Annotated in this window: 102 protein-coding genes (1 of these 102 running past the window's edge); 55 read left to right on the forward strand and 47 right to left on the reverse strand. The window is 72.6% G+C overall.

Annotation, left to right across the window (positions count from 1 at the left end):
• The 3 genes from EKO23_RS06825 to EKO23_RS06835 all read right to left on the reverse strand — a co-directional run.
• The coding region (locus tag EKO23_RS06825; RefSeq protein WP_246050942.1) for an MFS transporter at window positions 1-659 on the reverse strand (659 nt) is incomplete at its 3' end.
• The gene (locus EKO23_RS06830; protein WP_134715537.1) at window positions 656-1,375 is read right to left on the reverse strand and encodes an LppX_LprAFG lipoprotein; all 720 of its coding nucleotides are present in this window, start codon (window positions 1,373-1,375) and stop codon (window positions 656-658) included. The genes EKO23_RS06830 and EKO23_RS06825, both read right to left, overlap by 4 nt.
• Window positions 1,376-1,379: 4 nt before the next feature.
• Window positions 1,380-3,857 (reverse strand): DNA gyrase/topoisomerase IV subunit A, encoded by a 2,478-nt coding sequence (locus EKO23_RS06835; protein ID WP_134715539.1) that lies wholly within the window; start codon window positions 3,855-3,857, stop codon window positions 1,380-1,382.
• Between the two features lie 155 nt (window positions 3,858-4,012).
• Here EKO23_RS06835 and EKO23_RS06840 point away from each other — a divergent pair, with 155 nt between their 5' ends.
• The 5 genes from EKO23_RS06840 to EKO23_RS06860 all read left to right on the forward strand — a co-directional run bounded on the left by EKO23_RS06840 (window position 4,013) and on the right by EKO23_RS06860 (window position 10,695).
• Entirely contained in the window at window positions 4,013-4,687 is a 675-nt protein-coding gene (locus tag EKO23_RS06840; RefSeq protein WP_134715541.1) for a hypothetical protein, read from the forward strand.
• Window positions 4,688-4,697: 10 nt separating this feature from the next.
• On the forward strand, window positions 4,698-7,427 hold the full coding sequence (locus tag EKO23_RS06845) for a bifunctional acetate--CoA ligase family protein/GNAT family N-acetyltransferase (protein WP_246050943.1): 2,730 nt from the start codon (window positions 4,698-4,700) through the stop codon (window positions 7,425-7,427).
• Between the two features lie 187 nt (window positions 7,428-7,614).
• Window positions 7,615-8,904: an MFS transporter gene (locus EKO23_RS06850; RefSeq protein ID WP_167880354.1), complete on the forward strand. Its 1,290-nt coding sequence runs from the start codon at window positions 7,615-7,617 to the stop codon at window positions 8,902-8,904.
• A 49-nt stretch (window positions 8,905-8,953) separates the two neighbouring features.
• Window positions 8,954-9,544, forward strand: a complete 591-nt coding sequence (locus EKO23_RS06855; protein ID WP_134715545.1) for a DUF5998 family protein — start codon at window positions 8,954-8,956, stop codon at window positions 9,542-9,544.
• Window positions 9,541-10,695, forward strand: a complete 1,155-nt coding sequence (locus EKO23_RS06860; RefSeq protein ID WP_246050944.1) for an alkaline phosphatase family protein — start codon at window positions 9,541-9,543, stop codon at window positions 10,693-10,695. The genes EKO23_RS06855 and EKO23_RS06860 overlap by 4 nt, the downstream gene beginning before the upstream one ends.
• Window positions 10,696-10,863: 168 nt before the next feature.
• On the opposite strand, the gene EKO23_RS06865 is transcribed toward EKO23_RS06860, so the two are convergent.
• Together EKO23_RS06865 and EKO23_RS06870 are read right to left on the reverse strand one after the other, a co-directional pair.
• Window positions 10,864-12,282, reverse strand: coding sequence for a multicopper oxidase family protein (locus tag EKO23_RS06865; protein ID WP_246050945.1), 1,419 nt, complete (start codon window positions 12,280-12,282; stop codon window positions 10,864-10,866).
• Window positions 12,283-12,313: 31 nt separating this feature from the next.
• The gene (locus tag EKO23_RS06870) at window positions 12,314-12,787 is read right to left on the reverse strand and encodes a hypothetical protein (RefSeq protein WP_134715547.1); all 474 of its coding nucleotides are present in this window, start codon (window positions 12,785-12,787) and stop codon (window positions 12,314-12,316) included.
• Between the two features lie 308 nt (window positions 12,788-13,095).
• Here EKO23_RS06870 and bglX point away from each other — a divergent pair, with 308 nt between their 5' ends.
• Complete coding sequence (bglX, locus tag EKO23_RS06875) at window positions 13,096-15,405, forward strand: beta-glucosidase BglX (RefSeq protein ID WP_217702511.1); 2,310 nt, start codon at window positions 13,096-13,098, stop codon at window positions 15,403-15,405.
• Between the two features lie 93 nt (window positions 15,406-15,498).
• Here the strand turns inward: bglX and EKO23_RS06880 are convergent, their stop codons facing one another.
• A complete protein-coding gene (locus EKO23_RS06880; RefSeq protein WP_134715549.1) occupies window positions 15,499-16,953 on the reverse strand; it encodes an amino acid permease in 1,455 nt (484 codons plus the stop codon).
• A 57-nt stretch (window positions 16,954-17,010) separates the two neighbouring features.
• Complete coding sequence (locus tag EKO23_RS06885) at window positions 17,011-17,667, reverse strand: thymidine kinase (RefSeq protein ID WP_134715551.1); 657 nt, start codon at window positions 17,665-17,667, stop codon at window positions 17,011-17,013.
• Window positions 17,668-17,729: 62 nt separating this feature from the next.
• Here EKO23_RS06885 and EKO23_RS06890 point away from each other — a divergent pair, with 62 nt between their 5' ends.
• Window positions 17,730-18,536 (forward strand): sulfurtransferase, encoded by an 807-nt coding sequence (locus EKO23_RS06890; RefSeq protein ID WP_134715553.1) that lies wholly within the window; start codon window positions 17,730-17,732, stop codon window positions 18,534-18,536.
• 4 nt (window positions 18,537-18,540) lie between these two features.
• On the opposite strand, the gene EKO23_RS06895 is transcribed toward EKO23_RS06890, so the two are convergent.
• Window positions 18,541-20,559 carry an SDR family oxidoreductase gene (locus tag EKO23_RS06895; RefSeq protein ID WP_134715555.1) on the reverse strand — a complete coding sequence of 673 codons (2,019 nt, stop codon included), beginning with the start codon at window positions 20,557-20,559 and terminating at the stop codon, window positions 18,541-18,543.
• An 86-nt stretch (window positions 20,560-20,645) separates the two neighbouring features.
• Complete coding sequence (sepH, locus tag EKO23_RS06900; protein WP_134715557.1) at window positions 20,646-21,608, reverse strand: septation protein SepH; 963 nt, start codon at window positions 21,606-21,608, stop codon at window positions 20,646-20,648.
• A gap of 128 nt (window positions 21,609-21,736) precedes the next feature.
• Between sepH and EKO23_RS06905 the strand changes: the two genes are divergently transcribed.
• From EKO23_RS06905 to EKO23_RS06915, 3 genes are all read left to right on the forward strand, one after another.
• Entirely contained in the window at window positions 21,737-22,363 is a 627-nt protein-coding gene (locus EKO23_RS06905) for a trimeric intracellular cation channel family protein (RefSeq protein WP_134715559.1), read from the forward strand.
• A gap of 111 nt (window positions 22,364-22,474) precedes the next feature.
• On the forward strand, window positions 22,475-23,956 hold the full coding sequence (locus EKO23_RS06910) for an amino acid permease (RefSeq protein ID WP_134715561.1): 1,482 nt from the start codon (window positions 22,475-22,477) through the stop codon (window positions 23,954-23,956).
• On the forward strand, window positions 23,953-24,882 hold the full coding sequence (locus EKO23_RS06915) for a universal stress protein (protein WP_134715563.1): 930 nt from the start codon (window positions 23,953-23,955) through the stop codon (window positions 24,880-24,882). The genes EKO23_RS06910 and EKO23_RS06915 overlap by 4 nt, the downstream gene beginning before the upstream one ends.
• A 139-nt stretch (window positions 24,883-25,021) precedes the next feature.
• On the opposite strand, the gene EKO23_RS06920 is transcribed toward EKO23_RS06915, so the two are convergent.
• The gene (locus EKO23_RS06920) at window positions 25,022-26,341 is read right to left on the reverse strand and encodes a D-arabinono-1,4-lactone oxidase (RefSeq protein ID WP_134715565.1); all 1,320 of its coding nucleotides are present in this window, start codon (window positions 26,339-26,341) and stop codon (window positions 25,022-25,024) included.
• Window positions 26,342-26,351: 10 nt separating this feature from the next.
• Window positions 26,352-27,590, reverse strand: a complete 1,239-nt coding sequence (locus tag EKO23_RS06925) for an MFS transporter (RefSeq protein ID WP_167880355.1) — start codon at window positions 27,588-27,590, stop codon at window positions 26,352-26,354.
• A gap of 25 nt (window positions 27,591-27,615) precedes the next feature.
• Here EKO23_RS06925 and EKO23_RS06930 point away from each other — a divergent pair, with 25 nt between their 5' ends.
• From EKO23_RS06930 to EKO23_RS06945, 4 genes are all read left to right on the forward strand, one after another.
• On the forward strand, window positions 27,616-28,452 hold the full coding sequence (locus tag EKO23_RS06930) for a hypothetical protein (protein WP_167880356.1): 837 nt from the start codon (window positions 27,616-27,618) through the stop codon (window positions 28,450-28,452).
• 17 nt (window positions 28,453-28,469) lie between these two features.
• Complete coding sequence (locus tag EKO23_RS06935; protein ID WP_134715571.1) at window positions 28,470-29,552, forward strand: ferrochelatase; 1,083 nt, start codon at window positions 28,470-28,472, stop codon at window positions 29,550-29,552.
• Window positions 29,552-30,367: an inositol monophosphatase family protein gene (locus EKO23_RS06940; RefSeq protein WP_134715573.1), complete on the forward strand. Its 816-nt coding sequence runs from the start codon at window positions 29,552-29,554 to the stop codon at window positions 30,365-30,367. The genes EKO23_RS06935 and EKO23_RS06940 overlap by 1 nt, the downstream gene beginning before the upstream one ends.
• A 151-nt stretch (window positions 30,368-30,518) precedes the next feature.
• The gene (locus tag EKO23_RS06945) at window positions 30,519-30,809 is read left to right on the forward strand and encodes a DUF4193 domain-containing protein (protein ID WP_134715575.1); all 291 of its coding nucleotides are present in this window, start codon (window positions 30,519-30,521) and stop codon (window positions 30,807-30,809) included.
• 96 nt (window positions 30,810-30,905) lie between these two features.
• On the opposite strand, the gene EKO23_RS06950 is transcribed toward EKO23_RS06945, so the two are convergent.
• Complete coding sequence (locus EKO23_RS06950; protein ID WP_134715577.1) at window positions 30,906-31,223, reverse strand: DUF4235 domain-containing protein; 318 nt, start codon at window positions 31,221-31,223, stop codon at window positions 30,906-30,908.
• Window positions 31,224-31,254: 31 nt separating this feature from the next.
• Entirely contained in the window at window positions 31,255-31,728 is a 474-nt protein-coding gene (locus EKO23_RS06955; protein ID WP_134715579.1) for a DUF3093 domain-containing protein, read from the reverse strand.
• A gap of 51 nt (window positions 31,729-31,779) precedes the next feature.
• On the opposite strand from EKO23_RS06955, the gene dut reads away from it, so the two are divergent.
• Genes dut through EKO23_RS06975 form a run of 4 tightly spaced genes read left to right on the forward strand, consistent with a single transcriptional unit; the run spans window position 31,780 to window position 34,076 of the window.
• Window positions 31,780-32,259 carry a dUTP diphosphatase gene (gene dut / locus EKO23_RS06960; protein WP_175582670.1) on the forward strand — a complete coding sequence of 160 codons (480 nt, stop codon included), beginning with the start codon at window positions 31,780-31,782 and terminating at the stop codon, window positions 32,257-32,259.
• Window positions 32,256-32,933 (forward strand): DUF3710 domain-containing protein, encoded by a 678-nt coding sequence (locus EKO23_RS06965; RefSeq protein WP_134715581.1) that lies wholly within the window; start codon window positions 32,256-32,258, stop codon window positions 32,931-32,933. The genes dut and EKO23_RS06965 overlap by 4 nt, the downstream gene beginning before the upstream one ends.
• A 25-nt stretch (window positions 32,934-32,958) precedes the next feature.
• Window positions 32,959-33,330, forward strand: a complete 372-nt coding sequence (locus EKO23_RS06970; protein WP_217702512.1) for an OB-fold nucleic acid binding domain-containing protein — start codon at window positions 32,959-32,961, stop codon at window positions 33,328-33,330.
• Entirely contained in the window at window positions 33,327-34,076 is a 750-nt protein-coding gene (locus tag EKO23_RS06975; RefSeq protein ID WP_217702513.1) for a DUF3159 domain-containing protein, read from the forward strand. The genes EKO23_RS06970 and EKO23_RS06975 overlap by 4 nt, the downstream gene beginning before the upstream one ends.
• Window positions 34,077-34,081: 5 nt before the next feature.
• Here EKO23_RS06975 and EKO23_RS06980 read toward each other — a convergent pair whose 3' ends face one another.
• The gene (locus EKO23_RS06980; protein ID WP_134715585.1) at window positions 34,082-34,759 is read right to left on the reverse strand and encodes a potassium channel family protein; all 678 of its coding nucleotides are present in this window, start codon (window positions 34,757-34,759) and stop codon (window positions 34,082-34,084) included.
• Window positions 34,760-34,811: 52 nt separating this feature from the next.
• Window positions 34,812-35,462 (reverse strand): potassium channel family protein, encoded by a 651-nt coding sequence (locus tag EKO23_RS06985; RefSeq protein ID WP_425464387.1) that lies wholly within the window; start codon window positions 35,460-35,462, stop codon window positions 34,812-34,814.
• A 70-nt stretch (window positions 35,463-35,532) separates the two neighbouring features.
• Between EKO23_RS06985 and EKO23_RS06990 the strand changes: the two genes are divergently transcribed.
• From EKO23_RS06990 to EKO23_RS25120, 4 genes are all read left to right on the forward strand, one after another.
• Window positions 35,533-37,593: an APC family permease gene (locus EKO23_RS06990; protein ID WP_246050946.1), complete on the forward strand. Its 2,061-nt coding sequence runs from the start codon at window positions 35,533-35,535 to the stop codon at window positions 37,591-37,593.
• Window positions 37,594-37,597: 4 nt separating this feature from the next.
• Window positions 37,598-38,731, forward strand: coding sequence for a class I SAM-dependent RNA methyltransferase (locus EKO23_RS06995; protein WP_134715592.1), 1,134 nt, complete (start codon window positions 37,598-37,600; stop codon window positions 38,729-38,731).
• A gap of 208 nt (window positions 38,732-38,939) precedes the next feature.
• Complete coding sequence (gene acnA / locus EKO23_RS07000) at window positions 38,940-41,609, forward strand: aconitate hydratase AcnA (RefSeq protein ID WP_134715594.1); 2,670 nt, start codon at window positions 38,940-38,942, stop codon at window positions 41,607-41,609.
• Window positions 41,610-41,819: 210 nt separating this feature from the next.
• Entirely contained in the window at window positions 41,820-41,993 is a 174-nt protein-coding gene (locus EKO23_RS25120) for a hypothetical protein (protein ID WP_167880357.1), read from the forward strand.
• Between the two features lie 24 nt (window positions 41,994-42,017).
• Here EKO23_RS25120 and EKO23_RS07005 read toward each other — a convergent pair whose 3' ends face one another.
• The gene (locus tag EKO23_RS07005; RefSeq protein WP_167880358.1) at window positions 42,018-42,569 is read right to left on the reverse strand and encodes a VanZ family protein; all 552 of its coding nucleotides are present in this window, start codon (window positions 42,567-42,569) and stop codon (window positions 42,018-42,020) included.
• Between the two features lie 43 nt (window positions 42,570-42,612).
• Between EKO23_RS07005 and EKO23_RS07010 the strand changes: the two genes are divergently transcribed.
• From EKO23_RS07010 to EKO23_RS07025, 4 genes are read left to right on the forward strand one after another with little or no spacing between them, the layout of a single operon-like run.
• Window positions 42,613-43,380: a phosphatase PAP2 family protein gene (locus tag EKO23_RS07010; RefSeq protein WP_167880359.1), complete on the forward strand. Its 768-nt coding sequence runs from the start codon at window positions 42,613-42,615 to the stop codon at window positions 43,378-43,380.
• Window positions 43,381-43,393: 13 nt separating this feature from the next.
• A complete protein-coding gene (locus tag EKO23_RS07015) occupies window positions 43,394-43,798 on the forward strand; it encodes a secondary thiamine-phosphate synthase enzyme YjbQ (RefSeq protein ID WP_175582671.1) in 405 nt (134 codons plus the stop codon).
• Window positions 43,799-43,849: 51 nt separating this feature from the next.
• Window positions 43,850-44,155: an MTH1187 family thiamine-binding protein gene (locus EKO23_RS07020; RefSeq protein WP_134715600.1), complete on the forward strand. Its 306-nt coding sequence runs from the start codon at window positions 43,850-43,852 to the stop codon at window positions 44,153-44,155.
• The gene (locus EKO23_RS07025) at window positions 44,152-44,769 is read left to right on the forward strand and encodes a thioredoxin-like domain-containing protein (protein WP_134715602.1); all 618 of its coding nucleotides are present in this window, start codon (window positions 44,152-44,154) and stop codon (window positions 44,767-44,769) included. The genes EKO23_RS07020 and EKO23_RS07025 overlap by 4 nt, the downstream gene beginning before the upstream one ends.
• Before the next feature lie 7 nt (window positions 44,770-44,776).
• On the opposite strand, the gene EKO23_RS07030 is transcribed toward EKO23_RS07025, so the two are convergent.
• Window positions 44,777-45,529, reverse strand: a complete 753-nt coding sequence (locus EKO23_RS07030) for a hypothetical protein (RefSeq protein ID WP_134715604.1) — start codon at window positions 45,527-45,529, stop codon at window positions 44,777-44,779.
• Entirely contained in the window at window positions 45,526-45,756 is a 231-nt protein-coding gene (locus EKO23_RS07035; RefSeq protein ID WP_134715606.1) for a hypothetical protein, read from the reverse strand. The genes EKO23_RS07030 and EKO23_RS07035 overlap by 4 nt, the downstream gene beginning before the upstream one ends.
• Before the next feature lie 64 nt (window positions 45,757-45,820).
• On the opposite strand from EKO23_RS07035, the gene EKO23_RS07040 reads away from it, so the two are divergent.
• Together EKO23_RS07040 and EKO23_RS07045 are read left to right on the forward strand one after the other, a co-directional pair.
• Window positions 45,821-46,408, forward strand: a complete 588-nt coding sequence (locus tag EKO23_RS07040) for a GNAT family N-acetyltransferase (protein ID WP_134715608.1) — start codon at window positions 45,821-45,823, stop codon at window positions 46,406-46,408.
• A gap of 32 nt (window positions 46,409-46,440) precedes the next feature.
• On the forward strand, window positions 46,441-46,806 hold the full coding sequence (locus EKO23_RS07045; RefSeq protein ID WP_134715610.1) for a hypothetical protein: 366 nt from the start codon (window positions 46,441-46,443) through the stop codon (window positions 46,804-46,806).
• 148 nt (window positions 46,807-46,954) lie between these two features.
• On the opposite strand, the gene EKO23_RS07050 is transcribed toward EKO23_RS07045, so the two are convergent.
• Window positions 46,955-47,425 (reverse strand): nitroreductase family deazaflavin-dependent oxidoreductase, encoded by a 471-nt coding sequence (locus EKO23_RS07050; protein WP_134715611.1) that lies wholly within the window; start codon window positions 47,423-47,425, stop codon window positions 46,955-46,957.
• An 89-nt stretch (window positions 47,426-47,514) separates the two neighbouring features.
• Here EKO23_RS07050 and EKO23_RS07055 point away from each other — a divergent pair, with 89 nt between their 5' ends.
• The 3 genes from EKO23_RS07055 to EKO23_RS07065 all read left to right on the forward strand — a co-directional run bounded on the left by EKO23_RS07055 (window position 47,515) and on the right by EKO23_RS07065 (window position 51,248).
• Window positions 47,515-47,946, forward strand: coding sequence for an NUDIX domain-containing protein (locus tag EKO23_RS07055; RefSeq protein WP_134715613.1), 432 nt, complete (start codon window positions 47,515-47,517; stop codon window positions 47,944-47,946).
• A 130-nt stretch (window positions 47,947-48,076) separates the two neighbouring features.
• Window positions 48,077-49,981 carry a 1-deoxy-D-xylulose-5-phosphate synthase gene (gene dxs, locus EKO23_RS07060; protein ID WP_134715615.1) on the forward strand — a complete coding sequence of 635 codons (1,905 nt, stop codon included), beginning with the start codon at window positions 48,077-48,079 and terminating at the stop codon, window positions 49,979-49,981.
• 34 nt (window positions 49,982-50,015) lie between these two features.
• Window positions 50,016-51,248, forward strand: a complete 1,233-nt coding sequence (locus EKO23_RS07065; RefSeq protein ID WP_134715617.1) for a gluzincin family metallopeptidase — start codon at window positions 50,016-50,018, stop codon at window positions 51,246-51,248.
• Between the two features lie 8 nt (window positions 51,249-51,256).
• On the opposite strand, the gene EKO23_RS07070 is transcribed toward EKO23_RS07065, so the two are convergent.
• On the reverse strand, window positions 51,257-52,084 hold the full coding sequence (locus EKO23_RS07070; RefSeq protein ID WP_134715619.1) for a hypothetical protein: 828 nt from the start codon (window positions 52,082-52,084) through the stop codon (window positions 51,257-51,259).
• A gap of 144 nt (window positions 52,085-52,228) precedes the next feature.
• Between EKO23_RS07070 and EKO23_RS07075 the strand changes: the two genes are divergently transcribed.
• Window positions 52,229-52,588, forward strand: a complete 360-nt coding sequence (locus tag EKO23_RS07075) for a spore germination protein GerW family protein (RefSeq protein ID WP_134715621.1) — start codon at window positions 52,229-52,231, stop codon at window positions 52,586-52,588.
• A 3-nt stretch (window positions 52,589-52,591) separates the two neighbouring features.
• Here the strand turns inward: EKO23_RS07075 and EKO23_RS07080 are convergent, their stop codons facing one another.
• Window positions 52,592-52,789, reverse strand: a complete 198-nt coding sequence (locus EKO23_RS07080; RefSeq protein ID WP_134715623.1) for a hypothetical protein — start codon at window positions 52,787-52,789, stop codon at window positions 52,592-52,594.
• Between the two features lie 222 nt (window positions 52,790-53,011).
• Window positions 53,012-53,389 carry a cupin domain-containing protein gene (locus EKO23_RS07085; RefSeq protein WP_134715625.1) on the reverse strand — a complete coding sequence of 126 codons (378 nt, stop codon included), beginning with the start codon at window positions 53,387-53,389 and terminating at the stop codon, window positions 53,012-53,014.
• Between the two features lie 92 nt (window positions 53,390-53,481).
• Between EKO23_RS07085 and EKO23_RS07090 the strand changes: the two genes are divergently transcribed.
• A complete protein-coding gene (locus EKO23_RS07090) occupies window positions 53,482-54,984 on the forward strand; it encodes an amino acid permease (protein ID WP_134715627.1) in 1,503 nt (500 codons plus the stop codon).
• A gap of 11 nt (window positions 54,985-54,995) precedes the next feature.
• Here EKO23_RS07090 and EKO23_RS07095 read toward each other — a convergent pair whose 3' ends face one another.
• The 4 genes from EKO23_RS07095 to EKO23_RS07110 all read right to left on the reverse strand — a co-directional run bounded on the left by EKO23_RS07095 (window position 54,996) and on the right by EKO23_RS07110 (window position 62,331).
• Window positions 54,996-57,251: a glycoside hydrolase family 31 protein gene (locus tag EKO23_RS07095; protein WP_217702514.1), complete on the reverse strand. Its 2,256-nt coding sequence runs from the start codon at window positions 57,249-57,251 to the stop codon at window positions 54,996-54,998.
• 64 nt (window positions 57,252-57,315) lie between these two features.
• Entirely contained in the window at window positions 57,316-58,968 is a 1,653-nt protein-coding gene (locus EKO23_RS07100; RefSeq protein ID WP_134715629.1) for an FAD-binding dehydrogenase, read from the reverse strand.
• A gap of 67 nt (window positions 58,969-59,035) precedes the next feature.
• Entirely contained in the window at window positions 59,036-61,108 is a 2,073-nt protein-coding gene (locus EKO23_RS07105; RefSeq protein ID WP_134715631.1) for a 3-hydroxyacyl-CoA dehydrogenase NAD-binding domain-containing protein, read from the reverse strand.
• Entirely contained in the window at window positions 61,108-62,331 is a 1,224-nt protein-coding gene (locus tag EKO23_RS07110) for a thiolase family protein (RefSeq protein WP_134715633.1), read from the reverse strand. Before EKO23_RS07110 ends, EKO23_RS07105 begins: the two co-directional genes overlap by 1 nt.
• A gap of 173 nt (window positions 62,332-62,504) precedes the next feature.
• Between EKO23_RS07110 and EKO23_RS07115 the strand changes: the two genes are divergently transcribed.
• The 3 genes from EKO23_RS07115 (at window position 62,505) to EKO23_RS07125 (ending at window position 65,642) form a co-directional block, all read left to right on the forward strand.
• Window positions 62,505-63,416: a proteasome assembly chaperone family protein gene (locus tag EKO23_RS07115; RefSeq protein WP_246050948.1), complete on the forward strand. Its 912-nt coding sequence runs from the start codon at window positions 62,505-62,507 to the stop codon at window positions 63,414-63,416.
• 25 nt (window positions 63,417-63,441) lie between these two features.
• Window positions 63,442-64,308 carry an acyl-CoA thioesterase gene (locus EKO23_RS07120; RefSeq protein ID WP_134715637.1) on the forward strand — a complete coding sequence of 289 codons (867 nt, stop codon included), beginning with the start codon at window positions 63,442-63,444 and terminating at the stop codon, window positions 64,306-64,308.
• 134 nt (window positions 64,309-64,442) lie between these two features.
• Window positions 64,443-65,642, forward strand: a complete 1,200-nt coding sequence (locus EKO23_RS07125) for a M23 family metallopeptidase (RefSeq protein ID WP_134715639.1) — start codon at window positions 64,443-64,445, stop codon at window positions 65,640-65,642.
• Window positions 65,643-65,666: 24 nt separating this feature from the next.
• On the opposite strand, the gene EKO23_RS07130 is transcribed toward EKO23_RS07125, so the two are convergent.
• Window positions 65,667-66,545 (reverse strand): MaoC family dehydratase, encoded by an 879-nt coding sequence (locus EKO23_RS07130; RefSeq protein WP_246050949.1) that lies wholly within the window; start codon window positions 66,543-66,545, stop codon window positions 65,667-65,669.
• Window position 66,546: 1 nt separating this feature from the next.
• Window positions 66,547-67,881: a 3-oxoacyl-ACP reductase gene (locus tag EKO23_RS07135; RefSeq protein WP_134715641.1), complete on the reverse strand. Its 1,335-nt coding sequence runs from the start codon at window positions 67,879-67,881 to the stop codon at window positions 66,547-66,549.
• A 121-nt stretch (window positions 67,882-68,002) separates the two neighbouring features.
• Here EKO23_RS07135 and EKO23_RS07140 point away from each other — a divergent pair, with 121 nt between their 5' ends.
• Entirely contained in the window at window positions 68,003-69,286 is a 1,284-nt protein-coding gene (locus tag EKO23_RS07140) for an acetyl-CoA C-acetyltransferase (RefSeq protein WP_134715643.1), read from the forward strand.
• Window positions 69,287-69,310: 24 nt separating this feature from the next.
• On the opposite strand, the gene EKO23_RS07145 is transcribed toward EKO23_RS07140, so the two are convergent.
• From EKO23_RS07145 to EKO23_RS07165, 5 genes are all read right to left on the reverse strand, one after another.
• Window positions 69,311-70,021: a TetR/AcrR family transcriptional regulator gene (locus EKO23_RS07145; RefSeq protein ID WP_134715645.1), complete on the reverse strand. Its 711-nt coding sequence runs from the start codon at window positions 70,019-70,021 to the stop codon at window positions 69,311-69,313.
• Between the two features lie 133 nt (window positions 70,022-70,154).
• Window positions 70,155-72,023, reverse strand: a complete 1,869-nt coding sequence (locus EKO23_RS07150; RefSeq protein ID WP_246050954.1) for an AfsR/SARP family transcriptional regulator — start codon at window positions 72,021-72,023, stop codon at window positions 70,155-70,157.
• Window positions 72,024-72,201: 178 nt separating this feature from the next.
• Entirely contained in the window at window positions 72,202-72,765 is a 564-nt protein-coding gene (locus EKO23_RS07155) for a hypothetical protein (RefSeq protein WP_134715649.1), read from the reverse strand.
• 65 nt (window positions 72,766-72,830) lie between these two features.
• Complete coding sequence (locus tag EKO23_RS07160) at window positions 72,831-73,082, reverse strand: DUF4242 domain-containing protein (RefSeq protein ID WP_134715651.1); 252 nt, start codon at window positions 73,080-73,082, stop codon at window positions 72,831-72,833.
• A gap of 138 nt (window positions 73,083-73,220) precedes the next feature.
• A complete protein-coding gene (locus tag EKO23_RS07165) occupies window positions 73,221-74,732 on the reverse strand; it encodes an ATP-dependent DNA ligase (RefSeq protein WP_134715653.1) in 1,512 nt (503 codons plus the stop codon).
• A gap of 172 nt (window positions 74,733-74,904) precedes the next feature.
• Between EKO23_RS07165 and EKO23_RS07170 the strand changes: the two genes are divergently transcribed.
• The 4 genes from EKO23_RS07170 to EKO23_RS07185 all read left to right on the forward strand — a co-directional run bounded on the left by EKO23_RS07170 (window position 74,905) and on the right by EKO23_RS07185 (window position 78,281).
• Window positions 74,905-75,666 (forward strand): DUF4397 domain-containing protein, encoded by a 762-nt coding sequence (locus tag EKO23_RS07170; RefSeq protein ID WP_134715655.1) that lies wholly within the window; start codon window positions 74,905-74,907, stop codon window positions 75,664-75,666.
• Window positions 75,667-75,675: 9 nt separating this feature from the next.
• A complete protein-coding gene (locus EKO23_RS07175) occupies window positions 75,676-76,323 on the forward strand; it encodes a class F sortase (protein WP_167880361.1) in 648 nt (215 codons plus the stop codon).
• Between the two features lie 53 nt (window positions 76,324-76,376).
• Window positions 76,377-77,258 carry a hypothetical protein gene (locus tag EKO23_RS07180; RefSeq protein ID WP_134715659.1) on the forward strand — a complete coding sequence of 294 codons (882 nt, stop codon included), beginning with the start codon at window positions 76,377-76,379 and terminating at the stop codon, window positions 77,256-77,258.
• A 99-nt stretch (window positions 77,259-77,357) separates the two neighbouring features.
• The gene (locus tag EKO23_RS07185; RefSeq protein WP_134715661.1) at window positions 77,358-78,281 is read left to right on the forward strand and encodes a DNA-3-methyladenine glycosylase family protein; all 924 of its coding nucleotides are present in this window, start codon (window positions 77,358-77,360) and stop codon (window positions 78,279-78,281) included.
• Here the strand turns inward: EKO23_RS07185 and EKO23_RS07190 are convergent.
• Window positions 78,263-78,814 (reverse strand): AAA family ATPase, encoded by a 552-nt coding sequence (locus EKO23_RS07190; protein ID WP_134715663.1) that lies wholly within the window; start codon window positions 78,812-78,814, stop codon window positions 78,263-78,265. The two genes, EKO23_RS07185 and EKO23_RS07190, sit on opposite strands and share 19 nt — an antisense overlap.
• A gap of 23 nt (window positions 78,815-78,837) precedes the next feature.
• A complete protein-coding gene (locus EKO23_RS07195) occupies window positions 78,838-80,058 on the reverse strand; it encodes a phospholipase D-like domain-containing protein (protein ID WP_134715792.1) in 1,221 nt (406 codons plus the stop codon).
• Window positions 80,059-80,168: 110 nt separating this feature from the next.
• On the opposite strand from EKO23_RS07195, the gene uvrB reads away from it, so the two are divergent.
• From uvrB to EKO23_RS07215, 4 genes are all read left to right on the forward strand, one after another.
• Entirely contained in the window at window positions 80,169-82,295 is a 2,127-nt protein-coding gene (uvrB, locus tag EKO23_RS07200; protein WP_134715665.1) for an excinuclease ABC subunit UvrB, read from the forward strand.
• Window positions 82,292-82,732 carry a VOC family protein gene (locus tag EKO23_RS07205; RefSeq protein ID WP_175582672.1) on the forward strand — a complete coding sequence of 147 codons (441 nt, stop codon included), beginning with the start codon at window positions 82,292-82,294 and terminating at the stop codon, window positions 82,730-82,732. The genes uvrB and EKO23_RS07205 overlap by 4 nt, the downstream gene beginning before the upstream one ends.
• Window positions 82,733-82,794: 62 nt before the next feature.
• Window positions 82,795-84,087 carry an MFS transporter gene (locus EKO23_RS07210; protein ID WP_246050950.1) on the forward strand — a complete coding sequence of 431 codons (1,293 nt, stop codon included), beginning with the start codon at window positions 82,795-82,797 and terminating at the stop codon, window positions 84,085-84,087.
• Between the two features lie 159 nt (window positions 84,088-84,246).
• Window positions 84,247-85,083, forward strand: coding sequence for a class II glutamine amidotransferase (locus EKO23_RS07215; RefSeq protein ID WP_134715667.1), 837 nt, complete (start codon window positions 84,247-84,249; stop codon window positions 85,081-85,083).
• Between the two features lie 57 nt (window positions 85,084-85,140).
• Here EKO23_RS07215 and EKO23_RS07220 read toward each other — a convergent pair whose 3' ends face one another.
• Window positions 85,141-87,375, reverse strand: a complete 2,235-nt coding sequence (locus EKO23_RS07220; RefSeq protein ID WP_134715669.1) for a peptidoglycan DD-metalloendopeptidase family protein — start codon at window positions 87,373-87,375, stop codon at window positions 85,141-85,143.
• 312 nt (window positions 87,376-87,687) lie between these two features.
• Here EKO23_RS07220 and EKO23_RS07225 point away from each other — a divergent pair, with 312 nt between their 5' ends.
• Window positions 87,688-88,041 carry an MmcQ/YjbR family DNA-binding protein gene (locus EKO23_RS07225; protein WP_134715671.1) on the forward strand — a complete coding sequence of 118 codons (354 nt, stop codon included), beginning with the start codon at window positions 87,688-87,690 and terminating at the stop codon, window positions 88,039-88,041.
• Window positions 88,042-88,075: 34 nt separating this feature from the next.
• Here EKO23_RS07225 and EKO23_RS25670 read toward each other — a convergent pair whose 3' ends face one another.
• Window positions 88,076-88,681 carry a DUF1707 SHOCT-like domain-containing protein gene (locus EKO23_RS25670; RefSeq protein WP_175582673.1) on the reverse strand — a complete coding sequence of 202 codons (606 nt, stop codon included), beginning with the start codon at window positions 88,679-88,681 and terminating at the stop codon, window positions 88,076-88,078.
• 46 nt (window positions 88,682-88,727) lie between these two features.
• Here EKO23_RS25670 and EKO23_RS07235 point away from each other — a divergent pair, with 46 nt between their 5' ends.
• Entirely contained in the window at window positions 88,728-89,702 is a 975-nt protein-coding gene (locus tag EKO23_RS07235; protein WP_134715675.1) for an NAD(P)/FAD-dependent oxidoreductase, read from the forward strand.
• Between the two features lie 14 nt (window positions 89,703-89,716).
• Here the strand turns inward: EKO23_RS07235 and EKO23_RS07240 are convergent, their stop codons facing one another.
• Window positions 89,717-90,313: a TetR family transcriptional regulator gene (locus tag EKO23_RS07240; RefSeq protein ID WP_134715677.1), complete on the reverse strand. Its 597-nt coding sequence runs from the start codon at window positions 90,311-90,313 to the stop codon at window positions 89,717-89,719.
• 67 nt (window positions 90,314-90,380) lie between these two features.
• Here EKO23_RS07240 and EKO23_RS07245 point away from each other — a divergent pair, with 67 nt between their 5' ends.
• The 4 genes from EKO23_RS07245 to EKO23_RS07260 all read left to right on the forward strand — a co-directional run bounded on the left by EKO23_RS07245 (window position 90,381) and on the right by EKO23_RS07260 (window position 93,913).
• Complete coding sequence (locus EKO23_RS07245) at window positions 90,381-91,649, forward strand: glycosyltransferase family 4 protein (protein ID WP_134715679.1); 1,269 nt, start codon at window positions 90,381-90,383, stop codon at window positions 91,647-91,649.
• Entirely contained in the window at window positions 91,643-92,362 is a 720-nt protein-coding gene (locus EKO23_RS07250) for a class I SAM-dependent methyltransferase (protein ID WP_134715681.1), read from the forward strand. The genes EKO23_RS07245 and EKO23_RS07250 overlap by 7 nt, the downstream gene beginning before the upstream one ends.
• Window positions 92,352-93,446, forward strand: coding sequence for a prenyltransferase/squalene oxidase repeat-containing protein (locus EKO23_RS07255; protein ID WP_134715683.1), 1,095 nt, complete (start codon window positions 92,352-92,354; stop codon window positions 93,444-93,446). The genes EKO23_RS07250 and EKO23_RS07255 overlap by 11 nt, the downstream gene beginning before the upstream one ends.
• Before the next feature lie 95 nt (window positions 93,447-93,541).
• Window positions 93,542-93,913, forward strand: coding sequence for a hypothetical protein (locus tag EKO23_RS07260; RefSeq protein WP_175582674.1), 372 nt, complete (start codon window positions 93,542-93,544; stop codon window positions 93,911-93,913).
• A 12-nt stretch (window positions 93,914-93,925) separates the two neighbouring features.
• Here EKO23_RS07260 and EKO23_RS07265 read toward each other — a convergent pair whose 3' ends face one another.
• From EKO23_RS07265 to EKO23_RS07300, 8 genes are all read right to left on the reverse strand, one after another.
• Window positions 93,926-94,615, reverse strand: coding sequence for a class I SAM-dependent methyltransferase (locus EKO23_RS07265; protein WP_246050951.1), 690 nt, complete (start codon window positions 94,613-94,615; stop codon window positions 93,926-93,928).
• A complete protein-coding gene (locus tag EKO23_RS07270; RefSeq protein WP_175582675.1) occupies window positions 94,612-95,859 on the reverse strand; it encodes an alpha/beta hydrolase in 1,248 nt (415 codons plus the stop codon). The genes EKO23_RS07265 and EKO23_RS07270 overlap by 4 nt, the downstream gene beginning before the upstream one ends.
• Window positions 95,860-96,108: 249 nt before the next feature.
• Complete coding sequence (locus tag EKO23_RS07275; RefSeq protein WP_134715685.1) at window positions 96,109-97,503, reverse strand: metallopeptidase TldD-related protein; 1,395 nt, start codon at window positions 97,501-97,503, stop codon at window positions 96,109-96,111.
• Complete coding sequence (locus tag EKO23_RS07280) at window positions 97,503-99,023, reverse strand: TldD/PmbA family protein (protein WP_134715687.1); 1,521 nt, start codon at window positions 99,021-99,023, stop codon at window positions 97,503-97,505. Before EKO23_RS07280 ends, EKO23_RS07275 begins: the two co-directional genes overlap by 1 nt.
• Before the next feature lie 27 nt (window positions 99,024-99,050).
• Complete coding sequence (locus tag EKO23_RS07285) at window positions 99,051-102,056, reverse strand: AAA family ATPase (protein ID WP_134715689.1); 3,006 nt, start codon at window positions 102,054-102,056, stop codon at window positions 99,051-99,053.
• Window positions 102,056-103,255, reverse strand: a complete 1,200-nt coding sequence (locus EKO23_RS07290; RefSeq protein WP_134715691.1) for an exonuclease SbcCD subunit D — start codon at window positions 103,253-103,255, stop codon at window positions 102,056-102,058. The genes EKO23_RS07285 and EKO23_RS07290 overlap by 1 nt, the downstream gene beginning before the upstream one ends.
• Before the next feature lie 114 nt (window positions 103,256-103,369).
• Window positions 103,370-104,845: a type 2 periplasmic-binding domain-containing protein gene (locus tag EKO23_RS07295; RefSeq protein ID WP_134715693.1), complete on the reverse strand. Its 1,476-nt coding sequence runs from the start codon at window positions 104,843-104,845 to the stop codon at window positions 103,370-103,372.
• A gap of 89 nt (window positions 104,846-104,934) precedes the next feature.
• Entirely contained in the window at window positions 104,935-106,365 is a 1,431-nt protein-coding gene (locus EKO23_RS07300) for a TRAP transporter substrate-binding protein (protein ID WP_167880362.1), read from the reverse strand.
• 108 nt (window positions 106,366-106,473) lie between these two features.
• On the opposite strand from EKO23_RS07300, the gene EKO23_RS07305 reads away from it, so the two are divergent.
• Window positions 106,474-108,243, forward strand: a complete 1,770-nt coding sequence (locus EKO23_RS07305) for a sensor histidine kinase (RefSeq protein WP_134715697.1) — start codon at window positions 106,474-106,476, stop codon at window positions 108,241-108,243.
• Complete coding sequence (locus EKO23_RS07310; RefSeq protein WP_134715699.1) at window positions 108,240-108,905, forward strand: LuxR C-terminal-related transcriptional regulator; 666 nt, start codon at window positions 108,240-108,242, stop codon at window positions 108,903-108,905. Before EKO23_RS07305 ends, EKO23_RS07310 begins: the two co-directional genes overlap by 4 nt.
• A gap of 11 nt (window positions 108,906-108,916) precedes the next feature.
• Here EKO23_RS07310 and pepN read toward each other — a convergent pair whose 3' ends face one another.
• Window positions 108,917-111,379, reverse strand: coding sequence for an aminopeptidase N (pepN, locus tag EKO23_RS07315; protein WP_134715701.1), 2,463 nt, complete (start codon window positions 111,377-111,379; stop codon window positions 108,917-108,919).
• An 89-nt stretch (window positions 111,380-111,468) separates the two neighbouring features.
• On the opposite strand from pepN, the gene EKO23_RS07320 reads away from it, so the two are divergent.
• Both EKO23_RS07320 and EKO23_RS07325 read left to right on the forward strand, forming a co-directional pair.
• Complete coding sequence (locus EKO23_RS07320) at window positions 111,469-112,065, forward strand: hypothetical protein (RefSeq protein WP_281280885.1); 597 nt, start codon at window positions 111,469-111,471, stop codon at window positions 112,063-112,065.
• Between the two features lie 123 nt (window positions 112,066-112,188).
• Window positions 112,189-113,159: the 5' portion of a ferredoxin reductase family protein gene (locus EKO23_RS07325; RefSeq protein ID WP_134715703.1), read on the forward strand. Its footprint extends 406 nt past the window's final position; 971 of the gene's 1,377 nt are visible here — the first part of the coding sequence; the start codon lies at window positions 112,189-112,191; the stop codon falls past the right edge of the window.

Below are 113,159 nucleotides of genomic sequence, written 5' to 3' on the forward strand. Positions count from 1 at the left end.
GACGGGCGCAGAGCGCCCTCCTCAACCACCGGCGCATCCGGTGGTTGCGGACGTCGCGATGCGACCGTCTCGACACCACCACGACCGGCCAGGTGCCGGATCGCGGCGGCCAGGACCAGCGCCACCGCGAGGTTGACCAGGAAGATCGCCTGCCAGTCCGCCAGCGCCAGGACGACGGCGCCGAAGAGCGGCCCCAGCACCGAGCCGAGCTCCTGCACGGCGGAGACCACGCCGAGTGGGACGCCCCGGCGCTCGACGGGGTAGAGGTCGGCGACCAGCGCCAGCGTGGCCGGGACCAGGCCGCCGCCACCGACTCCCTGGAGGAAGCGGCCGGCGACCATGCTGGGCAGGTCGTAGGCGAGCGCGGTGACCAGCGACCCGGCCGCGAACACCATCAGCGACATGACCAGGACCGGGACCCGGCCGCGCAGGTCGGCGATCCGGCCGATCAGGGGCAGCATCGCGACGTACCCGAGCAGGAAGCCGGAGACCACCGGAGCGGCGCGCTGGAGCTCGTTGATCGGGATCCGTGCCGTCGACATCATGTCCGGCAGCGCGAGCACCACCACGTAGGTGTCGGCGGCCGCGAAGGCGACGGCCACCGCCGCGAGCGCGAGCAGGACCCGCGAGGACCGGGCCACCGTGCCGCCGCCGGTCACGGCGCCTGGATGTCCTTCTTCGTCCCGTAGTCGTCGAAGGTGATCGAGTAGGTGAGCTCGTCGGCGTCGGGGTAGAACTCGCCGGTGAGCTTGGCCTCGCGGAGCTCGCCGTTGCTGCTGACGGTGTACGTCGCGTCGAAGTCGTCACCGGTCGCGCTCGGGATGACGGTCTCGACGAAGGACGCCGGGACGGTGCCGTTGTACTCGGTGAGGATCTCCTCGTTGTTCTCGCCGCCGCGGACCTCGTCGCCCTTCTCCAGGCCGTCGGTGTTGACGAGGAGGTCGGAGAGCCCGCCGGAGGTGGCCATCAGGTCGGCCGGGTCCGGTGCGCCGTAGTCGGCGGGGTCGGCCTGCTGGAACGTGGGCACGAGGTACTTGATCCAGACCTTGCCGTCGGTGGCGATCACGTCGACGTCGACCGAGAGGCCGGAGACCTCGACGGTGATCTGGCCCTCGAACCCGGGCGGGTGCACGCCGACGCCCTCGGCATTGGTGAGGCCCTGCACGCCCGAGGGGAGATCCTTGGTGGAGAGGTCCAGCCGCACGCCGGAGGTCTCGTCGAGGGTCTTCTTGGCCTGCGCCATGACCTCCTGCGGGTCCTTGCCCTCGCTCACGGAGCTGGCTTTGTCGCCCGTGCAGCCGGCGAGGCCGAGGGACAGGACGAGGGAAGCCACGGCCAAGGGACCCCCGGCCACGACGTCACGGGTGCGCGGCATGCACCTACCCTGCCACACCGGAACCCGCCCCCAGACGCGCCGCCACCGGGCCCGCGACGGCGACGATCGGCTGGCTTCCGGGGACGCCGGACCCGTCCCGCCTGCCGGTGGCCTCGGGCAGCTCGACCGGGGCCCCGCTGGAGGCTGCGGCCCGGGCCGGGGCGTCGCCCGCCCAGGCCAGCACCAGCGCGTCCTCGCCGCGCAGGAAGCGGTGGCAGCGGACGCCGCCGGTGCCGCGGCCCTTGGCGGGGTACTCGGCGAACGGGGTCACCTTGACCGACCCTGGCTCGGTGCCGGGCAGCGCGGTGGAGGAGCCGGACGACGTGACCACGACCGCGTCCCCCGACCCGAGCGCGCCGAACCAGAGCACCGACTGGCCCCCGGTGACCCGGATGCCGGCGATGCCGCCACCGGAGCGACCCTGCGGCCGCACGGACCCCGCGGAGTAGTGCAGGAGCTGGGCGTCAGTGGTGATGAAGCAGAGCGTCTCGGTGCCGGTGACCAGCTCGACCGCGCCGACCACCTCGTCGCCCTCCTTGAGCGAGATGACGTCCCACTCGTCCTTGCCGAGGACCTCGGGGTTGACCCGCTTGACGACGCCCTCCCGGGTGCCCAGCGCCAGGCCGGGGCCGTCGGTCGAGAGCGAGGTGAGGGCCAGGAGCCGCTCCCCGGAGTCGAGCGAGAGCGCCTCGCTGACCGGCAGGCCGCCACCGAGGTGCGGGTCGTTGGCCGAGGGCGGCAGAGCCGGCAGGTCGAGGACGCCGAGCTTCACCAGCCGGCCCCGGGTGGTGAGCGCCCCGATCTCGCCACGGGCGGTGGTGCGGACCGCGGACACGATGACGTCGTGCTTGGCCCGGCCGCGGCCGGTGCCGGGGGTGTCGTCGCTCGTGGTGCGGGCCAGCAGCCCGCTCGAGGAGAGGTAGGCGTAGCAGGGGTCGTCGGCCACCTCGAGCGGCGTCGCCGCTGCGGTCACCGCGGTCCCGGCTGACTCCAGGAGCACCGTGCGGCGCGGGGTGCCGAAGGTCTTGGCGACCTCGCCCAGCTCGTCGGAGACGACCTTCCGGAGCAGCTTGTCGTCGGCGAGGATCGCGTCGAGCTCCTCGATGGTGCGGCGCAGCTCCTCCTGCTCCTTCTCGAGCTCGATCCGGCTGAACTTCGTCAGGCGGCGCAACGGCATGTCGAGGATGTAGTCGGCCTGCACCTCGCTGAGGTCGAAGATGCCCATCAGCCGCTCCTTGGCAGCAGGGGCGTTGTCGGAGGACCGGATCACCTGGATGACCTCGTCGATGTCGAGGATCGCGATCAGCAGCCCGTCGACGAGGTGCAGACGGTCGGCGGCCTTGCCGCGGCGGAACACCGAGCGTCGGCGTACGACGTCGAAGCGGTGCCCCAGGAAGACCTCGAGCAGCTCCTTGAGCCCGAGCGTGCGCGGCTGCCCGTCGACCAGCGCGACCGCGTTGATGCCGAAGGAGTCCTCCAGCGGGGTCTGGCGGTAGAGCTGCTCGAGCAACGCCTCGGGGTGGAAGCCGTTCTTGACCTCGATGACCAGCTGGAGGCCCTTCTCGCGGTCGGTGAGGTCCTTGATGTCGGCGATGCCCTGGAGCTTCTTGGACTGGACCAGGGTCTTGATCCGCTCGACGACCTTCTCGGTCCCCACGCCGTAGGGGAGCTCGGTGACCACGATGCCCTTGCGCCGCGCGGTGACCGACTCGACCCGGGCAGTGGCGCGCATGCGGAAGGTGCCCTTGCCGGTCTCGTAGGCGTCGCGGATGCCCTCCAGACCCACGATCTTGCCCCCGGTGGGCAGGTCGGGGCCGGGGATGAACCGCATGAGGTCGTCGACGGTCGCGTTCGGGTGGGTGATCAGGTGCTTCAGTGCCTGCACCACCTCGACCAGGTTGTGCGGGGCGATGTTGGTGGCCATGCCGACCGCGATGCCGGTGGTGCCGTTGACGACGAGGTGGGGGATCGCGGCCGGCAGCACCGCCGGCTCGAGCTCCCGGCTGTCGTAGTTGGGCCGGAAGTCGACCGTGTCCTCGTCGATCGAGGCGGTCATCGCCACCGCGGGCGGTGCCATCCGGCACTCGGTGTAGCGCATCGCAGCCGGCGGGTCGTCCGGGGAGCCGAAGTTGCCGTGACCGTCCACCGTCGGCAGCCGCATCGCCCACGGCTGCGCCATCCGGACCAGCGCGTCGTAGATCGCGCCGTCGCCGTGCGGGTGCAGGCGACCCATGACCTCGCCGACGACGCGGGCGCTCTTGACGTGCCCCCGGTCGGGGCGCAGGCCCATGTCGTTCATCGTGTAGAGGATCCGGCGCTGCACCGGCTTCAGCCCGTCCCGGGCGTCGGGGAGCGCGCGGGAGTAGATGACGGAGTAGGCGTACTCGAGGAACGACGTCTCCATCTCCTGCTTGATGTCGGTGTCGAGGATGTGCTCCTCGAAGTCGTCCGGCAGGGGCGGTTGCGTCGTACGTCGTGCCATGCGCGCATTCTCCCTGCTGCCGGGGACAGCCGAGAGGCGGGCTCGCCGCCGGAGACAGGGGATCTCCGGAAATTTCCGGGTTTCCGAGCCGGGCTGGCGGTCTGGACGAGACAGTCGTCGTGGGCGGCGGGCGCCGTGGACACGAGGGGGACGGGATGGGAACGACGTCGGGGACGAGGGCGTGGGCGGGGTGGGGCGTGGCGACGGTCGTGCTGTTCGCGATCGGTTCGCTGATGCCGTTCCCGGCGGTCGCCGTGGACGACCAGCAGCATCCGGACCGGCTGGTGGAGGCGCTGGCGGGCCACGAGTGGCAGCTCTTCGTGCGCAACGGGGTCTCCTGGTGGGGAACGGCAGCCCTGCTGGTGTTCCTCCTGGCGATGGACCGGCACCTCGCCGTCCGGGTTCCGTCCCACTCCCTCCTCCCCGGCCTCGTGCGCGCAGGTGGAGCGGCGACCTGTGCCGGCCTCTTCCTGGGCTACGGGTTCCTCGCCGCGATCGGCGGGTCGGTCGCCTCGGACCTCCCGGCCAGCACCATCGCCGCGGTCTACGCCACGGGCGACGGGCTCGCGTACGGCGCGTGGACCCCGCTCGGACTGGTGACGGCCGCGGTCGCCGTCTCCGGCATCCGCGGGTACGGCGTGCCGCGCTGGCTCGGATACGTCAGCGCCGGCTTCACGATCCTGTTCGCGGGGCTGGCGTTCTTCCCGTTCGTCAGCTGGTTCCCGGGCCTCGTCTGGGTCCTCGTCGCATCGGTCGGCCTGCTCCTCGACGGGCGTTCGGGGGGACGGGCCCCGCGGCACGGTGAGGAATCGGAAACCTCCACCGGCTAGATTTCGGGGTGTGAGCGCACCCGGCGAGACCCAGGCCCCCGGCGGGGACCGGCCGGTGCCGCCGGAGGCTCCGCGGCACTGGTCGGCGGACGTGCTCCTGCTCGACGGGCGCACCGCCCACATCCGGCCGATCCGACCCGACGACGACGACCGGCTGGTGACGTTCTACTCGCGGGTCTCCGACGAGTCGAAGTACTTCCGGTTCTTCTCCCCGATGCCGGTGCTCTCCGACCGCGACGTCCAGCGGTTCACGAACGTCGACCACCACGACCGGGTGGCGTTCGTGCTGCTGCTCGCCGACGAGATCATCGCCGTGGGGCGCTACGACCGGGTCGACGGCGGCGAGGCCGAGGTGGCGTTCCTCGTCGAGGACCGGCACCACGGGCGCGGAATCGCCCAGATCCTGCTCGAGCACCTGGCCCAGGCGGGGCGCGAGCAGGGGATCGAGAAGTTCGTCGCCGAGGTGCTGCCCAACAACCAGCGGATGATCGCCACGTTCCGGGCGGCCGGGTACCACGTGGTCGGCGGGTTCGAGGACGGCGTGATGAGCCTCGAGTTCCCGATCGACCCGACCGACACCGCGATCGGCGTGATGGAGAACCGCGAGCACCGTGCCGAGGCCACCTCGATCGCGAAGTTCTTCAACGCCCGGTCGGTCGCCGTGATCGGCGCCAGCCGGCGACAGGACACGATCGGGCAGGTGCTCGTCCGCAACCTGGTGACCGGCGACTTCACCGGCGTCGTGCACGCGGTGAACCCGTCCGCCGACGCGGTCAGCGGGCTCCCGGCGTACGACTCGGTCTCGGACATCCCCGGCGAGGTCGACGTCGCGATCGTCGCGGTGCCGGCCACCGCCGTCCAGGACGTCGTGCTCGACTGCGCGGCGAAGGGGGTGCACGGCCTGGTCGTGATCTCCTCGGGCTTCGCCGAGACCGGCGAGGAGGGCCGCAAGCGGCAGCGCCGCCTGGTCGGCCTGGCCCGGTCCTACGGCCTGCGGCTGATCGGCCCGAACTGCCTCGGCTTCATCAACACCGACCCCGAGATCTCCGTCAATGCCTCCCTGTCGTCGAACATGCCGCCGCGCGGCCGCGCCGGGTTCTTCTGCCAGTCCGGGGCGCTCGGCTCGGCGATCCTCGAGAAGGTCTCCAACCGCGGCCTCGGCCTCTCGACGTTCGTCTCGGCCGGCAACCGTGCCGACGTGTCCGGCAACGACCTGCTGCAGTACTGGGAGGAGGACGAGTCCACCGAGGTCGTCCTGCTCTACCTCGAGTCGATCGGCAACCCGCGGAAGTTCTCCCGGGTGGCCCGCCGGGTGTCCCGGCGCAAGCCGATCGTGGCGGTCCGGTCGGGCCGCACCACCCAGGGCGTGCCGATGGGCCACGCCGTGCGCACGCTGTTCGGGTCGCAGCACGCCGTCGACGCGATGTTCCGGCAGGCCGGCGTGATCCAGGTGGACACGCTCGACGAGATGTTCGACGTCGCCCAGCTGCTGGCCCACCAGCCACTGCCGGCCGGGCGCCGGGTCGCGGTGGTCGGCAACTCCGACGCCCTCGGGCTGCTCGCCTCCGACGCGGCCGCGGCGGTCGGCCTGGTGGTCGGCTCGTCGGTCGCGCTCGGCCCGGAGGCCACGGCCGAGGACTTCGAGGACGCCCTCGACCAGGCCATCGACGACCCCGAGATCGACTCGGTGGTCGCGGTCTACATCCCGCCGCTCAACGTCTCCGGCGAGGACGTCGCCAACGTCCTCGCAGCGGTGGGGGAGCAGTCCGACAAGCCGATCGTCACCACGTTCCTCGGCGCCGAGGGCGTGCCCGAGCTGTTGCGCGTCCCGGACGTGGCCGGCTCGACGGCCGGCCGCGGCTCCGTGCCGTCGTACCCAGCGGTGGAGTCGGCGGTCCGGGCGCTGGCCCGGGTCGTGGAGTACGCCGTGTGGCTGCGGATGCCGCACGAGGAGGCCGGCGACCCGTCCGAGGTGGACAGCGCTGGGGCGAAGCGGCTGCTCAACTCGATCCTGATGGAGGACCCCGAGGGTCGTGACCTGACCCCGGTGGAGGTGCGCGAGCTGCTGGCGGCGTACGGCGTCGACGTCTGGCAGGCGGTCGACGTCAGCAGCGCGGACGCGGCCGTGGCCGCCGGCGAGGACCTCGGCTGGGACGTGGTGCTCAAGGCGACCGCCGGGCACCTGCGCAACCGTCCGGACCTCGCCCACGTCTGGCGCAACATCGCCGGCGCCGACGAGATGCGCACGGCCTGGGCGTCGCTGTGCGAGCTGATCGACGCCCCGGGCAACGCCGGCTTCGTGGTGCAGAAGGTCGCGCCCCCCGGCGTACCGGTGGCCATCGGGGTCGTCGAGGACCCGCTGTTCGGGCCGGTCACGTCGTTCGGCATCTCCGGGCCGCTGACCGACCTGCTCGGCGACCGTGCCTACCGCATCCCGCCCCTCACCGAGCACGACGCCCGCGCGATGACCCGGGAGATCAAGAGCTCGCCGATGCTCTTCGGCTACCGCGGCAGCGAGGTCGTGGACGTGGACCGCATCGAGAAGCTGGTGGTGCTGGTCTCGCGGCTCAAGAACGACTTCCCGCAGCTCCGCTCGCTGGACCTGTCACTGGTGCTGGCCGGCAAGGACACCGCGACGGTGCTCACCGCCGAGGCGCGGGTGGAGCCGGTGGTCGACCCGCGCTCGGACTGGTTCGTGCGGCGGCTCAACCAGGACCCGGACGACACCCTCACCGACTGACCCGGCACAAGATGTGCCGACTCACCGCCCGGGAACCATGGTGACCCGGCACAAGATGTGCCGACTCACCGCCCGGGAACCATGGTGACCCGGCACAAGATGTGCCGACTCGGCGATGGGGGCGGCTGAGGGCGGGAATATCGGTCGCACGGGGCGGGGCGGCGACGCAGAATGCTGCCTCGTGGGCATGGACGACGTGATCCCGGGCGAGACTCGCTTCCGCGACCTCGATCCGTTGGTGCGACGGCTGTTCGTGGGCTTCGCGTTCTCGGCCCTCGGCAGCGGCCTGACCATGCCTTTCCTCTACGTCTACCTCGCCGAGGTCCGCGGCTTCGCGACCGCGTCGGTGGGCCTGGTGTTCGCCTGGATGGGACTGCTCGGGTTCCTGGCCGCGCCGCTCGGCGGCACCCTGATCGACCGGTTCGGGCCGAAGCCGGTGATGGTCAGCGGCCTGCTCGTCGAGTCGCTGGCGACGATGTCGATCGGCCAGGTCGAGACCCTCGCCGAGGGGTACGTCGTCGCGTCGGTCATGGTGCTCGGCACGGTCGGGCTGTGGCCGGCCGCGACCGCGATGCTCACCCGCCTGGTGCCGGAGCACGCCCGCGAGAAGGTCTACGGGCTGAACTTCATGCTGCTCAACGCCGGCCTCGGGCTGGGCGGTCTGATCAGCGCGCTGCTCATCTCGGTCGACGACGTCGAGAGCTTCCAGCGGCTGTACCTCGTCGACGGCGCGACGTACCTCGTCCACCTGGCCGCGGTGGTCAGCCTGCCCCGCGGCACCGGCCGGGCGCCGACCCGGGCGCTGGACGGCGCCGACGACACCGAGTCGATCGCGAAGGTCGGCTGGCACGTCGTCCTCCGCGACCGCACGCTGCTGCGGGTGGTCGGCTTCTCGATCATCGCGATCACGTTCGGCTACTCCCAGATGGAGGCCGGGCTCGCGGCGTACGCCGTCGACGTGGCCGAGGTGCCGGCCAAGGCGCTGGGCTTCGCGTACGCCGCGAACACCAGTGCGATCGTCTTCGGCCAGCTGGTCACGCTACGGCTGATCAGGGGCCGCCGTCGCTCGTCGATGCTGGCGCTGTGCGCGGCCACCTGGTCGGTGTCGTGGGTGGTCATCGCGACCTCCGCCGCGGTCGACGGCTGGGTCGCGATCGGCTGCATCGTGGTCGGGCTCGGCCTCTTCGGGGCAGGCGAGACGCTGTGGGCGCCGGTCGCGCCTGCGGTCGTCAACGGGCTGGCACCCGAGGAGATGCGCGGCCGCTACAACGCGCTGCAGGGCATGACCTGGACGGTCGGCTCGATCGTCGGGCCGGCGACCGCGGGCATGCTGATCGGCCACGACCTGCCCTACGTGTGGGTCGGCCTGGTCGTGGGCGGCACCGCGCTCGCCGCGGCGGCCTTCCTCAGCCTGCGCCGGCACCTCACCGACACGCAGGACGGGCTGGTCCCCGCGGGTGAGCCGGTCCGCTCCTGACCTGTGCACTCGTGACCGCTTCCGCAGGGGTGCGTGACAGACTCTCCCCATGCGCAACCGCAGCCTGACCGAGCCGTCCGACACCACCGGGGCCCTCCGTGCCGCGATCGACCGCACCGGCTACTACCCGGAGGTCGTCACTGAGGGCGTCGAGGCCGCGGTCGCGGGGGAGCAGGTGAGCGCGTTCTACGTGCACCACGAGCCGACGATCGAGCGCGACGAGGTCCGCCGGCACATCACGGTCGTGGTGCTGACCCCGAGCCGGCTGATCCTCGCGCACACCGACGAGCACACCGGCGACGACCTGCTCCCGCAGCCCTACACCTCCACCTCCACCGAGGCGATCGCGCTGTCGTCGGTCAAGTCGGTCGTGGTGACCCGGATGGTGGCCAACCCGACCTCCGGCCCGCAGCCGCCCGCCGAGGCGGTGCTCACCATCGGCTGGGGCGGGGTCGGCCGGCTCGACCTCGAGCCCGCCGGGTGCAGCGACCCGCAGTGCGAGGCCGACCACGGCTACACGGGCGTCCTCGCCGCGGACGACTTCTCCCTGCGCGTCTCGGCCGCGGCCGAAGGGCCCGACGCGGTCAACTCCCTGCTCGAGTTCGCGCAGGTGCTGTCGGCCGCGACCCAGCACAGGTGAGCACGCACCGGGGGGACGACCCGCTGGCCACTCCGTCCCCGAACGGCTTCGTCGCCCCGGCCTACGGCAGCCGCTCGCTCGGCGACCTCGTCCCCGCGGTCGGGGCTGCCCTCGGCGTGGTCGACCGGGGCGCGCCGAGCGACCTCGTGCTGCCCTACGCCCCGGCGTACGTCGTGTTCCTCGTCGACGGGCTCGGCCAGGTGCTGCTCGAGCGCTACGCCCATGCGGCGCCGTTCCTGGCCTCGCTGCTCGGCCGACCCGGCACTGCCGGCGTCCCGTCGACCACCGCCACCTCGCTCACCTCGCTCGGCACCGCACTGCTGCCGGGTCAGCACGGGCTGGTCGGGTTCACCGCCCGCATCCCCGGCACCGACAAGCTGCTCAACCACCTGTTCTGGGACAAGTCCGTCGACCCCGTCGTGTGGCAGCCGCACCCGACCGCGTTCTCCCGGCTGGTGGCGGCCGGCGTGCACGTCACCGCGGTGAACAAGCGCGAGTTCGTCGGCTCCGGGCTCACGGTCGCTGCCCACCGGGGCGCGGAGTACGTCGGCGCGGACAAGGTGGGCGAGCGGATCGCGGCGGCGATCACCGCGTCGGCCCAGCGACCGTCGCTGACCTACCTCTACGACGGTGACCTCGACTGGACCGGACACCGCTACGGCGTGGCCTCCACCGCGTGGCTCCAGCAGCTCGCGATGGTCGACGCCGCGGCCGAGCAGCTGCGCGAGGCGCTTCCCGCGTCGGTGCGACTGGTCGTGGTCGCCGACCACGGCATGGTCGACAGCCCGGTGTCCTCACGGATCGACGTGGACGAGGTGGCCGGCCTGCGTGACGGGGTGGTCCTGCTCGGTGGCGAAGCGCGCTTCCGTCACCTCTACTGCCGGCGCGGCGCCGTCGACGACGTGGCCGCCACCTGGCGCGAGGTGCTCGGTGACCGGGCCCGGGTGCTGACCCGGGACGAGGTCGTCGGCGAGGGCTGGCTGGGGCAGGTGGCGCCCGACGTACGCCCCCGGATCGGCGACGTCATGGTGGCCTGCCGCGGCGACCACGCGGTGATGTCCACCCGCGACTTCGAGTACGAGAAGTCCCTGGTCGGCCTGCACGGGTCGCTCACCCCGGACGAGATGCTGATCCCGATCCTGATCGCCTGAGCCGGTCGCTCGGCCCGGCGGCGGCCGTCGTAAGCCCGCAATTGCAGCCGTATTGCATGTCGCGGGTCCAGGAATGTGTCATGCGGCTGCAATTGCGGCCTCGCGACAGCGCGGCCCGCCACCGGACCTGTCATGCGGCTGCAATTGCGGCCGCATGACAGTCCGACCTCACTCCGGGTGGTTGCCGGGGGCGTCTCCGATGTCGTACGACGAGGTGACCCCGGCGTACATCAGGTGCGCGACCAGGCCCTCGGCCGCGTGCGGCAGGTTGTGGCAGTGGTCCATCCAGATGCCCGGGTTGTCGGCGACGAAGGCGATCTCGAACTCCTCGCCGGCGGCGACCTCCAGCGAGTCGATCCACCACGGGCTGCCGGTGGCCTCCTTCCCGTCCCGGGAGAGAACCAGGGCGTGGTGCCCGTGCAGGTGCATCGGGTGCGACTCGCCGCTGTTGTTCTCGATGTGGAAGACGGCGACGTCGCCCTCCTCGACCATGTACATCGGGATGTCCGGGAAGAGGTGGCCGTTGATGGTCCACCACATGCCGGGCTTCCCGTCCAGGAACCCCGGGCGTCGCCCGATCCGGTAGTCGAAGCGACGGTCGGGCGAGGACGCGTCGATGCCGGGGTCGGTGGGGGTGCCGTAGCCCAGGAAGTCGACGAACGTGCGCGGGGCCTTGGGCTCCGCCCCGCCGGTCGGGTCCTCGCCCAGGACCAGGGCCGTGGTGGCGCCGAAGTCGACCCGCGCCCCGCCCTCGGGGACGACCACACCGAGGTCGACCCGTGCGCCGGCGGTGAGCTTCACCGCGACGTCACGGACCTCACCCGGCTCGTGCACGTCGGTCCCGTCCACCGCCAGCACCCGGTACGGTGCGCCGGTCACCCAGATCGGCATCAGCGCGTTGTCCGTGTTGACCACCCGGACCCGCACCTCGTCCCCGGGCTGCGCGTCGACGGTCTGCGTCCCCTCCGCGCCGTTCAGGGTCGGGGTGCTGCCGTAGCGGTGCAGCACGGCCACCTCGTCGCGCACCCCCTTGTCGGGCCGGCGCGGCTCGATCACCAGGGCCCCCAGCATGCCCTGGCGCACCTGCTCGTGGGAGACCTGGTGGGCGTGGTACCAGTACGTCCCGACCTGGTCGGCCCGGAAGCGGTAGGTGAAGGTCTTCCCGGGCTCGACGGCGTCCTGGGTCACGCCGGCGACGCCGTCCATCGCGTTGGGCACGTCGATGCCGTGCCAGTGGATGGTGGTGCCGTCGGTGATGTCCTCGTTGCGCAGGGTGACCTCGACCAGGTCGCCCTGGGTGACCCGCAGCGTCGGGCCGGGGCTGGTGCCGTTGATGGTGATCCGGTCGCCGTCGCGGGCCGCGGTCAGGGTCTCGGTCACGTCGGCGGGGCGGCGCGACCGCTCGACCAGCTCCGCGACCGGCGTACCGGGGTGGCCGGCGTGGTGCTCGTGCCCCGCCTCCGGGCCGCCGCCGTAGTCGGCGTACCCCATCTGCGTGATGTCGTAGCTGTCGGGCAGCCGGCTGTCCCACCACAGCCAGGCGATCGGCGTGACGACGACTGCGGTCGCCAGGAGGGCCAGCGGCAACCGCAGTCGTCTGACTTGCACGGAGCTCCGATCAGGCCGAGACCGACACCGGCTCCTCGTCGGCCGGCTTCGCCACCGAGGAGGCACGTCGACCCGCCATGACCGCGGTTCCGAAGAGCACGAACGCGTTCACGCCATGGAGCGCGCCCAGCGCCGAGACCTCGTGACCGAAGATGCCGAGCATGACCTGCAGCACCACCAGGCCGAGCACCCCGAACGCGAACGCGACACCGCGGGGGATCCGGGCGAAGAAGGACACGATCACGAGGGCCAGGGCGAGGAGCGGGATGATCATCATCCCGTTCTGGCCGTGGATCATCAGGCCGGTGAACTCGTCGAACGGCTTGGTCCCGTTGTCGAACGCGTCCTCGAAGGTCTGCTTGTCCACGACGCCACCGTCGTCGACCCAGATGCCCATGCCGGCGATGCCCCACACCATCACCGAGGCCTGGACCACCACTTCGAACGCGATCAGGTACGCCAGGACGCGATAGGTCGCTCTCATCCGGTTCCCCTTCTTCCGGGGGCGCGCGTCGTTGCGCGCACCCTGTCAAACCCCTCTTTCCAGCATCGACCGCGCGGACGGTGCCGGGAATGGCACGACCGGGCCAGACGTGCCCCGGCTCGACCCGAGGCGCGTGGCCGGCCGGAGGCCGGTGAGTTTGGCCGGGACCCGGCAGATGGTTGACGGGGCAACGACGCCGAGAGTTGGATCGGTAGACCTGAACGGGTGCGGACACCGGGGGGCACTCCGCGACGGTGCGGGCCGGCGTACGTCGGTCCGGTCTTGGGCACCGACTCGGAGGAGACCCTGTGAAGAGACACGCGACCGTCGCCCTGCTGGCGGCGGCAACCCTGGCGGTCGGAGCGGTGGCGAGCAGCGCTCCGTCCACCCCGACCTCGAGCGACGAGGTGGCACTGGCGCCGGTCGGACCGGCCCCCGGCAGCAATGTCGAGAAGCGCGTCGACGCGCTGCTCGAGCGGATGACCACCGAGGAGAAGCTGCAGCAGGTGCAGCTGCTGTCCGACGGCCAGGTCACCGACGAGGACGCCCGCAAGGGCGTGGGCGGGGTGTTCAGCCTCGTCGACCCGGCCCGGATCGACGAGCTCCAGCACATCGCGGTGGAGGAGTCGCGGCTCGGGATCCCGATCCTGTTCGCCTACGACACCATCCATGGCTACCGGACGATCTTCCCGGTGCCGCTCGGGGCCGCCAGCTCGTTCGATCCCGAGGTCGCCCGGACCGATGCGACCATCGGCGCCCGCGAGTCCGCGACGGTCGGGCTGAAGCAGATCTACAGCCCGATGGTCGACCTGTCGCACGAGCCCCGGTGGGGCCGGATCGTCGAGGGCGGGGGAGAGGACCCCTACCTCAACGCGGTGCTGGCCGCGGCCCGCGTGAAGGGCGCGCAGGGAGACGACTACGCGGCCCGGGACAAGGTGGTCACGAGCGTCAAGCACTTCGTGGCCTACGGCCAGCCGGAGGGTGGCCGCGACTACAACACGACCGACATGTCCGAGTCCCGGCTGCGCAACTACTACCTGCCGCCGTTCAAGGCCGCCATCGACGCCGGCGCGGACACCGTCATGTGCTCGTTCAACTCGATCAACGGCGTGCCCGGATGCGCGAACAGGTACACCGAGACCGACATCCTCAAGAAGGAGTGGGGCTTCGACGGGTTCATCGAGAGCGACTACACCGCGGTCTCGGAGACCCGGGCCTGCCCGCCGCGCAAGCCCGATGAAGGGCCGTGCGGCCACGGCACCGCCGCCGACGGGCCGGAGGCAGCCGCGAACGCGCTGATGGCCGGTACCGACTCCGAGATGGTGAGCACCCACATCCGCGACAACGGGGCGCAGCTGCTGCGGGAGGGCCGGATCAGCCGGGCCCGCCTCGACGACGCCGTACGCCGGATCCTGCGGATCAAGTTCCGGGCCGGCCTCTTCGACCACCCGTACGTCGACCAGGCGGAGGCGGCGGACGAGTCGAGCTTCCTCACCGACGACGACCGCGCCGCGGCTCGCGAGGCTGCCGGCCGCTCGATGGTGCTGCTGAAGAACCACGACGCCACGCTGCCGTTCGACGCGTCGAAGAAGACCGCGGTGATCGGCCCGCTCGGCAAGGACCAGCACAGCGTGCTCGGTCCCTGGTGGGGACGCGGCCGCGACGAGGACGCGGTCAGTGTCTTCGACGGGGTGAGCGAGCAGTCGCCGGGCGCGACGTACGCCGAGGGCTGCACGCTGACGCCCAGCGAGCCGCCGAGCAACACCCCGGAGGACGAGTGCGCCTCGGACGCGGGGTTCGCGGAGGCGGTCGCGGCGGCCGAGGCGGCCGACCAGGTCGTGCTGACCGTCGGTGAGACCCGCGAGATGAGCGGCGAGGCGGCCTCGCGCACGACGCTCGACCTGCCCGGCCGGCAGGAGGAGCTGATCGAGGCGATCAAGGCGACCGGCACGCCGTTCGTCGTGGTACTGCTCAACGGGCGGCCGCTGACCCTGGGCGACGTCGCCGGGGACTCCCCGGCGATGCTCGAGGCGTGGTTCCCGGGCGTCGAGGCCGGCAACGCGGTCGCGGACGTGGTGTTCGGGAAGGTGAACCCCGGCGGGAAGCTGCCGGTGTCGTTCCCGCAGCGGCTCGGCCAGGTGCCGATCTACTACAACCACGAGCCGACCGGACGGCCGTGCGACGTCACGCAGAAGTACAACTCGCGCTACCGCGACCTGCGCTCCTGCGACCCGCTCTACGAGTTCGGCTTCGGGCTCAGCTACACGTCCTTCGACATCTCGGGCCTGACCCTGGACCGGCGCACGATGAGCCGCAACGGGCGGGTGAAGGTGAGCGTCACCGTGAAGAACACCGGCGAGCGCAAGGGCGACGAGGTGGTGCAGCTCTACCTGCGCGACCCGGTGGCCAGCATCGCCCAGCCGGTACGCCGCCTGCGCGGCTTCGAGCGGGTGACCCTCGCGCCCGGCCAGACCCAGCGGGTCGGCTTCACCCTCGACCGGGACGACGTCGGGTTCCGGGACAACCGCGGGAAGCTCGTGGTCGAGCCCGGCGAGATCCAGGTGTACGTCGGGAGCTCGGCGCGGGCGGACCTGACCGACTCGTTCCGGGTGCGGTGAGGCGGGTCGAGGTCTCCTGACTGGTGAAGCCGGCGCTTCCCACGCGAGCCATCGTGTGGGAGGCGCCGGTCCCGTCTGGGAAGCAGGCGACGCTCAGCGCTCGGCGTCGTCCCGGGTGCGGGTGGTGGTGGGGTGCAGCAGCGAGTGCCGGTAGCCGTAGCCGGCGTACACCGCAAGGCCGATCAGGAACCACACCACGAACCGGAGCCAGGTGACCGGGGACAGGTAGGTGATCAGCCACAGCGAGGCGACCACGCCGAGGGCGGGCACCACCGGCATCCCGGGGGCGCGGAAGCCGCGCTCCATCTCGGGGGAGCGGTAGCGGAGCACGATCACCGCCGAGCACACGATCGCGAACGCCAGCAGAATGCCGATGTTGGTCAGCTCGGCGGCCTCCGCGATGGGGGTGAAGCCGGCGATCAGCGCAGACCCGACGCCGACGATCCAGGTGACCCGCGCGGGCACGTGGTGCTTCCGGTCGACCGCCGCGAACCAGCGGGGGAGCAGGCCGTCGCGGGCCATCGCGAACCAGACCCGGGTGACCGCGAACATGAAGGTGAACATCACGGTCGCGATGCCGAGGATCGCGCCGACCGAGATCAGCGTCGCCACCCCGGGAAGGCCGACGTCCTCGAAGGCCTGCGCGAACGCCGACTCCTCGTCGATCTCGGTGTAGTCGACCATGCCGGTCAGCACCAGGCAGGCCAGGACGTAGAGCACCATCGAGATCGCCAGCGACAGGATGATCGCCTTCGGCAGCGCCCGTCGGGCGTCAGCGGACTCCTCGGCGGCGGTGCTCATCGCGTCGTACCCGAAGACCGCGAAGAAGACCACGGCAGCGCCCGCGAAGACGCCGCTCCACCCGAACGGCAGGAACGGCGTGTAGTTGTCGGTGTTGATGTAGAACGCGCCGATCGCGACGATCAGCACGACCAACCCGACCTTGAGCCAGACCAGGATCGACTCGAACCGCGCCGCGTTGCGCACCCCGCGGGTCAGCACGAACGCGATCAGCAGGCACAGCACCACCGCGAACAGGTCGACCACCCGGCCGGGCTCGTCGGGTTCGCTGCCGGGCGCGCCCATCATCCACTCCGGCAGCCCGAGCCCGACCTGGTCGACGAGGAAGCCGAAGTACCCGGAGATGCCGATGCCGACCACGGCGACGATGGCGGTGTACTCCAGCAGCAGGTCCCAGCCGATGAACCAGCCGACGCCCTCGCCGAGCACCGCGTAGCCGTAGGTGTACGCCGACCCGGCCTTCGGGATCATGCTCGCGAACTCGGCGTACGACAGGGCGGCGCAGGCGCTGGCCAGCCCGGCCACCAGGAACGAGAACAGCACCCCGGGACCGGCGTCCTCCTTGGCCACCGCACCGGCCAGCGAGAAGACGCCGGCGCCGATGATGCCGCCGATCCCGAGGGCGGTGAGCTGCCAGAGGCCGAGGGCGCGCTCGAGCCCGCCCTCCTCACCCGTCTCGCCGTCGTCGATCTGCGCCACCGGCTTGCGCCGGAAGATGCCGGTCTCGCCCGTCGAGAGGATGCCCATGGGTCCCACCCTCCCGGTGGCCCGCGCGGAGGGCAACGGGCTGCGCGGGCGGGCGCGTCAGCCGAAGGGCAGTGGCTCCGGGGCCAGGCTGACCGCCTTCGCGCGGGCCGCGGTGAGCCGGCGGCGGTGGTGCTGGCGGCACAGGACCTCGTAGGCCACGTCCACCTCGGCCGGCTCCTCGGCCGACGCGGTGTCGCCGACCACGATCACCTCGCCCTCGGTGACCATCGCGCCGTTCTCGGTGCGGGCGTTGTGGGTGGCGCGCTTGCCGCACCAGCACAGGGCCTCCACCTGCAGCACGTTCATCCGGTCGGCGAGCTCGACCAGACGGGCGCTGCCCGGGAAGAGCAGCGACCGGAAGTCGGTGAGGATGCCGAACGCGAACACGTCGATCTGGAGCTCGTCGACGATCCGGGCGAGCTGGTCGACCTGGCGGGAGGAGTAGAACTGCGCCTCGTCGCAGATCAGGTAGTCGATGCGGCCGCCCTGGGTGAGCGTGTGCACGACGTAGGTCCAGAAGTCGAAGTCCGTGGCGACCTCGATCGCCTCGTGGGTCAGCCCGAGGCGGGACGAGAGGGTGGCCTCCCCGGCCCGGTCGTGGGTGGTGAAGATCCGTCCGATCCGGCCGCGCGCCGCGTGGTTGTGGTTGGTCTGCAGCGCCAGCGTGCTCTTGCCCGAGTCCATGGTGCCGGTGAAGAAGTGAAGTTCAGCCACGAGGCGCAATCATGCCAGCCGGGTGGGCTTGTCCGACGCAGCCCGTACGGGACACTGAGGGCATGAGCACCTCGCCGCTGATCAACGTGACCGGACTGCAGGAGAGCCTCGGCTCGGTGACCGTGCTCGACGTGCGGTACCGGACCGCCGGACCCGGCGGGATCGACGAGTTCCGCGCGGGCCACGTCCCCGGTGCGTCGTACGTGGACCTCGACACCGACCTCGCCGCCCCGCCCGGCCCGGGCGGCCGGCACCCGCTCCCGGACCCCGTCGTGTTCAACGAGGCCATGCGCCGGGCCGGGGTGGGACTGGAGAGCGGGGTCGTGGTGTACGACGACTGGTCGGGGCAGGCGGCCGCGCGGGCGTGGTGGCTGCTGCGGCACTACGGGCACCACGACGTGCGGGTGCTCGACGGCGGCTGGCGGGCGTGGGTCGCGGCCGGTGGGCGCGTGGAGACCGGGGACCCGAGCCCGGTGCCCGGCGACTTCCACGGACGGCCCGGGTCGATGGGGGTGGTCGGGCCGGACGACGTGACGTCGGTCGGGGTGCTGGTCGACGCCCGGGCGGCCGAGCGCTACCGGGGTGAGACCGAGCCGATCGACCCGGTGGCCGGGCACATCCCCGGTGCGGTGAACGTGCCCACGGTGCGCAACCTCGACAACCACGGCCACTTCCGGGACGTGCACGAGCTGCGCGAGGTCTACGCCGCGGTCGGGGCGACGGCGGACGCCGACGTCGCGGCGTACTGCGGCTCCGGGGTCACCGCCACCCACGACGTGCTCGCGATGGAGCTGGTCGGGATCCGGGCACGGCTCTACCCGGGCTCGTGGAGCGGCTGGATCACCGACCCGTCGCGGCCGGTGGCCTGACGACCTACCAGTGCACGCCCTTGAACAGGCGTGCCAGCGCGACCTGCTCGCTCTCCCGCTTGCGGTCGGTGCCCTCGGTCTGCGGCCCGCGAGCGGCGGCCGAGTCCGGGAACACGTGGTAGGCCATGTTGAGCACCCGGAACGAGGCCCGCGGCGCCATCGTGTGCGCCACCGCGCCGGCGTTGCCGAGCACCGTGTTGAGCTCGTGCGGCCTCTCCACCATCGCCTTGACGACCCAGTCCGCGGCCTGGGCCGGCGAGATCGTGGGGAACTTGTCGTACAGCTTGGTCGGGGCGATCATCGGCGTCTTGACGAGCGGCATGTGCACGTTGGTGAAGGTGATCCCGTCGCCGACCACCTCGCTGGAGACCACGTTGCTCCAGGCGTCGAGCGCGGCCTTGGACGCGACGTACGCCGAGAAGCGCGGCGGGTTGGTCTGCACGCCGATCGAGCTGATGTTGACGATGTGGGTTCGCTGCTGCTCCCGCATCATCGGCATCAGGCCCATGATCAGCCGGATCGCGCCGAAGTAGTTGAGCTGCATGGTGCGCTCGAAGTCGTGGAACCGGTCCTGGCTGAGCTTGAGGGACCGGCGGATCGAGCGGCCGGCGTTGTTGACCAGGAAGTCGACCGACGGGAGCTCGGAGGTGAGCCGCTTGCACAGGTCGTCGATGGCCTCGAGGTCGGAGAGGTCGCACGGAAACACGAGCGCCTCACCGCCGCGCAGCGCGATCGTCACCTGGAGGTCCTCGAGCTTGTCGCGACCACGGGCGACCAGCACCGGGATGCCGCCGGCCTGGGCCACCTTGAGCGCGGTGACCTTGCCGATGCCGGACGAGGCGCCGGTGATGACGACGTACTTGCCCTCGAGCGTGCGCCGGGTGTCCTTGTCGCGGGCGGTGGACCGGTCGAGGTTCTCCTCCCAGTAGTGCCACAGCGCCGCGGCGTACGTCTCGACCGGCGGCAACGACAGGCCCGAGCCCGACAGCGCCTGCTCGGTGCGGGCCGAGTCGAAGACCGGCACGAACGCCGTGTGGCCGAGCACCTCGGGCGGGATCCCGGCCCGGCCCACGGTCTGGCCGAGTGCCGCCTGCACCGGCGCCATGCGCAGCGCGGCGGCGGTGATCGTGGCCGGGCGCAGCCGCCGCGGCACCATGGCGAGCGGCCCGGCCGTGGTGACCTTGCGGTCGATCGGGGTGGCGAACTTCGGCGCTCCGGCGGCCGCGCAGAACGCGTTGACAAGCTCGACCACCGGCTGCGGCTCCGGGTTGACCAGGTGGAACGCCTCGCCGTCGCGGTCGGGGACGTGGGCCAGGAAGTCCATCGCCTTCGCGACGTAGTCGACCGGGACGACGTTGGTGTCGCCCAGGTCGACACCGACCAGGGGCAGCCAGGACGGCAGGGTGTCGCGCAGCCGCTTGATGGCAGGGAAGAAGTAGTAGGGCCCGTCGACCTTGTCCATCGCGCCGGTCTCGGCGTCGCCGACCACGACGGCCGGGCGGTAGACCCGCCACGGCACCGGGCACTCCTCGCGCACGATCTTCTCGGACTCGAACTTGGTGCGGTGGTACGGCGACGGGAGCTGCTGGCCCTCGTCGAACATCGTCTCGTCGAACACCCCGGCGTACTCGCCGGCCGCGGCCACGGACGACACCTGGTGGAAGCAGCCGGCCTCGAGGGACCCCGCGAGCACGAGCGCGTTGCGGGTGCCCTCGACGTTCATCGCGTCGTTGGTGGCGGCGTCCGCGGTCATGTCGTAGATGGCGGCGAGGTGGAAGAAGTGCTCGACGTCGCCGGTGTGCTGGGCGATCCACTCGGGGTCGACGCCGAGGTTCTCGGCGGACAGGTCACCGACGACGGGTACGACGCAGTCCCCGCCGCCCCAGCGCTTGCGCAGCAGCTCGAGCCGGGGAACTGAGGACTCGCGGACCAGCACGAACACCTGCCCCTCGTGCTGGTCGACGAGCTCCTGGACGAGGAAGCGGCCGATGAAGCCGGTGGCGCCGGTGACGAAGTAGGACATGGGCGGAGCGTAGTCGGATCGCGGCCGCCGCGACCACGGTCGAACCGGGTCACGGCCCCCACGCCGGGGGCGGGGCCGGTGCCCGGTCAGTCGTGCTTGCCGCCGCCGAACATGATCTCGTCCCAGCTCGGCACCGAGGCACGACCGCGGCGCTTGGGCCGGGCCGGGGCGGGCTGCTCGGCGGCCGGGGTCTCGGGCTCCGGCTCGGCCGCGGGCTCGGCCCGGCCGGTGTGCTCGTGGTGCGCGGGCTCGTCGGCCAAGGGCTCGGGCGTGGGGGAGATGTCGGCGTCGGCGTCGCGCACCCGGGCCGCGGTCTCGGTGAGGTCCTCGGTCGTGGCGTCGGCCTCGTCGGCCGGGCGGTTGGCCAGCTCGATCGCGTCGTCGCCCAGGGGCAGCTCGTCCTCGGACACCGCCGCCAGCCGGCGCTGGCGGGCCTGCCTGAGGTCGTCGCGGGGCGGTGCGGCCGGGGCGCTGGCGACCGCGTCCCCGACCAGCCAGCGGGCGTCGTCGTTCTCGGTGGTCACGTAGTTGCCGGGGGCGTCGTACGCGAACGTGGCGGTGCCCTTGCGCTTGCTGGAGGCGTAGATCGCGGTCAGCGACCAGCGGCCGTCCTCGCGGCGCCAGGCGTCCCACTCGACGGTGCCGGGGTCGACGTTGAGCGGCCGGAGCTGGCTGGAGACCGCGTCCCCGAGGGTGCGGGCGCCGGCGTCGCCGGCCTTGCGGCGTACCGAGGACCGCTGGGCGCGCTCGGCCACGTGGGCACGCTCGGCCAGCACGGGGGCGGCGAAGGGCATGATCTTCTCGACCGTGGTCTGCGCGGCCTGCGCCACCGCCTCCGGGGTCTCGCCGGAGCGGATGCGCGCCTGGATGTCGCGGGGACGGAGCGTGCTTTCCATTCTGATCTCCAACTGGCCGAGTCGTGCGTTCTCGCCGCGCAGGGCGGCCCGGAAGCGTGCGTCGATGTCCACGGAGAACTCGTCTCCCGAGTCGCTGACCAGCAGCAGACGCTTGTTGTCCTCGCTCAGTCCCACGACTGTGAGGTGCAACATGCGCCGTCCTGTCCATCTCGTCCGTCTCCGGTTGTGGGGGCGAGCCTACGCCAGCGGCGAGGGGGTCGGTCGCACGTGCGGCGGCGCGCCTCGCGGGACGTGGCAGGCGTCTCGCTAGCCTCCGGGGCATGGGCTCGTCGTGGATCCTGGTCGCCTTCGACCTGGCCGGGATCTTCGTGTTCGCGATCTCGGGCGCGCTGGTCGCCGTACGCAAGCAGCTGGACCTGTTCGGGGTGCTGGTCCTGGCCTGCGTGACCGGCCTGGGCGGCGGGTTCCTGCGCGACGTGCTCATCGGCGTGACACCGCCGGCGTCGCTCGCGGACTGGCGCTACCTGCTGGTCCCGGTGGCGGCCGGTCTGCTCACGTTCGTCTTCCATCCGACGCTCGGGAAGATGGAGCCGTACATCAACGTCTTCGACGCCTTCGGCCTCGCCCTGTTCTGCGTCACGGGTGCCGCCAAGTCGGTGGAGGCCGGCCTGAGCCCGATCCCCGCCGCGGTCATGGGCATGGTGACCGCGATCGGTGGCGGCATGGCCCGCGACCTCCTGGCCGGTCGGGTGCCGGTGATCTTCCGCGGTGAGCTCTACGCGACGCCCGCGCTGGCCGGGGCCGGCATCGCCGCCGTGCTCACCTACTACGACGGGCCGGAGGTGGTCGCAGCGTTCTGCGGCGGCTCGCTGTGCCTGGTGTGGCGGCTGGTGGCCATCCGCCGCAACTGGACTGCACCGCTGCCCCGTGGCCCGGCGAGCGTCTGAGCGGGCCGCCCATCCGGTCTATTCCCACCGAACGGGTTCGCTGCAAGACTGCGAAGCGCAGGCGGGGCTGACGGTTCCAGCCCTGGGGTCCGCTCCCCGCGAGGAGGGACCATGCCGACCCTGGACCAGCTCTTCCGACGCAAGCCCGTCCCCGAGATGTCCGCCGAGAGCGGCTCCGACAGCAACCAGAGCGAGCTCGAGCGGTCGATCGGACTCTTCCAGCTGTCGGCCTTCGGCATCGGCGCCACGATCGGCACCGGTATCTTCTTCGTGCTGTCGGAAGCGGTACCCATCGCCGGCCCCGCGGTGATCTGGTCGTTCGTGCTCGCCGGGGCCGTCGCCGGGCTCACCGCCGTCTGCTACGCCGAGCTCGCCAGCGCCGTGCCGGTGTCGGGCTCGTCCTACTCCTACGCCTACGCGACGCTGGGTGAGCTGCCGGCGATCGGCGTGGCCGCATGCCTCCTGCTGGAGTACGGCGTCTCAGCGGGTGCCGTCGCGGTCGGCTGGTCGCAGTACCTCAACCAGTTCCTGGACAACGTCTTCAGCTACCAGCTCCCGTCGCAGTGGACCATGGCGCCGGAGGAGGGCGGCTGCGACCCCTCGTGGCTTCCCTGCAGCGACGCCTACATCAACCTGCCCGCCGTCATCCTGATCATCCTGGTCGCGCTGCTGCTCATCCGCGGGGCAAGCGAGTCGGCCACGGTGAACGCCGTGATGGTGTGCATCAAGCTCGGCGTCCTGGTCATGTTCATCGTGATCGGTGTGACCGGCTGGAACTCCGACAACCTGTCCCCGTTCGCTCCCGACGGGCTGAACGGCGTCACGACGGCAGCCGGCATCATCTTCTTCTCCTACATCGGCCTCGACGCCGTGTCCACCGCCGGCGAAGAGGTGAAGAACCCGAGGCGCAACCTCCCGCTGGCGATCCTGATCGCCCTGGTGACGGTGACGACGCTGTACCTCCTGGTCTCGCTGATCGCCGTTGCGGCGCAGCCGGCCGCGGAGTTCGAGGGCCAGTCGGCCGGCCTCTCCCAGATCCTCGAGGACATCACGGGGTCGGAGTGGCCGGGCACGGTGATCGCGGCGGGCGCGATCATCTCGATCTTCAGCGTCACGCTGATCGTGATCTACGGGCAGACCCGGATCCTGTTCGCGATGGCTCGCGACGGCATGCTCCCGGAGCTCTTCCACAGGGTGAACCCGCGCACGCTCACGCCGGTGCCGAACACCGTCATCGTCGCGGCCGTCATCGCGGTGCTGGCCGGGCTGATCCCGATCAACTTCCTGGCCGAGATGACCAGCATCGGCACCCTGGTCGCGTTCCTGGTGGTGTCGATCGGCGTGATGGTGCTCCGCCAGACCCACCCGGAGCTGCCCCGTGGCTTCAAGGTCCCGCTCTACCCGGTCACGCCGATCCTGTCGATCGCCGGCTGCATCTGGATCATCCAGGACCTCCGCGCGGTCACGATCTGGGTGTTCCTGATCTGGGTGACGGTCGCGCTGCTCTGGTACGCCGTCTACGGCTTCAAGCACTCCCACCTCGGCCGGCACGAGCACGTCGGGCTGATCCACGACGAGGAGACGCCTTCATGACCCTGGTCGTCGGCTACGCGCCCGGCGCACGCGGCCAGGCCGCGTTGCACCTCGCGGCGATGCTGGCGCGATCGGCCGGCGACGACGTGGTCGTCGCGTCCGTCGTGCCGGCGCCGTGGGTGCCGGGCATGGCCCGGGTCGACGGGGAGTACCACCAGCAGCTGGACGACGCCGCCGACCGGGCGCTCGACCGCGCGAAGGAGCTGTGGCCGGACGGCGTGCGCGCGACGTACGTGCGGCACCGCGCGCGCTCGGCCCCGGCCGGCCTGCTGGAGATCGCGCACCAGCACGAGGCGAGCATGGTCGTGCTCGGCTCCTCCTCGGCCGGCGTGTTCGGGCACGTGGCGCTGGGCAGCGTCACCGACCGGCTCGTGCACAGCTCGACCGTGGCCCTGGCCCTGGCCCCCCGCGGGTTCCGGGCGGCGCGGGACGCGCGGGTGACCCGGGTGACCGCGGCGTACGGCGGGTCCAGCAGCGCCGAGCAGCTCGTCGTGGCCGCGGCTTCCGTGGCGGCGCAGGTCGGTGCGGCGATGCGGGTCGCGTCGTTCGCGGTCTGGAGGCGGCCGGCCTACACGACCGCGCTCGGCACCGACAGCGAGGACCTCGTGCTCCGGGAGTGGACCGACCAGGTGCGGGAGACCGCCCACTCCGCCGTCGCGCAGGTCGAGGGCCTGGCGTTCGCGCCGCACGACCTGGAGCTGGTGATCGGCAGCGGGCGCTCGTGGGCGGAGGCGGTCGAGGACGTCGGCTGGGACGACGGGGACGTGCTGGTGGTCGGGTCGAGCGAGCTGGGTCCGGTTGCGCAGGTCTTCCTCGGCAGCCGAGCCAGCAAGATCGTGCGGCACTCGCCGGTGCCGGTCGTGGTGGTGCCGCGGGCCCGGGCCGAGGAGCTGGCCGAGCGGGCGGCCCGGACCGGGACGCCCTGAGCAAAGGGGCCGACCGACGAACGGCCAGGTCTTGTCCGCCGAGAGGCCAGCTCTTGTGGTGCGAGTGACCACGTCCTGCGGGCAATGAGCACGAAGTGGTCACTCGGAGCGCCATCCTGGCCGCTCGGCCGGGGAGGGGTCAGGGGCCGAGGATGGTGCGGAGGTGGGCGTTGACGAAGACGCGCCGGGGGTCGAGGCGGTCGCGGACGGCCTGGAACTCGTCCCAGCGGGGGTACGCCGGGGCGAGGTCGGCGGCGGTCCGGGTGTGCAGCTTCCCCCAGTGCGGGCGGCCGTCGTGTTCGCGCATGACCCGCTCCACGCCGCGGAAGTACGCCGTGTGGTCGGTGCGCCGGTTCACGTGGAACGCGAGGTAGACCGAGTCCCGGGCCGAGGCCGTGGACAGTGCGATGTCGTCGGCGGGGGCGTAGCGGATCTCCACCGGGAAGCTGATCCGCCAGCCCTCCTTCTCGACCAGCGCGCGGGCCTCTCGCAGCGCGGCCATGCCGGCCTCGCGCGGGACGGCGTACTCCATCTCCCGGAAGACCACCCGCCGCGGCGCCGTGAACACCCGGTGCGGGACGTCGGAGTAGCGGCGCTCGGAGAGCAGCCCCGCCGACAGGCGGGCCAGGGGCGGCACCAGCCGAGGCGCCCGGTTGCCGACCGCGTTGACGACGCCGAACGCGCCGTTGGCGAGGAGCTCGTCGTCGACGAAGCGCCGCACCCGCCCCAGCGGCTCGGCCACGGAGGGCTCGGCGTCGAGCCGGTTGTTGGTCTTCACCTGCACCACGTCCGTGTGCGGGAACCAGTAGAGGTCGGCGTGGTGGTTCGCCGCCAGGATCTCGTCGTACGACGCCAGGGCCTCGTCCCACGGCATCGTGCGCTCGTGCGCCTCGAGCACCCCGAGCGGCTCCACGTCGAAGGTCAGCTCGGTGAGCACGCCCAGGGCGCCGAGCCCGACCCGGGCCACGGCGAACACGTCGGCGTTCTCGGTGCGGCTGGCCCGGAGGACCGACCCGTCGCCGGTCACCAGCTCCAGCGCCGAGAGCTGCATCGCCAGCGACGCGGCGACGCCGCCGGTGCCGTGGGTGCCGGTGGAGGTGGCGCCGGAGACGGTCTGCCGGTCGATGTCGCCCATGTTGTGCAGCGAAAGCCCGGCCCGCGTGAGCTCGGCGTTGAGCTCGTGCAGGGGAGTGCCGGCACGGACCGTCGCGGTCATCGCCTCCCGGTCGATCCCGACCACCCCGCTCAACCCCTCGGGCCGCAGCAGCACGTCCTCGGGGACCGCGATCGGGGTGAAGCTGTGCCCGGTGCCGGTGACCTTGAGGGTGCCGCCGCGCTCCGCGACCTCGCGGACGATGACCCCGACCTCGTCGGCGTCGGTGGGGGTGACCACGCGGGCGGGGCGGGCCTTCTCGAGCCGGGACCAGTTGCGCCACCCGGGCGGCGTCGTGTCGCTCACGGCACGGAGGCTACTGCTCCACGGCCCGGTTTCCGGGCGCGACCGGCTCGGCGGACGGCGGCGTCGTCGTGCCCCGACGCGTGAGCCAGGCCGCGGCAGCACCGAGCAGGCCGGCCGCGGCCGGGACGGCGTACGCCGGGGACGCGCCGTACGAGTCGACCACGATGCCCGCGAGGGCCGCCCCCGGGGCGATGCCGACGCCCATCCCCGTGTGCAGGATCGCCATCCCCTCGGTGAGCCGCGACTTCGGCACGGTGTGTTCGGTCGTGGCCAGGGTGGCGATCAGCGTCGGCGCGATCGCCATGCCGCCGAGCAGCAGGAACACCCCCATCACCCAGAGGGAGCCGACGAAGGCCAGCGGGACCAGGGTGACGCCGAGCGCGAGGACGCCCCAGCGGACCCGGACCTCCGGACCGCTTCGCCAGGTGATCGCGCCGGACACCACACCGGCGGCCAGGCTGCCCAGCGCCCACACCCCGAGCAGCGGCCCGGCCAGGGCCTTCGCGCCCTGTTCCTCCGCGAACGCCACCGTCACCACCTCGGTCGCGCCGAAGACCGCGCCGAGCGCGGCGCACACGACGACCAGCGGCACCGCGGCGGCCCACGGCATCGGCTCCCGGCCCCCGGCGCCGGTCGCGGCGGCCCGCTGTCGGCGGTCCGGCGGCTCGGTGGCCCGCTGGGTCGCCAGCCACAGGGACCCGGTCAGCCCGCAGACGAGCGCGACCACCAGCCCGGCCACCGGGTGCCACGCAGTGGCCAGGAACGTCACCGCGGTCGGGCCGGTCACGAACAGCGCCTCGTCGACCACCGACTCGAAGGCGTACGCCGTCTGGACCGAACGCGGGTCGTCGAGGACGTGCGACCACCGCGCCCGGACGCAGGCGCCCACCTGAGGCATCGACGCACCGGCCACCGCGGCGAAAACGTGGATCAGGACCGGGGGCCAGTCGGCCTCGACCGACCACATCATCAGCGCCAGGCCGAGCGCGAACACCAGCACCAGCGGCGGCAGGACCCGGTGCTGTCCGTAGCGGTCGACCAGGCGACCGGCGACGATCGCGAACCCCGCGTTGGCGAGCAGGTACGCCGACGCGACCGTGCCGGCGAGCCCGTAGGAGCCGCGCTCGGTCGAGATCAGCAGCACGATGCCGAGGCTGACCATCGCGATCGGCAGCCGCCCGAAGAACCCGGCCAGGCTGAACTGCCAGGCGCCGGGGACGGTGAGGACGCGGCGGTACGGGGACAACACGCACCTCAGTGTGCACACTGTTCCGGTGCCCGGTCGCGTGATTTCCTCCGCCCTCGCGGCGGTGCTGCTGGCCGCCATGCCCGTCGGGTGCTCGACCGAGTCGGAGATGCGCGGCGACCCGACCGGCCCGCCGCTCGACGTGTCCCTCTCCTGGAGCCAGCACCGGGTGGACGAGGGGAGCGCCCGCGCGAACCTGCGGGTCGTCAACCACGGCGGCCAGGACCTCCCGGTGACCGCGATCGGCGTCGACTCGCCCGGGTACGGCCGGTACGTCGAGGACCACGACAGCGTCGTCCCGCCGGGACAGACCATCGACCTGCGGATGACGCTTCCCGAACCGGTCTGCGACGCCGACCCGGTCCCGGCGTACGGCATCGTCCGCTCCGGCGACCGGATCGCCAAGGAGCGGCTCGACCCGCAGGGGCAGGACTTCCTGAAGAGCCTGTGGCGGCGGCGGTGCAACCAGCTCTCCGTCACGAACGTCGCCGATCTGTCCTGGGACTGGGGTGACTACGAGGCGGTGGGCACCGGTCGCCGGTCCTACCTCCCCGGGGCGCTGGTGGTGCAGCGGGTCCCCGGCACCGACACCCCGCTGCGGGTGGTCGGGATGCAGGGCTCGGTGCTGTTCCGGCTGGAGCCGCAGGCGCGGCCGACGCTCGGCCCCGACGACCAACGGGTCGAGGTCCCGGTCCGACTGCGCTGGGGTCGGTGCGACGCACACGCGATCGGGGAGTCCAGCCAGACCTTCCTGTGGAAGGTCGACGTGAAGGTCGGCGACGCCCCTCCGGTGCGGATCACGACCACGGTCGAGGACGCCGCAAAGGCTCCGTTGCTGGGATACCTCAGGGACGCCTGTTCCTGACTTCCTAGGATGGGTCCATGCAGCCGGACCCCTCGCCGTACGACGCCTTGTTGCTGGTCTCCTTCGGCGGGCCGGAGAAGCCCGAGGACGTCGTCCCGTTCCTGGAGAACGTCACCCGGGGCCGCGGCATCCCGCGCGAGCGGCTCGAGGAGGTGGGCGAGCACTACTTCCTCTTCGGTGGACGCTCGCCGATCAACGACCAGAACCGCGAGTTCCTGGCCGCGCTCCGTGAGGACCTGGCCGGCAACGGGATCGACATCCCGGTCTACTGGGGCAACCGCAACTGGGACCCCTACCTGAAGGACACGGTCCGGCAGATGGCCGCCGACGGGGTCACCCGCGCGGCCTGCTTCATGACCTCGGCCTACGCGTCGTACTCCGGCTGTCGCCAGTACCGCGAGAACCTCGCCGCCGCCGTGGAGGGTGTCGAGGGTGCGCCCCGGCTGGACAAGCTGCGGCACTACTTCAACCACCCGGGCTTCGTCGACGCGATGGTCGACGCGACCCTCTCGGCGCTGGCCGACCTCCGCGACTCCGAGCGCGAGGGCGCGCACCTGGTCTTCGTCACCCACTCGATCCCCGAGGCCATGGACGCCTCGTCGGGTCCGCAGGGCAACGCGTACGTCGCGCAGCACCGCAGCCTGGCCGACGCGATCGTGGAGCGGGTCCGGCTCGAGACCGGCCACCGGCACGCCGCGGACCTGGTGTTCTGCTCGCGGTCCGGGGCGCCGCACATCCCCTGGCTCGAGCCCGACGTCAACGACCACCTCGAGGTGCTCTCGCGCCGCGGCGGTCCTGCGGTGGTGCTGGTGCCGATCGGGTTCGTGTCCGACCACATGGAGGTGGTCTACGACCTCGACACGGAGGCCGCCGCGACCGCCGAGAAGCTCGGCCTGACCTTCGTCCGGGCAGCCACCGCCGGCATCGACCCGCGGTACGTCGCCGTGGTCCGCGACCTGCTGCTCGAGCGGGCCGCGGTCGAGCGCGGCGAGGAGGTGGCCCGGGCCGCCGAGGGCAGCCTCCCGGCCTGCTGGGACGCGTGCCCGGCCGGCTGCTGCCCCAACCCGCGCGGTGACAAGCCCGCCCTGGCGGGCGCGTGATGAGCGGCCGCGACAACCTCCCGGAGGACCTCCTCGCGCTCGCCCTGGACACCGCGCGCGCGGCGGCCGCCCTGGTCGCCGAGCACCGGCGCGCCGGCGTCGAGGTGGCGGCCACCAAGTCGAGCGTCTCCGACGTGGTGACCGAGGCCGACCGGGCCAGCGAGGAGCTGATCCGCTCGCGGATCCTGGCTGCCCGCCCCGACGACGGCTTCCTGGGCGAGGAGGGCACGTCCTTCGACGGCACCTCCGGGATCCGCTGGGTGGTCGACCCGATCGACGGCACCGTCAACTTCCTCTACGGGATTCCGTCCTACGCCGTCTCGGTGGCCGCCCAGTCGATGGCCGGCCCGGAGCCCGAGACCGTGGCCGGGGTGGTGCTCGACGTGTCGACCGGTGCGGCGTACACCGCGATCCCCGGGGCCGGCGCGTTCCGCGACGGCGTGCGGCTCGGGGTCCGCGCCCCGGCGCCGATGGCCGAGCGCCTGGTGCTGACCGGGTTCAACTACTCCGCCGAGCTGCGTCGGATCCAGGCCGCCGCGGTCGGCCGGATGCTGCCGCAGGTCCGCGACATCCGCCGGCTGGGCTCCTGCGCGCTGGACCTGTGCCGGGTTGCGGAGGGCTCTGCCGACGCCTACGTCGAGGAGGGCATCTCCGACTGGGACCACGCCGCCGGCGACCTCATCGCCCGCGAGGCCGGTGCCGTGGTCGAGCTCACCACCGGCGTCGGCGGGAACGACGCCCTGATCTGCGCCCCGGCCCACGGTTTCGCCGATTTCCGGACACTGGTGGCCGATTGCGGGTTCCTGGCGGCCTGATCCGGGAATAGCAGGACCCCGCTTGCTGTTGGGCGCGACACGTCGTGTGGAATGCGCGTGCGGAACGATCCAATCTGGTGCACAATCTGGCGCCGGACGTGGCGAGCCGCACGCAACGACGTGACCCGAAGTTGATCGACTGGAGAGCTGGATGGCGACCGATTACGACGCACCTCGCAAGACCGAAGAGGACCAGAGCGAAGAGAGCATCGAAGAGCTCAAGGCGCGGCGTCACGACAAGAACTCCGGCAAGGTCGACGAGGACGAGGCGGAGGCCGCCGAGTCCTTCGAGCTGCCCGGTGCCGACCTCTCCCACGAGGAGCTCGCGGTGGAGGTCAAGCCGCGTCAGGAGGACGAGTTCACCTGCATGAGCTGCTTCCTGGTGCATCACCGGAGCCAGCTTGCGGACGAGAAGAACCTCATCTGCAAGGACTGCGCCTGAGGGCTTGTAGAGACGAAGAAGGGCCGCCTCCCGGAAATCTTCCGGGGAGCGGCCCTTCCTGCATGTCGGACCCGAGGCCCGCGCTGGTGTCCCGGGTCAGCTGGTGGGCGCCGGCGCCCGGTCGGCGTCCTGGTCGTCCTTCTGGAGCTCCGGGGGCAGGTGCCCGGTCGAGCGGGTGTAGTAGTTCGCCGCCTTGCGGGTGGCCAGCATCCGGGCGATCCCGACCAGGGTGCCGCTGATGGCGGCCCAGGCGACGGCCTCCCAGATGTCGACGTCGGGGTCGGCCGGGTTCGCGGGCGGGTTCTTGCCGGTGGTCGCGCGCCAGGTGCTGTCGAGGCCCTTCTTCGCGACCGCGGCCGCACCCAGCGCGGCGCCGAGCGAGAAGACGGTCCAGACCTTGGAGCCGGATGCCATCTGTTCCTCCTGAGGTGGTGTCGGAGCCAGCCTAGGGCAGCGTGCTGCCGGTCTCACGGGCGCCGGCCGCCCGGTCGGACAGTGCCCGGACCAGGGCCTCGGCATGCCGTGTCGACACCAGCCAGTACGGCGCCGGGTCGGCCGGGTCGGTGATCTCCACCCGCACCGCCCGCTTCAGGTAGGGGCGCAGCAGCAGGTAGGCCCGGGCGTCCGCGTCGACACCTGCCGTGCGGTGGGTGGCCTCGGCGTCGAGGGCCTCCGCGGTGCCGAGGTGGTGCAGCGGGATCCGGGCCCGGCCGGCCCGGAAGTGGCCGTCCCCGACCGCGACAGGCGCCGCGCCGTACGCCAGGAAGCAGCCGGCCATCAGCCCCCCGGCCACCAGGGTGATCAGGGTCGCCGGGAGCACCGGCATCGCGACCGCGACGGCCAGCCAGAGCGACGCGATGAGCATCGTCCCCTGCACCCACCAGCGCAGGGGGACGGACAGTCGCTCGGCGTACTCCACGGGGGCAAGCCTGTCACCCGTGCCCCGGGTGCCCGGCGGTAGGGTCGGCGCATGCCCACCCCCCAGGTGCCTGTCGCCCTGCTCCGGCTCGACCGCGACCTCCCGGTGCCGTCGTACGCCCACCCCGGCGATGCCGGCGCCGACCTGATGACGACCGTCGACGTGACGCTCGCGCCGGGGGAGCGGACGCTGGTGCCGACCGGGATCGCGGTCGCGCTGCCCGAGGGGTACGTCGGGCTGGTGCACCCGCGCTCCGGGCTGGCCGCGCGGCACGGCCTGTCGATCGTCAACGCGCCGGGCACCGTGGACGCGGGCTACCGGGGCGAGATCAAGGTGTGCCTGGTCAACCTCGACCCGCGCGAGCCGGTGGTGCTGCACCGCGGCGACCGGGTCGCGCAGCTGGTGGTGCAGCGCGTGGAGCAGGCGCAGTTCCTCGAGGTCGACAGCCTCGACGCGTCGGTCCGCGGGGCCGGGGGCTACGGTTCTACGGGTGGTTTCGCAGGTGTCGAGACCCAGAGGAGTGCAACGTGAAGTTCGGACGCAGGTCCAGGGCGGAGCAGGCCGAGGAGGCCGCCGCCGACACGACCAGCGAGGTCGACGCCCCGGAGACCGAGACCGGCGTCGAGGAGTCCACAGAGTCCGTCGAGGCCGCCGCCGAGGGTCCCTACGACATCGCCGAGGTCGACGTCGAGAACGACGGTGTCCAGCGGGTCGACCTGGGCGGCTTCCTGGTCGCGCCGACCGAGGGGCTCGAGCTGCGCCTCCAGGTCGACGAGGCCAGCCAGGAGGTGCAGAGCGTGCTCGTGGCCGGTCCGGACGGTGCGGTGGAGCTGCGGGCGTTCGCCGCGCCCCGCCATGGCGACCTCTGGAGCGACGTCCGCCGCCAGATCGCGTCCGAGACCTCCCGGGGCGGCGGCATCGCCACCGAGCGCGAGGGCCGCTGGGGCACCGAGCTGGAGTGCCAGCAGCAGGTCCGCACCGCCGACGGCCGATCCGGCCACCAGCAGACCCGGATCGTCGGCATCAACGGTGCCCGCTGGTTCCTCCGGGCCACCTATCTCGGGCGCCCGGCGGTCGACCCCGACAACGCCGCGGACTTCGAGCAGGTCGTCGCCCAGGTCGTCGTACGCCGGGGCGAGGCGGCGATGCCCCCCGGCGACCCGCTGCCGATCGTGCTCCCCGCCAACGCCCGCCGCGTCTCCTGAGGAGAGACCTTCTAGGATTTGCGGCATGGGAGAGGTCACGAGCCGCTTGCGCAGGAGCATCAGCAAGTGGGCCAACGCGGAGGACCAGCACGCCCGTGACCTGCGCAAGACGTACGCCGACATCGGGGCCACCCCGATCGCGGAGGCGCCGGACCGCGAGCGCGTGCACCTCCAGGGCACGCTGCGCACGGTGACGCTGCGCCCACGTGGTGGGGTGCCGGCGCTCGAGGCCGAGCTGTTCGACGGCTCCGGCGTGATCCTGCTGGTCTGGCTCGGGCGTCGGCGGATCACGGGGATCTCCCCGGGCCGCTCGATCGCGGTAGAGGGCCGGATCGGCGTGCACGACAAGCACCGGGTGATGTTCAACCCGCGCTACGAGCTGAAGCACGCGTCGTGACGTCCACGACCCCGACCACCGCCACCGTCGAGGCCGTCGTCCGCAAGCAGCTCTCCATCGCCCTCGGCGGTCGCCGCGGCATGCTCGAGGCCGCGGTGCCCACGATCATGTTCACGGTCACCTTCCTGACCACCAAGGACCTGCGCACCGCGCTCTACGTCAGCGTGGGCGCCGCCCTGATCGCGCTGGTGCTGCGGATCGTGCAGCGCTCGTCGGTGCAGTTCGTGGTCAACGCCCTGGTCGGCATCGCGATCGGCGCGCTGTTCGCGCTCCGCGCCGCGCGGGCCGGCGGCGACGCCAACGACCAGGCGCTCGCGTACTTCCTGCCCGGCCTGCTCTACAACGCGGGGTACGCCGTGGTGCTGGGGCTGTCCAACCTCGTGCGCTGGCCGCTGGTCGGCTTCATGGTCGGCAGCGTCATGGGCGACCCCACCGCCTGGCACAAGGACCGGCAGATCGTGAAGCTCTGCCAGCGCCTCACCTGGTGCCTGGTCATCCCGTGCCTGCTGCGGGTGATGGTGCAGGTGCCGATCTACGTCGCCGGCCGCCAGAAGGCGATGGACCCGGACGCGGCCGTCGCCGCCCTCGGTGTCGCCAAGCTGGCGATGGGCTGGCCGCTCCAGCTGGCCAGCCTGGCGTTCATGGTCTGGCTGCTGGCGCGCGACGCGACGCCGGTGAGCGAGTCCGGCCCGGCCGGGGAGCAGGAGCCCACCCGGACCGACCGGGGGCTCGCCGAGGAAGCCTGAGCCGGCTACGCGTGGCCGGGGTGCGCGGTGGGCGCGAGCATCCGCTCGAGCTCCTCCTCGATGTCCGCGGAGACCACGAACAGCAGCTCGTCGCCGGCCTCGATCGGCTGCTCGGCGTCGGGCACGTAGACCTGGCCGTCGCGGAGGATCGTCACGAGCGCGCAGTTCTCCGGCCAGGGGACCAGCCCGGTCGGCTTGCCGACGTACGGCGAGTCGTCGGGGAGGGTCATCTCGACCAGGTTGGCGTTGCCCTGCCGGAAGGTGAACAGCCGGACCAGGTCGCCGACCGTGACCGCCTCCTCGACCAGCGCGGACATGATCCGCGGGGTCGACACGTTGACGTCGACGCCCCAGGCCTCGGTGAACAGCCACTCGTTGTTGGGGTGGTTGACCCGGCCCACGGTGCGGGGCACGCCGAACTCGGTCTTGGCCAGCAGCGAGGTGACCAGGTTGGCCTTGTCGTCGCCGGTCGCGGCGATGACCACGTCGCAGTGCTGGAGCCGGGCCTCCTCGAGGGAGGACAGCTCGCAGGAGTCGGCCAGCAGCCACTCGGCGTTGGGCACCCGCTCGGGCTTGATCGACTCGGCGTCCTTGTCGATGAGCAGGACCTCGTGGCCGTTGTCGATGAGCTCCCGGGCAATCGACCGGCCCACGGCGCCGGCCCCGGCGATGGCGACTCTCACGTGGCGCCCCCGGGGTGAGGCGAGCGCAGCGAGTGTCGGCTTGGGGTGTGTCTCATGCGTGGTCCTCCGGACCCTTCTCGATCACGGCGTAGGCGTGGCCGGCGTTCTCCTCGCGCATCACGAGGTGCAGCAGGTCGCCCTCCTGGATGACGGTCTCGCGGGTGGGCAGCATGCCCTCACCGAGCCGGTCGATCCAGGCGATCCGGCTCTTCGTCTCGATCTGGAGGTCGATGGTGCGGTGACCGACCCACACGTCGGGAACCGGCACCTGGTCGACCCGGATCGTGCCGGACGGGTCGCGGAAGTCCGGCTCGGCGCCGGCCGGCAGGATCCGGCGCAGCACCTGGTCGGCGGTCCACTTCACGGTCGCGACGGTGGTGATCCCGAGCCGCTGGTAGACCTCGGCGCGGCCGGGGTCGTAGATCCGGGCGACGACCTGCTGGATGCCGAACGTCTCGCGGGCGACCCGCGCCGCGATGATGTTGGAGTTGTCGCCGCTGGAGACCGCCGCGAACGCGTCCGCACGCTGGATGCCGGCCTTGGTCAGCACCGCCTGGTCGAAGCCGTACCCGGTCACCTTGTCACCGTTGAACGACGGGCCGAGCCGCCGGAAGGCGTCCGGGTTGTTGTCGATCACGGCCACGGTGTGGTTGCGGTCCTCGAGGCTGCGGGCGAGCGTGGAACCAACGCGGCCACAGCCCATGATCACGACATGCACAGCGCAGACGCTACCGCAGCGTCACGCGGCCGGTTCGTGGACTAGCCTGCTCGTCGTGGGTGTCGGCGACGTATCGAAACGGATCCTGCTCGGGCGCAAGCTCCGTTCCTCACAGCTGGGCGAGACCCTGCTGTCGAAGCGCATCGCGCTACCCGTCTTCGCCTCCGACGCCCTGTCGTCCGTCGCCTACGCCCCGGACGAGATCTTCATCATGCTCGGGGTGGCCGGGGCCTCGGCCTACGTGTGGTCCTGGAAGATCGGCCTGGCCGTCGCCCTCGTGATGTTGACGGTGGTCGCGTCCTACCGCCAGACCGTGCACGCCTACCCCAGCGGCGGCGGGGACTACGAGGTCGCGACCGTCAACCTGGGCCGGAACGCCGGGGTCACCGTGGCGAGCGCGCTGCTGGTCGACTACGTGCTGACGGTGGCGGTGTCGATCTCGTCCGCCGCCCAGTACGCCGCCGGGGCCATCCCTTCCCTGATCGGGCACGAGGCGACCGTGGCCACCGCCGCGGTGATCCTGCTGACCGCGGCCAACCTGCGTGGTGTGCGGGAGTCGGGCAGCTTCTTCGCGGTCCCGACGTACCTCTTCATGATCGCGATCCTCGGCATGTGCGCCTACGGCCTGGTCCGTCTGGCCGCGGGTGACCTCCCCGACGCCGAGAGCGCGGTGCTGGACATCGTCCCGGCCCCCGGCTGGGAGGAGCCCCTGAGCCAGGTCGCCCTGCTGTTCCTGCTGGCGCGGGCGTTCTCGTCCGGCTGTGCCGCGCTGACCGGTGTCGAGGCGATCTCCAACGGCGTGCCGGCGTTCCGCAAGCCGAAGTCGCGGAACGCCGCCACCACCTTGCTGCTGCTGGGCCTGATCGCGATCTCGATGATGATGAGCGTCATCGTGCTCGCCAACCAGATGAGCATCCGCTACGTCGACCCGCACCACCTCGACCGCCTGACCCAGGCCAACGGCGGCCCGCTCCCCAACGACTACGAGCAGCACCCGGTGATCTCGCAGATCGCCAACGGCGTGTTCGACCAGTTCCCGCCCGGCTTCTACTTCGTGGTCACCGTGACCGGCGTGATCCTGGTGCTGGCCGCGAACACCGCGTTCAACGGGTTCCCGGTGCTCGGGTCGATCCTGGCCAAGGACGGCTTCGCGCCGCGGGCGCTGGGCTCGCGCGGCGACCGGCTCGCCTACAGCAACGGCATCGTGTTCCTGGCGGTCATGGCGATCATCCTGATCCAGATCTTCGACGCCGAGACCACCCGGCTGATCCAGCTCTACATCGTCGGCGTCTTCGTGTCGTTCAACCTCAGCCAGCTCGGGATGATCCGGCACTGGACCCGCCACCTCGTCACCGAGACCGACCCGCAGGTGCGGCGGCGCATGCAGCGGTCGCGGATGATCAACACGTTCGGCCTGGCGATGACAGCGGTGGTCCTCGCGATCGTGCTCGTCACGAAGTTCCTGGCCGGGGCCTGGATCACGATCCTCGCCATGGTGGTGTTCTTCGCGATCATGAAGGGCATCCGCAAGCACTACGACCTCGTCGAGGACGAGCTCGCCGCCGACGACCAGGACAAGGTGCTGCCGACTCGCGTGCACGCGATCGTGCTCGCCTCCAAGCTGCACAAGCCGACGCTGCGGGCGCTGGCGTTCGCGAAGGCCACCCGGCCCAACGTGCTCGAGGCGGTCTACGTCGGGATCGACCAGGAGGCCACCAGCCGGTTGCTCGCCGAGTGGGACGAGCGCGGCATCGACGTGCCGCTCAAGGTCCTGCACTCGCCGTACCGCGAGATCATCAAGCCGATCGTCCAGTACGCCGCCGAGATCCGCCGGGCCAACCCGCGCGGCGTGGTCGCGGTCTACATCCCGGAGTACGTCGTGGGCCGCTGGTGGGAGCAGCTCCTGCACAACCAGACCGCGCTGCGGCTCAAGGGGCGGCTGCTGTTCACCCCGGGCGTGATGGTCACCTCCGTGCCCTACCAGCTGCGCTCGTCCCAGGCTGCGCTCAAGCGGGAGGCGCGCGAGGACCTGCGCTCGCGGGCGGGCGACGTCCGGAGGGGCGCCTCACGCAGTGCCACGGCCATCCGCGACCGCGACCACCGCGACCTCGACTGACCCGATGGCCCGCAACCCGCGCCAGCGCCAGCCCCGCGGCGAGTCGGTGGTCGGCCACCGCTTCACCGTGACGGTCGGGCCCGTCGCCCACGGCGGCCACTGCGTCGCCCGGGTCTCCGAGGCGGGCGACCGGGTGGTGTTCGTCCGGCACGCCCTGCCCGGCGAGGAGGTCCTCGTCGAGATCACCGAGGGCACCGAGGGCGACCGGTTCTGGCGCGGTGACGCGGTCGCCGTGCACTCCGCGAGCCCCGACCGGGTGCCGCCGCCGTGCCCGTACGCCGGCCCCGGGCTCTGCGGCGGCTGCGACTTCCAGCACGTCGCGCTGCCGACCCAGCGGGAGCTGAAGGCGGCCGTGGTCCGCGAGCAGCTGGCCCGCCTCGCGCGCCTGGAGGTCGACGTCGAGGTGGAGCCGGTGCCCGGCGACACGGACGGCCTGGGCTGGCGCACCCGGATGGAGTACGCCGCCACCCGCGACGGCCTCCGGGGGATGCGCAAGCACCGCTCCCGCGAGGTGGTGGCGATCGACCGGTGCCTGATCGCGCACCCGGACGCCGTCGAGCTGCCGGCACCGGGCGTGCGGACCGAGCAGGTGCTCGATCGGCGCTACCGGGTCTCGGCCAACGGGTTCTGGCAGGTGCACCCGGGGGCGCCCTCGACGCTGGTTGCCACGGTGCTCGACCAGCTCGCGCCGCGGCCCGGCGAGCGGGTGCTGGACCTCTACGCCGCCGTCGGCCTGTTCGCCGGGTTCCTCGGGGACCGGGTCGGGGACTCCGGCCGGGTGGTCGCGGTCGAGGGCGACAAGACGGCCTGCCGGCACGCCCGCGAGAACCTCTCCGACCTGCCGCACGCCGAGGTGGCCGTGGGCAGCGTCGACCGCGTCCTCGCGTCGTCGTACGACGAGCCGTTCGACCTGGTCGTCCTCGACCCGCCCCGCGAAGGAGCCCGGCGCACGGTCGTCCAGCAGGTCGTGGACCGCCGCCCGCGCGCCGTCGCGTACGTCGCCTGCGACCCGGCCGCGCTCGCCCGCGACCTCGCCACCTTCGCCGAGCTCGGCTACCGGCTCATCTCGCTGCGGGCCTTCGACCTGTTCCCGATGACGCACCACGTCGAGTGCGTCGCCCTGGTCGAGCCCGCCTGACCGGTCCGGGTGGTTGAGGAGCGAGCGTCTCGAAACCACCCGATCGCCAGCGACGCCGCGGGGGTGTCGCTCCCGAAGTACGTCGACATCGTGTATCTTGATATCAAGAGATATGCCCGCACTGCCGCGACCGCGGACCGCGCCTTTCCCGCCCGCGGACACGACGGCAAGATGGGCGACGTACCCGACCCTCGAGGAGATGCGGCTGATGGCCAGTCAGGACAGCTTCGGTGCGAAGAGCACCTTGGACGTGGACGGGAAGTCCTACGAGATCTTCCGCCTCGACGCGGTGACGGGGGAGGGGCTGGACGTCGCGTCGCTGCCGTACAGCCTGAAGGTGCTCCTCGAGAACCTGCTGCGCACCGAGGACGGCGCGGACATCACCGCCGACGACATCAAGGCGCTCGCCGGCTGGGACGCCGACGCCGAGCCCGACAAGGAGATCCAGTTCACGCCGGCGCGCGTGATCATGCAGGACTTCACCGGCGTCCCCTGCGTCGTCGACCTCGCCACCATGCGCGAGGCGATGGAGGAGCTCGGCGGCGACCCGTCGAAGATCAACCCGCTGGCGCCGGCCGAGATGGTCATCGACCACTCCGTCATCGCCGACGTGTTCGGCACCCCGGAGGCGTTCGAGAAGAACGTCGAGATCGAGTACGAGCGCAACCGCGAGCGCTACCAGTTCCTGCGCTGGGGCCAGGGCGCCTTCGACGACTTCAAGGTCGTCCCGCCCGGCACCGGCATCGTGCACCAGGTGAACATCGAGCACCTGGCCCGCACGATCTTCACCCGTGAGGTGGACGGCGAGCTGCTGGCCTACCCCGACACCTGCGTCGGCACCGACTCGCACACGACGATGGTCAACGGCATCGGCGTGGTCGGCTGGGGCGTCGGCGGCATCGAGGCCGAGGCCGCGATGCTCGGCCAGCCGGTGTCGATGCTGATCCCGCGCGTGGTCGGCTTCAAGCTCTCCGGCGACCTGCCCGAGGGCTCGACCGCCACCGACCTCGTGCTCACGATCACCGAGATGCTGCGCAAGCACGGCGTGGTCGGCAAGTTCGTCGAGTTCTACGGCCCCGGCGTCTCCGCGCTGCCGCTGGCCAACCGGGCCACCATCGGCAACATGAGCCCGGAGTTCGGCTCGACGATCGCGGTCTTCCCGATCGACGAGGAGACCACGAAGTACCTCGAGCTCACCGGTCGCCCGGCCGAGCAGCTCGCGTTGGTCGAGGCGTACGCGAAGGAGCAGGGCCTCTGGCACGACCCGGACGCCGAGCCCCGTTACTCCGAGAAGCTCGAGCTCGACCTGGCCACCGTCGTCCCGTCGCTGGCCGGCCCGAAGCGCCCGCAGGACCGGGTGGAGGTCAGCAAGGCCGCCACCGAGTTCGACAAGGCGCTGGCCGACTACACCGACGACAAGGACGCCACCGCGACCTTGTCGCTCGACGGCCAGGAGCTCGAGATCGGGCACGGTGCGGTGACCATCGCCGCCATCACCTCGTGCACGAACACCTCCAACCCGAGCGTGATGATCGGCGCGGCGCTGCTGGCCAAGAACGCCGTCGACAAGGGACTGGCCCGCAAGCCGTGGGTCAAGACCACGCTCGCGCCCGGCTCCAAGGTGGTCTCCGACTACTACGAGCGCGCCGGCCTCACGCCGTACCTCGACAAGCTCGGGTTCAACCTCGTCGGCTACGGCTGCACCACCTGCATCGGCAACTCCGGCCCGCTCATCCCCGAGGTGTCCGCGGCCGTCAACGAGGCCGACCTGGCGGTCACCTCGGTGCTCTCCGGCAACCGCAACTTCGAGGGCCGGATCAACCCCGACGTGAAGATGAACTACCTGGCCTCGCCGCCGCTGGTCGTCGCCTACGCGCTGGCCGGCTCGATGAAGGTCGACCTGTTCAACGACCCGCTGGGCAAGGACACCGACGGCAACGACGTGTTCCTCAAGGACATCTGGCCCTCGCCGGCTGAGGTCGAGGCGACCATCGCCGAGGCGATCAACTCCGACATGTTCGGCTCGTCCTACACCGACGTCTTCCAGGGCGACGAGCGCTGGCAGACGCTGCCGACCCCCAAGGGCGACACCTTCGCCTGGGACGTCGACTCGACGTACGTCCGCCGCGCGCCGTACTTCGACGGCATGCCCGACGACCCGGAGCCGGTCACGGACATCGAGGGCGCGCGGGTGCTGCTGAAGCTCGGCGACTCGGTCACCACCGACCACATCTCGCCGGCGGGCGCGATCAAGAAGGACAGCCCGGCCGGGAAGTACCTCGCCGAGCACGGCGTGGAGCAGCGGGACTTCAACTCCTACGGTTCGCGCCGTGGCAACCACGAGGTGATGATCCGGGGCACGTTCGCCAACATCCGGCTGCGCAACCAGCTCGCGCCGGGCACCGAGGGGGGCGTCACCCGCGACTTCACCCGGGACGGCGAGGTCACCACGGTGTTCGAGGCCTCCGAGAACTACCTCGCCGACGGCACCCCGCTGGTGGTGCTCGCCGGCAAGGAGTACGGCTCAGGCTCGTCGCGTGACTGGGCGGCCAAGGGCACCGCGCTGCTCGGCGTGAAGGCCGTGATCGCGGAGTCCTACGAGCGGATCCACCGGTCGAACCTGATCGGCATGGGCGTGCTGCCGCTGCAGTTCCCCCAGGGCGAGACCGCTGGGTCGCTGGGCCTGACCGGCGAGGAGACCTTCTCGATCACCGGCGTCACCGAGCTGAACGAGGGGCACACCCCCAAGACGGTCAAGGTGAAGGCCGGCGACAAGGAGTTCGACGCCACCGTCCGGATCGACACCCCGGGCGAGGCCAGCTACTACCGCAACGGCGGGATCATGCAGTACGTCCTGCGCGGCCTGCTCAAGGGCTGACCGCCCGCTCGCACCCGACGGCCCGTCGTCCACCCCGGACGGCGGGCCGTCGGCGTCCCCGCAGCGGTGTCCGCAGCGGTGTCCGCAGCAGGGTCGGCAGCTGGGTCGGCAACCGACCCCGCCAGCAGGTCGGGAACGGTTCAGACGTCCTTTGCGGACCGCGACCCCTCGCGCGGATACTCGATGTGGAGGGATGGAGGAGGAGCTGTCGTGGACAAGGTGAAGGCCGTCCTGCTCTGGCCGGTCCGGACGATCTGGCACCTGCGTGCGCTGGTGAAGGACGCGGACCACGACGAGTGGCTCGACTCGCACCAGGACGAGCAGCGCAGGAAGGGTCCGGACGCCGGCAGGATCATCCGCGGCGGGCCGGGCGGCGGCTCGTAGGAGGCCGTGGCTCCGGCGTCCGGCTCAGCGGCGGGTGACCCGGGCCCCCAGGCCGAGCACCGCGGCCACCAGGACCCCGGCCCCGAACCCGATCAGCGCGCCGGTCGCGTTGTCGACCACATCGGTCACGTCGCACGCCCGGTCCAGCCGGGTCAGCTCGAGCTGGATGCGCTCGATCAGGGCCGAGTAGCCGACCAGGAGCGCCAGGCCGGGGAGAGCCAGCCATGCCCGGCCGCGGCGCACTGTCGCGATCGCCAGCAGGAAGCCGGCCGGCACGAAGAGCGCGGTGTTGAGCATCCGCTGGCCGCCGCTGAAGATCCAGAACCCTTCCGGCGCGGGACCGCCGTAGTCCCACGAGCACGCGGTCTGCGCCTCCTCGGCCGCGATCCAGCCGGGCGCGCCGTGCGCCGGAACGAGCGTGACCAGGCCGATCACCACCAGCGACCAGGTGAGCGCGGCCAGCACCCACGGGGTGGCCACCCCCGCCGCGCGCAGCAGGAACCCGAGCAGCACGCAGGCCAGGCCGGCCACCACGGCACCGAGCAGCATCACCCCGGGCCCGCCGACGTTCACCATTTCTCCGACACTAGCGAGGCGACGGAACGGGTACATGGGCGGGATGCAGCCCTCCTCCGTCGACTCCGTCGACCCTGTCGACCCTCTCGGGTCCCGCCACGAGGCCGCGCCCTCGCGCCGGGGCGTCGCGCGCACCGCCGTACTGCTGGTCCTGGTGTGGGCCGGCCTGCTGGCGCTGGTCGCCGCGCTCGGCTGGGCGATCACCCATGCGTGGCAGGCGTCGGTGGACCCGTGGGACAACGACATCTCGCGCTGGTTCGCCCGGCACCGGACCTCCGCCCTCGACGGCCCGGCAGACGTCGGCACCTTGCTCGGCGACACCGTCCCGGCATTCGCGCTGGGCGCGGTCGTGGTGGCGGGGATCGCGGTGTGGCGGCGGACCTGGCGGCCGGTCGTGTTCTTCGGGCTGCTCGCCGCCGGGATGGGCGCGCTGTACTCGGTGGTGACGCGGGTCGACCCGCGCGACAGACCGCCGGTGCGGATCCTCGACGGCGGGCTGGTGCCCGACCACAGCTTCCCGTCGGGACACGTGGGCACGGCGACCGCGGTGTACGGCGGGATCGTGGTGCTCGCGTGGGTGTACGCCCGGCACGCCCGCCCCTGGGTGGCGCCGCTGCTCCTGCTCCCGCCGCTGGTGCTGCTGGCCCGGCTCTACCAGGGCGCGCACCACCTGACCGACGTGCTCACCAGCCTGGTCTACGGCACTGCGTGGCTGGCGACGCTCTCCGTGCTGCTGCTCGCCGGTGTGGTCCGTGACGGGGTGGATCGCGACGGGGTGGATCGCGACGGGGTGGATCGCGACGGGACGTGACAGGCTGGGCGGCATGCGCAGCGAGACCAGGAGCTACCGGACCGGCGACCGCGACACGGTGCTCGACCTCACCCGCGACTGCGCGACCTTCGTGGCCGACGAGGTCGACGGGCTGCTGCACGTGTTCGTCCCGCACGCCACTGCCGGTCTCGCGATTCTCGAGACCGGCGCCGGAAGCGACGACGACCTGCTGGCGGCGCTCGACGACCTGCTGCCCGCCGACGACCGGTGGCGGCACCGGCACGGCAGCCCCGGCCACGGACGTGCGCACGTGATGCCCGCCCTCGTGCCGCCGTACGCCTCGATCCCGGTGCTCGACGGCCGCCTCGCCCTCGGCACCTGGCAGAGCATCTGCCTCGTGGACCTCAACGTCGACAACCCCGATCGCGAGGTGCGGTTCTCCTTCCTCGCCGGCTGAGTCCGCAAGACCTGGCCGCTCGGTGCTTCGGGGCTGGATAGGGTCGCTCCCATGATCGTGGCGTTCAGCATCTCGCCCATGGCCGGCGACGACACCGGGTCGGTGACCGAGGCGGTGGCCGCCGCTGTGCGCGTGGTCCGCGAGTCGGGACTCCCCAACGAGACCAACGCGATGTTCACCAACATCGAGGGGGAGTGGGACGAGGTGATGGCGGTGGTCAAGCGCGCCGTCGACGTGGTCGCCGAGGCCTCCCCGCGGGTGGGGCTGGTGCTGAAGGCCGACATCCGGCCCGGGTACGACGGGCAGCTGACCGCGAAGGTGCAGCGGATCGAGGAGACGCTGGCGGCCGAGGCATGAGCCGGCAGCGGCTCGGGCTGCTGCTGGCGGTGCTGGCCGCGGTCGCGGTCGTCGCGCTCGCGCTGGCCGTCCCGCGGCTCGGGGACGACGACGAGGACCCGGCGACCTCCGCGCAGGGCGGTGACGCGTCGGGGAGCGCCGCCGGGACCGAGGAGCCCGACCCGACCAGCGGGCTCGACCAGGTCCGGCAGTACGACGTCGGCGAGGTCGTGCACACCGAGGACCAGGTCTCCTACACCCAGGCGCCGCCGGTCGGCGGGGACCACGCGAACGAGTGGCTCCAGTGCGGTCGGTACGACGAGCCGGTGCGCGAGGAGAACATGGTGCACTCGCTCGAGCACGGCACCGTCTGGATCACCTATCGCCCGGGTCTGCCGGCCGCGGACCTCCGGGCGCTCGCGGACGTTCTCCCGGCCAAGGGTGTGCTCTCGCCGTACGCCGACCAGTCCGCGCCGGTCGTCGTCACCGTCTGGAACACCCAGCTCCGCCTGGCCGGAGCCGACGACCAGCGGCTCGACGAGTTCGTGGCGACGTACGGCGACGGCGGCACCTCGCCGGAGCCGTTCGCCTCCTGCGAGGGTGGCGGCGAACGGCTCGAGTCCGAGGACGGCTGACCGAGAGTCAGGGCAGCCGCTCGGTCAGTGGGGTCGCGTCGGCGCCGTCGAGGCCGGCGGCCAGGTCGAGCAGCCGCGCGCGGGTGGCGTCGCCGGCCGCGGCCAGCACGGCTGCCAGGTCGTCGTACGCCGACTCCCGGGCGTCGGCAGCCAGGCCCACCGCCAGCACGTCGGCGAGCCGCGCGTCCGGGAGCCGCTGCATGACGGCGTCGAGCGCGGCGACCTCCTCGGTCCACAGGGCCACGGCGAGCATCTGCTCCGCGGACGCCACCTCGACCACCTCGAGCGCGACGTCGGTGTCGACGACCGAGACGAACCGCCCCAGCGGGAGGTACTCCTCGCGCTCCAGCAGCCGCCGCCCCACGTCCACGACCGTCCGCACCGGCAGGCCGCGGATGATCGGCTCGGCCCGGACCGGGTCGAGGCGGGTGCTCACGTCGGTGAGGAAGCCCGGGCTGAGCCGGGCGGCGAGGCGGATCGCCTGCTCGGGCTCCATGACCGCGGCGACCCGAGCCCCGAGCAGCGGGCTGAACGCGACCTCGGCCACCTTGGCGGTGATCGGGGCCGGCGCGAGGTGGCTCAGCCTCGCCAGGCGCCGGAACTTCGCCTCGTGCCGCGTGTGCAGCGCCTCGGCGAGGTCGGCCCGCAGGTCGCGGATCGCGGTCGGCGGCACGTCGTGCAGGAACGCCAGCTCCCCGGGGTCGACGTCGAGCTCCGCTGCCAGCCGGCCCACCTCGGCGCGTACGGACGGGCCGGTCACGACGCGTCCTCCGGAAAGATCAGCGCCCGGGCCCGGCCACGAAGCGGGCGGGGCAGGGCCCTGACCGTGCCGTCGAGGCCGTCGGCGACGGCGGTGTCCTCGGCGGCGAACGTGGTCGCGACCAGGTCGTCGAGCGTGCCCAGGTCGGCGGGGGAGCAGGCGTCCAGGCCGGACAGACGGGAGCGTGGAACCCCGAGTCGGCCGGCCAGTGAGTCCAGCGGATCCATGCCGGTCACCGTAGCGGGCCGAAACCCGGTGGCCGCGTCCGCGCCGCTCTGTGAGGGTGGCGCCATGGAGATCCGCGTCGCCCGCCCCGAGGACGCCGCCGCCGTACGCCGCGCGGTCGCGGCCGCGTTCGGCGCCGAGACCGCGGAGCACGGCACCCAGGTGGCCGACCTCTGGGACGCGGTCGAGGCGGCCGGTCACGTGCGGGCCAGCCTGGTCGCCGACGGCGACGGCGCCGTGGTCGGCCATGTCGGGGTGAGCCACGCCTGGGTCGACGCCCGGCCGGCGCTGGTCGACGTGGCGGTCCTGGGTCCGCTCAGCGTCCGTCCGGAGGCCCAGCGCGGCGGCATCGGCACAGCGCTGGTTGCGGCCGCTGTCGAGGCGGCCCGGGGGCTCGGCGTACCGGCGATCTTCCTCGAGGGTGCGCCGCACTACTACGGAGCCCGGGGCTTCCGGAAGGCCAGTGACCTCGGGTTCGCTCCCGCGTCGGCGCGCACCCCGGACGCCGCCTTCCAGGTGGTGGTCCTCGACACCCACGAGGAGTGGATGACGGGGCGACTGGTCTACCGCGACGTGTGGTGGGTGCACGACTCGACCGGGCTGCGGGACCCGCGACTCGCGGAGCTCGAGGGGCGGTTCGGGCGAAGCTCCTGACAGTTCGAACAGGTGTTCGATAGACTGGTGGCATGCTCGTCGCCCCGCCCGGCTGGCCCGCACAGGTCCGGCCCCCCGACGCCCCCGACTGGGAGCGCACCGCGGTCAACTGGCTGCTCGACATCTGCCCGCCCGAGTACCGCTCCTATCCCGCGCTGCGCCGCCACGTGGTGGTGCTGGCCCGGTTCGCGGTGCTGCACGTGGAGGCCTGCCAGCAGTCGTGCGAGCGGGGGCTGAGCCAGGCCCGCTCCGAGCTGCGCGACGTCGCCGACGTGGACGTGGTCGAGGCCGCGGTGCAGACCTGGCACGCCGAGTCGGCCCGGCTGCTCGCCGTACGCCGCGCGGCCGGGCTGGTCGAGGAGGCGCTGCGCGGGCGTCGCTACGTGGCCCGGCTCTGACGGCCCTGTTGCGGCACGGTCGCCCTCACCGTGGCCGTGATGGATCGCGCCTTCCGACGCACCAGCAGGTGGACGTTGCTCGACATGGTGCCGCTCTCCCAGTCCCTGGCGCTGAAGGACTGACGTCCGCCGGCACCAACGGCCGGGCTCAGGCGCCCACCGGGGAGAAGACGACCACCGCGGTCGGCGTCGACCGGAGCGCGGCGTACCCGTCGAGGTTCTTGTCGACCGCGCCCCACCGGGCCCACAGCCGGTCCCGTTCGGTCCCCTCGGCGGCGCGCGACGTCACGGCCCGCGGCGGCTGTCCCTTGAGCTGCACCGTGGCCTCCGGGTGGGCCTGCAGGTTCAGCCACCAGGCCGGCTCGCCCTCGCCCCAGCCGTTCATCGCCAGCACCACCAGATCCGGGCCGTCCTCGAGGTAGCCGACGATGACCGCCCGCTCCTGCCCCGACCGCCGCCCGGTGGTGACCAGCCGCAGCGCGCCCCAGCGCAGCCGGCTCTGCGGGGTCCACAGGCCGCGCCCGCGGGTCGCGCGGAAGAACACCCGGTGCGCCTTCCAGAAGCTGGTCACGAACCAGCGCGGCGGCACCCGGGCCGGTCGTCCGCTCCGGTCTCCCATGCCCACACCTCCCCACCGGTGCGGCACACCGGCACCCGTCCATGATGCCCGGGAGCGGCCGGTCGGGGCAGGCCGCTAGCCTCACGGGGATGCAGCGCTTCTCCAGCATCGTCCTCGTGGACGCCCGCGGCTGGGTGCTGCTCCAGGAGCGCGACGAGCACCCGGTCATCGACCCGGAGATGTGGGGCTTCGTCGGCGGCCACGTCGACGACGGCGAGGAGTACCTCGCGGCGGCCTACCGCGAGCTCGCCGAGGAGACCGGCCTGCACCTCGACGGCGGCCTGGAGTGTTTCGGCGTGTTCCCGGTCCAGCACACCCACGCCGACGACCTGGACGAGCTGTCGCTGTACGTCATGCGCGCCGACCTCACCGACGACGACATCGTGCTCGGCGAGGGCCGGCAGATCGTGTTCGTCGACCCGGCCACGGTCACCGACCTGCCGCTCACGGTGGCGGCCCGGCAGGTGCTGCCGGGCTTCCTGGCCTCCGCGACGTACCGGCGGCTGGCCGCCGGTCCCTGAGGTCCGGGCCGCGGGTGTCGCGCGTTGTGGCGCGCGGGGCCCGATCACCTAGACTCGATCACTGGCCTGATCCCGGGAGTGCTCCCGCGGGCCGCGACCTGAACCGAGCCGAGCTGGAGGATCCCTGCCGATGGGCTACCTGGAGTCGATCTCGACCCCGCGTGACCTGCGTGGCCTGACCGCCGACCAGCTCGACGACCTCGCGAGCGAGATCCGCGACCGGCTGGTCGCGGTGTGCTCGAAGACCGGCGGGCACCTGGGCCCGAACCTCGGCGTGGTCGAGCTCACCCTGGCCATCCACCGGGTATTCGACTCGCCCCGCGACCGGATCGTCCTCGACACCGGCCACCAGTCCTACGTCCACAAGCTGGTCACCGGCCGGGCCGCCGGGTTCGACGGCCTGCGCAAGGAGGGCGGCCTCTCCGGCTACCCGAGCCAGCGTGAGTCCGAGCACGACATCGTCGAGAACTCCCACGCCTCGACGGCCCTGTCGTACGCCGACGGACTGGCCAAGGCCTACGCGATCCGGGGCGAGGACCGGCACGTGGTGGCGGTCATCGGAGACGGCGCGCTGACCGGCGGCATGGCCTGGGAGGCCCTCAACAACATCGCAATCGCCAGGACCAGCCGGCTGGTGATCGTGGTCAACGACAACGGCCGCTCCTACACCCCGACGGTCGGCGGGCTCGCGACCGCGCTGACCACGCTGCGCACCAACCCGCGCTACGAGCAGGTGCTCGACCTGGTGAAGCGCCGGCTGACCTCGGTCCCCGGCGTCGGCCCCGCGGCGTACGACACGCTGCACGCGATCAAGAAGGGCATGAAGGACGCGCTCGCCCCGCAGGGCCTGTTCGAGGACCTGGGGCTCAAGTACGTCGGGCCGGTCGACGGCCACGACCGTGCCGCGATGGAGCAGGCGCTGGCCCAGGCGAAGCGCTTCAACGGCCCGGTGATCGTGCACGCGCTGACCCGCAAGGGCTTCGGGTACGACGCGGCGGAGCAGCACGAGGCGGACCAGTTCCACTCGCCCGGGCCGTTCGACATCGAGACCGGCGAGGAGACCCCGAAGGGCCGGATCTGGACCGACGTGTTCTCCGAGGAGATCGTCCGGATCGGCGAGCAGCGCCAGGACGTGGTGGCGATCACGGCGGCGATGATGCACCCGGTCGGTCTCGACGCCTTCCAGCACAAGTTCCCCGAGCGCACCTTCGACGTCGGCATCGCCGAGCAGCACGCCGCCACCTCCGCGGCCGGGCTGGCGATGGGCGGCCTCCACCCGGTCGTCGCGGTCTACGCGACGTTCCTCAACCGCGCCTTCGACCAGGTCCTCATGGACGTGGCGCTGCACAAGTGCGGGGTCACCTTCGTGCTCGACCGCGCCGGTGTCACCGGCGATGACGGCGCGAGCCACAACGGCATGTGGGACATGTCCATCCTCCAGGTGGTGCCCGGGCTGCGGCTGGCCGCACCCCGCGACGCCACCCGGCTGCGCGAGCTGCTGCACGAGGCGGTCGCGGTCGATGACGCCCCGACCGTGGTGCGGTTCCCCAAGGGGCCGCCGCCGGAGGACGTCGCGGCGGTCGGCAAGGCTGGCGCCGCCGACGTGCTCGTGCGCACCGGCACCCGCGACGTGCTCGTGGTCGCGCACGGCGCGATGGCCACGACGGCCGTCGAGGTCGCCGACCGGCTGGTCGCCCAAGGCATCGGCGTGACCGTCGTCGACCCGCGGTGGGTGAAGCCGGTGGACCCGGCGATCGTCCAGCTGGCCCGCGAGCACCGGCTCGTGGTCAGCATCGAGGACAACGGCGTGGTCGGCGGCTGCGGCGCGGTGCTGCTGCAGACCCTCAACGAGGCGGGCGTCGAGACTCCGTACCGGCTGCACGGGATCCCGCAGGAGTTCCTCGACCACGCCAAGCGCGCGGCGATCCTCGACCGGATCGGCCTCTCCCCGCAGGCCCTCGCGCTCGGCATCGTCGAGGACATGACCGCGCTGGCGCACGGCTCGACGCTGGTGGATGCCGAGCAACCGGGCTGAGCCGAGGCACGGGGGCCGCCGTCCTCGGGGCGCCGTGCTGCCTGCGCTCCTCCTCGCCCTCGCGCTGCTGACCGGCCTGCTCGGCGCCTGCTCCGCACTCGAGACCGACGCCGCGCACGGCCCGACCGCCTCCGCGGACCTGAAGGGAGAGGTCCGCGCCCTGCTCCAGCGCCACGCGCGGGCGGTGCGCACCGGCGCGATGGCGATGTTCCTCGACGACGTGGACGGCTCCCGTCCGGCGTTCCACGCCCGGCAGAAGCGGTACTTCCGCAACCTGCAGGAGCTGCCCCTGGCGCGGTTCGGCTGGAAGGTCCCCGACGGCTCGGTCACCGAGACCGCCGACGGCTTGCGGGCGGTGGTCACCCAGCGCATGAAGCTGCGCGGGTACGACGCCGTACCCGTGACGACGCCGCAGGCGCTCACCTTCGTCCGCGACGACGAGGGACGGCTGCTGCTCTCCGGCGACCGCGACCCTGAGTTCGCCGAGCGGTACGGCGTCGACCCGTCGCCCTGGGACCTGGAGCGGATCCACGTCCGGGAAGGGGACGGCGTCCTCGGCATCTTCGACGCCGGCAGCCTCGACTCCGCCGACCGCACGGTCGCCGCCGTGGAGCGCGGGATCGCGGCGGTCGACGCCGAGGTGCCCCTGCCGTGGCCGGGCGCGGTGGTGGTCTACGCCCTCGGCGACCGGACGCTGATCGACTCGATCGACAACCTGCCCGGCGGCGACCCCGACCGGCTGGACGGCGTGGCGTTCCCGGTCCGGGCCAGCCCCAGCAACCGGGCGCTGGCCAGCACCCGCTTCCTGCTGCATCCGCGGATGGTCGACCGGGACGGAGAGCTGCGCGACCGGCTGATCCGGCACGAGCTCACCCACGTGGCTCTCGGCCTGCGCGACGACCGGGTGCCGACCTGGCTGTCGGAGGGGCTGGCCGAGTACGTCTCGGTGCAGCCGGTCCCGACGTACCGCCGGATGATCGCGCGGGCCGCGTTCGAGCGGGCCCGCGCCGGCGTGACCCGGCTACCGCGCAACCGCACGTTCAACGGCCCGGAGTCCGGGGCGCACTACGGCATCGCGTGGTACGCCTGCGAGTACGTCGCCGCGACGTACGGCGAGGACGCGCTGTGGCGGCTGTTCGACGCCATGCGGGCCGGTGACGGCACCCGCGAGAAGGGGCAGGACCGGGTCCTGCGCAGGGTGCTCGGCATCGACGGGCACCAGCTCGCCCGGGGTGCCGCCGACAAGATCACGGCCACCTTCGGCTGATCGCGTCGTCAGCGCCGGCGTACGACCAGCGAGGCCCCGAGGAACAGCACGCCCCACACCAGCGCGGCCACCCCGCCGGCGGAGCCCAGGCTGCCGGTGTGGTGGGGGTAGACGACGGAGACCACGCCGAGCCAGGCCGCGGACAGGGCCGGAGCCACCGCCGAGGCCCGCCAGCCGGCCGCGCGCACCCCGGCGCCGCCGGCGGTCACCAGCGCGGTGCCCGCGAGCGCCAGGCCCAGGGCCGCCTGCATCGGCAGATGACGCAGGTTCCACGTGACGTCGTCGGTCTCGCCGTCGTGCAGGGCCCGGGTCATGTCGAGGGCATAGGCGATGCCACCCACCAGCGCGACCAGCGCCAGCACGGTGAGCACGGGCTCCACCCACGAGAACAGGGCGCGCCCGCCCCCGATCGCCTGCCACCGGCGGGGCAGGTGCGGGCGTCCCGCCGCCACCACCAGCAGCAGGGCACCGACCGCGGCGAGAAACAGACCGAGGGCCAGCTGGCCCACGGACGGGGCGAGGATCGCGGCCAGCACCATGCCCAGGGACACCGCGAGGGACTGGTGGACGTGCACGAGCTGGTCGAGGTGGACGGCGAACAGGACCAGCGGCAGGGGCACCAGGAACGTGAAGAGCACCCCCCAGCCGGTCTCGAGCAGGTAGCTGTCGTAGAACCCGTCGTCCTGGGTCGGCACCACGGCGAGGTCGACCGCGCCGTAGAACATGACCGCCGACCAGAACGCGACCAGGAGCGCGCCCCACCGGGCGCCGGTCCGCCCCAGGTCGAGGTAGACCTCGTCCTGGTCCTCGGCCCCGTCGTGCTCCCGGTCCGCCATCGCTCCCTCCACGGCCCCTTCCGACTCCATCGTCGCGCCGGCCCGGGTGTCCGGCAATCACCGACACGGTGACGGTCTTCCGGCCCTGTCCCCGGCCCGCCACCCGGCGCCACCATGGGAGGTCCACCCACCCGAGGAGGAGAGATGGACGTCAGCGAGGTCCTGGAGAACGCACGCGACTCGATCACGGTCGGCCGGGTGTTCGGGGAGCCGCTCGAGCGAGCCGGGGTGACCGTGATCCCGGTGGCGAAGGTCGCCGGAGGCGGGGGAGGTGGCACCGGCCACGACGAGAACGGCGGCGACGGCGAGGGAGGTGGCTTCGGGATGACCGGGCGACCCGCCGGTGCCTTCGTGATCCGCGGCGAGCGCGTCCAGTGGCAGCCCGCCGTCGACCCGAACCGGATCGTGGCCGTCGTCGGCCTGGTCGTCGCCGCCTACCTGCTCACGCGGCCCCGGATGGTGCGGGCCCGGGCGTGGGCGGACGCGCGCCGCGGGAAGGCCTGAGCCTCACAGGTGGAAGACCCGGCGGCGCTCCGGCACGGCGGGGCGGTCGACCAGGGCCAGCGAGGCGACCGGCAGCAGGAACCAGTGCCGGCGTACGCACTGCACGCGCGCGTGCTCGACCGGGCCGTCGGTGCTCTCGAGGACGGCGCGCCACTGCACCTCGGCGAGCTCCCCGCACTCGGGGCAGGTGGTGAGGTCCATGACGCCCTCCTTCCGGTGGCTGTTCTCCGTGAAGAGGAGCGGACCCCGGTGCTGATACGGCGTACGGATGGTCCCTTCGGGCCCTTTCGCCGCCCGCACGGCCAGCCCAGGAGCACCTCGGCGAGAGCGTCGGGGAGACCCCCCACCCACGTGCTGTTCGTGGAGCTCGAGGAGGGTGCCGGCGCCACCGACGGCCCGGTCGGTCCCAGGCCGGGAGCTGGGTCAGTCGCGGCCCGCGGGCGGGTCGACGTTGACGGTCGGGGTCCCGCCGCCGGCCCGGGCGATCACCGCCACCGACACCTCGTCGGTCGGGTTGCTCTCACGGTGCACGGTGAACGCGGGCACGTGCACGAAGTCGCCGGCGACCGCGTCGACGTACCCCTCGAGACCGTCGTACTCGAGCCGCAGCACGCCGCGTACGACGTACAGGCTGGTCTCGTTCGTGTCGTGGTGGTGCCAGCCCGAGACGGCGCCGGGCTGGGTCTCGACCCTCCCCGCCCACAGCACCGGCTCCTCGAACGCGCGGGAGCGGGCCATGCCGGGCGTCGGGTCGGCCGGCTCGAGGTCGGCGCCCCGGATCACGCGGATCGGTGTGGCCATGGCACCAGTCTGGCAGGCGGCCGCTCCGATCGGCAGCGGTGCACCGCGGACCTGACTAGCCCTCCGGGCGTGACTTCAATAACGTGCCGGGCATGGACGTACTGCGCACGAAGACAGTCGAGCAGTCGATCGCCGAGACCGACGAGCCCGAACACAAGCTCAAGAAGAACCTGGGCACGCTGGACCTCATCGTCTTCGGCGTGGGCGTGATCATCGGGGCCGGGATCTTCGTCATCACCGGAACGGTGGCCGCCTCCAACGCAGGTCCGGGCATCACGATCTCGTTCGCCATCGCCGGCCTGGCCTGCGCGCTGGCCGCCCTCTGCTACGCCGAGTTCGCCTCGACCGTGCCGGTCGCGGGCAGCGCCTACACGTTCAGCTACGCCACGTTCGGCGAGCTGATCGCCTGGATCATCGGCTGGGACCTCGCGCTGGAGTTCACGATCGGGGCCGCGGCGCTGTCCACCAGCTTCTCCGGCTACTACCAGGAGGTCATGGAGGGCACCCCGTTCGAGGTGCCGACGAACCTGGGCTCCGCCGCCGACGGGGTCGTCGACCTGCCCGCGATCATCATCTCGCTGCTCGTGACGGGCGTGCTGATCGGCGGCATCAAGCTCTCCAGCGTGATCAACCAGGTCGTGGTCGCCATCAAGTTGCTGGTCGTGGCCGCGGTGATCATCTTCGGCGTCGCCCACATCGACACCGCCAACTACTCGCCGTTCATCCCGCCGTCCCAGCCCGCTCCGGACACCAGCGGCTCGTTCATGGACGCCACCCTGATCAGCACGCTGGCCGGGTACGACCCGGCCGTCTACGGGCTGGCCGGCGTCATCGCGGGTGCCTCGATCGTGTTCTTCGCGTTCATCGGCTTCGACATCGTCGCCACCACCGCCGAGGAGACCCGCAACCCGCAGCGCGATGTGCCGCGCGGCATCCTCGGCTCGCTGGCGATCGTCACCGGCCTCTACATCGTGGTCAGCCTGGTGATCACCGGCATGCAGAACTACACCGACATCGACCCCAACGACGGCGCGCCGCTCGCCACCGCGTTCGACGTCGTCGGCATGGACTGGATGGGCCGCCTGATCGCGATCGGCGCGTGCATCGGCCTGATCGTCGTGGTGATGATCCTGATGCTCGGCCAGACCCGCGTCGGCTTCGCGATGGCCCGCGACGGCCTGCTGCCGATCGGCCTGGCGAAGGTGCACCCGACGTTCGGCACGCCGTACATCTTCACCGCGATCACCGGTGTGGCGGTCGCGATCATCGGCGGTCTGGTCGACCTGGAGACGCTGGTCCACCTGGTCAGCATCGGCACGCTGTTCGCGTTCGTGCTGGTCAGCATCGGCGTGGTGATCCTGCGCCGCCAGCGGCCGGACCTGCCGCGGTCGTTCCGCACCCCGGCGGTGTACGTCGTCGCCACGGCGTCGGTGCTGCTGTGCTTCTACCTCATGCTCAACCTGACCGGCGGCACCTGGGTACGGTTCATCGTCTGGATGCTGATCGGGTTCGTCGTCTACTTCGGCTACAGCTACAAGCACAGCCGGCTCGGGAAGCGGCAGGCGGCCGAGGCGGCGGGCACCCCGACCGCCTGACCCGTCGCGGCTCAGCCCTCGGCCAGCAGGACCTCCGTCAGCGCTGCGAGGAGCGTCGGCGGGAGGTCCAGCGCCTGCAGGGTGCTGACCGTGCGGGCGGCGGCGCCGTCGTCGCGCACGACGTCGAGCACGGTCGCCTTGAGGTCCAGTCCCGTCCGGGCCCGGTCGAGGATCGCGAAGACCTGGTCCTCGACCGCGTTCGGCCGCTTCGCGAAGACCGTGACGTCGTAGCGGCGACCGACCGGGAGCGTCTCGGGGTCGCCCTCGACGTCGTGGACGGTGAGTCGCGCGGCGCCGTCGTCCCAGGTGAGCCGGGTCCGGGCCCAGCGGTCGTCGTCCCGGTCCTCGACCAGCGTGAACGCGCCGTCCGCGCCGGCGTACACCTGGACGTCGACGACCTCGGGCAGGTCGGTGCCCGCGACCGCGTCCGTCTCCGAGGCCAGCGGCAGCACGGTGCCGGCGCGCACCAGCACCGGGATCGAGTCGAGGTCACGGTGCAGCAGCAGGGTGCGCCCGCCGGTGTAGCGCAGGCCGGTGAACACGTCGACCCACTCGCCCTCGGGCAGCCAGGCCCGGACCCGGCCGAGGCCGGTGACCTCGTCGCGCGGGCTGGTGATCGGGGCGACCAGCAGGTCGGGACCGAACATGAACTGGTTCGGCACGGTGTAGGCCTCGGCCTGCTCCGGGTGGTCGTAGTACATCGGCTGCACCAGCGGCTCGCCCTCGTGCGCGCGCACGTTCATGGTCGCGAGGTAGGGCAGCAGCCGGTGCCGCAGCCGCAGGAACTGCTTCATCACCCGCTCGGAGTCGCTCGAGTAGCGCCACGGCTCGCGGGTGTTGAACGGGTTCAGACCCGAGTGCAGCCGCAGGATCGGGGAGAAGGTGCCGAGCTGAACCCACCGGGTGGCCAGCTCGTCGTCCTTGTAGCCCTTGAAGTGACCGCCGACGTCGTGGCTCCACCAGCCGTACCCGACATTGGACGCGGTCGCGGTGAACCGGGGCTGGAATTCGAGCGACTCCCAGGTGATGTGGGTGTCGCCGGAGAACCCCACGGGGTAGCGGTGGCTGCCGACGCCGGCGTACCGGGAGAACGTGAGCGGCCGGCGGCCGTCCCGGCCGGAGTCGAGGTAGTGGAAGTGGTTGAGCAGCCACAGCGGGTCGAGCCCGGGGATCCGGGTGACCCCGCCCTGCTGCCAGTCCAGCCACCAGAAGTCGACGCCCTCGGCCTCGAGCGGGTGGTGCAGCTCCTCGAAGTAGGCCTCGAGGAAGTCGGGGTCGGTCGGGTCGAACACCACCGGCGTCTCGGTGTCCGGGTCGATGCCCATCCGCCTCGCGATCGCGGCGTACGCCGACTCGTGCGCGTGCACGCCCTCCGCCGGGTGGACGTTGAGCGCCACCGACAGCCCGCGCTCGTGCAGGGCGGCCAGGAAGCCGGCCGGGTCCGGGAAGAGCTCGTTGTTCCAGGTGTAGCCGGTCCAGCCGCTGCCGTACGCCGGGTCGATGTCGACGAGGTGCCAGTCCATGTCGATGACCCCCACGGAGAACGGCACGCCCTCCTCGCGGAACCGGTCGATCAGTCCGACGTACTCGTCGTCGGTATACGGGTGGTAGCGGCTCCACCAGTTGCCGAGCGCGTGCCGGGGGAGCAGCGGGGTGGGACCGGTGAGCGCGTACAGCGCCTTCAGTCCCTGCTTGTAGTCGCGGCCGTACGCGAACACGTAGAGGTCGAGGTTGCCCTCGGTGCGGGGCGCGATCCAGCCGTCGGCGTCGAGCAGGACGGTGTCGGAGTCGTCGACCATCGCGATCCCGTTGAACGCCAGGACGCCGCCCTCCAGGTCGATCTCGCCGTCGATGTCGTCGAGCGTGCGGGCGGTGCCGCCGAGGTTCGGGGTGTCCATCCCGAAGCGCCACAGGCTGTCGTGGGAGTGGAAGCCGCCCTTGGCCCGCACCGAGAGGCCGTGCGTGGTGAACGGGCCCTTGTCGTAGGTGAGCTCGAACCGGTCGGTGCCGACCACGAGCTGGTCGCCGGTGTCGGTCACGGCGTGCTCGACCGGCCCGTTGAACGCGCGGTCGAGCACGGTCTGCGACGCCCGGTCCTCGAACCGGCCGCTGGGGCTGTACTCGAGCCGGACCAGGCCGGCATCCAGGACGGAGATGCGGTAGTGGTCCCCGGCGATGACGTTCGCCGGGTCGGCGACGGGACGGGTGGGGATCCGGAAGTGCTCGTGCACGGTCAGCCTTTCGGGGGCGAGGACGGCCGCGTCCACCCTAGGAGAGGGAGTGAGGGCGCGTCCTCATCGTGGACGTGCCCTCACGGCTGCACGTGGGTGCTCAGCCGGACTGGCGGGCCACGGCCCGGCCGGCGACTCGGCCCGAGAACAGGCAGCCGCCGAGGAAGGTGCCCTCCAGCGCGTTGTAGCCCATCATCCCGCCGCCGCCGAACCCGGCGACCTCGCCGGCGGCGTACAGGCCGGGGAACGGCGCGCCGTCGCTCCGCACGCACCGGGCGTCGAGATCGGTCTCCAGCCCACCGAGGGTCTTGCGGGACAAGATGTTGAGCCGGACCGCGATCAGCGGGCCGGCCGCCGGGTCGAGCAGCTTGTGCGGGGTCGCGACCCGGATCAGCCTGTCGCCGCGGTAGCGGCGGGCGGAGCGGATCGCCATCACCTGGGCGTCCTTGGTGAACGCATTGTCCATCTCCCGGTCGCGGGCCTCCATCAGGCCGCGCAGGGAACCGACCTCGATGGCCGGCACCTCGTCGTCCGCGATCCGGTTCATCCCGGCCACCAGCTCGTCGAGGCCGTCCGCGACCACGAAGTCGTCACCGTGCTGCTTGAACGCCTCCACCGGACCCGGGGCGCCCTTCCTGACCCGGGAGAGCAGCAGCTTGACGTCCTTCCCGGTGAGGTCGGGGTTCTGCTCGGAGCCGGAGAGCGCGAACTCCTTCTCGATGATCTTCTGGGTGAGCACGAACCACGAGTAGTCGTAGCCGGTCCGTCGCAGGTGGCGGAGGGTTCCGAGGGTGTCGAAGCCCGGGAAGTACGGCGCGGGGAGCCGGTGGCCGGCCGCGTCCAGCCAGAGCGACGAGGGGCCGGGCAGGATCCGGATGCCGTGGTTCTCCCAGATCGGGTCCCAGTTGCGCAGGCCCTCGACGTAGTGCCACATCCGGTCGGGGTTGACCACGGAGGCGCCGGCGTCCTCGGTGATGGTCAGCATCCGGCCGTCGACGTGGGCCGGGACACCGGCGACCATGCGTCGGGGCGGGGTGCCGAGGCGCTCCGGCCAGGCCTTGCGGACGAGGTCGAGGTCGCCGCCGATGCCGCCGCTGGTGATCACGACGGGGCCACGGGCCTCGAAGTCGCCGACGACTGTGCGGCTGGTCGGCCGGCCGCGGTCGACGGTGGTCGGCTCGAGGACGCTGCCGCGGACCCCGACAACGGCACCGTCGGCGACCAGCAGACCATCTACCCGGTGCCGGAACCCGAAGCGGATCCGGCCGGCGTCCGCGTGGGCCCGGACGCGGCGCTCGAACGGAGCCACCACGCCGGGGCCGGTGCCCCAGGTGAGGTGGAAGCGCGGAACGGAGTTGCCGTGGCCGGTGGCGGTGCCGTCGCCGCGCTCGGCCCAGCCGACCACCGGGAACAGCCGGTGACCCTGCTCGCGCAGCCAGGACCGCTTCTCCCCGGCGGCGAAGTCGAGGTAGGCCTCGGCCCAGGCCCGCGGCCAGCGATCCTCCTCGCGGTCGAACTGCGCCGACCCGAACCAGTCCTGGCGGGCCAGGTCCAGCGAGTCCCTGACTCCCATGCGGCGCTGCTCGGGGCTGTCCACGAGGAACAGGCCGCCGAGGCTCCAGAACGCCTGGCCGCCCAGGCTCTGCTCGCCCTCCTGGTCGAGCAGCAGGACCGACCGGCCGAGGTCGGCAGCCTCCGCCGCGGCCACCAGCCCGGCCAGTCCGGCCCCCACGACGATGACGTCGGCTTCCATCGCTCCTCCTCGGCGTGCGACGGACGCTCGCCCTGCGCAGAGTCTCGCAGGGCGAGCGCCCGGTCGGTCAGTGGAACTTTCCCAGGCCCTCGCGCTCGAGGAGCATGGTGAGGCCGCCGTTCCAGAACGAGAACCCGGCGCCCATGATCATGGCCAGGTCGAGGTCCTCCGGTCCGGTGACGACGCCCTCGTCGAGCATCAGGCGCGCCTCCTCGGCGAGCCCGGACAGCACCCGCGTGCGGACCTCTGCGGCCGGCAGCTCGACCGGGTGAGCCGGCTTCTCCAGCAGCGCCTCGACCTCGGGGTCGACCGCGCCGTCCGGGCCGTAGTAGGAGCCCTTCCTCGCGGCCACGACCCGCTCCAGGGCGGGGGAGACGTAGAACCGGTCCGGGAAGGCGCGGTGCAGGGTCTCTACGTTGTGCAGCGCGATCGCAGGTCCTACCAGCGAAAGCAGCTGATAAGGCGGCATCGGGGCGACGCCGGCGAACGCGGCGTCCGCGACCGTGACCGGCGTGCCCTCGTCGACGATCCGGCCGACCTCGCCCATGAACCGGCCGAGCAGCCGGTTCACGATGAACGACGGGCTGTCCTTGACCAGGATGGTGGTCTTCTTCAGGGCCTTGCCGGTCGCGAACGCAGTGGCCAGCGTGGCGTCGTCGGTCTGCTCGCCCTTGACGATCTCCAGCAGCGGCATCACCGCGACCGGGTTGAAGAAGTGGAAGCCGACGACCCGCTCGGGATGCTCGAGGTCGGCGGCCATCTCCGTGATCGACAACGAGGAGGTGTTCGTGGCGAGGACCGCCTCGGGCGAGACCACCTTCTCGACGTCGGCGAAGACCTGCTTCTTCACCGACATCTCCTCGAAGACCGCCTCGATCACGAAGTCGGCGTCCGCGAACCCGTCGCTCTTCTCGACGGTGCCGGTGACCAGAGCCTTGAACCGGTTGGCCTTGTCGTGGCCGATCCGTCCCTTGAGCAGCAGCCTGTCGATCTCGTCGTGGACGTAGGACACGCCCTTGTCGACGCGCTCCTGGTCGAGGTCGGCGAGCACCACCGGCACCGCGAGGCGGCGCACGAACAGCAGGGCCAGCTGGCTGGCCATGAGACCGGCGCCGACGATGCCGACCTTGGTGACCGGCCGGGCCAGCGACCTGTCCGGGGCGCCGGCGGGACGCTTGGCGCGCTTCTGCACCAGGTCGAACGAGTAGAGGCTGGCGATCAGCTCCGGCGTCCGGCCGAGCGTCGTGAGCGCCTCGTCCTCGGCGGCGAAGCCCTCGTCCCGGGTTGCCGTCCTGGCCGCGGTGACCAGGTCGAGCGCGGTGTACGCCGCGGGGGCCGCGCCGCCGGTCTTCTGGTCGGCGATGGAGCGCCCCCTGGCGACGGCGGCGTCCCACGCCTCGCCGCGGTCCGGCTGGACCCGGTCGACGACGACCTCGCCGTTCAGCACCGCGGCGGCCCACACCAGCGACTGCTCGAGGAAGTCCGCGCCCTCGAACACCGCGTCGGCCAGGCCGAACGCGTAGGCCTCGGCGCCCTTGAGGGTACGACCGTTGTCGAGCGGGTTCTCGAGGATCAGCCTGACGGCAGCCTCGGCACCGAGGAGGTTGGGCACCAGCCAGGCACCGCCCCAGCCGGGGACCAGCCCGAGCATGACCTCGGGCAGGCCCAGGGCCGCGGCCGAGTCGCACACGGTTCGGTACGTGCAGTGCAGGGCCACCTCGAGGCCGCCACCGAGCGCCAGCCCGTTGACGAAGCCGAACGACGGCTTGCCGCCCTCGCCGAGCTTGCGGAAGACCGCGTGGCCGAGCTCGGCGACGATCCGGACACCGTCCTCGCCCCCGCCGGCGATCGAGGTCAGGTCGGCGCCCGCGGCCAGGATGAACGGCTTGCCGGTCACCCCGAGGGCGGTGACCGACTCGTCCGCGAGCGCCTCGTCGATCGCACTGTTGAGCGAGATCAGGCCGCGCGGGCCGAACGTGTTCGGCTTCGTGTGGTCCTCGCCGTTGTCGAGGGTGATCAGGCCGAGGACGCCGGCGTCACCGGGCAGCGTGACCCGGCGCAGCTTCGCCTCGGTGACGCGCTCGGCGTCACTGGAGATCTCCTGGGCACGAGCCAGGAGCTCGTCGATCGTGCGCGTCATCAGGCGGCACCTTCCTCGGTCGCAGCAGCGGTGGCGTCGGTCCAGCGGGGGTTCTCCCAGATCACGGTGCCGCCCATGCCGATGCCCACGCACATGGTGGTCACGCCGTAGCGGACGTCCGGGCGCTCCTCGAAGCGGCGCGCCAGCTGGGTCATGAGGCGGACCCCGGAGGACGCCAGTGGGTGGCCCATCGCGATCGCGCCGCCGTAGGGGTTCACGCGCTCGTCGTCGTCGGCGATGCCGAAGTGCTCCAGGAACGCGAGCACCTGGACGGCGAACGCCTCGTTGACCTCGAACGCCCCGATGTCGTCGATGGTCAGGCCGGCCTGCTTCAGGGCCTTCTCGGTCGACGGGATCGGGCCGGCGCCCATCACCTCGGGCTCGACGCCCACGAACGAGTAGGCGACCATCCGCATCTTCACCGGCAGCCCCAGCTCGCGGGCGGTCTCCTCGTCGGCCAGCAGGCAGGCGGTGGCGCCGTCGTTGATGCCGGCCGCGTTGCCCGCGGTCACCCGGCCGTGCGGCCGGAACGGGGTCTTGAGGGCGGCCAGCGACTCGGTGGTGGTCTCCGGGCGCATCGGCTCGTCGGAGACGGCCAGGCCCCAGCCCTCCTCGGCCGAGCGGGTCGCCACCGGGACCAGGTCGGGCTGCACCAGCCCCGCGTCGTACGCCGCCTTCGTCTTCTGCTGGGACCGGACCGCGTAGGCGTCGGCGCGCTCCTTGGTGATGGTCGGGTAGCGGTCGTGGAGGTTCTCCGCGGTGTTGCCCATCGAGAGCGCCTCGGGGTCGACCACCTTCTCGGACATGATCCGCGGGTTGGGGTCGACGCCCTCGCCCATCGGGTGCCGGCCCATGTGCTCGACGCCGCCGGCGATGGCCACGTCGTAGGCGCCGAACGCGATGCCGGAGGCAGTGGTCGTGACCGCGGTCATCGCGCCCGCGCACATGCGGTCGATGGCGTAGCCGGGGACGGACTGGGGAAGGCCGGAGAGCAGGGCGGCGGTGCGGCCGATGGTCAGGCCCTGGTCGCCGATCTGGGTGGTGGCCGCGATCGCGACCTCGTCGACCTTCTCCCTGGGGAGGGACGGGTTGCGGCGCAGCAGCTCACGGATGCACTTGATGACCAGGTCGTCGGCTCGGGTCTCGGCGTACCGGCCCCTGGACTTGCCGAACGGGGTGCGTACGCCGTCGACGAAGACGACGTCGCGCGACTGTCGGGACAACAGCTTCTCCTCACGGGGTCGGGTTGCTGCCGTCATGTTACTCGGGGGTAATCAATCTCGGCATGTGGTCCTCACCACCTCGCGACAGGCGGGAACAACGCCGGTCCCCGCGGCCGTTGTCCCATACGCTCGATACTGGGGAGCAGGACCCCGACCGACAGGAGTGGAGAAGCGTGGAGTTCGTGCACATCGTGGACGAGATGCCCGGGGACGCAGCCGGTGAGCCGCTGCCCCTGGTGATCGGCCTGCACGGATTCCTCGACGCCGGGAACGCCACCACGCTGGCCGTCGACCACCTCGCGGACCAGGGCAACGGCCCGGTCGTCGCGACGTTCGACGTCGACACCTTCCACGACTACCGCGCCCGCCGGCCGGCGATCTCGTTCGTGCGTGACCACTACGAGTCGTACGACCCGCCCCGGCTCAACGTCCGCCTCATGCGCGACAGCCTCGAGCACCCCTACCTGCTGCTCACCGGTCCCGAGCCCGACACCCGTTGGGAGGGCTTCGCCAAGGCGGTCCGCGAGGTCGTCGAGCGGCTCGACGTGCGCCTCGTCGCCTCGCTCGGCTCGGTGCCGATGGCGGTGCCCCACTCCCGCCCGGTCGCGCTGACCCAGCACGCCAACCGGGCGGAGCTGATGCTGCGCCAGAACGCCTGGCCGGGCGAGATCCGGGTGCCGGCGTCCGCGCAGGCCCTGCTCGAGGTGCGGCTGGGGGAGACCGGCCACGACATGACCGGGTACGTCGCCCACGTGCCGCACTACCTCGCCCAGTTCGACTTCCCGCAGGCCGCGGTGGTCCTGCTCGAGGGCATCGAGGACTCCACGGGGCTGTCGTTCGACCTCGACGCGATCAAGGTCGCCGCGGAGGAGAAGAACCGCGAGATCGCGGCGTACCTCGAGGACAACCCGGACGTTGCGCAGGTGGTCGCCGGCCTGGAGCAGCAGTACGACACCTTCCTGCGCTCGGAGGAGTCCGGCAGCAGCCTGCTGGCCGAGGACGGCCCGCTGCCCACCGGCGACGAGATCGGGGAGCAGGTCGAACGGTTCCTGGCCGGCCTCGACGGCCCCGACAACCAGTCCTGAGACGCCTGCGCCCCAAGGAAGGTCCATGCCCCGTTCCTCCGACGAGCTGGTCGACCTGCTCGACATCGAGGTCATCGACGACAACCTCTTCCGCGGCCGCCAGCCCGACACCCGGCTCCAGCGGGTGTTCGGCGGCCAGGTGGCGGCCCAGGCGCTGATCGCCGGTGCCCGCACCACCCCCGAGGGGTTCTCGGTGCACTCGCTGCACTCCTACTTCCTCCGACCCGGCGACACCACGGTACCGATCGTCTACGACGTCGAGAACCTCCGCGACGGGCGCTCGTTCGCCACCCGGCGGGTGGTGGCCCGGCAGCACGGTCGGCCGATCTATCTCCAGTCGGTGAGCTTCCAGCGCGCCGAGGAAGGCTTCGACCACCAGGACGCGATGCCCGAGGTGGCCGGTCCGGACGGCGGGATCTCGCTCTCGGAGCTGTTCGCCCGGCGGGGCGGGTCCTCCGGCGCGTGGGAGCGCGAGTGGGCGGCGCTCGACGTTCGCTACCTCGGCAACTCCGCGGTCGGCGGCGTCGCCGAGGACGCCGCCCGCCCGGCCCGGGCCCAGCTGTGGAGCCGGGTCAGCGGCCGGCTGTCCGACGACCCGCTGGACCACGTCGCGGCGTTCACCTACGCGAGCGACATGACCCTGATCGGTGCGGCCCTCGTGCCGCACGGCAAGGTGGTCGACTCCCCGGGGATGCAGGTGGCCTCGCTCGACCACACGGTCTGGTTCCACCGGCCGTTCCGGGCCGACGAGTGGTGGCTGTTCGACCAGCACGCCCCGTCAGCCTCGGGCGCCCGGGGCCTGAGCCTGGCCCGCGTGTTCACCGAGAAGGGCGACCTCGTGGCGACGGTGGCGCAGGAGGGGCTGATCCGGTTCCACGGCGAGCCGAGCTAGCACCTTTCTTCCCTTTTTCCGGACAGACACGCCGACACCGGGTTAGTTTTGAGCGTTCCTGTGGCTGGGGACTGCTCACGTTTCGGGTGTGGCGCGTGTGACCAGTCGCTCTCGTCGGGCGGAAGGCTGGTCACATGCGGGTACGTCGTGCGGTGCCGGGGGTGGTCGCGACCCTGGCGATGCTGGCGGTGGCGGCGCCGGCGGTGGCCGACCCGGTCACCCGGTTCGAGATGCCGTTCCCGTGCGGTGAGAAGTGGACCGGCACCAGCCGGCCCAGCCACAGCCCGTCCAGCCGGGCGATCGACTGGAACAGCCCGGACGACCTCGGCAAGCCGGTGGTCGCCTCGGCACCCGGCACGGTGATCGTCGCCGACACCGTCAACGACTCCGGCTACGGCCGCTGGGTGATGATCGACCACGGCAACAACGAGCGCTCGCTCTACGCGCACCTCTCGAGCCTGAACGTCACCAACGGGCAACGGGTCGACCAGGGCCAGCAGGTCGGCCGGCTCGGCTCCACCGGCAACTCGACGGGACCGCACCTGCACTTCGAGGAGCGGCTGGGCAGCTCCGTGCTGTGGCCGTTCCTGCACCGCGCGAAGTTCGTCTTCGGCACCACCCTGGCCTCGAAGAACTGCGTCGAGGTCCCGCTGGCGGCCGACTGGAACGGCGACAAGGTGGCCGAGCCGACCGTGTTCCGGCGCGCCGACCCCGGCGTCTTCCGGATCTACCGTGCCGGGAAGACCCCGCTGCTCAAGAAGCTCGGCGGGGCGGAGGACGACCCGGTCATGGGGGACTGGGACGGCAACGGGACCATGAACCCGGGTGTCCGGACGCCGTCCACGCGCACCTTCCAGATGCGCACCCCGAAGGGCACCACGACACTGGTCTTCGGTCTGGCGACCGACAAGCCGATCGCCGGCGACTGGGACGGCGACCGCAGGTGGACGCCCGGGCTGTGGCGGTCCTCGGACAACCAGTTCATCCTGCGGCACGCGGACGGCAGCGTCAGCCGCGTCTACTTCGGCGACCGCGACGACCTGCCAGTGGTCGGCGACTGGGACGGCGACAAGAAGACCGACCTCGGCGTCTTCGACCAGGCGACGGCAACGTTCACGCTGCGCCGGGTCGACGACGACGGCGTGGAGTGGTTCGCCACCGTCCAGTTCGGCAAGCCCGGGGACCTCCCCGCGGTCGGGGACTGGGACGGCAACGGCCGGGCCGACCTGGCCGTCTGGAACCCGGTCACCGGGGTGTTCACCCAGCGCAAGGCCGTCTCGGCGAGTGCCACCATGCGCGGCACCGCCAGCATCACCTTCGGTCGCCGGCGCTGACCGACCGGTCGTCGTACGGACGGGTCAGGCGAACGTCGCCCGGCCCAGCAGGTGTGGCGCGCCGTCCCGGGAGGCCACCACGAAGCCGATGCCGGTGTCGGTCGGCCGGGCACCGAACGTGACGGCGCCCGGCAGGAACACCGGCTTCTTGAAGCCCACGGCGACGGTCACCGCGTCGGGCAGGCGGTTCTCGAGGGCAGCGACCGCCCGCGCCTTGGTCCACATCCCGTGCGCGATCTGCCGGGGGAAGCCGAACGCCTTCGCGGTCAGTGGGTAGAGGTGGATCGGGTTGTGGTCCCCGGACACCGCGGCGTACCGCCGGCCCAGGTCGCCGGCCAGCCGCCAGGTGGCACCCCCGGACGGAACCTCCTCGAACCTCGTGCCCTGGTCGCCGTTCTCGCGGTCCCCGCCCCCCAGCCGGAGGTACGTCGACCGGCTGTCCCACACCCGCTCGCCACCGGCGGTGACCCGGGTGACGAGGTCGAAGGCCCGTCCCTTGGCGTGGCTGCGCAGGTTCTCCGCGTGCACCGCCAGGCTCACCCGCTCCCCGACCCGGACCGGCCGCACCCGGGTGATGGAGTTCTCGAGGTGCACGGTGCCGATCGTCGGGAACGGGAACGCCTGCTGCGTCATCAGCCGCATGTGCAGCGGGAACGCGAGCAGGTGGAGGTAGGGGAGCGGGACCTCGTCCTTGACCGGGAAACCGCAGACCCGGGAGTACGCCGTCACGTGCGCGCGCTCGACGGCCACGTCCTCGCGACGCAGCTCCACGTCGGGCAGCACCCGGGCGGTCTTGCGGACCCCCGGCAGGCCCTTGACCACCGGCACCATCGGCAGCGCGGCCCGGAGCAGGGTGCCGACGCCGCCAGCGTCCCCCTGGACGACCCGCACCTCGCGCGGCACCTCAGGCCCCCAGCATCATCTGGCCGCAGACCCGGACCACGTTGCCGTTCACCGCGGCCGAGGCCGGGCTCGCGAACCAGGCGATGGTCTCGGCGACGTCGACCGGCTGGCCGCCCTGCGACATCGCGTTGAGCCGGCGGCCCACCTCGCGGGTGGCGAACGGTACCGCGGCGGTCATCCTGGTCTCGATGAAGCCCGGCGCGACCGCGTTGACGGTGATCCCGTCGGGCAGCTCGCGGGCCAGCGAGTCGACCAGTCCGATCACCCCGGCCTTCGAGGTGGCGTAGTTGGTCTGGCCGAGGTTGCCCGCGATCCCCGCGATGGACGCCACCCCGATGACCCGCCCGTTCGGGTTGATCGCCTCCTGGGCCAGCAGCTCGGCGGTGATCAGCTCGGGCGCCGCCAGGTTGACCGCGATGACCGACTGCCAGCGGTCCTCGGACATGTTCGCGAGCTTCTTGTCGCGGGTGATGCCGGCGTTGTGCACGACGACGTCCACGCCGCCGAGCTCGGTCTTCACGTGGTGCGCGATCCGCTGCGGTGCGTCCGCGTGCGTGATGTCCAGGACCAGCGAACGGCCGTCGAGCTCGTCCATGAGCACCTTCAGCTCGCTGGCAGCCTGCGGCACGTCGACGCCGACGACGGTGGCACCGTCGCGGTGGAGCACGCGCGCGATCTGCTCGCCGATGCCCCGACTCGCCCCGGTGACCAGGGCGACCTTGCCGGCCAGCGGCCGGTCCCAGTCGCCGAGCGCGGGCGCATCCGTGGTGCCGGTGGCACCGACCCGGACCACCTGGCCCGAGACGTACGCCGACTTCGGCGACAGCAGGAACGCCAGGGTCGAGTCGGCGGCGTCCTCGGCCCCCGGCGCGACGTACACGAGCTGCACGGTGGAGCCCCGGCCGACCTCCTTGCCCAGGGACCGGGTCAGGCCCTCGAGCGCCCGCTGGGCGACCCGCTCCCGGCCCTCGACGAGCTCGGGCGGGGTGCCGAGGACGACGACCCGGCCGCAGGTCTCGAGGCTGCGGAGCACCGGGGCGAGGAAGTCGCGGGCCGCCACCAGGTCGGTGCTGGTGGTGATCCCGGTGGCGTCCAGGACCAGGCCCTTGTAGCGCTGTCCGTCCAGCCGTTCGGTGGCCGCCGTGATGCCGAGTTTGTCGAGCCGGCCGGGGAGCGCGTCGACCAGGCGTCCGGTGCCGCCGACCAGGACGGTGCCCTGGACGGGTGGCGCGCCCCCGGTCCAGCGGTCCAGCGGGACCGGGTCGGGGAGCCCGAGGTTCTGGACCAGGAACCGACCCAGGGGGGTCTGCGTGAAGAACTGGTAGCGGTCGCTCATGGTAGACAGGTAACTACGGGTGTAACTCCGAGTCCACTCTTCGTGACCTCTGCCTCATCGCGTTCCGTCCCCGCTCCTTCCGGGCAAGGATGGAGCGTCCGCAACCGAACAGGAGTCGAGCATGTCCAGCCTGCCCCGCCGCGTCGCCGTCCTCGGCGGCAACCGCATCCCGTTCGCCCGGCAGAACACCGTCTACGCCGACGCCTCGAACCAGGACATGCTGACCGCCGCCCTCGACGGGCTGGTCGAACGCTACGGTCTCCAGGGGCAGCGGCTCGGCGAGGTCGCTGCGGGCGCGGTGCTCAAGCACAGCCGCGACTTCAACCTCGCCCGGGAGGTCGTGCTCGGGTCGAAGCTCAGCCCCGAGACCCCGGCGTACGACGTCCAGCAGGCGTGTGGCACCGGGCTGCAGGCGGCCATGCAGGTTGCCAACAAGATCGCGCTCGGCCAGATCGAGGTCGGCGTGGCCGGTGGCTCCGACACCACCTCCGACGCACCGATCGCGGTCAACGAGCGGCTGCGCCGGATCCTGCTCGAGGCGAACCGGGCGCGCGACCTCAAGGGCCGCCTGGCCGCGCTGGCCAAGGTCCGGCCCGGTGACGTGGTGCCGTCGATCCCGCAGAACGGCGAGCCCCGGACCGGGCTGTCCATGGGCGAGCACGCCGCGCTGACCGCGCTCGAGTGGGACGTCGCCCGCGCGGACCAGGACGAGCTGGCCGCCCGGTCGCACCACAACCTGGCCCGGGCGTACGACGAGGGGTTTCTCGACGACATGCTCACGCCGTACCTCGGCCACGAGCGCGACGAGAACCTCCGCCCCGACTCGAGCGTCGAGAGCCTGGCGAAGCTCAAGCCGGTGTTCGGCAAGGGGGCGGCAGCGACCATGACCGCCGGCAACTCGACGCCCCTCTCCGACGGCGCCTCGACCGTGCTGCTGGCCTCCGACGAGTGGGCCGAGCAGCACGACCTGCCGGTGCTCGCGTACCTCACCTGGTGCGAGACCGCCGCCGTCGACTACGTCACCGGCCAGGAGGGGCTGCTGATGGCGCCGGCGTACGCCATGCCGCGGATGCTGGCCCGGGCCGGCCACGACCTCGGTGACTTCGACTTCTACGAGATCCACGAGGCGTTCGCCTCGCAGGTGCTGGCCACCCTCAAGGCGTGGGAGGACCCGATCTTCTGCAAGGAGCGGCTCGGCCTCGATGCCCCGCTCGGTGCGATCGACCGGGACCGGCTCAACGTCAACGGCTCCTCGCTGGCGGCCGGCCACCCGTTCGCGGCGACCGGCGCCCGGATCGTGCACGTGCTCGCCAAGCTGCTCGCTGAGAAGGGCAGCGGCAAGGGCGTGATCTCGATCTGTGCCGCCGGCGGCCAGGGCGTGACCGCGATCCTCGAGCGTCCGTGAGGGGTGCTTGATCCCGACCGGTGCTCAGGGGGCGGTGGTCGCGAGTGCGCGGCTGGTGGCGACGAGGTAGCGCTTGACCTGCTCGGGGGAGACCGGCGCGATGCCGGGGATGCCCGGAGCGAGCTCGGTGATCAGCATGCCGACCCGGGCGAGCTGGAGCGCGCCGAGGCCGGTGGCGTACATGTGGTTGGCCAGCAGGTTGGTGTCGCCGACGTGGAACGCGCCGCTGGCGACCCCGTCGTCGAGCGTGGTCCGCAGGCTGCCGAGGCAGCCGGCGATCGCGCGGCCGAGCCGGAACAGCGCGGACTCGCTGATCTCGTCGAGCAGCTCGGGGCCCGGGCGGCGCATCAGCGCCTGGGCGCAGTCGACGAACGCGGGGTACTCCAGGCCGAAGTCGACGAACGCGCTTACCAGCGCGGCCAGCCGGTCCGGCGGGTCCTCGATCCCGTCGCCGGCGGCGTCGAGGCGCTCGCGGAGCTCGTCGAGGTAGCCGACCAGGGTGAGCGCGAACAGCTCCTCCTTGCCGGAGAAGTGGCGGTAGAGGATCGCCCGGTTCGTGCCGACCAGCCGGGCGATGTCGTCGATGTTGACGTCGCGCACGCCGCGCTCGTCGAACAGCGCCCGGGTCGCCTCGAGGATCTGCTTCTCACGCTGCCGGCGCCGGGTGGCCGCGGCGGTACGGCGGGTGTCCCCGCCGGCCGCGGTCGGCTGCGGGTCGGTGGTCGCCTCGCCCATGGCGGCAGTGTAGGCCGGGGTGTAACTCCCAGTCACACATCCGTCAGCACTCCGTCAGCACTCCGTCAGCACTCCGTCAGCACTCCGTCAGCACTCCGTCAACAGCCCGTCAGCCGGCCCGTCAGCCGGCCGGTCAGCCCGGTGTCCGGTGCGGCACCGGGACGGCCGTCACGGCCCCCGCCACCAGCCGTGCCAGCTCCGGACTGTCGATGTCCTCGGCGACGAGCGCGGCGGCGTCGCCGTCACCGTCCATCCCGAGGGCGGCTCCGTGGAGCAGGGCGCGCACGGTCAGCTCCCGCATCCCGTGCCGTGAGGCCCGGTCACGCATCTCGGCGACCCACCTCGCCGTCTGGGGGTGGCCGTGCCGGCGGCCCAGGGCGCAGAGGGCGTCGAGGATGTGCACGTCCAGCCAGACGTAGGCGTCCGCGAGGCGGCTGGACCGGTCGCGCGCATCGACCAGCGTGTCGAACGCCTTCTCGGCGTCCCCGCAGGCCTCGGCCACCAGGGCGAGACCGCGCGCCGCGATCCCTTCCCAGCACGGGTCGCCGATCTGGCAGGCTCGCGCGAACGACTGCCGGAGGGTGTCCCCGGCTCCGTCCACATCCCCGTTCGACAGCTGGACGTGGCCGAGGAACGCCTGCGGCCACGGCAGGAAACCGAGCCAGTGGTCACGTTCGGCGAGCCCCACCGCGGCGGTCAGGTGGTCGGCCGCCAGGTCGAGCTCACCGCGCAGCAGGTGGACGCGCCCACGCATCGACAGGCCGAACGCCTCACGGCGCGGTTCGTCCGCGGCCCGCGACAGGGCGGTGGCCTCGCTGAGCAGGGCCAGCGCCCGCGGGTAGTCGGCGACGTCGCTGGCGACCGAACCGAGGTACGTCGTCGCCTTGGCGAGCGTGGAGGGCGACGTCGACCGGGCCCGCACCCCCTCGAGCCGGCGTTCGGCCCGGTCGTACCGGGCCCGGAGGAAGTCCACGTAGCCGAGCTCGGCGCCGGCCCGCGCCGCGGCGTCAGGATCGCCGGAGCCGAGCGCGATCTCCTCCGCCTCGGTGAGGGCGACGACTCCCTGCTCGTCCGTGCCCCCGAGCGAGTGCACGAGGGCCTCCGCCAGGACCTGACGCGCCTCGACCCTGAGGCGTGGCGAGCCCGTCTGGTCGGCCAGGAGCACGGCGGTCGCGAAGGAGGACACCCCGGCGCCCACGGCGCCGGCCGACACGGCTGCCGAGCCGGCCTCGAGGATCGCCTGGACCGACGTCTCGTCGACGTCCACCAGGGGCCGGCGCCGCTCGCGCAGCGCGAGGCGGACCGCGGCGCCGGGCGCGGCGCCGAGCTCCTGCGCCGCGGTGGCCGACCACGTCGCGAACTGGCGTTCCGCGGCGTCGTCCTCACCGGCGAGCCGGTAGATGCGGATGAGCAGTGCCTGGTGGTTCTCGTCCAGGGGGCTCGAGAGGCTGGCCCGGAGCGCCAGGTCCCGGGCCTCCTGGAGGTCTCCTCTCGCGAGGTGCCCGAGCGCGGCCTCGTGGAGGATGGCTTCGGTGGCGGCGGCGAGACGGCGCCGCTGGGAGAGCAGCCAGGACTCGAAGGCGGGCGCGTTCTGGAGGACCAGCCCGTCGAGGAGCTCGGCGCCGAGGCCGGGCAGCGAGACGGCCTGGCGCCAGTGCCCGTGCACGAGCACGTCGGCGTCGACCGTGGCGTCGGACAGGCTGAGCCGGAGCGGATCGCCGTCCAGCCGGGCAACCGGCCCCAACCCGCGTCGGATCTCGGCGAGGCTCCAGCGGAGGGCCCGCATCGGGTCGTCGGCGTCGGCGAAGAGGAGCGTCGCGAGCTGGCTGCGTGCGGGAGGCCGTTCCCCGAGGAGGAGGAACGCCAGGAGCGCCCAGCTCTTGCGGCTCCGGAAGCGGTATCCCGGGCTGCCGTCGACCCGGAGGCACGGTCGGCCGAGCAGCTGGACGACGAGGCCGGGCGGCACCGCCCCGGCTGCGCCGGCGGGCTGGTCACGGTTCATCACGATGGGACCCCGCTGGTCATGTGCGCTCCGGCGTCGTACGGGACGGCCCGGCGCTGCCGGACACCGCATCCAGCGTCACACAGAACCGGGCCGCCGCCAACGACTCTCCACGGGTGCTGCCGCACGATGGTCGGCGGTACGGAGCTCGCACCGCCGGGCCGGACGGCTGCGCCGATCATCCCGTGAGGGCGGCGTCGGTGCCGACGGCGTGGCCCAGCACGAAGGAGGGAGCGCCGGGATCCAGCACTGCGAGGACGACGCCGTGCACGAGCCCGAAGGCGCGCAACCGGGCAACCTCGGCTCCGTCCCAGTCGACGAGGGCTGCGGCCGCGCCGGGGCTGGACCGCTCGGCGAGCGCCGCCATGGCGGCGAGGACCGGTGCCTCGGAGAGGGTGCCGTGGTCCGCGATCCGGGCGGCGACGTGGTCCAGCATGAGCGCGACCTCCTGCGCCGCGTCGTCCGGCTCGAGCAACCGGGGAGCGGGTGCCGGGGTGGGCGCAGGCTGCGCGCGGTAGCCCTTGGGTGGGTACGCCCTGGACCCTGCCGCCGGGGAGGTGGCCCGTCCGGCCTCCAGCAGGCGGGCCAGCGAGCCGGCGAGCCAGCGAGCCGCCGCTCGGCCGGAGGACCGGGGTCCGGCGTGGTCGGCGTTTCGGACCCGGGCCGCGAGGTGCCGGTCGCGGGCCGCCGCCAGGCGCGCGTCGCCCACGGTTCGTGCAAGTTCCTGGTGCAGGGTGTTCATGAGTGTGCTCCTGGGGAGGGTCGCGACGCGACCCGAGATCGCGACGCGGTGGGGAGAGGGATGGGTCAGCGACCCTCGGTCACGGCGTAGATCTCGTCAGCGACGAGTCCGTGCGCCTCGCGGTGGACGGCGTGGGCGGCCTCGGCGTCGGGCGCCTCGACGAGGCAGAAGATCTTCCCGGCCGCCTCGTCGACCCAGTAGCGCAGGTAGCTCACGCCGTGGCCGCCCTGGGTCGCGAGATCCGCCTCGTGTGCCGTGGCGACGTCCCCGACGGAGACTCCGCCTTCGATGGTGTGCGCGTCCATGAACAGTGCCATGTCGGTGTCCTCTCGGTCCTCGGCCCGACGCGGTTCGCCGGGCCCGGGACGCCATGGCACCGCCCGTCCGTGTGACCCTGCGTGTGACGCTGTCCCAACGGTCCAGACCGTGGTCCCGCCGGACGACGGGTCGGCAGGTCAGTCGCTGTGCAGGAACGCGCGCACGTCGCCGATGGTGTCGGCCTCGTCGGCGGTCTTGTCGTCGCGGTAGCGGACCACCCGCGCGAAGCGCAGCGCGAGACCGCCGGGGTAGCGGGTGGAGCGCTGCAGCCCGTCGAAGGCGACCTCCACGACCTGTTCGGGGCGCACGCGGACGACCCAGTCGTCGCGCTCGGTCATCAGCTCGGTGAACCGCTCGGTCTGCCAGGCGAGCATCTCGTCGGTCATCCCCTTGAACGTCTTGCCGAGCATCACGAAGCCGCCGGACTCGGGGTCGCGGGCGCCGAGGTGGATGTTGGAGAGCCAGCCCCGGCGGCGGCCGCTGCCCTCCTCGACCGCGAGGACCACCAGGTCGAGGGTGTGCACGGGCTTGACCTTGACCCAGCCGACCCCGCGCCGGCCCGCGTCGTACGTCGCGTCGAGGCTCTTCACGACCACGCCCTCGTGGCCGGCGGCCACGGCCGCGTCGAAGACCGCCCGGATGCCGTCGGGGCCGTCGACCACGGACCGGGGGACCAGGTGCTCGTCGGGGACCAGCGCAGCCAGCCGCTCGGACCGGTCGCGGGCAGGGCGGTCGAGGAGGTCCTCGCCGTCGACGTGCAGCAGGTCGAAGAAGTACGGCGTGATCGCGACGCCGGTGGCCGACGCCGTGCGCGAGGAGGTCTCCTGGAACGGGCGGGGCCTCCCGTCGGGACCGATCGCCAGCGCCTCGCCGTCCACGACCGCCCGCTCGGCGGGCAGGGCACGGACCACCTCGACCACCTCGGGCAGCCGCGCGGTGATGTCCTCGAGCGTGCGGGTGGCGAGCAGGACCCGGTCTCCGACCTTGTGCGCCTGCAGGCGGATGCCGTCGAGCTTCCAGTCCACGGACACCTCGGTCGCGCCGAGTCGCTTCCAGGCGGCCTCGGCATCCGGCTCGCTGGCGGCCAGCATCGGCAGCACCGGCCGGCCCACCTCCAGGCGGACGGCGGCGAGGCCGGGCTCGCCCTCGGCCACCGCGGTGCCCACGATCGCGCGGGTGGAGCCGGCCAGCATCGCCGCCGACCGGATGGCGGCCAGGGGGAGGCCGGTCAGCTTCGCGACCGCCTCCTGGACGAGCGCGTCGGACGCGCCCTGGCGAACGTTGCCGGTGATCGCGCCGACCAGCCAGCGCTGCTCCGCGAGCGTCGCGCGCCCGAACAGGTCGGCCGCGGTGGCCTCGCGCACCGTCTTCGAGCCGGGGCCGGACAGCTCGGCCAGCCCGCCGAAGACCGCGTCCACCTCGAGGATTCCGAGCGAGGGCTCGTCGGCAGCCGCCGGAGCCTTGCGGGTCGAACGCCAGCCCAGCCCGGTGCGGCGCTGGCGCAGCGTGCCGGACAGGTAGGTGGTGGCGACCTCGAGCTCCTCCGGCGCGGCCCGGCCGAGGACCTCGGCCAGGACCTCCACCTTGGCCAGCCGCGAGCGTGTGGCCGCGACCCGGGACGAGGCGTCGACGACCTCCGCGAGCAGCATGCGGCCATCCTGCCGCGCCGCACCGACAGCCGCACCGACCGGTGCCGTTCCGGCGGCCCGGGCCCGCCGATGCCGGTCACGTCCGATGCTGGGGTCCGGCTGGGGTTGACCGGTCCAGACACCTGCTCGACGGTTGCCGTGGGGAGGTTCGGACGAACCACGGGGGTGTGGGATGAGAGTGGGATGGTTCGGGGTCGCCGGCGCGGCCCTGGTGCTGACGTTGTCACCGGTCTCCGGGGGCGGTGCCGCCGAGCGGGCAGCGGCGCCGGCCGCGGTGAGCGTGGTGCAGGCGGTGCCGGGCCAGCAGGTCACGGTCACGGTCGACGGCACGTCGGTCGAGGGCGGCGCGGCCGGCGTCGGTGACGTCCTCGGTCCGCTCGAGCTCACCCCGGGGGAGCACGCACTGGCGTTTTCCGACGGGAGCGGAAGTGTCGACGTGACGTCCACGCTGGAGGTGAAGGCCGGGTCCACCAGCGACGTGGTGCTCCACCTGCCCGCGGACGTGGGCGGCGCACCGGTCGTCAACTCCTACGTGACGCCGACCGGCCCGATCGGGCCCGGCAAGGCGCGGGTCCTCGTGGCGCACACCGCGACCGTGGCCCCGGCCGACGTCCGGGTGGACGGGAAGGTGGTGTTCACCAACATCGCCAACGGCGAGTTCGCGACCGCCGACGTGCCTGCCGGCACCCACGTGGTCGAGCTGCTGCCGACCGGCCAGAAGTCCAACCCGATCCTGGGACCGATCGACCTCCGCGTCACCGCCGGCACGGTGTCGAAGGTCTACGCCGTCGGCAACCCGCGTGACCGCTCGATGCAGGTGATCCTGCACAGCGCCACGCTCCGGCCCGACGGGTCCGTGGTCCCCGACACCATCCGCACCGGGTCGGCCGGGCTCGCCGCCGACATCCCGCTGCACCCGTTCGGACCGCACTGAGTGGGACCGGTGCGCGGCGTCCCGGGACCGGTGCTGGTCGCGGCCGCGGCACTGCTGACCACCCTGGTCGCCGGATGCGGCCTCCGGGACGGCGGCACCGGCGAGCGCACGGCCCCCAGCCCCGGCGCGACCGAGCGACGTACGCCGACTCCGGTCGCGCCGGCCCGGCGCGCCGCCTCCCAGGTGACGCCGGAGGGACCCCGGGCGATCCGGCTGCCCGACGGCACCGTGCTGCGGGTGCGCGCCGTGGGCACCCGGGCCGACGGTGAGCTCGCCGTGCCCGACGACGTGCGCGTGGCCGGGTGGTGGCGCGGAGGATCTCGCCTCGGCGACCCGTTCGGCGCGACCCTGGTCGCCGGCCACGTCGACTCGCGCCGCCAGGGTCTCGGCCCGTACGCCGCCCTGCTCAGCGCAACGGCCGGGCAGCAGGTGGTTCTGCAGAGCCGCCATCTGAGGCAGGATTTCCGTGTGCGCTCGCTGCGGCTGGTCCGGCAGGCGCCCCTTCGCCACCAGCCCTGGATCCACTCGGCGGGCGGCGACCGGCGCCTGGTGCTGGTGACCTGCGCGCCGCCGTACCTGCCGTCCCGTGGCGGCTACCAGAACCTGGCCGTCGTGACTGCGGTGCCGACCGGCCCGCCCCAGCGACGGGGCCCGTGATGTCGGGGAAGAAGCCGCCCCGTCCGCTCCCGCAGCAGCAACAGCGTCCCGTCGTGCCCCCGCAGCGGACGGCACCGGAGGCCGAGACGGACCGGCTCGACGGCTCGCCGGCACCACCGCCACGCGAGCCGGGACCTCCGGACGCACCTGCGTCGCCGGACCCGGCCGGGCGACCGGAGGGAGCCGGCTCCCGTCCCCGGTCCCGGTCGTCCGGGCTCCGGGTGGTCACCATCCCGGACGCGGCGAACCCCTCGTTCGCGGGTGAGTCGTCCCGACGCCGGTGGCTGTTCCTCACCGTCCTCCTGGTGGTCGCGCTGGTGGCCGTCGGCGCGATGCTGCTGGTGCGCGGTCCCGAAACAGATGGGCCCTCGGCCGGAGGGAGTCCGGTGCCGCCGGCGCCGGAACGCCTGGCGCCGGACACGTCGTACGTCGCGACCCGGGTCCGGGAGGACGGCGACCTCGTCGTGCAGCACTGGATCCGCAGTCGAGATCCCGTCTACGGGCTCACGCTCGCCGTCCCGAGCACCGGCGCGGATCGCCAGGGCACCGCACACGGGGTCGAGCTCTTCGCCGACGGCAGGAGGGTGCCCGGACCCCGGACGGTGACCGGGCAGCCGGCCCACTACTTCGCCCTCGGCGCCACCCACGTCTACGTCCGCTACCGCCTCCGCGGCGCGCTGGAACGCAGCACCAGCGCCCCGGGCCGTGCGTTGGCGCGCACCACGGCCCTGCGGGTCGACCTCACTCGTTCCCTCGCCTCGGTTCGGCAGGCGATCGGGGGTGCCAAGGTGCTGGCCGGGGCGTGCACGCCCCGGGTGACCGACATAGGGTTCAGGCCGGTTCCCTGCGGAGCTCCGGTGGGCGACGGCTGGTCCGTGGACCTGTCCGGCCAGCACGTGAACGACGCGGTGACGGTCCAGCTGGATCTGAGGTGACCGGCCCCACGGGTCCCTTGCACGGACGTGGCGCCGACCGTGCGCCGACGGGACCCGGCTCCTGTCGTGGGTGATACTGGCGCCCGTGAGGCGACCCAGGTGAACGCACGAGTCCGCCACTGGCGGCCGGACTGGCCGTGCCCGGTGGCTCAGGTGCTGGCCCCGCACCGCCGCGGCGGCGGGGACCCGACGTACCGCATTGACGCGGCGGGCCGGCACTGGCGCGGCATCCGTACGCCGGTCGGCCCGGCGACCCTGTGCGTGGCCGCTCGGCCCCGGGACGGCGTGGTGCGGGCCGAGGCCTGGGGCGAGGGCGCGGCCTGGGTGCTCGACGCGCTGCCGGCGATGCTCGGCGCCGAGGACGACCCGTCGGGGTTCGAGGCCCGGCACCCGGTGCTGGAGCAGGCGCTGCGGCTGCACCCCCACTGGCGGATCGGTCGCACGGACCTGGTCATGGAGTCGCTGGTGCCGGCGATCGTCGAGCAGAAGGTGACGGGCAAGGAGGCCTTCGCCGGTTTCCGCTCGCTGGTCCACTTCCACGGTGAGCGGGCGCCCGGCCCCGGCACCGACCTCCGCCTCTGGGTGCAGCCCGACCCGGCCACCCTGCGCACCGTGCCCTCCTGGGAGTGGCTGCGGCTGCACATCGACCCGGCCCGCTCGCGCACCGTCGTCCAGGCCGCGCGGGTGGGCCCGTCACTCGAGCGGATCACCGCCCTCGACCACGCGGAGGCGGACCGCCGGCTGCGGACCCTGCCCGGGATCGGCGTCTGGACGAGCGCCGAGGCCCGGGTGCGCTCGATGGGCGACCCGGACGCGGTGAGCTTCGGCGACTTCCACGTCGCCAAGGACATCGGCTGGGCGCTCACGGGCGCACCCGTCGACGACGACGGCCTGGCCGAGCTCCTCGAGCCGTGGCGCGGGCACCGCTACCGCGTCCAGGCCCTGGTCGGGCTGGCGGCGCTCCGACGGCCCCGGCGTGGGCCGCGGATGTCGTTGCCGACGCACTACCCGGTCGGGCCCTGACTGCCGGGCTCCCAGGCGAGCACCGCGTCCCGGAGCCTCTCCGGAGGACGGGCGGTGTCCAGCCGCAGGACCGGGCAGGCGAGGGTGGCCAGCCACTCCTCGTGGCGGACCCGGCTCCGGCCGTCGAACGCCGGGTCGTCGTACCCACGTGCCCAGGCGAGGAAGTCACCCAGCGCCGTCTCGTCCACGCTGCGGCTCGCACGCTGGTTGCGCTCCCGGGCCTCCAGCCGGCGCAGTCGCTCCTTTGGGTCCAGGGTCAGGAACACCACGGCGTCGCAGCGGGCCACCACCGAACTGCCCCAGCTGATCATCGTCCCGGACAGCACCCACGCCGGTCGCGGCGCGAAGAGCTGCTCCATGAGCGCGACCCGCTCGGGGACCGACCGCTGGTCGGCGTATGGCGGGTCCGTGGGCAGCCAGAAGTAGTCGTCGGCGTCGGCGTGCGGCACGGACCACGCGTCGGCCAGGGCCCGGCCGAGCGTCGTCGTACCGGTGCCGCTGGCGCCCGTGACGTGCAGTCGACAGCGTCGCATCCGCCGGATTCTGCCGGACCCGCTCAGAGCAGCGGGCGCAGGGGCGCCAGCACCGTCTCGGTGAACCGGCGGTAGATGTCGCGCGACTCCCACTCGCCGGAGGTGAGCTCCACGCAGTTGGACAGGTCGACGGCGAAGATCTTCTCCATGGCCGAGGCCATGTCGTCGTCGATCACCTCGACGTTGACCTCGTAGTTGCCGGTCATGCTCAGCCGGTCGATGTTGGCGGTGCCCACCGTCGACCACTGGCCGTCGATGGTGGCGGTCTTCGCGTGCACCATCGCGTCGCGGTAGCGGTGGATCCGGACGCCGGAGTCGAGCAGCTCGCTGAAGTAGCCGCGGGAGATCCAGTCGGCCACGATGTGGTTGGACTTCGCCGGCAGCAGCAGGCGTACGTCGACCCCGCGCAGCGCCGCCGTGGTCAACGCGTCCACGAAGTCCTGGTCGGGACAGAAGTAGGCGTGGGTGAGCCAGATGTTGCGGGTGGCCCGGTTGATCGCCTCGATGTACATCGCCCTGATCGGGAACATCCAGAGCCGCGGCACGTTGCGGTGGAACCGGATCCGCGGCTCCCAGGTCGACGCGGTCTCCAGCAGCAGCGGTCGCTCGCTGGCCCGGAACCGCTTGCGCCGGTGCAGGTTCCAGAAGTCCGCGAAGGCGCGCTTGAGGTCCCAGACCCCCGGCCCGGTGATCCGGACGTGGGTGTCGCGCCACTCCGTGGCGTACGGCGTGCCGAGGTTGTAGCCGCCCACGAACCCGACCTCGTCGTCGACGACCAGGATCTTGCGGTGGTCGCGGCCGTAGCGGCGGAGGTCGAAGGGCCGGAGCCCGGCCGTGTAGACGGGGTAGCGCAGCACCTTGAGGTCGGGGGAGAAGCGCTTGAACCGGGGGCTGACCACGATGTTCGCGAACGCGTCGTAGATGACGTAGACCTCGACGCCGCGGGCCGCGGCGTCGGTGAGCGCGGCCTTGAAGCGCTCGCCGGTCTCGTCGGCCTTCCAGATGTAGGTCTCGAGCAGGACCTGCCGCTGCGCGCCCTCGATCGCGGCCAGCATGTCGTCGTACAGGTCGCGGCCGAAGGTGTACGTCGTCACCGTGCCGCCGCCGACCTCCACCTCCGACGGCGCGGTGCTCGGGAACGGCTTCGGCTTCTTGCCACGGCGGCGGTAGCTGTCGACCAGCGTGAGCCCCACGGCGAGCAGCAGCTGGACGCCGAAGACCGTGAGGAACACCCGCCGGAGCATGGTCAGCGCCCGGCCCGTCGAGGTTGCGTCACGGCCCACGTCGCCAATCTACCCAGAGCCGGGCCGTCTCCGCGGCAGGGTTGTCGGTGGCCGCCCGTAGGCTGGCCAGCATGCGACCAGTGACCGATCTCGAGCGCAGCGTGGCGCCGTTCGCGGTGCAGTCCGACTTCCAGGCCTCGGGTGACCAGCCCGCCGCGATCGCCGAGATCACCAAGCGCATCCAGGGCGGCACCCAGGACGTCGTGCTGCTCGGCGCGACCGGCACCGGCAAGACGGCCACGGTGGCCTGGGTGGCCGAGCAGCTGCAGCGCCCGATCCTGGTCATGCAGCCCAACAAGACGCTGGCCGCCCAGTTCGCCAACGAGCTGCGCCAGCTCTTCCCCGACAACGCCGTGGAGTACTTCGTCTCCTACTACGACTACTACCAGCCCGAGGCCTACGTCCCGCAGACCGACACCTACATCGAGAAGGACTCCTCCATCAACGAGGAGGTCGAGCGGCTGCGGCACTCGGCGACCAACTCGCTGCTGACCCGGCGCGACGTGATCGTGGTGTCGACCGTGTCGTGCATCTACGGCCTCGGCACCCCCCAGGAGTACGTCGACCGCATGCTGCGGCTCAAGGTGGGGGAGGAGCACGACCGCGACGCGATCCTGCGCCGGCTGGTCGAGATCCAGTACACCCGCAACGACATGACCTTCACCCGCGGCACGTTCCGGGTCCGTGGCGACACCCTCGAGGTGTTCCCGGTCTACGAGGAGCACGCGGTCCGGATCGAGTTCTTCGGCGACGAGATCGAGCGGCTGATGACGCTGCACGCGGTGACGGGCGAGGTGCTCACCGAGGACCAGGAGCTGCACGTCTTCCCGGCCACCCACTACGTCGCCGGCCCCGAGCGCATGGAGCGCGCGATCAAGGGCATCGAGCTCGAGCTCCAGGACCAGCTCGCGACCTTCGAGCGGCAGGGCAAGCTGCTCGAGGCCCAGCGGCTGCGGATGCGCACGACGTACGACATCGAGATGATGCGCCAGGTCGGCTCCTGCTCCGGCATCGAGAACTACTCGATGCACATCGACGGACGCACCCGCGGCTCCGCGCCGAACTGCCTCCTCGACTACTTCCCCGAGGACTTCGTGCTCGTGGTCGACGAGTCGCACGTCGCGGTGCCGCAGATCGGCGGCATGTACGAGGGCGACATGTCGCGCAAGCGCAACCTGGTCGACCACGGCTTCCGGCTGCCGAGCGCGATGGACAACCGGCCGCTGCGCTGGGAGGAGTTCCTCGACCGGATCGGGCAGACCATCTACCTCTCGGCGACCCCGGGCGACTACGAGCTCGACAAGGTCGGCGGTGACGTGGTCGAGCAGATCATCCGGCCGACCGGGCTGGTCGACCCCGAGGTGATCGTCAAGCCCACCAAGGGGCAGATCGACGACCTCATCCACGAGATCGGGGTCCGCACCGAGCGCGGGGAGCGCGTGCTGGTCACCACGCTGACCAAGAAGATGTCCGAGGACCTCACCGACTACCTCCTCGACGCCGGCGTCCGCACCCGCTACCTCCACAGCGAGGTCGACACGCTCAAGCGGATCGAGCTGCTCCGCGACCTGCGCCTCGGCGAGTACGACGTCCTGGTCGGGATCAACCTGCTCCGCGAAGGCCTCGACCTGCCCGAGGTGTCCCTGGTGGCGATCCTCGACGCCGACAAGGAGGGCTTCCTGCGCTCGGACAAGTCGCTGATCCAGACGATCGGTCGCGCGGCACGAAACGTGTCCGGCCAGGTCCACATGTACGCCGACAAGATCACGCCCTCGATGGAGTCGGCGATCGACGAGACCAACCGTCGCCGCGCGAAGCAGGTCGCCTACAACACCGAGCGGGGCATCGACCCGCAGCCGCTGCGCAAGAAGATCGCGGACATCACCGAGATGCTGGCCCGCGAGGACGAGAACACCCAGGCCCTGCTCGAGACCTGGTCCAACACCGAGGCCAAGGGCCGGGCCGGCGGGGTCAAGGCCCGGCAGCCGGTGCCGGCGCTCACGTCGAAGGACGCCGGCAAGCACGCCGCCGACCTGGCCGGGATGCCCAGCGCCGACCTGGCCCAGCTGATCCAGGACCTCACCGACCAGATGAGGAACGCCGCCGCCGAGCTGCAGTTCGAGGTGGCCGCCCGCCTGCGCGACGAGATCTCCGAGCTCAAGAAGGAGCTCCGCCAGATGATGGAGGCGACCAAGTGACGGTGCGTGAGGTGCAGGTGACCTTCGACTGCGCGGACCCGGCGGCGCTCAGCGCCTTCTGGGCCGAGGCCCTGGGCTACGACGTCCAGCCGCCACCACCCGGCTTCGACTCGTGGGACGCGGCGCTGGAGGCCTGGGGAGTGCCGCCGGAGGCCCGCAACTCCCGATCGGCGGCGGTCGACCCGGAGGGCGCCGGGCCGCGACTGTTCTTCCAGCAGGTCCCCGAGGGCAAGGTGGTCAAGAACCGCGTGCACCTCGACGTGCGTGCGGCTCCCGGGCTCGAGGGCGACGCCCGCATGGAGGCGCTGGAGGCCGAGTGCGCACGGCTGGTCGGACTGGGGGCGACCCGGGTGCGCCGGGTCGACCCGGACGGCGCCATGGAGGCCGGGTTCATCACCCTCCAGGACCCCGAGGGCAACGAGCTCTGCCTCGACTGAGGACGCCCGCCGGGGGTGAGACCGGGCCGGGGCGAGGGTGGCCCGACGGTAGGATCGCCGGAGTGACGCAGCCCTCCCCGACCCGCCTCCAGGGTCCGTGGCTGGTCTGGCTGGTCGGGCTCCTCGTCTACATGCTCGCGGTGTTCCACCGCTCCTCGCTCGGGGTCGCCGGGCTGGCCGCGACGGACCGCTTCGACATCTCCGCCGCGCAGCTCGCGACGTTCACGATGCTCCAGCTTCTCGTCTACGCCGGCATGCAGATCCCGGTCGGGCTGCTGGTCGACCGGTTCGGCTCGCGCAGCGTGCTGCTCGTCGGCACCACGCTGCTCACCCTGGCCCAGGTCGGCTTCGCGCTCGCGACGACGTACCCCCTCGCGCTGCTGGCTCGCGCCTTCGTCGGAGTCGGCGACGCGATGACGTTCATCTGCGTGCTGCGCCTGGTCAGCAGCTGGTTCCCGGTCCGGCGGATCCCGCTGGTCACCCAGCTGACCGGGACCCTGGGCCAGCTGGGGGCGGTCGCCGCCGCGGTGCCGATGACCTGGGCCCTCGGCCACCTCGGCTGGACCCGCGCCTACCTGCTGGCCGCCTCGTTCGGGGTCGTTCTCGCGGTCGCGGCGTACTTCTCGCTGCACGACGCCCCGACCGCGCGGAACCTGCGCGGTGCCCGGCTCTCGTTCGCCGCCGTGCGCGCCAGCCTGGCCGCCTCCTGGGCACACCCCGGCACCCGGCTCGGCTTCTGGATGCACTTCACCACCCAGTTCAGCGCGACCGTGATGGCGCTGCTGTGGGGCTACCCGTTCTTCGTCCGGGGCGAGGGCCGGTCGGCGGCCGTCGCCGGTCTGCTGCTGACCCTGCTCGTGGTCGCGATCATGGTCTCCGGGCCGGTGCTCGGCTGGCTGGTCGGCGCCCACCCGTGGCACCGGTCGACGATGGTGCTCACGATCGTCTCCTCGATCGTCACCGTGTGGACCGTGGTGCTGCTGTGGCCCGGCAACGCACCGCTGCCCCTGCTGGTCCTGCTCACCCTCGTGGTCGGGGTCGGGGGACCGGCCTCGATGATCGGGTTCGACCTCGGCCGGACCTCCAACCCTCCCGAGCGGTTCGCCTCCGCCTCGGGGATCATCAACCAGGGCGGCTTCTGCGCGTCGCTGGTGCTGGTCGTGGTGATCGGCCTGGTCCTCGACTGGCGCACCCCCGGCGCGTCCGTGGCGTACACCCCGTCCGCGTTCCGGTGGGCGATGAGCGCGCAGTACGCACTCTGGGGGCTCGGCCTCCTCCAGATCTGGCGCTACCGCCGACGCACCCGCCGGGTGGTCTCCCGCGACGAGCTGACCGCGGTGGCGCGCGGCCACTGAGCCGCGGTCCTCGCTGGCCCGCGGTTCACCCGAGTCGGGCGAACCGCGGGCCGGTCCGGGGCCCCATGCTGAGCCGGACGCGACACCCCACCGGCGCGGGCAGTGCAGGGGACCGCCCGCGACCGGTGGTCGCCGAGATGGTCGCGGCAGGAGGTCGTCATGTGTCGCTGGCTCGCGTACTCCGGTTCGCCGGTCCTGCTCGAGGAGCTGATCTACAAACCGCAGAACTCGCTGGTCGTGCAGAGCCTGCACTCCCGCCTGGGTGCGGAGCCGACCAACGGGGACGGCTTCGGGGTCGGTTGGTACGGCGCCCCGGAGACGCCCGGGGTGTTCCGGAGCACGGACCCGGCCTGGAGCGACCGGAACCTGCAGGAGCTGGCCGGGCACATCTCCTCCGGCCTGGTGCTCGCCCACATCCGGGCCTCGATCGGCTCGCCGGTCCAGCAGACCAACTGCCACCCGTTCCGGCACGGACGCTGGCTCTGGATGCACAACGGCTACCTCGACGGCTTCGCCCGCATGAAGCGGGACCTGGTGATGGCGGTCGACCCCGACCTGTTCCCGCACATCGAGGGGTCCACCGACTCCGAGGTGTTCTTCTTCCTCGCCCAGACGTTCGGGCTCACCGAGGACCCACCCGCGGCGGTGGCGCGGGCGGTCGGCTTCATCGAGGACACCGCGCAGCGCAACGGGATCGCGTTCCCGGTGCAGATGACCGTGGCCACCACCGACGGGGAGTCGATCTGGGCGTTCCGGTACTCCAGCGAGGGTCAGTCGCGGTCGCTGTTCCACAGCACCGACGTCTCCACGCTGCGCCACCAGTACCCGGACAACCCCACCCTGCACGGACTCTCCGACGAGACCCGGGTGGTGGTCTCCGAGCCGCTCGGCGACCTGAAGGGGGCCTGGCGCGAGGTGCCCGAGTCCACCTGCGTGACCTTGCGGGCCGGGGAGGAGCAGCTCACGCCGTTCCGCCCCGAGCGCGCCGGCAGCTGAACGTCGTCACCGGAGGCGCGTGGTCACGACCGTCGCCGCAGGTGGCGGACGGGCCGGTCAGGCGGCCCGGCCGAACTCCCAGTGCCAGGGCTCCGGCTTGGACCCGCCGGCCCGCGCCCAGCCCGGCAGGTGGTAGCCGAACCGGCCGGCGTTGGCGACCATCCAGGCGTGCTTCGGGCTGCGGAACGACTCGATGCCCCCGCACAGGTCCACCGCCAGCCCCCAGCCGTGGTTGGAGGTGCCGGGCACGGCGCCGAGGACCGGCTTCTTGGCGTAGGTGCGCACCTGCTGCGCGTAGGAGCGGTAGGAGTCGGTGATGCAGAGGCGACCGCCGTTCGCCTTGGCGTAGGCGGCCGACATGGCATCGAACGCGTGGGCGGCGTCGCAGCGCAGGCGATGGCCGGCGGCGGACTGGAGGCCGCACAGCGCCGACGCGGGGATCATCCCGTTCGCGTGCCCGCCCCAGCCGCCGGCCGCCGCGCCGCCACCGGCGAGGAAGATCATCGGGTCCATCGGGTGGCCCGCCAACCGCACCTCGAAGTGCAGGTGCGGGCCGGTGGCGTTCCCCAGCCCGCCCACCTGCCCGATGATCTGGCCGGCGTTGACGTGGTCGCCGGTCTGCAGGTGCGTGTAGCTCATGTGCGCGTAGAGGGTGCTCAGCCCGTCGCCGTGGTCGATGCTGACCAGGTTCGGCCCGCCCCAGGGGCTCTTCGAGACGGTGACGGTGCCGGTCTTGGCCGCGTGCACCGGCGTACCGACGGGAGCGGCGAAGTCCAGGCCCGTGTGGAACCCGGAGGACCAGCGCGCCCCGGGGTCGCCGAACTGCCCGGTGAACCGGTAGCTGCCCTTCTCCAGCGGGAACTCCATCCCCGACGCGGAGGCCGGGATCTCCTCCGCGCCGCACCGCATGACGGTCCCCCCTGCGGACGGCGCGGCGTTCGCTCGGCCGCGGGGCAGGGTGACCCGCCCGACGGCGTACGGCGTGCCGGGGTACTCGCGGACCCCGACCTGGCTGCTGGTGGCGTCTGCGGCGAGCATCAGGCGCCCGCCCAGGTTGATGCCGACGTGCTGGACACCCGCTCCGGGGTCGGCGAAGAAGACGAGGTCGCCGACCTGCGCGGTCTCCGCGGGCACCAGCGTGACCTGGCGGAACTGGTCGACCGGGTCGGCGCCGAGCGCCTTGGCGGGCGACTGCCACGCGGCCCGGACCAGTCCGGAGCAGTCGAACGTGTCCGGTCCTGACTTGCCCGAGACGTAGGGCCTGCCGAGGTCGGCGAAGGCCCGGGAGACCGCGTCGACGGTCTCGGCGGGCAACACCGGGACCCGCTTCCCGTGGAAGCGCACCGAGGCGATGCCGGTCACCCGCTTCCGGTCGACCGTCAGCGGCGCGAGCCGGTAGGGGAGACGCTTCCGGTCGAGGTCCTTCGCCCGTGGCGGCACCACGTGCGCCCCGTCCAGGGTCTTGAGGTAGCGCTGCCACGCCTTCAGCGCCGACTGGTTGCGGCTGCGCTGCTCGGCGTCGGCGAAGCGGGCCTCCTGCGCGGCGGCAGCCAGGGCCGCGTTCGCGGTGGAGGCCACCTTGGCGGCCCGGACCTGGATGTCCTTGAGCAGCACCTCGGTCTCCGCCGCAGCGTCGTCGGCCTTGCTCCGCAGCTCGGTGGCCTGCTGCGAGAGCACGTCGGCCTCCTTGCGCTCGGCGTCGAGCACCTCGACCGTCATCGACTGGGTCGAGAGCACCTCCTGGGCGGTGATCGCCTCCGCGTAGATCTGGTTGATCGACTGGTCGGGGTTGGTCAGCACCATGGTCAGGGCGTTGGAGGAGATGCCGTCGGTGTAGTACTCCTCGACCTGCTGGCCCATCACCTCGCCCGCCTCGTCGGCCTGGGCGAGCGCGGCCGCGGCCTCGGTCTCGGCCTTCTCGGCCGCGATCTTCGCCGCCGCGGCGTCCGAGGCCGCCTGCTCGTAGACCATCGACGCCTTGATGAACTCGGTCCGGGTCCTCGCCGCGCGGGCCTGGAGCTGCGCCACGCTCAGGCCACTGAGGTCCACCGTCGGCGGAGTCGCCTCCGGGACCTTCCCGGCGAGCGCGGAGCCCGCCCCCGCCGCCTGCGCACGGAGCCGGCCAGTCCGGGTGTCGACGTCGTCGACGCCGGCCACCGGCTCGGCCGGGTCGGCTGCGGTCAGCGCCGAGGCGGCCGGGAAGCGGGACGTCGCCGACGTCGCGGCGGGAGCTCCCGGCTGCGAGCTGCCGGACTGTCCGACGGAGAGGACCAGGGCAACCAGCGCGGTCACGGCGGCAGCCTGCAGCGCGCGGCGCGGGGGCGTCGCTCGGTGGCTGGGCCGGGCGTGCACAGTCGGACTCCTCGGGGGTGGTGACATGCCGCTGCCCGCAGCCGGGGCCGGGGGAAGCGGCGACTCCACCAAGGAAACGGGTAGTGGCACTCTTCATCACGCCGAATGGGCGGAGTTGGTGCTACCGGACTAGGCCATTGGTTCGTTCGAGCGCATCCAGTCGCCCGCCCGGACTACGGCTGGTCCCCGACCGACCGACAAACCGGACCATCCGGATCATCGTGCGGACGCAGCACGGCGTAGGTTCGCCCCATGGACGTCTCGGAGATGGAGGCCTACTGCCTGTCCAGGCCGGGCGCCTGGCCGGACAACCCGTGGGGGCACGAGCACCCCGTGATCAAGGTCGCGGACAAGATCTTCGCATTCCTCGCGGCCGGGTCGGTCGGCGTGAAGGGCGGCGCCACCCGCGACGTGGCCGACGAGTGGCTGCAGCGGTATCCCGACGACGCCTCGGTCATGGCCTACATCGGCCGGTCGGGCTGGAACAACCTCGCCCTCCGCGGGGCGATCCCCGACGACGAACTGCTGGAGGCGGTGGACGAGTCCTACCGGCTCGTCGTCGCGAAGCTGCCGAAGAAGCATCGGCCGGCGGGCTGGGACAGCTGACTGCGGTCCCGGCTGGCCGGCGTACGGCGCGGGGTCAGCCGCGGTCGTCCCAGCGGCGCCGGTGCGGGCCGCGCTGGTGCCAGTAGGGCTGCCCGGGGCCGAGGAAGCGCTTCTGGAGCTCGTCGATCGCGAGCGACTTGCGCTCCCGCTTCTCCAGCCGCCGGGTCTCCTGGGCGATGATCTCGTCCCGGTTGAAGGTCACCCGGGCGAAGTGCAGGCCGGTGACGGCCATGACGATCAGCGGCCACGGGAAGTATGCGCCGGCGAGGACGGACGTGGCCAGCCACACCGCCCAGCAGATCCCGGAGACCCCGATGAGGCGCCACAGGGCCTCGCGCCGCATGCTCTCCCAGCGTGCCTCGGCCCGCTGCGGGATGGCCTCCATCGCCCGTGCCGTGCTGGAGATGATCGCGGTCGGCACCAGGTCGTCGATCAAGGGCGGCAGGTCACCGAGCACCCGGGCGATGCCGGCGGCGTCCACCCGCTCGTCGAGCTCGTCCCGGTCCAGACGGCCCTCGGCGTAGGCATCGGCGAGCACGCGTCGGACCAGGTCCCGGTCGGCGTCCGAGGCCCGCAGGGACGCGTGCGCGCGGTCGCGCGGGTCGGCAGAGAACTGCTGCCACACGGACGGGGTGGACATGGCGTCATCGTAGGCCGATGCCCCACAAGCAGGGCATGATCGGCACGTGGCCACGACTCTCGAGACCGACCTGCTCGTCATCGGCGCCGGCCCCACGGGCCTCTTCAGCGCCTACTACGCCGGCTTCCGCGGCCTTCGCGTGGCCGTGGTGGACTCGCTGCCCGAGCTCGGCGGGCAGATCACCGCGATGTACCCCGAGAAGGCGATCCTCGACGTCGCCGGGTTCCCGACCGTGAAGGGCCGCGACCTCGTCGCCGGGCTGGTCGAGCAGGCCGGCACCGCCGACCCGACGTACCTGCTCGGCCGGACCGCCAGCGCGCTGACCTCCGGCCCGGACTCGGTGACCATCGGGCTCGACGACGGCACCGAGGTGGTCGCCAAGGCGATCCTGATCACCGCCGGCATCGGCAAGTTCAGCCCGCGCCCGCTGCCCGCCGCCGACGGCTGGGAGGGCAGGGGAGTGGAGTTCTTCGTCCCCAGCTTCGACCCGTACGCCGACAAGGACGTCGTGATCGTCGGCGGCGGCGACAGCGCCTTCGACTGGGCGCTGCACCTCGAGCCGGTGGCACGGTCCGTGACGCTGGTGCACCGGCGCGACGCGTTCCGGGCGCACGCCCGCACCGTCGAGCAGGTGCGCGCGTCCTCCGTGGACATCGTGACCCGGGCCGAGGTGACGGCGCTGCGCGGCAACGGGACCCTCGAGTCGGTGGAGATCACGGTGGAGGGCGAGGCCACGACCCGGCCGGCCCAGGCCGTGGTCGCGGCCCTGGGCTTCGTCGCCGACCTCGGCGCGATGAAGGAGTGGGGGCTGACCCTCGACAAGCGGCACGTCGTGGTCGACTCCGCGATGCGCACCAACCTGCACCGCGTGTTCGCGGCAGGGGACATCACGGAGTACCCCGGCAAGGTCCGGCTGATCGCGGTCGGTTTCGGCGAGGCCGCGACCGCGGTCAACAACGCCGCGGTGGTGATCGACCCCGAGGCCCACGTGTTCCCCGGGCACTCCAGCGAGGGGTCCTGACGCGCGCCGGGACGTCAGCGCAGCAGCAGCCGCGCGGCCACGTCGAGGGACTTCTCCACGTCCCCGGGCGACGTACGGCCGGTGACCCAGCCGACCAGCGCCGCCAGCCAGACGTCTCCGATCACCTTCGCGATCGCCACGTCCTCCTCGGACGGCTCGGCGCCGGGGTGCATGGCGTCGGTCAGCGCGCTGGTCAGCATCCGGCCGACCCGGTTGATCTCGGTGGAGACGCCGGCGTCGGCGAACATGAACGCCCGCACCAGGGCCTCGGTGAGCAGAGGGTCCTGCTTGAGGTACGTCGTGCTCCGGCCGAGGACGTGCATCACCCGCGCATGCGGGGTGTCCCCGAGTGCCGGCGACCCGGCGAGCTCGGCCTGGGACTGCTCGAACTCGCGCGCGAGTGCGGAGACCAGCAGGTGCACCTTGGACGGGAAGTAGCGGTAGAGCGTGCCCAGCGCCACGTCGGCGCGCTCGGCCACCGCGCGCATCTGGACCGCGTCGAAGCCGCCCTCGGAGGCGAGGGCGATGGTGGCGTCGAGGATCCGGCGGTGGCGGTCGCGCTGGGCCTCGGACCCGAGCGCCTCCTGGGTGAGCGAGCTGGTGGCCTCCACGTCGCCACCCTAGCCAGTGGCGGACGCAACAGGAACACGTTCCAGTCCCGCGTGTAGCCTTCTCGCCATGCGCGTCGCACTGCTGTCCTACCGCAGCAAGCCGCACTGCGGCGGCCAGGGGGTCTATGTCCGCCACCTCAGCCGGGAGCTCACCGCGCTGGGCCACGAGGTCGAGGTGTTCTCCGGCCAGCCGTACCCCGAGCTCGATCCCGGCGTCCGGCTCACGAAGGTGCCCAGCCTCGACCTCTACCGCGAGCCCGACCCGTTCCGCACCCCGCACTGGCGCGAGATCCGCGACCTCGTCGACGTCGAGGAGGTCCTCACCATGTGGACCGCGGGATTCCCGGAGCCGAAGACGTTCAGCAAGCGCGTCGCGAAGGTGCTCCGCCCGCGCCTCGACGACTTCGACGTGGTCCACGACAACCAGGTCCTCGGCTACGGGATCCTCGACATCCGCGAGGCCGGTCTGCCGCTGGTGACCACGCTGCACCACCCGATCACGTTCGACCGGCGCGTGGACCTCGCCGCCGCCGCGACGTGGCGCAAGCGGCTGACCCTCCGCCGCTGGTACGGCTTCCTCCGCATGCAGGGCAAGGTGGCACGGCAGGCGACCCGGATCCTCACCCCGTCAGAGTCCTCGGCCCGCGACATCGTGCTCGACTTCGGCGTCGACCCCGAGAGGATCCAGGTGATCCCGCTGGGCGTCGACGACGTGTTCGTGCCACCCACCGAGCCGCGGGTACCCGGGCGGATCGTCGCGATGGCGAGCGCGGACGCACCGATCAAGGGCGTCTCCACGCTGCTCGAGGCGTTCGCCAAGCTGCGCACCGAGCGGGACGTCGAGCTGCTGCTGGTGACCCGTCCGCAGCCCGGCGGCCGGACCGAGAAGCTGATCGAGAGCCTCGGCCTCGCGGACTCGGTCCGCTTCGTGCACGGGATCACCGACGCCGACCTGGTGGAGGTCATGGGCTCCGCGGAGCTGGCCTGCGTGCCGTCGCTCTACGAGGGCTTCTCGCTGCCGACTGCCGAGCTGATGGCCTGCGAGACCCCGCTGGTGGTCAGCCGGGCCGGCGCGATCCCCGAGGTGGTCGGTCCCGACGGCCTGTGCGCCGACCTGGTCGAGCCCGGCAACGTGGACCAGCTCAAGGACGCGATCGCGGCGCTCCTCGACGACCCGGAGCGCCGGGCCGCCCTCGGCCGCGCCGGCCGCCAGCGGGTGCTGGAGCGCTTCAGCTGGCGAGCGGTCGCCCGCACCACCGCCGCGGCGTACGACGACGTGATCAGGCAGGCGCGCGGCGAGCGCGCCCCGGCAGGAACCGAGGACGACCCGTGCTGACCGTTGACTTCGACCGCCTCGGGCTCCAGCCCGGGGAGCGGGTGCTGGACATGGGCTGCGGAGCCGGCCGACACGCGTTCGAGATGTACCGCCGCGGCGCGGACGTGATCGCCTTCGACCAGGACGCCGACGAGCTGTCCGGCGTCCGTGAGCTCTTCGTCGCCATGCAGGAGGCCGGCGAGGTCCCCGACGGCGCCGAGGCCGACGTGAAGGAGGGCGACGCGCTGGCACTGCCGTTCGCCGACGGCGAGTTCGACCGGGTGGTGGCGGCCGAGGTGCTCGAGCACATCCCCGCCGACCTCCAGGCCATCGACGAGCTGGTCCGGGTCCTCCGCCCGGGCGGCACGCTGGCCGTCACCGTGCCCCGGTGGTTCCCGGAGCTGGTGTGCTGGAAGCTGTCGGACGACTACCACAACACGCCGGGCGGCCACATCCGGATCTACTCGGACAAGGAGCTGATCGGGAAGGTCACCAACGCCGGGCTGGTCTTCGAGGGCAAGGACCACGCGCACGGCCTGCACACGCCGTACTGGTGGCTCAAGTGCGCGGTCGGAGTGAAGAACGACGACCATCCGCTGGTGAGGGCCTACCACCGGCTCCTGGTCTGGGACATCATGAAGCGGCCCCGCGCCACCCGTGCCGCCGAGGCGGTGCTCGACCCGCTGGTCGGCAAGAGCATGGTGCTCTACTTCCGGAAGCCCGATGCCGGCTGAGGTCCCCGCCCTCCCCGGGCTGCTGAGTGCCGAGCAGGTCGCCGAGACGGCGGCCTCGATCGCCGCGATGCAGGAGCCGGACGGCGCGGTGCCGTGGACCCCCGGCCAGCACACCGATGCCTGGAACCACGTCGAGGCGGCGATGGCGCTGCTGGTGGGCGGCGAGGTGGCCGCGGCCGAGCGTGCCTACGCGTGGTGCCTGGCCACCCAGAGATCCGACGGGTCGTGGCCGATGAAGCTGGTGGCCGGGACGGTCGAGGACGCCAGCGGCGAGACCAACATGGCGGCGTACCTCGCCGTGGGTGCCTGGCACCACTGGCTGGTACGCCGCGACGAGGCGTTCGTGACGCGGGCCTGGCCCGCGGTCCGCCGGGCGCTGGACTGGGTGGTCTCCCTCCAGCTCCCGTTCGGGGGTATCGCCTGGTCGCAGGAGTGGGCCGACTCCCGCCCCGGGCGGGTCAACGAGGAGGCGCTGCTGGCCGGGTCCTCGAGCATCTACCAGTCGCTGCGTGCCGGGGTCGCGCTCGCGGATCTGGTCGACGAGCCGCAGCCCGAGTGGGAGCTCGCCGGCGGCCGGCTCGGCCACGCGCTGCGTGAGCACCCGGACCTGTTCCTCGACAAGTCCGAGTTCTCGATGGACTGGTACTACCCGGTCCTCGGCGGCGCGGTCCGCGGCGAGGACGCCCACGCCCTGCTGGAGGGCCGGTGGGACACGTTCGTGGTGGACGGCCTGGGGATCCGCTGCGTCGCCCCGAACCCCTGGGTCACCGGCGCCGAGACCTGCGAGCTGGCCCTCGCGCTCGACGCGGTCGGCGACCGCCGGCGGGCGCTGCGACTGCTGTCGGACATGCAGCACCTGCGCGGCGAGGGCGGCGGCTACTGGACCGGCTACGTCTTCCCCGACGACGTGAACTGGCCGGCCGAGCACACGACGTACACCGCGGCCGCCGTGCTGCTGGCCGTCGACGCCCTCAGCCGCACCACGCCGGGCTCCGGGATCATGCGCGGGGAGAGCCTGGCCTCCCACTTCGGCGAGCTCGCGCTGGAGTGCGGTTGCCCCTCCGGGGCCACCGTCCGCTCCTGACGGGTCCGTCGACCTGCACGCGCGGCACCTCGGGCTCTACCGGGCTGCCCGACGGACGGCAAGCATGGAAGCAGACCCGGAAGGGAGGCACCGTCATGCAGTGGGACCTGGGCCTCGAGGGGATGGCCGTGCTCGGCGTGATCTCGCTGGGCTTCGGCGTGCTCGGCGGGCTGCTCGTCGGGGACGGCTGGGCCCGCCGGCTGTGGGCGGCCGCGGTGACCGCCGTGGCGTGCTTCGGCGTCGGCCTGCTGACCAGTGAGTGGCTGTTCGGCTGGGCGACCGAGGACGAGCTCCAGCCCAACGTCGACGGACTGTCCCGCGACGAGGTGCTGCTGTCCAGCCTGTTCACCACGGTCCTGGTCGTGCTGGCAGTGCGCTACCTCGCGCGCCGGGCGCAGCAGCCGATGGCGCCGGGTGGCCGGCACCTGGTCGGGCGTCATCGCGGGCACCCCACCGGCCACGCGTGACCCCACGGCACCTCAGGGCGCGGTGAGCGAGGGGTCCCACGGGACCGGGTCACCGGCGGTGCCGCGCACCCGGCGCAGGACCCGCACCGAGCCGAGCGCCTCGACCTCCTCGAAGTCGCCGGAGGCGAGCGCCTGCAGGAACACGAGGTACGGCGGGCGGCCGCCGTCGGCCGGGTCGGGGAACACGTCGTGGATCACCAGCAGCCCTCCAGTGACCAGCCACGGCGCCCAGCCGGTGTAGTCGTTGCGGGCATGCACCTCGGCGTGCCCGCCGTCGATGAACACCATCGACACGGGAGTGCGCCACAGCCCGGAGACCGTCGTCGAACGGCCGACCACAGCCACCACCTGCTCCTCCAGGCCGGCCGCCGCGATGGTCGCCCGGAACGTCGGGAGCGAGTCCATCAGCCCGGTGTCGTCGACGACCAGCGAGGTGTCGTGGTGCTCCCAGCCGGCCTGGTTCTCCTCCGACCCGCGGTGGTGGTCGACGGTGAGGACGGTGCCGCCGACCTCGCGGGCCGCGGCGCCGAGGTAGATCGCGGACTTGCCGCAGTAGGTCCCGATCTCGAGCACCGGTCCGTGCGGCAGCCGCTCCCGGGCCACCCGGTGCAGCAGGAGCCCCTCGTCCTCGGGCATGAACCCCTTGGCCGCCCGAGCGTGCGCCAGCAGGTCGGCCGGCATCCCGGCCGGGTCGGTGGTCACGACGCGCGCACCGGCGACCGGCCGCGCTCCCGGAGGTAGCCGTTCCAGTGCCAGGTCAGGTAGCGGTCCACCGCCCGCACCACGTGGGTGCAGCGGACCGAGCCGAAGATGTCCCAGGCGTGCTGGGCTCCCGGCAGCTCGGCGTACGCGACGCTTCGCTTGGACACCTCCCGCAGTCGCGACACGAACAGCCGGGGCTGCTCCACCGAGACCAGAGTGTCGTGGGTGCCGTGGATGACGAAGAAGTCCGGGGCGTCCGGGGTGATCCGCAGGATGGGGGAGCCCGCCTCGAAGACCTCGGGGTCCTCCTCCCAGGTCCGCTGCACGATCCGGGGCGCCAGGAACCGGTCGCGCATCCCGATCGCCGAGCGAAGCCCGGTCGCGCCGGCGAGGTCGTAGACGCCGTAGTGCGGCACCGCCACCTGCACCGAGGTGTCCGCCTCCTCGAAACCCGGCTGGTACGTCGGGTCGCCCGGTGTGAGGGCGGCCAGCGCGGCCAGGTGGCCACCGGCGGACCCGCCGGTGATCGCGAGGTAGTCGGGGTCGCCGCCGTGGTCCGCGATGTGCTCGCGGACCCAGGCGATCGCGCGCTTGACGTCGATGATCTGCGCGGGGAACGGGTCGCGGGGCGCGAGCCGGTAGTTGATGGCGACGCAGATCCAGCCGCGGGACGCGAGGTGGGTCATCAGCGGGAGCGCCTGCCGGTCCTTCTCGCCGATCGTCCACGCACCGCCGTGCACCTGCAGCAGCACGGGCGCGTGGTCGTGTTGGAGGTGGCGCGAGCGGTAGATGTCGAGGTGCCCACGCCGGCCGGCCTCGCTGTAGGGGATGCCCCGGACCACCTCGATGTCGGGGGTGAGGATCCGGAACGGGTTGACCAGCGAACGCACGTGGCCGCGGGCGCCGGTGGGGGCGGGCAGGTCGTCGAGCTGGTCGGCGTACCCCACGCCGACCGCCTCGGTGAGCGCCTGCTCCAGCCGACGCTCGTCGCGCGCCGCCTGCCGGGTCAGGTGCGCCAACGCCAGCCCGTTGGCCGCGGCCAGCGCCAGCCCGGCCCTGCTGCTGCGTCCGCGCACCACACTGGTCGCGGCGTCGGCGGCGGTCAGCGCGAGCAGCTGCGGCGCGAGCTCGTTGGTGAGCATCCCGGTCACGAACGCGGGGATGCCCGCCCGCCAGCCCGGCACCGGGCGGAGGGCGTTCGCGGTCAGCGCGGACAGGACGATCTGGCGGCGGAGGAGACCCACGAGCCCATCCTAGGTGGGAGGTAGAACGTGTTCCCGTTCGGGCTCGCGGTGTCGTAACCCTGCAATTGCGGCCGCGTGACATGGCGCCGGCGCCCTCGACGTGCCGCAACCCCGCAATTGCAGCCGTACGACATGTTCGCGGCCCTGAAATGTGTCACGCGGCTGCAATTGCGGCCGTACGACGGACAGCGGGGTGGTAGCACCGTCACAACCTCGCAATTGCGGCCGTACGACGGACAGGCCCGGGTGTCAGAGCGCCTGGGAGACGCTCGACATGTTGAAGTCGGGGATCCGCAGGGCGGGGGTGGCGGTCCGGGAGAAGTAGTCGTCGCCCCACTCGCGGCTGAAGCTCGGCTCGGTCGCGGAGGCGTGGCTGAACCGCGCCAGCAGGTCGATCGGGCTCTCGTTGAACCGGAAGTTGTTGACCAGCCCGGTGATCTCGCCGTCCTCCACGAGGTAGACGCCGTCGCGGGTCAGGCCGGTCAGCAGCATGGTCTGGGCGTCGACCTCGCGGATGTACCACAGGCAGGTCACCAGCAGGCCGCGCCCGGTGCCGCGGACCAGGTCCATCACCCCGCCGGTGCCACCGTCGACCTCGAGCAGCAGGTTGTCGACGAACGGGGTGACCGACTGCCCGGTCATGTCCGCGGTGTGACGGGTCTGCACCAACGAGGTGAGCTCGCCGTCGCGGATCCAGTCGGTCGACTCGAGGGCGAGGCCGTTGTCGAAGACGCTGGTGGTGTTGCTGGACGACGACGCCACCACGAACGGCGCGCAGCCCAGGCCGGCGTACGACGGGTCGCTGCGGAGGGTGACTCCCTCCTTCGCGATCCGCTCACCGATCCGGATGCCGCCGTCGCGCGCGGAGTAGACCGACTGTCCCTCGTGCGCGACCCGCGCTCCGGCGCCCCAGTAGGCGTCGATCATCAGGTCGGCGACCGAGCCGGGCGGCAGGATCGTGTCGTAGCGGCCGGCCGGCAGGTCCACGCGGCGGCGACCCCACGCCAGCCGCTGGGCGAGCTCCTCGTCGATGGCGGTGGCGTCGACGTCGGCGAAGTCGCGGGTGGCGCCACCGACCCAGGCGCTCTGGCTGAGGTCGCTGGTCTTGCCGGTGCAGCCGTAGTGGCCGGTCGGCTGGACGTGCCGGAGCCGCAGGCCGGTCGAGGAGCCGAGGTACGTCGTGACCACCTCGTGGCTGACGAAGCCGTAGAGGATCCGTCCCATCGCGTCGGCGCGGCCGAACGCCTCGCCGAGGGCCGGGGCGAACGTGTCGAACACCGAGATCGAGGTCTGCTCCGGACGCTCCGCCCAGTCGCTGGTGGCCTCGCCGGCGACCAGGTCGGCGGCGTCCTCGGCGGCCGTGGCGACCGAGGCCGCGGAGTCGGCGGCCTCGACCAGCGCGGTGACCTGGGCGGTGGTGGTGGCGCTGCCGGTGACCGAGCCGGTGGCGACGCCGTCGGCCCGCTTCCGGAACGCGACCACAGTGACGTCGAGGCCGTGCATGACGCCGTTGGTGGTGAGGGTGTTCACCGCCCAGCGGAGGTTCGCGGAGGTGCGGGCCCGGACGATCACCACGCAGTCGTCGCTGCGGCTGGTGGCGAGCGCGTGCTCGACCAGGGTCTGGGGCGACGTCTTGGTTGCCATCAGCGGCCTGCCTCGTCGTTGGTGTTGAGGATGCGGACGTTGCGGAACAGCGAGGTCGGGGCGCCGTGGCTGACCGCGGCAATCTGGCCGGGCTGGGCCTTGCCGCAGTTGAACGCGCCGTGCAGCTCCCAGGTCTGCGGACCGCCGACCGCCTCGAGGGAGTTCCAGAAGTCGGTGGTGGTCGCCTGGTAGGCCACGTCCCGCACCTGCCCGGCCAGCCGTCCGTCCTCGATCCGGTAGAACCGCTGGCCCGTGAACTGGAAGTTGAACCGCTGCATGTCGATCGACCACGACTTGTCGCCCACGACGTAGAGCCCCCTCTCGACCCGAGAGACGAGGTCCTCGGTGGACGGGCCGTCGGGGTCGGGCTGCAGCGACACGTTCGCCATCCGCTGGATGGGGATGTGGCCGGGGGAGTCGGCGTACGCGCAGCCGTTGGAGCGGCCGTCGTTGAGCTCCGGCTTGAGGTGCGCCATGGGCCGGTCGAGCTGGTAGCCGACCAGCACGCCGTCCTTCACGATGTCCCACGACTGGGTCTCGACCCCCTCGTCGTCGTACCCGATGGTGGCGAGGCCGTGCTCGATGGTCCGGTCGCCGGTGATGTTCATGGCAGGGGAGCCGTACTGCAGCGTCCCGAGCTTGTCGTACGTCGCGAACGAGGTGCCGGCGTAGTTCGCCTCGTAGCCGAAGGCCCGGTCGAGCTCGGTGGCGTGGCCGACGGACTCGTGGATGGTCAACCAGAGGTTGGACGGGTGGATCACCAGGTCGTAGGTGCCGGCCTCGACGCTGGGCGCGACCAGCTTCTCCGCGAGCAGCTCGGGGACCTCGGCCAGCTCGGCGTCCCAGTCGTGCAGCCGGCCCTCCAGGAACTCCCAGCCGCGGCCGACCGGGGGAGCCGTCGAGGCCATCGAGTCGAACACCCCGGACTCGCGGTGCGTGCCCATCGCCTCGAACCACGGCTGCATGCGGATCCGCTGCTGGGTGGTGCGGGTGCCGGCCAGGTCGGCGTAGAACTTGTTCTCCTGGACCTGCTGGAGGCTGGCCGCCGCGTGCTCGACGGCGTCGTGGGCGGTGAGCCGGCGGGTCCAGTCGACCAGCAGCGCGGACTTCTCGGCGACCGGGACGTCGAGCGGGTTCACGTCGTACGCGGAGACCCAGGTGACGTCGTCGTGGACCGGCTCGGGAGCCAGCCGCACCTTGCGGGTGGTCATCCGGGCCGCGACCATCGCGACCTGCACCGCCTCCTCGGCGATCCGGACCGCCTCGTCGCTGGTGAGCACCACGCCGGAGGCGAAGCCCCACGCGCCGTGGTGGATGACCCGCACCGCGAAGCCGAGGTCCTCGTGGTCGCTGGCGTCCTGGAGGGCGCCGTCGCGCACGGCGAGGTGCTGGTAACGCACCCGCTCGAACCGGAAGTCGGCGTGCGAGACGTTGAAGTCCCGGGCCCGGCTGAGGGCCGCGTCGGCCAGCTTGCGGTACGGCAGGGCCGTGAAAGTGGGGTCGACCACGGGCGCGCTCATGCGCTCGAACCTAGCCGAGGCCGGTGATCAGGCGTGGGACCGCCCCACGGCGACCGTGGATCCGCCGCGCTGCTTGCTGACCACCAGCTGGGTGGGGATCCGGCTGCGCAGCTCGGCGACGTGGCTGACCACGCCGACCACGCGCCCGCCGTCGCGCAGGGAGTCGAGCGTGCCCATCACGTCGTCGAGGGTGTCGGCGTCCAGCGCCCCGAACCCCTCGTCGACGAACAGGGTGTCGAGGTCGGCTCCACCGGCCTCGGCGGTGACCACGTCGGCCAGCCCGAGCGCCAGTGCCAGGGACACGACGAACGTCTCGCCGCCGCTGAGCGTCGCCGGGTCGCGAGCCTCGCCGGACCACTCGTCCCGGACCAGGAGGCTGAGCCCGCCCCGGGTCTCGCCGGCGCCGCGCCTGCCGGTGTGCTCGAGGGTGTAGCGCTGGTCGCTCATCCGCAGCAAGCGGTGGTTCGCCGCCGCGACCACCTGGCTCAGCCGCCAGGCCAGGACGTAGGCGGAGAGCCGCATCCGCAGCTCGTTGTCGGCCGACTTGCCCTCGACGAAGGAGGCGAGCTCGGCGGCGGTCGCATGGGCCTCGCGCACCGGTCGCCACCCGGCCAGCTCGGCAACGAGGTCGGTCTCGAGCGCTGCCACGCGGGCGGCCCGGGTGGCGGCGACGTCATGGGCCGTCCGGGCGGCTCCGAGGGCGTCGTCCGCCGCAGCCAGGGCGACGTCGAGCGCGGCCGGGTCGGGTGCCGGTCGGGTGGCGGCGTCCGCCAGCGCCGGATCGGCCAGCACCGCCTGCACGCCGGCCAGCCGGGCGTCGTACGTCGCGACCGCGGCCTCGAGGCCGGCCAGCCGGTCGGCGGGCAGCACCGCGGCGAGCGCATCGTCGAGACCGGCGAAGTCCTCGGACGCCAGCCACGTGTCGCGCTCGCGTGCCGCCTCGTCCGCGGCCCGCTCGGTCGAGGCGTGCCGCTCCGTGGAGGTGACCGCGGCAGCGACGGTGTCGACCAGTGCGGTGGCCTCGGCCACGAGGTCGGACAGCGCGGCGTGACCGCCGGGGGCGAGCAGGGCGTCGACGTCGGCGCGGGTGCGGGCGGCATCGGCCTGGGCGGCCGCCACCCGGCTCCGGAGCGCGGCGAGCTCGACCCGGACGGCAGTGAGGTCGTCCCGGGCGTCGACCAGCGCGGTCTGGGCGCGGTCGAGCTGCCCGGCCAGGTCGTCGCGGCTCTCGGCCGGCCCGCGGAGCTCCTCGCGCTCGGCACGGAGGGAGGCGAGCGTCGCGCGCACCTCGTCGACCGGGTCGGTGCCGGCCTCGGACTCGGCCACTCCCAGCGACGCGAGCAGGTCGCGCACCAGTGCGTCGCGCGCCGCGCGGTCCGCCTCGGCGTCGTCGACGGCCCGGCGCGCGGTCTTCTCGGTCTCCGCGGTCGGGGCGCCGTCGGAGGGGACCGCCTTCTGCGGGTGGTCCTCCGAGCCGCACACCGGGCAGCAGGCGCCGACCGCGAGGTCGAGCGCGATCTCGGCGGCCATGCCGTGCAGCCGGGCCTCGCGGACCTCCAGCCACCGCTCCTTGAGCGCCTGGCAGGTGTCGACCGCGGTGCTCAGGTCGGCGCGTGCCGTCGCGAGCCGGGTGCGCAGGGTGGCCGCGCGCTCGTGGGCGGCCAGGCGGTCGGCCTGCTCGGCGACCAGCCGGGCCAGGTCGCCGATCCGGCCGGCAGCCTCGCGCGCGGCCGTGAGGCGCTCGGCCAGGGCGGTGACCTCCGCCGGCAGCTCGGCCACGCGGCTGGCGAGGCGGGCATCCTCGGCGAGCAGGTCGGCCTCGGTGGCCCGGTCGGTCGCGATCCGCTCCCTCAGCGCGGCGAGCTCCTGCTCGCGCGGCAGCAGTGCCCGGGCGGCGGCGACCGTGTCGCGGGCGCGGGTCTCGGCGGCGGCGAGGTCCTCCGGCGACGGGTCGGGCACGTCGAGCAGGGCGGCGGCCGCGACGACCGCGGTGAGGGCGGCCTCGCCGGCGCGGTCGCGCTGCTGGGCGCTGGAGACGGCCAGGCGGTGCAGCGGGACCACGGGCGCGGCCCGACGGGCGCGGACCAGGCGGTCCCGGCGACCCGCCTGCTCGCGGGCGACGTCGTCCAGGGCCGCGAGCTCGGACCGTGCCGCCGCGTGCCGCTGCTGCTGCTCGTGGAGGCGGTGGCCCGCGTCGCGGTCGCGGCGGGCCGCCTCGGCGACAACCGAGGCGTGCGCCAGGCGCGCCGTGGTCCGCTCCGCTGCCGCGCGGGTCCGGGTCACCAGCCCGCCGGCCCACGTGGCCAGCGCGTCCGTGCGTGCCGCGTCCGCGAGGTCGTCGGCGTCGGCGGGCTCGGCGTGGGCCTCGTCGGCGGCCTCGTGCAGCCGGGCCACGACCGCGGCGACGTCCTGCTCGTGCCGCTGCGAGCGCCGGTGCAATTCGCGGGCGTGCTCGCGCAGCCAGCGCTCCATGTCCTCGAAGCGCCGGGTGCTGAACAGCTGCGACAGCAGCCGGTGCCGCTCCTCGGACCGGGCCCGCAGGAAGGTCTGGAAGCGGCCCTGCGGGAGCATCGCGACCTGGCAGAACTGCGGCATCGTCATCCCGACCAGGTCCGTGACCAGATGGCCGGCCTCGTCCATCCGTGACGAGAGCGCGCGCCAGCCCTCGCCGGCCCGCTCCTCCACCAGCACGTGCGCCTGCTCCGTGGTGTGCCCGGTGCCGCGCTTCTTGGGCCGCTGCCAGGTGGGGGAGCGGGTCATCCGGAACCGGCGTCCGGACAGGGTGGCCTCCAGCACCACCCGTGGGGGCACACCCGGCAGGGCGGTGTCGCAGCGGAACCGCTTCGCGCTGGAGCGGTCACCGGGGACGTCGCCGTAGAGGGCGAAACAGACGGCGTCGAGGATCGAGGTCTTGCCGGCGCCGGTGCGGCCGCTGAGCAGGAACAGTCCGGCGGCGGAGAGCGCGTCGAAGTCGACGGTCACGGTCTCCGCGAACGGCCCGAACGCCGTCACCTCGAGGCGGTGCAGCCGCATCAGCCGGCACCCTCGAGGTCGAACAGGGTGGCCTCGACCGGGTCGAGGTCGCGGTCGGGCGAGCACGCGTCGCAGGCGTCGCGGAGCAGGCGGGACTCGGCGGCGCTCGCGGGCCGACCGCGGAGCTCGCCGAGGAAGTCGACGGCGATGTCGTGGTCGGAGCGCCCCGCGACCGGGCGGTACGACGCGGAGCCGGGGCGGGCGCCACCGGCCGGCTCCCAGGCGAGCCGGAGCGTGTGGGGGAACCGTCGACGCAGCCGCTCCATCGGCTCGTGCGGCCGCTCGGCGTCGGTCAGGGTGGCCTGCACCCAGGCGTCCTCGTGGTCGGCCAGCCGCGGGTCGGAGAGCAGGTCGACCAGGTCGCCGGCGAGGCGCTTCAGCCGCCGCGGGACGGGCGCCTCGACGAACTCGGCGGCGCCCACCCCGTCGCTGCCGAGGTCGACCAGCCAGGAGCCCTTCAGGTGGTCGGCCTCGGAGAAGGAGTAGGCGAGCGGCGAGCCGCTGTAGCGCACGGACTCGGTCAGGGTGTGCCGGCCGTGCAGGTGGCCGAGCGCAGCGTAGGAGACCCCGTCGAAGACCGTGGTCGGGACGATGCTCACCCCGCCGACGCTGATGTCGCGCTCGGACTCGCTCTCGGTCACCCGCGTGCCGTCGCCGGCGACGAACGCGTGCGCCAGGACCACCGACCGGGTGCCGCCCGGGCGCGCGGCCAGGTCGACGCGGACCCGGCGCATCGCCTCGGTCAGCGCCGCCTCGTGGCTACGGTGGGCCAGCGCCCACGGCTCCCGGAGGTGGTCCGGGTCGAGGTAGGGCAGCCCGTAGACCGCGACCGGTCCGTGCTCGTCCTCGAGCAGGACCGGGGTGCCGACACCGCTGGCCCGGGTGCGCAGGTGCAGCCCGGCGGCGTCGATCAGGTCGGCGCCGAAGCCGAGCCGCTGCGCGGAGTCGTGGTTGCCGCTGGTGACCACCACGCGGGCGCGGGAGGCCGCGAGCCGGGTGAACGCCTCGTTGGCCAGGTGCACCGCGTCGACCGGCGGCAGCGCCCGGTCGTAGACGTCTCCGGCGAGCACCACCAGGTCGACCTGCTCCTGCTCGACCACCTCGAGCAGGTGGTCGACGTACGCCGCCTGGTGCCCGAGCATGCCCTCGCGGTGGAAGGACCGCCCGAGGTGCCAGTCGGAGGTGTGGAGGATGCGCACACGGAGACCGTAGGTTCCGGCACCGACAGGGTGGCGGACCCACGCCGCGCCGGGGTGACCGGGCTCGTGCCCGGGCCGAGGCGGCCCGGGCACGAGCACCTCCTGGACGGTGGCCTACGGCAGGTCGCCGACGCGGCGCCAGTGGTGGAAGTGGACCCGGGACATGAGGACGAACTCGGGCCCCTCCCCGTCGTCGTGGTTGCGGAACCGCAGCGACCCGTCGGGCTGGACGGCGACGTCGGCCGTGGTCCAGGCGCCGTCCTCGTGGCTCCAGTACCAGGTGAGCCGGCCGTCCTCGACGGTGTAGCTCCCGGTGCCGTGCCAGGTCTCGCCCTTCTGGGGCCCGGTGGCGTAGACCTGTGCCATCTCCCAGGTGCCGTCATCGAGGCTGATCGTGTAGGCGCCGGCGTTCTCCTGGATCCGGTCCTCCGAGGTGACGCCGGCGGCGCGGAACGCCTTCACCGTGATGTTCGTCCTGTAGACGCCGTTGAGGCGGGTGACGTCGTCCGAGGGGCCGCCCGTTCCGCACGAGGTGGTCGGCTCCGCGGCGGTGGTCGACTCCTTGAGGTCCTCGATCCGCCCGAGGATCCCGGCCGTCACCGGGTCCGTGCGCAACGACGCGGTGACGGTTGCGGTCGACTCGCGCAGGTCGGCGAGGTCGGTCGGGGTCGCGGCCACGATCCGGCCACCCTCGGCACAGAACTCCTCGGCCGACGCGTTGTCCGCGGGCAGGGTGCGCAGGACCCAGTCCCGGGTCCGGTCGGCAGCCTCGTTCAGCGTTCCCCACTGCTCGTCGCTCAGCTGTGTGCGGACGTCCTCGTTGACCACCAGCGAGTTGACCTTGGGGTAGAAGACCACGTTCCCGGTGGCGACCCCGGCAGGCGTCAGGGCGTACGACGACTCCGCACCGCGCTGCGTGCTCGTGTCGACGTCCGCCTCGGTCACCCGGGCACCCAGCGCGGCGAAGACCGCGCGGGTGGTCCGGGAGTGCGGCGAGCGGACCAGCTCACCGTCGTAGTCCGTGGGGCCGCGCAGCGGCTCGCCGAACCCGAACGGGTGGCGCAGGCCCTCGGGGAACAGCCCGAACCCGACCACGCCCGCGTCCTCCAGTCCGGACATCAGGTCGTCGGCGAGGTCGCCGGCGACCACCGCCGCGGTCAGCTCGTCGCTGTCGACGAGGAAGGGTGCGTTGAGGGCGGTGAGGCTGGTGACGCCGAGCGCGTCCCAGGCCCGGGCCGGGACCATCGCCAGGTCCAGGTCACCGCGGGCGGCCATCCTGGCGACGGCCTGGTCCCAGTGCGGGACCCCGTCGCCCGCCGCGTGCCAGTCGGGGTGCACGCTGATGCTGCCGTCGGACAGCCGGGCGACCTCCTCGGCGAAGTGGGTGATCTGGGCTCCCGCGGGGGTCTCGGGACCGTCGTCCGTACCGATCCTCAGCACCAGCGAGCTCGCCGCTGCCGGCTGGGCAGCCGTGGGTGCCTGGTCGGCGTTGGCGGTGGAGCTCCGCGAGGAGTCCGTGCAGGCAGTCAGGCCGCCGGCCAGCAGAGCCAGTCCGAGGGCGGCCGTCCGAATGGGTGTCGTCGATCGCATCCTCCGACGCTAGGAACGCGCGGCCGACGGGGGATCGGGACAACCCGGCGATGCGGGGTGGGGCCTGACCCCACCTTCGGGTGGGGCCGTCACTCCTCGAGGTCGCCCACGCGGTGCCACGGTGCGCTGAAGAAGCCCTCCGACTCGGCCTGGACCTCCGGGTTGCTGTCCACGATGTCGCGAAACGCGATCGAGCCGTCGGGGGCGATCTCGAGCGTGGCCGCTGTGTTGCCGCCGTCGCCCCAGTACAGGGTGAACCGGCCGTCGTCGAACGAGTACGTCCCGGTGCCCCGCGGGTTGCTCAGGAAGTGGTCAGCGCGCTGGTCGTAGGTCCACACCCCGCCGTCGAGGGTCCACGTGTAGGTGCCGACGTTCTCGAGGATCCTCTCCTCCTCGGTCACGCCGGCCGCCCTCATCGCGTGCCGGGTCACTCGAGTCGTGTAGACCCCGTCCAGGCGGTGGATCGCCTCGTCGCGCGGACCCGAGGTCTCCGTGGCGGCCGTCGGGCACCGCGGCACGACCTCCGGGTCGGGGTGCGAACGCGCATAGCCCTCGATCGCGTCGATCAGCCTCCTCGTCTGGTCGTCCTCCCGCAGCCGGGCAGTCACGCCCGTGCCGGCCAGCTCGAGCTGCTCCAGCTGTGTCGGCGAAGCGGTGACGATGCGTCCACCGCGGTCACAGAAGTCGGCCGCGGCCTCGGCCTCGGTCGGCAGCTCCTCGAAGAGCCAGTCGCGGGTGTTCGCAGCGGCGTCGCGCAGCAGCTCCCACTGGTCCCCGCGCAACCGCTCGCGGACCTCGGCATCGACGACCAGCGTCTCGGTCTTGGGGAACAGCACCACGTTGCCGGTCGCGATCCCCGTGGTTCCGATGTCGTACCCGGTCTCCATGCCGCGCTGCTTCGCCGGGCTCGGGTTGTCGTCCACGACCCGGGCACCGAGCGCCTCGAGCAGCTTCCACGTGGTCGCCGACCGCGGTGCCCGGATCACCTGGCCGCGGTAGTCCTCGGGACCGAGCAGCGGCGCCTCGAACCCCACGGGGTGGCGCAGGCCTTCCGGATAGAGGTCGAGCCCGACCACACCCGCCTCGGGCAGGCCGGCGAGCAGCTCCTCGCGGAGGTCGCTGTCGAGCACCTGCTCGAGCACGTCGGTGCTGGTGACCAGGAACGGCGTGTCCAGCGCGCGCAGGCTGGTGACCCCCAGCTCGTCCCACGCCCGTCCGGGCACCAGCCCGAGGTCCCACGTCCCGTCGGCCACCCCGCGGGCTGTCGTCTGGTCCCACCCGTGGGCACCGTCCGAGGCCACGTCCCACACCGGCTCGATGCGGATGCTGCCGCCGGACAGCCGGGCGACCTCGTCGACGAAGTGCTGGACGTGGGGTCCGTTCGAGTCCGAGGGCTTGTCCGGTGTGGCCAGCGTGAGCACCAGACCCGGCCCGTCGACCGGCGGCGCGCACCCCGGGGCCAGCGTCAGGGCCGACACCGTGGTGGCGCCGGCCAGCAGCCTCGACAGGCGGACCCGCATACCAGCGACGGTAGACCGCCGCTGTCGCCGCCGTCCCCGGAAATCGCCCGGTCCCGGGGTGGGGAGTTTCCCGAGGCGCAGGCGGCCGGTGAGCGGCATCATGACTGCATGTACGTGCGCGGTCCACGGGACGCCGGCGGGGTGGCGCTGGCGCTCGTCGTCCTCGCGGGCGACGTGGCCGGAGCCGTCCTCCTGGCGCAGGCGCTGCCGTACCTGAGCCCCGTGGACGTCGTCCTCGCCCCGACGGTCGGCGGGCTGCACGCGGCCGCGGCCGCGCTGGTCGGGCTGGGTGTCGTCCGGGGTCACGGCTTCGCTGCGCTGGTCGCGGTCGCCACCGGCCTCGGCGCACCGGCGCTGGCGCTCGGCCTGGCCCAGACGTCGTACGCATGGGTGGCCGTGGGCTCCCTGCAGTCCTGGGTGGCCCCCGGCGTCCTCGGGCTGGCCCTGCTGACCGTGCGGGGCGGGGCGAGGGACCGGTTCGGGCGGTCGGCACTCGCGGTCGTCTCGGGGCTCGCCCTGTGCTGGACCGCGATCCGGGTGACGACCTACGACCCGGCCGCCTGGGAGTGGTGCCGATGCGTGGAGAACCCGCTCGCGGTGGGCGGTTCCGCGGCCTCGTACCCGCGCGTCGAGACCTGGCTCACCGTGGCGGCGGTGGCCGCTGCCGTGGTCACGGTCACCGCCACCGGCGTCGCCCTCGTACGCCGTCCCGGCCGGACCGGTCCGGCCGAGCTCGCCGTCGCGGCGGGGGTGGCGACGTGGGCAGCTGCCGCGATCGTCGCCGGCACGTGGTCCCTGGTCGCGGTCGGGGGCCCGGATCCGTGGCTGGGGCACCTCGGCACCGCCGCCCTGCTGCTCGTCCTGGGCGCCTTCCTGGTGCGCGCCGCACACCTGCGGCCCAGCCGCGCCCACGTGGCCGACCTCCTGCTGGCCGCACGGGAGGAGAACGACCCGGACCGGTTGCGCGAGCTGGTGGCCCGTGCGGTGGGCCAACCGGACGCCGTCGTGCTCTGGTGGAGCGCGGAGGCCGGTGCGTACCGCGACCACCACGGGGAGACCGCCACCCCGGACGAGGTGGCCGGACTTCCTCAGGCGACGCGGCTCGTCGTCGACTCCGGTGACCGGCCCATCGCCGTCGTGCTCGGCACGGAACCCCTCCCCGACGACCCCTCCGTCGTGGAGCCGGTGGCCGAGGCGCTGCGGCTGGCCACGGAGAACAAACGGCTGGCCGAGGAGCTGCGGGCCACGCTCGCGGAGGTCCGGGAGTCCCGGGCCAGGATCGTCGTGGCGTCGGACGAGGCCCGCAAGCGGATCGAACGGGACCTCCACGACGGGGCCCAGCAGCTGCTCATCTCCACCGGCGTCAAGCTCAACCTGGCGAGCACGCGCGCCGCCGGCGACCCCGAGCTCGCCCGGACGCTGGCCCAGGCGTCCGACGAGCTGGGCCGTGCTCTCACCGAGCTGCGACAGCTCGCCGGCGGGATCACGCCCACGGCGCTCGTGCACGGGGACCTGGGGGACGCGCTGGAGGAGCTCGCGATGCGCTGCCCGGTGCCGACCGAGGTCCGCGTGGCGGGAGACGACCAGGTCGAGGCCGACGCTGCCGCGACGGCGTACTTCGTGGTCGCGGAGTGCCTCAGCAACGTGGCCAAGCACTCCGGCGCGACGGGGGCGACGGTCCTGGTGGAGCGAGGGAGCCCGCTGCGCGTGAGGGTCACCGACGACGGTGACGGCGGCGCCGACCCGACCCGTGGCAGCGGGCTCCGTGGCCTGGCGGACCGGGTCGAGGCCCGGGGCGGGGCGCTCGAGGTGACCTCCTCGGGCGCCGGCACCACGGTGACCGCGACCCTGCCCGGGCAACCGGGGGAGCCGGCATGACCGGGCACCCGCGGGTCCTGGTGGTCGACGACGCGGTGCTGCTGCGTGAAGGGGTGCGCCAGCTCCTGCTGGCCGGCGGGTGCGAGGTGCTCTCCGTGGTCGGGGACGTCGACGGGCTGCACGCCTACCTCGCCGAGCACCCGGACGACGTCGACGCGCTGGTGCTCGACATCCGGATGCCCCCGACCCACACCGACGAGGGCATCCGTGCCCTGGAGTCGCTGCGCGAGCAGGGGTCGGACCTCGGCGTCCTCCTGCTCAGCATGTACGCCAGCCCGCTGCTGGCGCTGCGCGCGCTGTCCGCGGGGGGCGCCACCGGCTACCTGCTCAAGGACCGGGTCAAGGACGGCGCGACCCTGGTCGAGGCCGTGCACACCGTGGCCCGCGGTGGGGTGGTGGTGGACCCCGAGGTCGTCGCGATGATGGTCAGGGCGACGCGTCAGCGGCGCATGGTCGACCAGCTCACGCCGCGCGAGCAGGAGGTCCTGCAGCTGATGGCCGAGGGGCGGTCGAACCTCGGGATCGCGACCGGCCTCCACCTCAGCGTGAAGACCGTGGACACCCACGTCGAGCACATCCTCGACAAGCTGGGCCTCGAGCCCTCGCCCGGCGAGCACCGCCGCGTGCTGGCGGTGCTGGAGCTGCTCCGCTCGCGCGGGTAGGTCCGCCTGGCTCAGGCGCCGTACGTCGCGCGGACGGCGATCCGGCGCCGCAGCTCGTCGGTGGCGTCGACCAGGTTGCGACGGATGGTCAGGTCGAGGCCGTCCGCCTCGATGACCTCGTTGGCCCGGACCACGGTCGAGGGGTCGAGCGCGGTGATGGGGAAGAACGCCTCGGTGACGTCGCCGAGCATCCAGCCCGAGTGCACGGAGGGGGCCCCGGGGAGCTCGGCGAAGTAGCGCTCGACGTACGGCGCGGTGAGCGACTCCTGCCCCGGCCGCCACATGCCCAGTCCGGCCGCCTCGAGCTCGTAGTTCGGGACCGCGACCTCGCCGGTGAACCGCTGCCAGGCCCAGGCCTTCGCGTCCGCGGTCGGCAGCGACGCCATCGCCCGGGTGTGCTCGACCCGCGAGCGCGCGGTGGGCTCCGCGTCGAGGTGCTCCTGGAGGCTCGTGGGGTCCTGCCGGCCCATCGCGGCGAGCTGGACGAGGACCCGCCAGCGCAGGTCCAGGTCGGGCTCGATGCCGGGCGGCAGGTCCCGGCCGGCCAGCCAGCCCTCGAGCAGGTCGCCGTCGGTGGCCGAGCCGATCGCGGCCTGGAACCCGGCCAGCTGCACGGTGGAGCCGGCCGGGGACGCCGCCAGCAGGGCCCGGCAGGCGGCGTGGATGCGGCCGAGCGCCGCGACCGGGTCGTCGCTCAGGGGCGCTACCTTCTTGATCAGCCACGGCAGCGTGTAGCCGACCGCGTCGTCGTTGGTCTCGCTCGGCAGCGCCGCCTCGGCGACGGCGAGCACCCGGGCCGGGGCGATCGCGGCGTTGTGGAACGCCGAGCGGACCGCGCTCCACATCGAGGAGCGAAGCATCTCGTCGGTGGTGGCCGGGAACAGGTCGACGTACCCGTCGACGCTGACCTCGTCCGGAAGCACCAGGGCCCACGTGTCCAGGCCCGGGTCGACCACGACGGCGGCGTCTCCGGCGTCGAACGGCACCTCGGAGGCGTCCACGGTGAGCGGCGTCGTGCTCCAGCCGCCGTCGCGTCCGGTGGCGACGTGCAGGGTGTGGGTCCGCTCGGCGGGCCGCCCGAGCGGAGGAGTGCGGCGCAGCACGCCGGCGGCGCGGTCCACGGTGAGGGTGTCAGGACCGGCGGTGCGCAGCCAGTCGCGGGTGAACGACGACAGGTCGACGCCGGAGGCACGCTCCCAGCAGCCGAACAGGTCGTGCATGGTGGCGTTGCCGTAGAACGCCCGCTCGAAGTGGTCGCGGACGCCGGCGAAGAACGCCTCGTCGCCGAGCGTGGCGTTGACCTGCTTGAGGACGCTGGAGCCCTTGGCGTAGGAGATGCCGTCGAAGTCCTGCAGGGCCGCGGTGGCGTCGACCGCGCCGTTGCCGGCGACCGGGTGGGTGCTGGGTCCCTGGTCGGCGATCAGGCCCCACTGACGGCGGGCGTAGCTGTCGTGGGTCCAGGCGTCGTGGAACTCGGTGACGTCGGCGGTGACCCGGTTGCCCATGTACTCCGCGAAGGACTCGTTGAGCCACAGGTCGTCCCACCAGCGGGGGGTGGTGATGTTGCCGAACCACTGGTGCGCCATCTCGTGCGCGACGGTCGTGGCACGCTGGATCCGCTGGCCGCGGGTCACCCGGCTGCTGAACACGAGCGGGTCGCGGAAGGTGACGCAGCCGGGGTTCTCCATGGCGCCCGCGTTGAACTCCGGCACGAACGCCTGGTGGTAGCTGCCGAACGGGTAGCGGATGTCGAACAACCGGTGGAACTCGTCGAAGCACTGCCTGGTCATGGTGAGCAGCTCGTCGGCGTCGGCGTCGAGGTCCTTCGCGATGGACACCCGGGAGCTGAGGCCGAGCGGGATGCCGTCGTGCTCGTCGCGGATCACGTGGTAGGGCCCGGCGACCAGGGTGACGAAGTACGTCGACAGGGGCCGGGTCTCCGGGAGCTCCCAGACACCGGGCTCGACCTGCTCGCCGGGGGCGTTCCCGATCACGGTCCACTCGCGGGGCGCCCGCACGTGCAGCGCGTACGGCGCCTTCAGGTCGGGCTGGTCGAAGCAGGCGAAGATGCTGGGCGCGGCGTCCATGAAGGACATGCCGTAGACGTAGTGCCGTCCGTCCGCCGGATCGACGCTGCGGTGCAGGCCCTCGCCGTCGGTGCGGTAGCGCATGACGGCGTCCACGACCACCTCGTTGGCGCCGGCCTGCGTGGTGAGCGGCACCCGTCCGCCGGTGAGCAGGTCGGTGCTGAGCGGCGCGCCGTTGAGGTGGATGGAGCGGACGCTGACCGGCTTGAGGTCGAGGAAGGTGTCCCCGCCGCGGCTGTCGAAGCGGATCGTGGTCACCGAGTCGAACGTCTCCTCGCCCCGGTCGAGGTCGAGCCGGACGTCGTACGACGTGACGTCGAGGAGGGCGAAGCGGGCCTCGGCCTCGGTCTGCTGGAGGCTGCGGAACGGCGAGTCGGTGAGTGGCACGCGGACACCTTACGGGCCGCCGGGAATCAATCCCTCGACGTGAGGGTTGCAAGGGTGTAATCATGTAACGGTCTTTGAAGGAGAAGCTCATGAACACCCGAGACACCACCCCCCGCCGCGGACGCGGCGGACGCCGCGGACCGCACCGCGGCTTCGGACCCGAGTTCGGGCGCCGCGGCGGCTGGCAGGCCGCCGACCTGCCCCCGGCCGACGACGCCGCCGACTGGTTCGCCGGCCGGCTGCCGGACGCCTGGTTCAGCGACGTCGACGTGACCGTCGACCGCGAGGAGGTCCTCGTGATCGGCACCCTCGCCGGCGAGGACGGGGGAGAGGGCGCCGCCGCGGAGGGCCGGATCAGCCGGTTTCGCGCGGACACCAAGGAGGAGCGGATCGAGATCGCCGAGGAGGCGCAGGCCCGCTACGGCCGCACCGTCTCCTGGGGGGCCCGGATCGGCGACACCACCGCCCTGTTCACCCACGTCGCCGCGCCGGTGATGACCCGGCTGCGGCAGCCCGAGCGCCAGGTGCTCGACACCCTCGTCGACGCCGGCGTGGCCCGCTCCCGATCCGACGCGCTCGCGTGGTCGGTGCGGCTGGTCGGCCAGCACGCCGACGAGTGGCTCGCGCAGCTGCGCGAGGCCATGGCCGAGGTCGACAAGCTGCGGCAGGACGGCCCCGGCGTCTGAGCGGTTCCCGTCTGTCAGCCTCGACCCGGCAGGCTTGACGCCGCGTTGAGGTTGCCTTGACACACGGGCGGAGGCGGCGCTCCTACGGTGGAGCGTCGTCTCCTCCCGCGAACGGAGCCCCCCGTGGCCGCCCCTCTGTGGAGCGGACGGCGCCGGTGGATCGGTGGGGGTGGCACCACCCGACGTCGGATCGCTCCTGCCCTGTGGAAGGCGCTCGTGCTGAGCGCCGTCGTCGTGCCCCTGGTCGTGCTGGCCACGGTGCCCGAGGACTCCCGGTCCGACCCCTGGTACGTCGCGTCGATGGCCACCGCCCTGGCCGCCGCGTCGTTGCTGGTGGCGACGTTCGTGCTGCCGAGCCGGGTCCGCGCGCTCACGTCGTACCTCGGCGTCGAGCGGCTGCTGCGCAACCACCGGGCGCTGGCCCTCGCCGCGTCCGCGCTGGTGCTCGTGCACGTGGTCCTCGCGCTCGCCCACGCGGACGGCGGTCCGGCGGTCCTCGACCTGCGCGAGGCGCCCCCGCGGGTCTGGGCGGGCAGCACCGCCACGGTGGCCCTGGCGCTGATGGTGCTGCTCGCGGTCACCCGGCGGCGGCGCCGTCCGCGCTACGAGGGCTGGCGGCTCGCGCACGTCGTGCTCGCCAACGTCGTGGTCCTCGGCGCCGCCCTGCACGTCTGGTGGCTCGCCGACCTGACCCGCTACCGGGCCGGCCGGCTCTGGTTCGCCGTGCTGGCGGCGGTGCTGGTGCTGGTCACCGTGCACCGGTGGGTGTGGCGTCCGCTCCGGGCCCGCCGCAACGCCTACGTCGTCGACGAGGTCCGCGCGGAGTCACCCACGGCGGTGACGGTCGTGCTGCACGCCGACGGGCACCGGGGCCTGCGCTTCCGGCCGGGGCAGTTCGCGTGGCTCAAGATCGGGTCCTCGCCCTTCGTGTTCGAGGAGCACCCGTTCACGATCGCCTCGCCGGCGACGGAGCCGTGGCGCAAGGAGTTCACGGTCAAGGCGCTCGGCGACTTCAGCGAGATCCTGGCCGGGCTGCGGCCCGGCCGGCAGGTCCACCTCGACGGACCGCACGGCGCCTTCACCACCGAGGGGCT

The sequence above is a fragment of the Nocardioides guangzhouensis genome, from assembly GCF_004519545.1.
Classification (GTDB): domain Bacteria; phylum Actinomycetota; class Actinomycetes; order Propionibacteriales; family Nocardioidaceae; genus Nocardioides; species Nocardioides guangzhouensis.

Bases quoted from the DNA above. Each gene is read 5' to 3' on its own strand.
- EKO23_RS07260 (WP_175582674.1), top strand. From the start codon at position 93,542: ATGCAGTGGGACCTGGGCCTCGAGGGGATGGCCGTGCTCGGCGTGATC.
- EKO23_RS07050 (WP_134715611.1), bottom strand. From the start codon at position 47,425: ATGGGAGACCGGAGCGGACGACCGGCCCGGGTGCCGCCGCGCTGGTTC.
- EKO23_RS07215 (WP_134715667.1), top strand. From the start codon at position 84,247: ATGTGTCGCTGGCTCGCGTACTCCGGTTCGCCGGTCCTGCTCGAGGAG.
- uvrB (WP_134715665.1), top strand. From the start codon at position 80,169: ATGCGACCAGTGACCGATCTCGAGCGCAGCGTGGCGCCGTTCGCGGTG.
- EKO23_RS07040 (WP_134715608.1), top strand. From the start codon at position 45,821: ATGGAGATCCGCGTCGCCCGCCCCGAGGACGCCGCCGCCGTACGCCGC.
- EKO23_RS07070 (WP_134715619.1), bottom strand. From the start codon at position 52,084: ATGGCGGACCGGGAGCACGACGGGGCCGAGGACCAGGACGAGGTCTAC.
- EKO23_RS07055 (WP_134715613.1), top strand. From the start codon at position 47,515: ATGCAGCGCTTCTCCAGCATCGTCCTCGTGGACGCCCGCGGCTGGGTG.
- EKO23_RS07150 (WP_246050954.1), bottom strand. From the start codon at position 72,023: ATGAACCGTGACCAGCCCGCCGGCGCAGCCGGGGCGGTGCCGCCCGGC.
- EKO23_RS07145 (WP_134715645.1), bottom strand. From the start codon at position 70,021: ATGGGCGAGGCGACCACCGACCCGCAGCCGACCGCGGCCGGCGGGGAC.
- EKO23_RS06870 (WP_134715547.1), bottom strand. From the start codon at position 12,787: ATGAGAGCGACCTATCGCGTCCTGGCGTACCTGATCGCGTTCGAAGTG.
- EKO23_RS07245 (WP_134715679.1), top strand. From the start codon at position 90,381: ATGCGCGTCGCACTGCTGTCCTACCGCAGCAAGCCGCACTGCGGCGGC.
- EKO23_RS06935 (WP_134715571.1), top strand. From the start codon at position 28,470: ATGCAGCCGGACCCCTCGCCGTACGACGCCTTGTTGCTGGTCTCCTTC.
- dut (WP_175582670.1), top strand. From the start codon at position 31,780: ATGCCCACCCCCCAGGTGCCTGTCGCCCTGCTCCGGCTCGACCGCGAC.
- EKO23_RS07285 (WP_134715689.1), bottom strand. From the start codon at position 102,056: ATGCGGCTGCACCGCCTCGAGGTGACGGCGTTCGGGCCGTTCGCGGAG.
- EKO23_RS07280 (WP_134715687.1), bottom strand. From the start codon at position 99,023: ATGAGCGCGCCCGTGGTCGACCCCACTTTCACGGCCCTGCCGTACCGC.
- EKO23_RS06895 (WP_134715555.1), bottom strand. From the start codon at position 20,559: ATGTCCTACTTCGTCACCGGCGCCACCGGCTTCATCGGCCGCTTCCTC.
- EKO23_RS06830 (WP_134715537.1), bottom strand. From the start codon at position 1,375: ATGCCGCGCACCCGTGACGTCGTGGCCGGGGGTCCCTTGGCCGTGGCT.
- EKO23_RS07080 (WP_134715623.1), bottom strand. From the start codon at position 52,789: ATGGACCTCACCACCTGCCCCGAGTGCGGGGAGCTCGCCGAGGTGCAG.
- EKO23_RS06915 (WP_134715563.1), top strand. From the start codon at position 23,953: ATGACCCTGGTCGTCGGCTACGCGCCCGGCGCACGCGGCCAGGCCGCG.
- EKO23_RS06840 (WP_134715541.1), top strand. From the start codon at position 4,013: ATGGGAACGACGTCGGGGACGAGGGCGTGGGCGGGGTGGGGCGTGGCG.
- EKO23_RS07140 (WP_134715643.1), top strand. From the start codon at position 68,003: ATGTCCAGCCTGCCCCGCCGCGTCGCCGTCCTCGGCGGCAACCGCATC.
- EKO23_RS06985 (WP_425464387.1), bottom strand. From the start codon at position 35,462: ATGGGCTGTGGCCGCGTTGGTTCCACGCTCGCCCGCAGCCTCGAGGAC.
- EKO23_RS25670 (WP_175582673.1), bottom strand. From the start codon at position 88,681: ATGTCCACCCCGTCCGTGTGGCAGCAGTTCTCTGCCGACCCGCGCGAC.
- EKO23_RS07295 (WP_134715693.1), bottom strand. From the start codon at position 104,845: ATGCGATCGACGACACCCATTCGGACGGCCGCCCTCGGACTGGCTCTG.
- EKO23_RS07090 (WP_134715627.1), top strand. From the start codon at position 53,482: ATGGACGTACTGCGCACGAAGACAGTCGAGCAGTCGATCGCCGAGACC.
- EKO23_RS07085 (WP_134715625.1), bottom strand. From the start codon at position 53,389: ATGGCCACACCGATCCGCGTGATCCGGGGCGCCGACCTCGAGCCGGCC.
- EKO23_RS07035 (WP_134715606.1), bottom strand. From the start codon at position 45,756: ATGGATCCGCTGGACTCACTGGCCGGCCGACTCGGGGTTCCACGCTCC.
- EKO23_RS06880 (WP_134715549.1), bottom strand. From the start codon at position 16,953: ATGGGCATCCTCTCGACGGGCGAGACCGGCATCTTCCGGCGCAAGCCG.
- EKO23_RS07195 (WP_134715792.1), bottom strand. From the start codon at position 80,058: ATGCTCCGGCGGGTGTTCCTCACGGTCTTCGGCGTCCAGCTGCTGCTC.
- EKO23_RS07135 (WP_134715641.1), bottom strand. From the start codon at position 67,881: ATGAGCGACCGCTACCAGTTCTTCACGCAGACCCCCCTGGGTCGGTTC.
- EKO23_RS06940 (WP_134715573.1), top strand. From the start codon at position 29,552: ATGAGCGGCCGCGACAACCTCCCGGAGGACCTCCTCGCGCTCGCCCTG.
- EKO23_RS06905 (WP_134715559.1), top strand. From the start codon at position 21,737: ATGGGCTCGTCGTGGATCCTGGTCGCCTTCGACCTGGCCGGGATCTTC.
- EKO23_RS06950 (WP_134715577.1), bottom strand. From the start codon at position 31,223: ATGGCATCCGGCTCCAAGGTCTGGACCGTCTTCTCGCTCGGCGCCGCG.
- acnA (WP_134715594.1), top strand. From the start codon at position 38,940: ATGGCCAGTCAGGACAGCTTCGGTGCGAAGAGCACCTTGGACGTGGAC.
- EKO23_RS07100 (WP_134715629.1), bottom strand. From the start codon at position 58,968: ATGGAAGCCGACGTCATCGTCGTGGGGGCCGGACTGGCCGGGCTGGTG.
- EKO23_RS07310 (WP_134715699.1), top strand. From the start codon at position 108,240: ATGACCGGGCACCCGCGGGTCCTGGTGGTCGACGACGCGGTGCTGCTG.
- EKO23_RS07225 (WP_134715671.1), top strand. From the start codon at position 87,688: ATGGACGTCTCGGAGATGGAGGCCTACTGCCTGTCCAGGCCGGGCGCC.
- EKO23_RS07005 (WP_167880358.1), bottom strand. From the start codon at position 42,569: ATGGTGAACGTCGGCGGGCCCGGGGTGATGCTGCTCGGTGCCGTGGTG.
- EKO23_RS06910 (WP_134715561.1), top strand. From the start codon at position 22,475: ATGCCGACCCTGGACCAGCTCTTCCGACGCAAGCCCGTCCCCGAGATG.
- EKO23_RS07125 (WP_134715639.1), top strand. From the start codon at position 64,443: ATGCGGGTACGTCGTGCGGTGCCGGGGGTGGTCGCGACCCTGGCGATG.
- EKO23_RS07275 (WP_134715685.1), bottom strand. From the start codon at position 97,503: ATGGCAACCAAGACGTCGCCCCAGACCCTGGTCGAGCACGCGCTCGCC.
- EKO23_RS07015 (WP_175582671.1), top strand. From the start codon at position 43,394: ATGCGCAGCGAGACCAGGAGCTACCGGACCGGCGACCGCGACACGGTG.
- EKO23_RS07160 (WP_134715651.1), bottom strand. From the start codon at position 73,082: ATGGCACTGTTCATGGACGCGCACACCATCGAAGGCGGAGTCTCCGTC.
- EKO23_RS07010 (WP_167880359.1), top strand. From the start codon at position 42,613: ATGCAGCCCTCCTCCGTCGACTCCGTCGACCCTGTCGACCCTCTCGGG.
- EKO23_RS07020 (WP_134715600.1), top strand. From the start codon at position 43,850: ATGATCGTGGCGTTCAGCATCTCGCCCATGGCCGGCGACGACACCGGG.
- EKO23_RS06835 (WP_134715539.1), bottom strand. From the start codon at position 3,857: ATGGCACGACGTACGACGCAACCGCCCCTGCCGGACGACTTCGAGGAG.
- EKO23_RS07320 (WP_281280885.1), top strand. From the start codon at position 111,469: ATGAACACCCGAGACACCACCCCCCGCCGCGGACGCGGCGGACGCCGC.
- EKO23_RS07075 (WP_134715621.1), top strand. From the start codon at position 52,229: ATGGACGTCAGCGAGGTCCTGGAGAACGCACGCGACTCGATCACGGTC.
- EKO23_RS07155 (WP_134715649.1), bottom strand. From the start codon at position 72,765: ATGAACACCCTGCACCAGGAACTTGCACGAACCGTGGGCGACGCGCGC.
- EKO23_RS07025 (WP_134715602.1), top strand. From the start codon at position 44,152: ATGAGCCGGCAGCGGCTCGGGCTGCTGCTGGCGGTGCTGGCCGCGGTC.
- EKO23_RS07255 (WP_134715683.1), top strand. From the start codon at position 92,352: ATGCCGGCTGAGGTCCCCGCCCTCCCCGGGCTGCTGAGTGCCGAGCAG.
- EKO23_RS07165 (WP_134715653.1), bottom strand. From the start codon at position 74,732: ATGCTGCTCGCGGAGGTCGTCGACGCCTCGTCCCGGGTCGCGGCCACA.
- EKO23_RS07105 (WP_134715631.1), bottom strand. From the start codon at position 61,108: ATGACGCGCACGATCGACGAGCTCCTGGCTCGTGCCCAGGAGATCTCC.
- EKO23_RS06890 (WP_134715553.1), top strand. From the start codon at position 17,730: ATGAGCACCTCGCCGCTGATCAACGTGACCGGACTGCAGGAGAGCCTC.
- EKO23_RS06945 (WP_134715575.1), top strand. From the start codon at position 30,519: ATGGCGACCGATTACGACGCACCTCGCAAGACCGAAGAGGACCAGAGC.
- EKO23_RS07120 (WP_134715637.1), top strand. From the start codon at position 63,442: ATGCCCCGTTCCTCCGACGAGCTGGTCGACCTGCTCGACATCGAGGTC.
- EKO23_RS06850 (WP_167880354.1), top strand. From the start codon at position 7,615: ATGGACGACGTGATCCCGGGCGAGACTCGCTTCCGCGACCTCGATCCG.
- EKO23_RS07305 (WP_134715697.1), top strand. From the start codon at position 106,474: ATGTACGTGCGCGGTCCACGGGACGCCGGCGGGGTGGCGCTGGCGCTC.
- EKO23_RS07190 (WP_134715663.1), bottom strand. From the start codon at position 78,814: ATGCGACGCTGTCGACTGCACGTCACGGGCGCCAGCGGCACCGGTACG.
- EKO23_RS07170 (WP_134715655.1), top strand. From the start codon at position 74,905: ATGAGAGTGGGATGGTTCGGGGTCGCCGGCGCGGCCCTGGTGCTGACG.
- EKO23_RS06970 (WP_217702512.1), top strand. From the start codon at position 32,959: ATGGGAGAGGTCACGAGCCGCTTGCGCAGGAGCATCAGCAAGTGGGCC.
- EKO23_RS06855 (WP_134715545.1), top strand. From the start codon at position 8,954: ATGCGCAACCGCAGCCTGACCGAGCCGTCCGACACCACCGGGGCCCTC.
- EKO23_RS07045 (WP_134715610.1), top strand. From the start codon at position 46,441: ATGCTCGTCGCCCCGCCCGGCTGGCCCGCACAGGTCCGGCCCCCCGAC.
- sepH (WP_134715557.1), bottom strand. From the start codon at position 21,608: ATGTTGCACCTCACAGTCGTGGGACTGAGCGAGGACAACAAGCGTCTG.
- dxs (WP_134715615.1), top strand. From the start codon at position 48,077: ATGGGCTACCTGGAGTCGATCTCGACCCCGCGTGACCTGCGTGGCCTG.
- EKO23_RS07300 (WP_167880362.1), bottom strand. From the start codon at position 106,365: ATGCGGGTCCGCCTGTCGAGGCTGCTGGCCGGCGCCACCACGGTGTCG.
- EKO23_RS06995 (WP_134715592.1), top strand. From the start codon at position 37,598: ATGGCCCGCAACCCGCGCCAGCGCCAGCCCCGCGGCGAGTCGGTGGTC.